General features: G+C 69.6%; 81 protein-coding genes (1 of these 81 cut by a window edge). 34 read left to right on the top strand and 47 right to left on the bottom strand.

Annotated features, from left to right (window positions below):
• The 7 genes from kduI (KCQ71_RS22920) to kduI (KCQ71_RS22890) form a co-directional block, all read left to right on the top strand.
• A partial coding sequence (gene kduI, locus KCQ71_RS22920; RefSeq protein ID WP_223410801.1) for a 5-dehydro-4-deoxy-D-glucuronate isomerase occupies positions 1-447 on the top strand: 447 nt, incomplete at its 5' end.
• A gap of 200 nt (positions 448-647) precedes the next feature.
• A complete protein-coding gene (locus KCQ71_RS22915; RefSeq protein ID WP_223410799.1) occupies positions 648-3,395 on the top strand; it encodes an ATP-binding protein in 2,748 nt (915 codons plus the stop codon).
• A gap of 268 nt (positions 3,396-3,663) precedes the next feature.
• Positions 3,664-4,125: a hypothetical protein gene (locus tag KCQ71_RS22910; protein ID WP_223410797.1), complete on the top strand. Its 462-nt coding sequence runs from the start codon at positions 3,664-3,666 to the stop codon at positions 4,123-4,125.
• A 109-nt stretch (positions 4,126-4,234) separates the two neighbouring features.
• Positions 4,235-5,422, top strand: a complete 1,188-nt coding sequence (locus KCQ71_RS22905; RefSeq protein WP_223410794.1) for a CE1758 family FMN-dependent luciferase-like monooxygenase — start codon at positions 4,235-4,237, stop codon at positions 5,420-5,422.
• A 3-nt stretch (positions 5,423-5,425) separates the two neighbouring features.
• On the top strand, positions 5,426-5,911 hold the full coding sequence (locus KCQ71_RS22900; protein ID WP_223410792.1) for a MarR family winged helix-turn-helix transcriptional regulator: 486 nt from the start codon (positions 5,426-5,428) through the stop codon (positions 5,909-5,911).
• Complete coding sequence (locus KCQ71_RS22895; protein ID WP_223410790.1) at positions 5,908-6,624, top strand: CE1759 family FMN reductase; 717 nt, start codon at positions 5,908-5,910, stop codon at positions 6,622-6,624. The genes KCQ71_RS22900 and KCQ71_RS22895 overlap by 4 nt, the downstream gene beginning before the upstream one ends.
• 24 nt (positions 6,625-6,648) lie before the next feature.
• Entirely contained in the window at positions 6,649-7,290 is a 642-nt protein-coding gene (gene kduI / locus KCQ71_RS22890; RefSeq protein WP_223410811.1) for a 5-dehydro-4-deoxy-D-glucuronate isomerase, read from the top strand.
• A gap of 24 nt (positions 7,291-7,314) precedes the next feature.
• On the opposite strand, the gene KCQ71_RS22885 is transcribed toward kduI (KCQ71_RS22890), so the two are convergent.
• The 5 genes from KCQ71_RS22885 to KCQ71_RS22865 form a co-directional block, all read right to left on the bottom strand.
• A complete protein-coding gene (locus KCQ71_RS22885; RefSeq protein WP_223410788.1) occupies positions 7,315-8,964 on the bottom strand; it encodes an extracellular solute-binding protein in 1,650 nt (549 codons plus the stop codon).
• 53 nt (positions 8,965-9,017) lie between these two features.
• On the bottom strand, positions 9,018-10,007 hold the full coding sequence (locus tag KCQ71_RS22880) for a carbohydrate ABC transporter permease (protein ID WP_223410786.1): 990 nt from the start codon (positions 10,005-10,007) through the stop codon (positions 9,018-9,020).
• A gap of 4 nt (positions 10,008-10,011) precedes the next feature.
• On the bottom strand, positions 10,012-10,881 hold the full coding sequence (locus tag KCQ71_RS22875; protein ID WP_223410809.1) for an ABC transporter permease: 870 nt from the start codon (positions 10,879-10,881) through the stop codon (positions 10,012-10,014).
• 225 nt (positions 10,882-11,106) lie between these two features.
• A complete protein-coding gene (locus KCQ71_RS22870; protein ID WP_223410784.1) occupies positions 11,107-14,526 on the bottom strand; it encodes a family 10 glycosylhydrolase in 3,420 nt (1,139 codons plus the stop codon).
• 57 nt (positions 14,527-14,583) lie between these two features.
• Complete coding sequence (locus KCQ71_RS22865) at positions 14,584-15,390, bottom strand: HpcH/HpaI aldolase family protein (RefSeq protein ID WP_223410782.1); 807 nt, start codon at positions 15,388-15,390, stop codon at positions 14,584-14,586.
• A 51-nt stretch (positions 15,391-15,441) separates the two neighbouring features.
• Between KCQ71_RS22865 and KCQ71_RS22860 the strand changes: the two genes are divergently transcribed.
• Complete coding sequence (locus KCQ71_RS22860; RefSeq protein ID WP_223410780.1) at positions 15,442-16,218, top strand: FadR/GntR family transcriptional regulator; 777 nt, start codon at positions 15,442-15,444, stop codon at positions 16,216-16,218.
• 115 nt (positions 16,219-16,333) lie between these two features.
• Here the strand turns inward: KCQ71_RS22860 and KCQ71_RS22855 are convergent, their stop codons facing one another.
• The 3 genes from KCQ71_RS22855 to KCQ71_RS22845 all read right to left on the bottom strand — a co-directional run bounded on the left by KCQ71_RS22855 (position 16,334) and on the right by KCQ71_RS22845 (position 20,346).
• The gene (locus KCQ71_RS22855; RefSeq protein ID WP_223410778.1) at positions 16,334-17,545 is read right to left on the bottom strand and encodes an exo-alpha-sialidase; all 1,212 of its coding nucleotides are present in this window, start codon (positions 17,543-17,545) and stop codon (positions 16,334-16,336) included.
• Positions 17,546-17,604: 59 nt separating this feature from the next.
• Positions 17,605-19,029 carry a beta-N-acetylhexosaminidase gene (locus tag KCQ71_RS22850; RefSeq protein ID WP_223410776.1) on the bottom strand — a complete coding sequence of 475 codons (1,425 nt, stop codon included), beginning with the start codon at positions 19,027-19,029 and terminating at the stop codon, positions 17,605-17,607.
• A 297-nt stretch (positions 19,030-19,326) separates the two neighbouring features.
• Positions 19,327-20,346 carry an adenosine deaminase gene (locus tag KCQ71_RS22845; protein ID WP_223410774.1) on the bottom strand — a complete coding sequence of 340 codons (1,020 nt, stop codon included), beginning with the start codon at positions 20,344-20,346 and terminating at the stop codon, positions 19,327-19,329.
• A 135-nt stretch (positions 20,347-20,481) separates the two neighbouring features.
• Here KCQ71_RS22845 and KCQ71_RS22840 point away from each other — a divergent pair, with 135 nt between their 5' ends.
• Positions 20,482-20,763: a type II toxin-antitoxin system Phd/YefM family antitoxin gene (locus KCQ71_RS22840; protein WP_223410772.1), complete on the top strand. Its 282-nt coding sequence runs from the start codon at positions 20,482-20,484 to the stop codon at positions 20,761-20,763.
• Positions 20,760-21,170, top strand: a complete 411-nt coding sequence (locus tag KCQ71_RS22835; protein WP_223410770.1) for a type II toxin-antitoxin system VapC family toxin — start codon at positions 20,760-20,762, stop codon at positions 21,168-21,170. Before KCQ71_RS22840 ends, KCQ71_RS22835 begins: the two co-directional genes overlap by 4 nt.
• 120 nt (positions 21,171-21,290) lie before the next feature.
• On the opposite strand, the gene KCQ71_RS22830 is transcribed toward KCQ71_RS22835, so the two are convergent.
• On the bottom strand, positions 21,291-22,253 hold the full coding sequence (locus tag KCQ71_RS22830; RefSeq protein ID WP_223410768.1) for an AraC family transcriptional regulator: 963 nt from the start codon (positions 22,251-22,253) through the stop codon (positions 21,291-21,293).
• Positions 22,254-22,335: 82 nt separating this feature from the next.
• Here KCQ71_RS22830 and KCQ71_RS22825 point away from each other — a divergent pair, with 82 nt between their 5' ends.
• Positions 22,336-23,187, top strand: coding sequence for an NAD(P)H-binding protein (locus KCQ71_RS22825; RefSeq protein ID WP_223410767.1), 852 nt, complete (start codon positions 22,336-22,338; stop codon positions 23,185-23,187).
• Positions 23,187-23,663, top strand: coding sequence for an anthrone oxygenase family protein (locus KCQ71_RS22820; RefSeq protein WP_223410765.1), 477 nt, complete (start codon positions 23,187-23,189; stop codon positions 23,661-23,663). Before KCQ71_RS22825 ends, KCQ71_RS22820 begins: the two co-directional genes overlap by 1 nt.
• 10 nt (positions 23,664-23,673) lie before the next feature.
• On the opposite strand, the gene KCQ71_RS22815 is transcribed toward KCQ71_RS22820, so the two are convergent.
• From KCQ71_RS22815 to KCQ71_RS22790, 6 genes are all read right to left on the bottom strand, one after another.
• Positions 23,674-24,723 carry a mandelate racemase/muconate lactonizing enzyme family protein gene (locus KCQ71_RS22815; protein WP_223410763.1) on the bottom strand — a complete coding sequence of 350 codons (1,050 nt, stop codon included), beginning with the start codon at positions 24,721-24,723 and terminating at the stop codon, positions 23,674-23,676.
• 2 nt (positions 24,724-24,725) lie between these two features.
• Positions 24,726-26,051 carry an extracellular solute-binding protein gene (locus KCQ71_RS22810; protein WP_223410761.1) on the bottom strand — a complete coding sequence of 442 codons (1,326 nt, stop codon included), beginning with the start codon at positions 26,049-26,051 and terminating at the stop codon, positions 24,726-24,728.
• A gap of 105 nt (positions 26,052-26,156) precedes the next feature.
• Positions 26,157-27,239 (bottom strand): mandelate racemase/muconate lactonizing enzyme family protein, encoded by a 1,083-nt coding sequence (locus KCQ71_RS22805; protein ID WP_223410759.1) that lies wholly within the window; start codon positions 27,237-27,239, stop codon positions 26,157-26,159.
• 11 nt (positions 27,240-27,250) lie between these two features.
• Entirely contained in the window at positions 27,251-28,039 is a 789-nt protein-coding gene (locus KCQ71_RS22800) for a carbohydrate ABC transporter permease (protein ID WP_223410757.1), read from the bottom strand.
• A gap of 121 nt (positions 28,040-28,160) precedes the next feature.
• Complete coding sequence (locus KCQ71_RS22795; RefSeq protein ID WP_223410755.1) at positions 28,161-29,099, bottom strand: carbohydrate ABC transporter permease; 939 nt, start codon at positions 29,097-29,099, stop codon at positions 28,161-28,163.
• 124 nt (positions 29,100-29,223) lie between these two features.
• Positions 29,224-29,994, bottom strand: coding sequence for an IclR family transcriptional regulator (locus KCQ71_RS22790; protein WP_223410753.1), 771 nt, complete (start codon positions 29,992-29,994; stop codon positions 29,224-29,226).
• 57 nt (positions 29,995-30,051) lie between these two features.
• Here KCQ71_RS22790 and KCQ71_RS22785 point away from each other — a divergent pair, with 57 nt between their 5' ends.
• The 6 genes from KCQ71_RS22785 to KCQ71_RS22760 all read left to right on the top strand — a co-directional run bounded on the left by KCQ71_RS22785 (position 30,052) and on the right by KCQ71_RS22760 (position 37,118).
• Positions 30,052-31,092, top strand: a complete 1,041-nt coding sequence (locus tag KCQ71_RS22785) for an Ldh family oxidoreductase (RefSeq protein ID WP_223410752.1) — start codon at positions 30,052-30,054, stop codon at positions 31,090-31,092.
• Positions 31,089-32,312, top strand: a complete 1,224-nt coding sequence (locus tag KCQ71_RS22780; RefSeq protein WP_223410749.1) for an iron-containing alcohol dehydrogenase — start codon at positions 31,089-31,091, stop codon at positions 32,310-32,312. Before KCQ71_RS22785 ends, KCQ71_RS22780 begins: the two co-directional genes overlap by 4 nt.
• 14 nt (positions 32,313-32,326) lie before the next feature.
• Positions 32,327-33,754, top strand: a complete 1,428-nt coding sequence (locus KCQ71_RS22775) for an NAD-dependent succinate-semialdehyde dehydrogenase (protein ID WP_223410747.1) — start codon at positions 32,327-32,329, stop codon at positions 33,752-33,754.
• A gap of 265 nt (positions 33,755-34,019) precedes the next feature.
• Positions 34,020-35,564: an acyl CoA:acetate/3-ketoacid CoA transferase gene (locus tag KCQ71_RS22770; protein ID WP_223410745.1), complete on the top strand. Its 1,545-nt coding sequence runs from the start codon at positions 34,020-34,022 to the stop codon at positions 35,562-35,564.
• 40 nt (positions 35,565-35,604) lie between these two features.
• Positions 35,605-36,387, top strand: coding sequence for an enoyl-CoA hydratase/isomerase family protein (locus KCQ71_RS22765; protein ID WP_223410743.1), 783 nt, complete (start codon positions 35,605-35,607; stop codon positions 36,385-36,387).
• Positions 36,384-37,118 carry an SDR family NAD(P)-dependent oxidoreductase gene (locus KCQ71_RS22760; protein ID WP_223410741.1) on the top strand — a complete coding sequence of 245 codons (735 nt, stop codon included), beginning with the start codon at positions 36,384-36,386 and terminating at the stop codon, positions 37,116-37,118. The genes KCQ71_RS22765 and KCQ71_RS22760 overlap by 4 nt, the downstream gene beginning before the upstream one ends.
• Here the strand turns inward: KCQ71_RS22760 and KCQ71_RS22755 are convergent.
• Together KCQ71_RS22755 and KCQ71_RS22750 are read right to left on the bottom strand one after the other, a co-directional pair.
• Entirely contained in the window at positions 37,103-38,137 is a 1,035-nt protein-coding gene (locus KCQ71_RS22755; protein WP_223410739.1) for a LacI family DNA-binding transcriptional regulator, read from the bottom strand. The two genes, KCQ71_RS22760 and KCQ71_RS22755, sit on opposite strands and share 16 nt — an antisense overlap.
• A gap of 25 nt (positions 38,138-38,162) precedes the next feature.
• Positions 38,163-38,531, bottom strand: coding sequence for a nuclear transport factor 2 family protein (locus KCQ71_RS22750; RefSeq protein WP_223410738.1), 369 nt, complete (start codon positions 38,529-38,531; stop codon positions 38,163-38,165).
• Between the two features lie 38 nt (positions 38,532-38,569).
• Between KCQ71_RS22750 and KCQ71_RS22745 the strand changes: the two genes are divergently transcribed.
• The gene (locus KCQ71_RS22745; RefSeq protein WP_223410736.1) at positions 38,570-39,013 is read left to right on the top strand and encodes a glutaredoxin family protein; all 444 of its coding nucleotides are present in this window, start codon (positions 38,570-38,572) and stop codon (positions 39,011-39,013) included.
• A gap of 9 nt (positions 39,014-39,022) precedes the next feature.
• Here KCQ71_RS22745 and rpiB read toward each other — a convergent pair whose 3' ends face one another.
• The gene (gene rpiB, locus KCQ71_RS22740; protein ID WP_223410734.1) at positions 39,023-39,478 is read right to left on the bottom strand and encodes a ribose 5-phosphate isomerase B; all 456 of its coding nucleotides are present in this window, start codon (positions 39,476-39,478) and stop codon (positions 39,023-39,025) included.
• 133 nt (positions 39,479-39,611) lie between these two features.
• Between rpiB and KCQ71_RS22735 the strand changes: the two genes are divergently transcribed.
• The 4 genes from KCQ71_RS22735 (at position 39,612) to KCQ71_RS22720 (ending at position 44,648) form a co-directional block, all read left to right on the top strand.
• On the top strand, positions 39,612-40,673 hold the full coding sequence (locus KCQ71_RS22735; RefSeq protein ID WP_223410732.1) for a DUF2332 domain-containing protein: 1,062 nt from the start codon (positions 39,612-39,614) through the stop codon (positions 40,671-40,673).
• Positions 40,674-40,794: 121 nt separating this feature from the next.
• Positions 40,795-42,174, top strand: a complete 1,380-nt coding sequence (locus KCQ71_RS22730) for an FAD-binding oxidoreductase (protein ID WP_223410730.1) — start codon at positions 40,795-40,797, stop codon at positions 42,172-42,174.
• 160 nt (positions 42,175-42,334) lie between these two features.
• Complete coding sequence (locus KCQ71_RS22725) at positions 42,335-42,823, top strand: DUF7937 domain-containing protein (protein WP_223410721.1); 489 nt, start codon at positions 42,335-42,337, stop codon at positions 42,821-42,823.
• A 79-nt stretch (positions 42,824-42,902) separates the two neighbouring features.
• The gene (locus KCQ71_RS22720) at positions 42,903-44,648 is read left to right on the top strand and encodes a DUF4091 domain-containing protein (RefSeq protein WP_223410719.1); all 1,746 of its coding nucleotides are present in this window, start codon (positions 42,903-42,905) and stop codon (positions 44,646-44,648) included.
• Here KCQ71_RS22720 and KCQ71_RS22715 read toward each other — a convergent pair.
• Positions 44,560-45,468 (bottom strand): helix-turn-helix transcriptional regulator, encoded by a 909-nt coding sequence (locus KCQ71_RS22715; RefSeq protein ID WP_223410717.1) that lies wholly within the window; start codon positions 45,466-45,468, stop codon positions 44,560-44,562. The genes KCQ71_RS22720 and KCQ71_RS22715 overlap by 89 nt on opposite strands.
• A 15-nt stretch (positions 45,469-45,483) precedes the next feature.
• Here KCQ71_RS22715 and KCQ71_RS22710 point away from each other — a divergent pair, with 15 nt between their 5' ends.
• Complete coding sequence (locus KCQ71_RS22710; RefSeq protein ID WP_223410715.1) at positions 45,484-46,335, top strand: phytanoyl-CoA dioxygenase family protein; 852 nt, start codon at positions 45,484-45,486, stop codon at positions 46,333-46,335.
• A gap of 10 nt (positions 46,336-46,345) precedes the next feature.
• Here the strand turns inward: KCQ71_RS22710 and KCQ71_RS22705 are convergent, their stop codons facing one another.
• Genes KCQ71_RS22705 through KCQ71_RS22690 form a run of 4 tightly spaced genes read right to left on the bottom strand, consistent with a single transcriptional unit; the run spans position 46,346 to position 50,987 of the window.
• Positions 46,346-47,140 carry a carbohydrate ABC transporter permease gene (locus KCQ71_RS22705; RefSeq protein WP_223410713.1) on the bottom strand — a complete coding sequence of 265 codons (795 nt, stop codon included), beginning with the start codon at positions 47,138-47,140 and terminating at the stop codon, positions 46,346-46,348.
• On the bottom strand, positions 47,140-48,084 hold the full coding sequence (locus KCQ71_RS22700; protein WP_223410711.1) for a carbohydrate ABC transporter permease: 945 nt from the start codon (positions 48,082-48,084) through the stop codon (positions 47,140-47,142). The genes KCQ71_RS22705 and KCQ71_RS22700 overlap by 1 nt, the downstream gene beginning before the upstream one ends.
• Positions 48,085-48,108: 24 nt before the next feature.
• Entirely contained in the window at positions 48,109-49,446 is a 1,338-nt protein-coding gene (locus KCQ71_RS22695; protein WP_223410709.1) for an ABC transporter substrate-binding protein, read from the bottom strand.
• A gap of 47 nt (positions 49,447-49,493) precedes the next feature.
• Positions 49,494-50,987, bottom strand: a complete 1,494-nt coding sequence (locus KCQ71_RS22690) for an ADP-ribosylglycohydrolase family protein (RefSeq protein WP_223410707.1) — start codon at positions 50,985-50,987, stop codon at positions 49,494-49,496.
• Between the two features lie 149 nt (positions 50,988-51,136).
• Between KCQ71_RS22690 and KCQ71_RS22685 the strand changes: the two genes are divergently transcribed.
• Genes KCQ71_RS22685 through KCQ71_RS22675 form a run of 3 tightly spaced genes read left to right on the top strand, consistent with a single transcriptional unit; the run spans position 51,137 to position 55,346 of the window.
• Positions 51,137-52,174 carry a LacI family DNA-binding transcriptional regulator gene (locus tag KCQ71_RS22685; protein ID WP_223410705.1) on the top strand — a complete coding sequence of 346 codons (1,038 nt, stop codon included), beginning with the start codon at positions 51,137-51,139 and terminating at the stop codon, positions 52,172-52,174.
• 41 nt (positions 52,175-52,215) lie between these two features.
• The gene (locus KCQ71_RS22680) at positions 52,216-53,082 is read left to right on the top strand and encodes a MurR/RpiR family transcriptional regulator (RefSeq protein ID WP_223410703.1); all 867 of its coding nucleotides are present in this window, start codon (positions 52,216-52,218) and stop codon (positions 53,080-53,082) included.
• Positions 53,079-55,346 (top strand): FAD-dependent oxidoreductase, encoded by a 2,268-nt coding sequence (locus KCQ71_RS22675; protein WP_223410694.1) that lies wholly within the window; start codon positions 53,079-53,081, stop codon positions 55,344-55,346. Before KCQ71_RS22680 ends, KCQ71_RS22675 begins: the two co-directional genes overlap by 4 nt.
• A gap of 57 nt (positions 55,347-55,403) precedes the next feature.
• Here the strand turns inward: KCQ71_RS22675 and KCQ71_RS22670 are convergent, their stop codons facing one another.
• The 13 genes from KCQ71_RS22670 to KCQ71_RS22610 all read right to left on the bottom strand — a co-directional run bounded on the left by KCQ71_RS22670 (position 55,404) and on the right by KCQ71_RS22610 (position 67,978).
• Positions 55,404-55,700, bottom strand: coding sequence for a type II toxin-antitoxin system PemK/MazF family toxin (locus KCQ71_RS22670; RefSeq protein ID WP_223410807.1), 297 nt, complete (start codon positions 55,698-55,700; stop codon positions 55,404-55,406).
• 199 nt (positions 55,701-55,899) lie between these two features.
• Positions 55,900-56,244, bottom strand: coding sequence for a hypothetical protein (locus tag KCQ71_RS22665; protein ID WP_223410692.1), 345 nt, complete (start codon positions 56,242-56,244; stop codon positions 55,900-55,902).
• A gap of 103 nt (positions 56,245-56,347) precedes the next feature.
• A complete protein-coding gene (locus tag KCQ71_RS22660; RefSeq protein WP_223410690.1) occupies positions 56,348-57,082 on the bottom strand; it encodes a triose-phosphate isomerase in 735 nt (244 codons plus the stop codon).
• Positions 57,075-57,533 (bottom strand): ribose-5-phosphate isomerase, encoded by a 459-nt coding sequence (locus tag KCQ71_RS22655; protein WP_223410688.1) that lies wholly within the window; start codon positions 57,531-57,533, stop codon positions 57,075-57,077. Before KCQ71_RS22655 ends, KCQ71_RS22660 begins: the two co-directional genes overlap by 8 nt.
• Positions 57,530-59,269 carry a dihydroxyacetone kinase family protein gene (locus KCQ71_RS22650; RefSeq protein ID WP_223410678.1) on the bottom strand — a complete coding sequence of 580 codons (1,740 nt, stop codon included), beginning with the start codon at positions 59,267-59,269 and terminating at the stop codon, positions 57,530-57,532. Before KCQ71_RS22650 ends, KCQ71_RS22655 begins: the two co-directional genes overlap by 4 nt.
• A 1-nt stretch (position 59,270) precedes the next feature.
• On the bottom strand, positions 59,271-60,215 hold the full coding sequence (locus KCQ71_RS22645) for a sugar phosphate isomerase/epimerase family protein (RefSeq protein ID WP_223410676.1): 945 nt from the start codon (positions 60,213-60,215) through the stop codon (positions 59,271-59,273).
• Entirely contained in the window at positions 60,212-61,186 is a 975-nt protein-coding gene (locus KCQ71_RS22640; protein WP_223410674.1) for a 3-hydroxyacyl-CoA dehydrogenase family protein, read from the bottom strand. The genes KCQ71_RS22645 and KCQ71_RS22640 overlap by 4 nt, the downstream gene beginning before the upstream one ends.
• Before the next feature lie 36 nt (positions 61,187-61,222).
• On the bottom strand, positions 61,223-61,990 hold the full coding sequence (locus KCQ71_RS22635) for an SDR family NAD(P)-dependent oxidoreductase (RefSeq protein WP_223410672.1): 768 nt from the start codon (positions 61,988-61,990) through the stop codon (positions 61,223-61,225).
• Positions 61,991-62,042: 52 nt separating this feature from the next.
• A complete protein-coding gene (locus tag KCQ71_RS22630; protein ID WP_223410670.1) occupies positions 62,043-63,479 on the bottom strand; it encodes an ABC transporter substrate-binding protein in 1,437 nt (478 codons plus the stop codon).
• Between the two features lie 50 nt (positions 63,480-63,529).
• Entirely contained in the window at positions 63,530-64,402 is an 873-nt protein-coding gene (locus KCQ71_RS22625; RefSeq protein ID WP_223410668.1) for a carbohydrate ABC transporter permease, read from the bottom strand.
• On the bottom strand, positions 64,399-65,250 hold the full coding sequence (locus KCQ71_RS22620) for a carbohydrate ABC transporter permease (RefSeq protein ID WP_223410666.1): 852 nt from the start codon (positions 65,248-65,250) through the stop codon (positions 64,399-64,401). The genes KCQ71_RS22625 and KCQ71_RS22620 overlap by 4 nt, the downstream gene beginning before the upstream one ends.
• Before the next feature lie 146 nt (positions 65,251-65,396).
• Positions 65,397-66,254 (bottom strand): aldo/keto reductase, encoded by an 858-nt coding sequence (locus tag KCQ71_RS22615; protein WP_223410664.1) that lies wholly within the window; start codon positions 66,252-66,254, stop codon positions 65,397-65,399.
• The gene (locus KCQ71_RS22610; protein WP_223410663.1) at positions 66,251-67,978 is read right to left on the bottom strand and encodes a GH39 family glycosyl hydrolase; all 1,728 of its coding nucleotides are present in this window, start codon (positions 67,976-67,978) and stop codon (positions 66,251-66,253) included. Before KCQ71_RS22610 ends, KCQ71_RS22615 begins: the two co-directional genes overlap by 4 nt.
• 341 nt (positions 67,979-68,319) lie before the next feature.
• Here KCQ71_RS22610 and KCQ71_RS22605 point away from each other — a divergent pair, with 341 nt between their 5' ends.
• Both KCQ71_RS22605 and KCQ71_RS22600 read left to right on the top strand, forming a co-directional pair.
• The gene (locus KCQ71_RS22605; protein ID WP_223410661.1) at positions 68,320-69,006 is read left to right on the top strand and encodes a GntR family transcriptional regulator; all 687 of its coding nucleotides are present in this window, start codon (positions 68,320-68,322) and stop codon (positions 69,004-69,006) included.
• Between the two features lie 553 nt (positions 69,007-69,559).
• A complete protein-coding gene (locus KCQ71_RS22600) occupies positions 69,560-70,753 on the top strand; it encodes a cell envelope integrity TolA family protein (RefSeq protein WP_223410659.1) in 1,194 nt (397 codons plus the stop codon).
• Positions 70,754-70,871: 118 nt separating this feature from the next.
• Here the strand turns inward: KCQ71_RS22600 and KCQ71_RS22595 are convergent, their stop codons facing one another.
• Positions 70,872-72,323: an amidohydrolase family protein gene (locus KCQ71_RS22595; RefSeq protein ID WP_223410657.1), complete on the bottom strand. Its 1,452-nt coding sequence runs from the start codon at positions 72,321-72,323 to the stop codon at positions 70,872-70,874.
• 112 nt (positions 72,324-72,435) lie between these two features.
• Between KCQ71_RS22595 and KCQ71_RS22590 the strand changes: the two genes are divergently transcribed.
• Positions 72,436-73,413, top strand: coding sequence for a quinone oxidoreductase family protein (locus KCQ71_RS22590; protein WP_223410648.1), 978 nt, complete (start codon positions 72,436-72,438; stop codon positions 73,411-73,413).
• Between the two features lie 34 nt (positions 73,414-73,447).
• Here KCQ71_RS22590 and KCQ71_RS22585 read toward each other — a convergent pair whose 3' ends face one another.
• Complete coding sequence (locus KCQ71_RS22585; RefSeq protein WP_223410646.1) at positions 73,448-74,245, bottom strand: IclR family transcriptional regulator domain-containing protein; 798 nt, start codon at positions 74,243-74,245, stop codon at positions 73,448-73,450.
• 200 nt (positions 74,246-74,445) lie between these two features.
• Here KCQ71_RS22585 and KCQ71_RS22580 point away from each other — a divergent pair, with 200 nt between their 5' ends.
• Genes KCQ71_RS22580 through KCQ71_RS22565 form a run of 4 tightly spaced genes read left to right on the top strand, consistent with a single transcriptional unit; the run spans position 74,446 to position 77,758 of the window.
• Entirely contained in the window at positions 74,446-75,606 is a 1,161-nt protein-coding gene (locus KCQ71_RS22580; protein WP_223410644.1) for a CaiB/BaiF CoA transferase family protein, read from the top strand.
• On the top strand, positions 75,603-76,490 hold the full coding sequence (locus KCQ71_RS22575) for a citrate/2-methylcitrate synthase (protein ID WP_223410642.1): 888 nt from the start codon (positions 75,603-75,605) through the stop codon (positions 76,488-76,490). Before KCQ71_RS22580 ends, KCQ71_RS22575 begins: the two co-directional genes overlap by 4 nt.
• A 42-nt stretch (positions 76,491-76,532) precedes the next feature.
• Positions 76,533-77,396 carry a DODA-type extradiol aromatic ring-opening family dioxygenase gene (locus tag KCQ71_RS22570; RefSeq protein WP_223410640.1) on the top strand — a complete coding sequence of 288 codons (864 nt, stop codon included), beginning with the start codon at positions 76,533-76,535 and terminating at the stop codon, positions 77,394-77,396.
• Complete coding sequence (locus KCQ71_RS22565; RefSeq protein ID WP_223410638.1) at positions 77,393-77,758, top strand: hypothetical protein; 366 nt, start codon at positions 77,393-77,395, stop codon at positions 77,756-77,758. The genes KCQ71_RS22570 and KCQ71_RS22565 overlap by 4 nt, the downstream gene beginning before the upstream one ends.
• A gap of 51 nt (positions 77,759-77,809) precedes the next feature.
• On the opposite strand, the gene KCQ71_RS22560 is transcribed toward KCQ71_RS22565, so the two are convergent.
• The 9 genes from KCQ71_RS22560 to KCQ71_RS22520 form a co-directional block, all read right to left on the bottom strand.
• Entirely contained in the window at positions 77,810-78,943 is a 1,134-nt protein-coding gene (locus KCQ71_RS22560; protein ID WP_223410636.1) for a Gfo/Idh/MocA family protein, read from the bottom strand.
• On the bottom strand, positions 78,940-79,761 hold the full coding sequence (locus tag KCQ71_RS22555; protein WP_223410634.1) for a ThuA domain-containing protein: 822 nt from the start codon (positions 79,759-79,761) through the stop codon (positions 78,940-78,942). The genes KCQ71_RS22560 and KCQ71_RS22555 overlap by 4 nt, the downstream gene beginning before the upstream one ends.
• Positions 79,762-79,792: 31 nt before the next feature.
• Complete coding sequence (locus tag KCQ71_RS22550; RefSeq protein WP_223410632.1) at positions 79,793-80,671, bottom strand: carbohydrate ABC transporter permease; 879 nt, start codon at positions 80,669-80,671, stop codon at positions 79,793-79,795.
• A 14-nt stretch (positions 80,672-80,685) separates the two neighbouring features.
• Positions 80,686-81,645, bottom strand: coding sequence for a carbohydrate ABC transporter permease (locus KCQ71_RS22545; RefSeq protein ID WP_372454085.1), 960 nt, complete (start codon positions 81,643-81,645; stop codon positions 80,686-80,688).
• A 4-nt stretch (positions 81,646-81,649) separates the two neighbouring features.
• Positions 81,650-82,891 carry a sugar ABC transporter substrate-binding protein gene (locus KCQ71_RS22540; protein WP_223410630.1) on the bottom strand — a complete coding sequence of 414 codons (1,242 nt, stop codon included), beginning with the start codon at positions 82,889-82,891 and terminating at the stop codon, positions 81,650-81,652.
• Positions 82,892-83,020: 129 nt separating this feature from the next.
• Positions 83,021-84,112: a LacI family DNA-binding transcriptional regulator gene (locus KCQ71_RS22535; protein WP_223410628.1), complete on the bottom strand. Its 1,092-nt coding sequence runs from the start codon at positions 84,110-84,112 to the stop codon at positions 83,021-83,023.
• A gap of 42 nt (positions 84,113-84,154) precedes the next feature.
• The gene (locus KCQ71_RS22530; RefSeq protein WP_223410626.1) at positions 84,155-84,844 is read right to left on the bottom strand and encodes a ZIP family metal transporter; all 690 of its coding nucleotides are present in this window, start codon (positions 84,842-84,844) and stop codon (positions 84,155-84,157) included.
• Positions 84,845-85,001: 157 nt separating this feature from the next.
• The gene (locus KCQ71_RS22525; RefSeq protein ID WP_223410624.1) at positions 85,002-85,421 is read right to left on the bottom strand and encodes an NUDIX hydrolase; all 420 of its coding nucleotides are present in this window, start codon (positions 85,419-85,421) and stop codon (positions 85,002-85,004) included.
• Between the two features lie 62 nt (positions 85,422-85,483).
• Positions 85,484-85,939: the 3' portion of a GNAT family N-acetyltransferase gene (locus KCQ71_RS22520; protein WP_223410622.1), read on the bottom strand. Its footprint extends 135 nt past the window's final position; only the last 456 of its 591 coding nucleotides appear in the window; its start codon lies off the right edge, out of view; it ends in the stop codon at positions 85,484-85,486.

Below are 85,939 nucleotides of genomic sequence, written 5' to 3'. Positions count from 1 at the left end.
GCGCCCGCGCACACGACCTACCCGACCACCCTGGTCCACGCGGGTGAGGGCAACGTGCGCGAGCTCGGCGAGCAGCGCACCTCGAACCGGCGCACCCTGAACCAGTACATCCATGCCGACGGCGTGAAGTCCTGCCAGGTGGTGATGGGCGTGACCAGCCTGCACGAGGGCAGCATGTGGAACACCATGCCCGCGCACACCCACGACCGCCGGATGGAGGCCTACCTCTACTTCGACCTCCCCGAGGACGCGCGGGTGCTGCACCTCATGGGCGAGCCCACCGAGACCCGGCACATCGTCATCGCCAACGAACAGGCCGTCATCTCCCCCAGCTGGTCGGTCCACTCCGGTGTGGGCACCAGCGCCTACTCCTTCGTGTGGGCGATGGCCGGGGAGAACCAGTCATTCGACGACATGGACCACGTGCAGATCACCGAGATCCGCTGAACCGACCGATCGTTGGGCGGTCGAGTCCCGTAGACCTACCGAACGGGCTCGGCCGCCGATACGATCGAGGATCAACGTGATCGGGACCCTGGGACCTCGACACGCCGCATCCATCAGAAGGTGTCGATGAGGGCACGGCGACCGGTTGGTGGACGCTCGGTCCCGTTCGTGGTCCGGCCGGTGCACATGCCAAGGCCCGCGTGAGGTTCGCCGAGGTCCGGGCCGGGCTGCACGGCCGCGCGGACGAGACAGCGAGGCTGGACGCGCTCCTGGCGGCCGTGCGGGCCGGCGAGAGCCGAGCGCTCGTGCTCCGCGGTCCGGCGGGGATCGGCAAGTCGACCCTGCTCGAGTACACGGCCGAGCACGCGAGCGGGTTCCGCGTCGAGCGAGCGGTAGGGATCGAGTCCGAGCTGGAGCTCGCTTTCGCAGGTCTGCACCAGCTGTGCCTCCCGCTGCTCGACCACCTCGACCAGCTCCCTGAACCTCAGCACGCCGCCTTGTCCACGGCCTTCGGAATCAGCACCGGGAACCCGCCGGATCGCTTCCTCGTCGGCCTCGCCGTGCTGAACCTGCTCTCCGTCGTCGCCGAGGACCAGCCCCTGCTCGCCCTCGTCGACGATGCCCAGTGGCTCGACGAGGTCTCACTCCAGGTGCTCGCGTTCGTGGGCCGTCGGCTGCGCGGCGAGTCGGTGGCACTGGTCTTCGCCGTTCGCCCGGACCAGCAGCACCAAGCACTGGTCGGGCTCACCCAGATCCAAGTCTCTAGCCTTCAGGACCAGGACGCGCACGCACTCCTCGACTCGGTCCTGAACGGACCGCTCGACGACGCGGTCCGCGACCGGATCGTCGCCGACAGCCGCGGCTGCCCACTCGCGCTCATCGAGCTGCCGAGCGGACTGACGCCCTCGCAGCTGGCGGGCGGGTTCGGAATCCCCGGCACGCTGCCGATCAGGAGCAGCCTTGAAGAGGCGTATTCGGCGCGACTCGCTCCCCTTCCGGCGGGGACGCGAACCCTGCTCCTGGCCGCGGCACTCGAACCGACCGGGGACATCGCGACGCTGTGGCGGGCCGCCGAGGAACTCGATGTCGGCGCAGAGGCTGCCGGAGCCGCCGAGGCCTCCGGGCTCGTGGAACTGCGCTCACGGGTGCGCTTCAAGCACCCGCTGGTGCGGTCCGCCGTCCACCGGGCAGCGGATCCCGGCGAGATCCGGCGGGTCCATCAAGCCCTCGCCTCGGTCACGGATCCTGACCGCGATCCGGACCGGCGGGCATGGCACCGATCGCTTGCGGCCGAGGGGCCGGATGAGTCGGTGGCGGGTGACCTGGAGCGTTCCGCTGGAAGGGCACAGGAGCGGGGCGGTCTCGCCGCTGCTGCAGCCTTCCTCGCGGCGGCCGTCGGACTGACCCTCCGTCCGGAGCGCCGTGGGGCGCGTGCCCTGGCGGCGGCACAGGCCAAGTTCCAGGCCGGTGCGAGCGACGAGGCCCTCACCCTCCTTGCCCTGGCGCAGAAGGAGCCACTGGACGAGCGCAACGCCGCGCAAGCCATGTTGCTGGACGGGCAGATCGCGTACTTCGCCAGCCACAGCCGCGCGGCGGCGCCGCTGCTGATGTCCGCCGCTGGGCGGTGGCGGCGGCTCGATCCGGCGGTCGCCCGCGACGTGTACCTGGACGCCATCGCGGTGGGGCTGGTGGTCGGTCGATTCGCCGGTGAGGTCGGACTGGTGGAGGTGGCGAGGGCCGCACACGAACTGCCCACCTCGACCGAGCGTGCGGGGGACGTGCTCCTGAATGGCTTCGCCACCGTCCTCACGCAGGGTTATGCGGCAGGAGCACACCTGCTCAAGCAGGCGCTGACGAGACTTCGGGACGACGTCCTGCCCAACCAGGACATCCGCCTGCTCTGGCTCGGCACTCATGCGGCGAGGGACCTCTGGGACGACGAGACCTGGGATCTCCTGTCCGCCCGCCATATCCGGACGGCCAGGGCAGCGGGGGCTCTCGCCGCACTTCCCAGCGCGCTCTCCGCCCAGATCGGCCTGCATCTCGCGGCGGGTGAGATCACGGCAGCACGCCTGTTGGTCGAGGAGACCGCCGAGGTCGCCGCGGCGGCAGGGACGAGCATCCCGCCGTACGGCGCGATCGCACTGGCCGCGTGGCAGGGTGACGAAGCCACGTTCTCGAAGCTGACGTCGGCCACGCAGGCGGCCACCTCGGCCCGCGGCGACGGTCTGGGCATGGCCATCGTGCAGTACGCCGGTGCCGTCCTGCACAACAGCCGCGGCGACTATGGGCGTGCGCTCGCCGAGGCGGAGGCCGGCGCCGCCCATCCGAACGACCTCTGCTACGCCACCTGGTCTCTGGTCGAACTCATCGAGGCCGCATCCCGGAGCGGCGAGACCGCGCGCGCAGCCTCCGCGGTCGAGCGCCTGGCCGAGTCGACACAGGCCAGCGGCACGGACTGGGCGCTCGGGATCGAGGCCAGGTCCAGAGCACTGGTGAGCGACGGTGATACCGCCGATGCGCTGTACCGCGAGGCCATCGGTCGTCTGGCCGCCACCCGGGTGCGGATGGAGCTCGCCCGCGCTCACCTCCTCCACGGGGAGTGGCAGCGCCGGGCCGGGCGTCGGCTCGATGCCCGCGACAACCTCCGCACGGCCCACGAGCTGTTCATCGGCTTCGGTTCCGACGCCCTCGCCGAGCGCGCCCGCCGGGAACTGGTGGCCACGGGCGAGACCGTGCGCGCGCGCAGTGTCGCCACCGAGCACGAGCTCACCGCCCAGGAGTCTCAGATCGCGCTGCTCGCCGCCCAGGGGCGCACGAACCCCGAGATCGGCGCGGAGCTCTTCCTCAGCGCACGCACCGTCGAGTGGCACCTCGGCAAGGTCTACCCGAAGCTCGGCATCGGCTCCCGGCGCGCACTTCGACGCGCCCTCGCCGAGATCGGCTGAGGCGCCGTCTCCTGCCCCCACCCTCGGGGCGGTGCAGCAGTGGTTCCCAGGGCCCGGGCCGTGGCCGACCCGGGTGTTCCACAGGCGCGCCAACCACCACCGGCTCGTGACGATGAACGGGAACATCCACCGCTTCATCACACGACCTGGAGCACTCCATGGAACTGAAACTCGAACCGATCGTCGTCCCGGTGGCCGACGTCGCAACCCTGTTGGAGGCGTCGATCCTCGTCGGGTCGGGAGTCGCCCGGACCCGCGTACCAGGACGATGAGAGTCTCGCTGCGAGCGCTGCTCGGACTCGTCCGGACCAAGGACCGACCGGCGGCACAGACTCAGGACGAGCTCGCCGTCGTCCGTTACGACTACCTCCTCGGCCGGACCAGGACCGCCGACCTGGAGCGAGTGCACACCCGGGCCTACGCGAACCTGACCGAGGACCAGCGCGACCTCCTGTTCGACCAGCTCCTCGCACGGGCCTCGGCGTGGTCCGAGCAGCCCTCGCGCACAACGTCCCATGCTCCTTCGGCACCCAGTCCTGATCGCAAGAACCGGACGAACGGCCGCCTGCGCCGTTGGTTCGGGTTGGACCTGACGGGTGGGCCCGCCGGCCCCGGCTCCGCCGACTCGGTGTTCGGTGCCATCTTCGCGCTGGGCGTCCCGTTCTTCTGGTTCTCCCAGCCCACGCCGCCGCCCGACGAGCCGACCGATCACCGCCGTGCCGGCTCCTGAGGAATCGACCGGAGTGGATCAAGGCCGCTCGCCCAGGCTCCCTTTCCTGGGAATACATGCGCAGTCATGTTGTTGGACCCGTACAACACCCCGCAGAAAGGCGGACACCATGCAGTTCGGAATCTTCACCGTCGGCGACATCGCCCCGGATCCCACCACCGGATACACCCAGAGCGAGGCGGAGCGCATCAGCAACATGGTGCGCATCGCCCAACGTGCCGACGAGGTCGGCTTGGACGTGTTCGCGGTCGGGGAGCACCACAATCCCCCGTTCGTGCCTTCCTCGCCCACCACCCTGCTGGCGCACATCGCGGCCTTGACCCAGCGCATCATGCTGAGTACGTCGGTCACGCTGATGACCACGAACGACCCGGTCAAGATCGCCGAGGACTACGCGATGCTGCAGCACGTGGCGAAGGGCCGGCTCGACCTGATGGTCGGGCGCGGGAACACGGTGCCGGTCTATCCGTGGTTCGGCAAGGACATCCGTCAGGGCGTGGCTCTCGCACTGGAGAACTACAACCTGCTGCACCGGCTCTGGCGCGAGGATGTCGTCGACTGGGAGGGCAGCTTCCGCACCCCGCTGCAGGGCTTCACCTCGACCCCGCGGCCGTTGGACGACGTGCCCCCGTTCGTCTGGCACGGCTCCATCCGTACCCCGGAGATCGCGGAACAGGCGGCGTTCTACGGGAACGGCTATTTCGCGAACCACATCCTCGCGCCGAACCTGCACTTCAAGCCGCTCGTGGACTTCTACCGCGAACGCTTCGAGCACTACGGGCACGGGACCAAGGAACAGGCGATCGTCGGCCTGGGCGGCCAGTCGTTCATCGCACGGCGCTCGCAGGATGCCGTGCAGGCATTCCGACCCTACTTCGAGAACTACCCGCTCTTCAGGGGAAGCTCTCTCGACGACTACATGACCCAGACGCCACTGAGCGTGGGCAGCCCACAGGAGGTCATCGACAAGACCCTCACGTTCCGGGAAGGGTTCGGCGACTACCAGCGCCAGCTCTTCACCGTGGACAGCATGGCACTGCCGGTGGAGGTCGCCCTGGAGCAGATCGAGCTGCTCGGCACCGAGGTCGTGCCGGTGCTGCGCAAGGAGATGGCGTCGCGACGCGCGCCCGGCGTTCCGGCGGCACCCACGCACGCCGACCTGATCACTGCGAAGTACGGCGACGCCGAACCCCGCCAGCCGCGCCCGAACCCGAACCGCGGCGACAACCTCTCCGGAGCCTCCCCGTACCAGGACAGCGACCCTGCCGTGGCGGCCAGTTTCCCGATGGCGGTCTGAGGGATGCCGAGCGACTTCCGGCTGGCGAACGAGGCATGGGAGGCCTACTACCGGACCCAGGCGACGATCGCCCGCGAGCTCACCGACGCGGACATCTGGCACGGGTTGCTGACGCGGGAGTACGCCGTGCTCCACGCACTCTCGGCCGCTCCGGAGGGTCTGCGCATCACCGAGTTGGGTGAGGACGTGCTCATCACCCAGCCGGGCATGTCCCGCCTGATCGCGCGCCTGGAGGCCCGCGACCTCGTCGAGCGTGCCGCGGACTCCACCGACGCCCGGGCCCGTCGGATCCGGCTGACCGGGGACGGTGCCGAGATGCAGCGGCGGGTCGGCGCGAACGTCGCCCGTCACATCGCCCAGGCGCTGACGCGCGCACTGGACACCACGCAGCTGGCAAGCCTGCGCGACCTGAGTCTCACCCTGCTCGCCGGAGCGAGCGGCCCCGCGGCGGGCCGGCAGCGGGAAGTCCTCGAAAGGAAACCCTCGTGACCAACAGCCCGTCCCGCAGCGGCACGGACCCAGCAACGGATGCACCGATGCGCCTGGTCGTGATCAGCGCCGGCGTGAGCGACCCCTCCTCCACCCGGCTGCTGGCCGATCGCACGGCGCAGAAGACCCTCGACCTGCTCGGTGAGTCCGGCACGGCCGCATCAGTCGGTGTCATCGAACTCGGCCCGCTCGCGGTCGACATCGCCCGAGCGATCGTCTCGGGCTTCCCCGGCGAGCGCCTGCAGGAGGCGATCGCGAGGCTCGCCGCCGCCGACGCCGTCATCGCCAGCACCCCCGTCTACAAGGCCGGCATCAGCGGCCTGTTCAAGTCGTTCGTCGACGTCCTCGACAACGACCTGCTCATCGCCAAGCCGGTCATCCTCGCCGCAACCGCGGGCACGGCCCGGCACGCCATGGTGGTCGACGAGCAGCTCCGGCCACTCTTCGCCTTCCTGCGCGCGCTGCCGGTTCCCACGTCGCTGTTCGCCGCACCGGAGGACTGGGGCTCACCGGCCCTCGGCGACCGGATCGAGAGGGCCGCCACCGAGATGGTCCTGACGCTGCGCAGTGGCGTCGGGCGTTCGATCGCGGACAGCGCCTGGACCGGCTATCAGCATCAGTTCTCGGGGAACGCGACCCGCTCCGAACGGTCCGCGTCGGACGTGGACTTCAGCACCGACCTGATGCGGCTGGCGGCCGGTGGGCTCGGCTGAGGCCCGGCATCGGATCCGCGCCGGATCGGCCGGGCTGCGCCTACCGCACCGCGCTGCGCCAGGCATCGACCTCGGCGAGCAGCGGGTCGCGCGGTTCGTGGTCGCGGAAGGACGCCCGGAACGAGTTCGCCGGCCGAGCACGTCACGTTCGCGTCGTCCGACACCGCAACACCGGCCCGGTTCTACGGGTTCTCGGCGCCCGCGCACACGACCTACCCGACCACCCTGGTCCACGCGGGTGAGGGCAACGTGCGCGAGCTCGGCGAGCAGCGCACCTCGAACCGGCGCACCCTGAACCAGTACATCCATGCCGACGGCGTGAAGTCCTGCCAGGTGGTGATGGGCGTGACCAGCCTGCACGAGGGCAGCATGTGGAACACCATGCCCGCGCACACCCACGACCGCCGGATGGAGGCCTACCTCTACTTCGACCTCCCCGAGGACGCGCGGGTGCTGCACCTCATGGGCGAGCCCACCGAGACCCGGCACATCGTCATCGCCAACGAGCAGGCCGTCATCTCCCCGAGCTGGTCGGGGCACTCCGGTGTGGGCACCAGCGCCTACTCGTTCGTGTGGGCGATGGCCGGGGAGAACCAGTCCTTCGACGACATGGACCACGCGCAGGTCACCGAGATCCGCTGGGGCGCGGCCCCGCGCAGCGTCTGAAGCGCCTGTAGCCGGACGAGCCGGTCAGCCGCGAGCCTCGATGGCGGCCATCATCTCCGCGTTGACCTCCGCGCCGATCTCGTCGTTGTACTTCTGGACCGCACCCTTCAGGTCGTCGAGCGTCTTGCGCCCGAGGATGTAGCCGGTGCGGACGTCGAGGATCTCCTGCTCGTACTGGCCGTTGCGCTCCAGGGTCTCCGACCGCAGAGTCACGCACGGATCCGGGACCAGCCCGGTCGCGAGCTCCTGCTGCAGCTCGTGGAAGCGGGTGTAGGTGTCCTGGACGGCCATCTCCGGGGCGTACAGGGTCTGCGGGGCTGTCGCCACGTACTTGAGGTTGATCGCCAGGTCGGCCGCCTTGTCCTGGATCGGGGTCGGGGACCCGTTCTCTATCGTGTACTGCTCGCCTTCCAGGCCGAAGCTGATCGTGGTGTACTCCTGCGACCCGAACGGCGCGGCCAGGTAGTCGAGGATGTTGAGGTACTCCTCGACCTTGGCCTTCTCCAGCCCCTTTTTCAACGCGTTCACCGAGAAGATCCCGGTGTTCTGCATCGCGTGGACCTTGGAGCCGTCCTTGGTCCACGGGGCCCGCGCGCCCAGCGGCACGTCCGGGTACTGTGCGGCCGACGACACCGCTGATATCCCGTTCTCACAGGCGGCGATGGTGCCGTTCCAGAACAGCGTCTGCTGCTGCGAGACCTGCATGCCCGGCGTGTCGGGGTGCAGGTAGCCGAGGTCCCACACCTGCTTCACGAAGTCGGTGCCGTCGAAGTAGCCGGGGTGATCCCACTCGCGGGTGAGCGTGTCGCCGTCCAGATGCCACTTGTTGGGCTGCTCGTACATCCCGTTGACGGCGTTCTCCATCCAGCCGTTCTGGACGGCGGCGAAGGCATACTGCTGCTTCGAGGTGTCGGTCATCGCCTCGCCCCACTCCAGGAACTCCTCCTGGGTCTTGGGAAATTCAGCGAACCCGGCCTGCTCGCTCCGGTCCATCCGCACGTACATCACGCTCGGGAACTGGGGGCGTGGGATCGGGACGCCCCACAGGATCCCTTGGTTGACGGCGTTCTTCCACGATGCAGTGGGGATGTTGGCCAGGTTCGGGTACGTCAGCACCGCGTCACCGGACAGGTACTCGGTGAGGTCGGTGAACTGACTCTTGATCAGTTCGCCCATACGGGGCAGCGGCATCCACAGCGGGGCCTGGATGATCTCGGGCAGTTCACCACCGCCGGCAATGACGGTGGAGAACTTCTCGACGTAGTCGTCGGCCGGCACCAGGTCCGGGATGAATGTGACGCCGAGGTCGTCGTTCATCCGCTGCCAGTACGAGTTCTGGTCCATCGGCGTGGGCGGCGTGGAGTAGGTCATCAGCATCGCGCGCAGTTCGCCACCCGACCCCGTCGGGTGCTCGACCGCCTGGTACGGCGGGTCCGGGTAGGAGAAGTAGACGTCCTGGACGATTCCGTCCCCAGGAAGGTCCGGCATCACCGTGGCCTCGATCTTCTTGAACGTCGGCAGCTCGACGCTGCCGCCGTCGCCGCCAGACGATCCGGCTCCTCCTCCGTCATCGCCGCCGCCACAGGCGGAGAGGACGGTCGCGGAGACGGCCAGACCGGCCGAACCCGCGAGGAAGCGTCGTCGACTGAGGGTCGGGATCTGAAAATCCGACATGGAAGGTTCCTTTCAGAGGTGAACTACAACGAGGGGAGGTGATGGGAAGGTGATCAGCCCTTGAGGGCTCCGGTGAGCACACCCTTGGTGAGGTGTCGCTGCACGAACGGGTAGACCAGCAGCACCGGGATGATCGCGATCACGACCACGGCCATCTGCACGGCTTGGGACGGGGGCGGGATCTCGCCCGTGTTGTCGAGAGTGAGCGGCGCTCCCTGCAACACGTAGGTCCGCAGCACCAACTGCAGCGGCCAATTGGAGGTGTCGCGCAAGTACAGCATCGCGTTGAAGAAAGCGTTCCAATAGGTGACGCCGTAGAACAGGCCGACCACGGCGATCACCGACTTCGACAGCGGCACAGCCAGCCGGGTCAGGACCCACCACTCCGAGGCGCCGTCGATCCGAGCCGCTTCGAACAGTTCCGGTGGCAGGTTCATGATGAAGCCGCGCACGATCACCAGATTGAACGCGCTCAGCGAGGTCGGCAGGATCAGCGCCCACAGGGTGTCGAGCATGCCGAGGCCCTGGACGACGACGTACAACGGGATGATGCTGGGGGCGAACAGGAAGGTCAGCAGCACCGTCATCAGCAGGCCGCGGTGCCACAGGGTGCCTACCCGGGACAACGAGTAGGCCGCCAGGACGGTGACCACCAGACTGATCGCGGTGCCGGCCGCAGTGACGACGATCGAGACCAGCAGCGACTGGGTGACCACCCCCCCGGTGAGGATGCGGGTGTACGCCTCCAGGCTGATCTCGGTCGGGATGACCACCAGCCCGCCGGCATCGGTGATGGCCTGCCCGGTCGACAGCGAGGTCGACACCACGATCAGGAACGGGAACAGCACCAGCGCGATCAGGATGACGAAGGCGACGACGCGCAGAATGTTGGTGAGCGGTCCGGGGCGGTGACCCCAGATCGGCGGGGCGTACTTGCCTCTGGTACGAAACTGAGTCGCCTCAGCGGTCAGCTTGGTCCCCGCGGGCGTCGGTGTCCCGGCCGGGGAAGCGTCGGAAGCCCGTGCAGCGGTGTCAGACCTCACCGGCTCACCTCCTCGTGCTCTTGTAGATGCCGTCTTCGCCCAGCAGGTGCGCGAACTTGTTCGCGGCGAGGATGAGGATGAGGCCGACCACGCCCTTGAACAATCCGGCAGCGACACCGACGGACCAGTTCCCGGCGACCACGCCGTGGTAGTAGACGTAGGTGTCGAGCACCTCGGCTGCGGCGGGGCCGACCGAGTTGCGCTGCAGCAGGAACTGCTCGAACCCGACACTCAGGGCGTCGCCCAGACGCAGGATCAGCATCAAGATGATGATCGGGCGGATCCCCGGCAGGGTGATGTGCCACAGTCGGCGCCCCACCCCGGCCCCGTCCATCGCCGCCGACTCGTACAACGCGTCGTCGATGGCGGTCAGGGCTGCCAGGAAGATGATGGTGCCCCACCCGGCCTCCTTCCACACCGTCTGGCCCACGATCATGAACTTGAACAGCTCGGGGTTCTGCATCAGGTTGACCGGGTCCAGCCCGTTCTGGGCGAGGAACTGGTTCAACACACCGGCAGAGCCGAGGGTCTGCTGGAAGAAGCCGACCACGATCACCCACGACAGAAAGTGCGGCAGGTACAGCACCGACTGCAGGAACGACCGGAGCCACGGATGCAGCAGCGAGTGCACGAAGAGCGCCAGCATGACCGGGATCGGGAAGAACAGCAGCAGGTTCAAAGCGGTGAACACCAGCGTGTTGGCCAGCGCCAACCAGAAGTCGCCGTCGGCGAACAGCCGCTCGAAGTTCTCGAACCAGACCCACCCGTTGTCGAGGAACGGCACGAACGGCACGTAGTCCATGAACGCGATCACGTTGCCCAGCAGTGGGATGTAGATGAAGAGCAACATCAGCGCCACTGCCGGCACAATCATCACCAGCAACGGATAGTCACGTCGCAGCCGCGTCACGAACGGAACCGACCGGTACGCGACAAGCTCACCATGTCGGTCAGTCACGGCGGTCCGAGCCACCTGGCCTCCTTCGGTCAGTGCCACACATCGGTAGCGAGCCCGTGCCGGGCTCGGCTGTTCGGGGTCGGATGGTGGCCTCCTTCTTCGCCGCCGTGCACCTGTCGTCGCCGAGCTTGATCGGCACGGTCATCGGGAGGTCGAGGTGACGAGGATGGTCGCCAGACTGGTCGGGTAGCCGAAGGTCCGCCACTTCCTGATCTTGACCTTGTCCCCGAGTAGCCCCAGCGCATCGCGGCCCCACGGGTTGTTGAAGAGGTAGACCCCGTCGAATCCGGCCGCGTAGAACTCGTGAGTGCGCAGTTGGTAGCCGTGCGCATCGACGTTCTTCCTGGAGGTCGTACCTACCGGGATACCGCGCTCGGCAAGCTCATCTTCCAGCGGGGTTGCATCCCGGCCTTGGAGCGTCGCTTCAATGCACCCGTAGAGAGCGACCGGTGTTTCAGCGACCAGATCGACGAAGTCAGCGAGCTCGTTCGTCCAGAAGTTCTCCTGGGTCGCGGCCGACGGCACCAGGATGTCGATGAGTCCTTCCGAGACCCAGGTCTCGACGTCCAGTCCGTAGTCGAAATACCAGTTGCGGGGGATCCGCACCATCACCTTCTGGGCTGGCAACGCGGCTCGGACCTCCCGAAGCAGACTGGTCACAGGTTCACAGCGGAACGCCAGCCATCGCTCGATCCCGGCCACTGTGGTCTCCAGCCTCGGATCCACGCCGTACTCCTCCTGGTAGGCGCTGACCAGGGGCGGATCCCAGCCGACAACATCCGGGTAACGGCAGAGGTCCAGCATGACCCCAGCGATGTTCGGAAAGGAGCCAGCCTCAACCAACAGGTCAAGAATGTATGACTGCATCTCCGGATAGGCATAACTGAGCCGGAAACTCGTAGAGCCGTCGAAGTTTTCCCGCCCATATTCCGGATAGAGATCGGCATACTTCTTGCCGTTGAGCCCGGCGCGATAGGTGGGCGAGTAGTTGCCACTTGCCCGGAGCGAGGCAAAGGTTTCCATGCCATAGGAAGCGCCCTCATCGGCAACAGTGGCGTGCGGCACGACGCCAGCATCATTGAGGCCGATCAGCCGGTCGATCACGGTCCGGTCTGTGGCCAGCAGCCCTGACCACAACTCGGGCGACATCCATTCTTTGGACTCACGGGGGCCAATGGCCACAGAACTGTTGTAGTTCGTGAGGGTGGTCCCCAGCAAGCAATAGGAGATGGCGCCAACGTCGTGGCCGCCGAATTCGGCCACTCGCGCTCTGAGCTTGGCCTCAGTTGTGACGTTGCGGTAGGCGTATTCACTGTAGCCGTCGTTGTCGATCATCATTCGTGTGCCTGCGGCACCTTCGTCTGGTTCCTGTGCAAGGGCAGTCTCTTCGGTGGTGAGAGAACGGAACCGCAGATAGGCGACGCGACTCACCTTATCCGTCACAGGTTGCAGGATGACCTCTGGGGCGGCGCTCAGATCGAACGCGCCGAGGTAGGACTCGGTGATGGCGCCGGGTCCATAACTGTCCGGCTCAGCCAAGGTGCTGATAGCAACCGTGGTGGTCTGTCCACCGATGGTCGCGCTGATGGCTTCGCTGCCGGACACACATCCGACCGAGACGGCGCACCATCCAGCGAGGGTGGCTGGAATGGTGAGCGGCCCGGCCGATGCCGATGACTCAATGAAGACACCACTGGCTTGTTCACCGTCCCACGTATAGTCAGAGACCAACCACCCGGCCGCGGCGGCGTCCTTCCCCGTGCTGTCGGTAGCCTGATCGACGGCGACGAACAGATAGGAGCCGCCGATTCCTTGCGCCACATCCCCAGGCGACAGCATGATCACTGATTCCGGAAGCCACAACTTCTGCTCTGCGGTTGCCACCGTCGATTGAGCTCGCCGAAGCGAGGCCTGGCAGACCAACTCACCCGACACACCGACCGCAGAGACGGCAACTTGCACCTGGAGCGTCGTCACGGGACGGCTCTCGGTTCGCGTCAACTCTCCATCAGCATAGAGTTCCCACTGAAGTGATAGCGAACCATCTGCCAGCCACCGCGGATCGACGTCGTGCAATGAAACGACGGTGTCCAATTGCGCAGCATCTGAGGTGGGAAGCACGGTGACCCCGGTAACAGCGGGCCGGAACCACGGCACCTCGGACCCCTCGATGAGCTTGATGTAGGTCAGGTAGATCTCGGCGTGTGCGTCACTGCTCTCGCTGGCGTCGACCGTGAGGGTGAAGCCCGTATCGGGACCCCTGCGGCCAACCCTTCCCGCATTGTCCAGAACGGCAACCTTAGTGCCGTTCGCGGAGACGGCGAGACGACCGGTCGAGTCAGTTCCGATCCTCCAGACGTCATAGCGCTCGGGGTCCGGCGTCGGCAGGTCGTATGTTTGAGGCCTTCCGCGGAAGTCCATGATCGTCAAGGTATCTGCGGTCCAGACCAGTTTGTACGTCCGCCTGAACCTGTGGAGCAACAGGACCAGGCCCTGATCAGTCGAGTCCGGGTTGTATGTGGGTATGGAGGCAAATCGCGCGGCGAACTCCACTGTCCATGGTTTCCGGCTCCGAGCGGCCTCGGTGTGCATCGATGCCGCGCCGACACCCGCGTAGAGCAGGTATTCGCCAGGAGCGATCTCTGGGGTTTCGATCCCGCTTCCAGGGCCCGTGCTGTCAGCGATATAGGCATCGGCCGATGCCGGAGTCACACTCCAGAAGTCGTCGAGCTCGCGGGCGTCGTCGACGACGATGGTCTGGGAGGTGATGTTCAACTCGATCATGTCGAGGTAGACGCGGGTCTCTCCCGAGACAGAGTCGTATCCATTGGCTGCCAGCTCGATGCCGGTGTTGCTCGCTGCCAGAATCTGGCCCACGCCCACGAACTCAGCGACCCGAGAACCGTCGCGGTACACGGCGAGGGAGTCGAGTCCGTCGAAGGAGAGTTCCCAGTCGTGGAAATCGGTCGGCTCAGAGTCGGTGAGCTCAACAGTCTGCTCGGCTCCAGATGCCATGAGACAGGTGATCTGGTTGGTGTCGTGGATGCGCAGTTGATACCGCCGCGTCGTCCCAACGACGTCGGCCGCCGTGACCCTGATGACAAAACCGCGCGGCCGCACCGTGCTGTAGGTGTCTCGGCTGACCATGAGCTCGTCGATCCGAGCCCGGACGCTCAGTGCCCACGATGCGCCACTGATCGGAAGGCGTTTGGTGATCGAGTACGGAGAATCGTGATGCGTCGCCAGGATGTCTGAGTAGAGCAGGTAGTTGCCTTCGTCGACCGGCAGCAGTGGCACTTCTGGCGGATCACCGAGTGAACGCGCGTGATCGGTGATGTAGGCACCGATCAGGGGTTCGTTGCCCGCCCATCCCGCAGCAGCCAGGTTCGTACAGTCGTCGCTGAAGAGGGTGGTGACGACTTCGCCAGGTGCATCCGACGGATGCCGCCGGCCGGGGCGTGCCCACGATGCGCTTGGCGATGCGACCAGTAGCGCACCCGTGCCGACAGCGCCGGCCAGCACTGCGCGTCGCGAGACAGGAGTAGCTACTGGATTGTTCATGGGACTCTCCTTCATTGGGTAGTTCCTTGATCTGTGTCGGACGTGCGGTCGAGGTGGTCATGCGTTGTGAACTGGTTGCGAGAGTTCTAGGAGCGGAGCTGCCGTGTGGCGGGCCGCGGCGATCCGGTTGCTCAGCGCCTTCCGGAGTTCGCCCCCATCAGCGGCAACATTGATGAGGGTGAATCCCTGCGTGACAAGGGATTCCACACTCGTGCCAGGATGAAGAACAGTGCCGGCCACGATTCCGTTGTTCCGGGCCGCGTCCGCGACGGCTTCTTGGGCTGCGAGCACATCGGCGTGACCGAACTGCCCCGGGATGCCCGCCTTCTGGGCGAAGTCACCGGGGCCGAAGAACACCACGTCGACGCCGGCCAGCGCCGCGATTCGATCCGCCTGCTCGACGGCAGCCGGGCTCTCCAGCTGCAGGATGAGCAGGGTGTCGCGCTCAGCCCGCTCCATGTAGTCGCCGAACGCGAGCCGGCCGAAGTCGCCGTCACTGTTTCCGCCGTCCAACGCGCGCTCACCCACTGGTGCGAACTTCGCCTGCGCGACGACTGCCGCCGCATCGTTGAGGTCGGCGATCTGGGGAACCATGACGGCGCTGGCCCCCAGCTCATAGGGCTTGACGATGTCGCTGTACGAGCCACGGGGTACACGAACGATTGCTTCGGTGTCGCGGCGACGCGCGGCGAGGATCTGATGGTAGAGCCCCGGCCAGTCACCGACGCAGTGCTCACGATCAAGCCACACGGCATCGGCGCCCGCGAGCGCCGCGATCTCGCAGACTTGGGGGTCGGACAAGTTCACCTTGATGGTGAGCGCAAGTTCTCCTGCGCGGAGATGTTGCGCTAGCGACGACAGCATGTGTCACACTCTCTGTGTCAGTGTCATCAGACACCCGTTGTCTGATGTCTGGTGATCCTGACACAACCGTCGCGACAAGGTCAAGGGGTCATAGTGAAGATGGACAAGACGTGGCGACGCGCCGTGCAGCCGCCGGTGGTCGAGCTACTCCAGGAGTATCTGGTTCAGACCGGGGCCCGGCCGGGCGACAAGCTTCCCACCGAGGCAGAGTTCGCCACGGAGTTGGGCATCGGTCGGAGCGGGGTGCGGGAAGGTATCCACGCGCTCCAGGCGCTGGGGATCGTCGAAGTGCGCCACGGACGCGGCTCGTACCTGAGGTCGGATGGGTCACTCGACGGCCTGGGCCGAGGACTCACGTTCTGGAGTCGCCTCTCCCTGGCCGAGGGGGGCGAGAGCGACACCTTGCGTCTCGTCACGCAAGTTCGCATGGCCCTGGAGACGTCACTCGTCCACGAAGTCGTGGGCCTGCACGACGATGCATCCTTTGCTGCCATGGACCGTGCCGTCGAGGAGATGGAGGAATTGGCACGGGAGGGCTCCTACGCACCGGCCGCGGACCGGGACTTCCACCACGCCCTGTATGAGCCACTGGCCAACTGGGTCCTCGACAGCATCGTCTACTCCTTCTGGGATGCCATGCGCCGGAGCTCTGAGCAGGAGGCACTCGGTGCCCCTGAACCGATCGCGCGGGTACACCGCGACATCCTTGATGCACTTCGTGCGCACGATCACGCCGCCTTGGCCTCGGCCATGACGGCACACTTCGAGCCCGTCACCTTCCGGATCACGCGCCAACCCGCATGGCGACGAGACAACGACGACCGTTGATCGACGTTGGTCCCATAACTGACCCGTGGATGGAGGCCGTACGTGGAGTGCGTGCGTCGCCCGTGACCTCGGCGTGACCGGGGCCGCGCTCCGGCCCAGAGCACGTCGATCACACTCACGTCGCCCTGACTCGTGCCAGCCAGATGGTGTTGTCGCTGCCGAACTGCTCACAGATCGCACATCCGTTGTCGGTCGCCTCCCACTGCGCGATCTGCTCCGGACCGGCCCGCAAGGCGAGTTTGGTGCGGGCGGCCACTAGGGCAGGTCCGACATTCTGCATGCTCTCGCTCGCCATGACGTACGCCGTCTGCCCCGGCCCTTGGCAGGTGCCGAAGTTTCCGAGCCCGGCACCACGTTCGCCGATCACGACCTGTTCGGTGTCGCGCAGCAGCAGGAGCCGATCAGTGTCAAGACGCGACATCAGCAGCGGAGCGCGATGACGGAAGACGTGGTCGTTGTCGAGACCGGACCGGGTGTACACCAGATACGGCCCATCGGCCAGTACCACCCAGTGCTGCTGGGTGTTGCAACTGCCGAGCGTGGTGCCGTCGTCGAACCGCCACGGGGTCGGATCGGTGTACTGCAGCCCATCCGTACTGACCGCCAGATGCCCACCCTCGTCATTGCGCAGGGTCAGGAAATACCTGCCGTCGTAGGTGATCAGGGACGGCTCGTACAGGCCTCGGCCGGCGTCGATGCTGTGGGCGCTGCCGTGTGCCACATAGCTCAGCGTCGCGCCGTCGAACCGGCACCGCACGATCGCGCTCGTCAGGTGGCCGACTCCGAAATAGACCGGCAGCAGGATGCCACCGTCGGCCTCCTCCACCCATTGGGCACAGCCCGCCCCTGAGCGCAAAAAGGCCGGCTCGTCGGGCATCTCGAGCAGTCGCGCCGGTGACCAACTGTCGGTGTCGGGCCGGTACTGGGCGTACGAGGTGTACCTCGCCTTCGTGCCGTCCACGACACCGTCGGTGTAGGCGACCGTGTGGCCCGTGCCCAACAGGGTCTGCGACGCCTCGTGCCAGATTGGCCAGAAGTCACAGACCGCCCTGTTGTGTTCGGTCCAGGTGAAACCCTCCTGCTGGTACGGCTCCGTCCACGGCCCGTCCCAGTTCGGCGCCGACATCGAGTGGATCGGACCGTAGACGTCTGACCCGGACAGCGTCAGCCGCTGCAAGGTCGTCACGTACCGCGGCGCACCGGCGTTGGCCGTGGGGTGGATCCCGACCCGAGCGTGGAGCCAACAGGTCTGTCGGTCGTAGCCCGATCCCAGCTGGGTGTGATCGATCTGCACGGTCACTGAACTCCGCTCTCTGATCTGACTCACGTCCGTCCTTTCAGGCGAGCGCACGGTCTATGAGCCGGTCGCGCCACGCCGCGCCCGGGTCAGGTCAACGGTCGGTAACCGACGCCGAGCCGGTCCAGTCGTGCGAGGTGGCCGTTGCCAAGGCGATGCACGAATTGCACGTAGTCGGTCCGCGTGCCCCAGGCGACCTCGCTAACTGCGCACAGGCGAGGGAAGAGCATGTACTCCAGGTGCTCCTGGGTCGGCACGTACTCGCGCCAGAGTTGGGCCTGTACCCCGAGCAGCAGCTCGGTCTGCTCGGGGGTGGCGTCCGCAGGCAGTTCTTCGGTGCCGTAAACATCCGCGAGCGTGCTCAGCCCTCCGATAGCCAAAGGCTCGGTCTCCGGATCCTCCTGGTAGTGGTCCAGGTACAGCGTCGCGGAGTTCGCGTAGACGCAGGTCAACCCGTGCCGCTGAGAGAACGGCACGTCCGCCCCGGCGCGCCAGAGCATCGCCACCGAGTCCGCCGGGGGCTCGGCCTCGACAATCTCGTCCCAGCCGATCAGGGTCCGGCCGGCGGCGGAGATCACCTCGTGCGCGGCCGTGATGAACTCTCGCTGGATCTGCCGTTCCGACGTCAGGCCACGCTCGGACATGAACTCCCGCGCCTGCTGCGAGCCTTCCCACTCGATCGTCGGGCACTCGTCACCGCCGATGTGCAGCCATTGTGCCGGGAAGATGTCGATGACCTGGGTCAGCACCTCGCGCACGAACCGGAACGCGATCTCGGTCGGCGCGAGCACGTGGTCGGAGATCCCCCAGGTCTCGCGCACGCCGATCGGCTCGTCGAGGTTGCCGAGTTCGGGATAGGCGGCGATCGCTGCCTGCATGTGTCCGGGCAGGTCGATCTCGGGAATGAGTTCGACACCACGCGACGCTCCGTAGGTGATGAGGCCGCGCAACTCGTCCTGGGTGTAGTAGCCGCCGTGCGGTTCGTCCGTCCAGGCCGACTCGGACCCCTCGGACCTACGATGGTGCCCGACGAGCGTCCGGGGTCGATACCCGCCCACCTCGGTGAGCAGGGGCCAGCCGGCGATCTCCACACGCCAGCCTTGGTCGTCGGTCAGGTGCAGGTGCAGGCGGTTCATACGATGCAGAGCCAGGACATCGATCAGCTTGCGGAGTTCGGCGACCGGCGTGAAGTGGCGCGAGCAGTCGACCATGAGCCCACGCCAGGAATGGGCCGGCTCGTCCTCGATACGCACGCCGGGCACCACGGTCCGGCCGGCCGCATCGGTGGTCGCCGCATCGAGGACCTGGCTCCACGTCGAGCGGCCGAGCAGCAGACCACGGTCGGAGCCGGCAGTCAGCGAGGCTCCGTCGGCGTCCACGACGAGCCGGTAGGCCTCGTCGCCAAGGCTGTCAGAGATGGACTCGGTCAGGGCAGCTGCGGGGCCGTCCAGGACGACGTCACCGCGGGCCATGATGACCGAACGCGGCTGGGGGACGAGGTGGAGCTCGGACACGGAGACTCCTGGCTACATTGCTCGGGCGAAGTGGTCGCGCACACTCCACCACATACGATTCCAGGTGTCCATATTCGGAACGGTTCATTTGGTGATTTCGGTGCGCTGTTCCGTAGCACCTGAGCCTGGATCCCCCGACCGATTGGTGGATACTGCGGGCCGTGGCGCACGAATGCCCTGTGACCTGCGCCGATGGGACTGCCCCAAACCCGCAAGGCGGATCCGAGGCTCAGGTGTCGACTATTGCGTCGAAGACGCGGCTCACACCCCGCGATGGAAGCACCAGGCTGGTGACAGCTAGTAGACGTTCCGAGTTCGCCAAGCCTCCACCTCTGCGAGCAGCGCGTCCCGCCGTTCGTCGTCGAGGAAGGATGCCCGGAACGAGTTCGCCGCGAGCGTGGCCAGCTCGTCGTCGGTCAGCTTGTGGACCTCCCGCACCGCGTGCAGGTTGTCGTCCACGTAACCGCCGAAGTAGGCCGGATCGTCGGAGTTGATCGTCACGATCACCCCGGCCTCGATCAGCCGCCGCAGCGGGTGCTCGGCGAGGGAGGGCACCGCCCGCAGCCGCACGTTGGACAGCGGGCAGACGGTCAGCGGGATCTGCTCTGCGGCCAGCCGGGCCACCAGAGCCGGGTCGTCGAGGCACCGGATCCCGTGGTCGATCCGCTCGACGCCGAGGTCGCCGAGGGCCCCGGCGATGTACGACGGCGGTCCCTCCTCCCCCGCGTGCGCCACCAGGTGCAGGCCGGCCCGGCGGGCGCGGTCGTAGACCGCGGTGAAGCCCGACGGCGGGTTCCCCACCTCGGCGGAGTCGAGGCCGATGCCGATGATCGGCGCCTCCATCGCGAGCAGGTCCTCGAGGACCTCGAGCGCCTCGCTCGCCGGCCGGTCCCGAAGGAACGCGGCGATCAGTCCGGTGGAGATCCCGAACTCGGCCTCGCTCGTGCGCAGGACGGACGCGATGCCCTCCACGCTGGTCGTCAGCGGCACGCCCCGGGCCAGGTGGGCCTGCGGGTCGAACATGATCTCGGCGTGCCGCACCCCGGCCGCCCTCGCTCGGGTCAGATAGGCCCGCGTCATCTCCGCGAAATCGCCGGGCGTGCGCAGCACCGCCATGTTCTCGTAGTAGAGGTCGAGGAAGGACTGCAGGTCCGTGAACGCGTACCGGGCCCGCAGCGCGGCCACGTCCGGATCCGGCAGGTCGATCCCATTGCGCTCCGCGAGCGCGAACACCAGGTCCGGTTCGAGGGTGCCCTCGATGTGCAGGTGCAGCTCGGCGCAGGGTGGCGTGGGCAGCCACGTCGGAGAGTCGCTCATCTGCCGCATCCTCTCACCGGGTGCCACGCCGATGCGCATGATTCAGTCATGTCCCCAGGCAGCCGCGCTCACCGGGCGCCGCACACCCGGAGGGCCAGAGGCGACGATCCGTAGCACGAGTGCTACGCTATGCGCATGAGTTCGAGCGACCCCCCGATCGAGACATTGTCGCAGCGCGAGTTGCGCAATGAGTCCGGGCGGGTGCTCCGTGCCGTGAGTGAAGGTCACTCCTTCGTCCTGACCAACAGTGGCGTGCCCGTCGGTCGAATCGTGCCCGTGGATGCCCCCGCTCCCGCACTGCCGATAACTCGTCCGGCGCGCCGTGAGGGTGGATGGGCTGCGCTGGCAATCGAGCGCAAGTCCACCAAGGCGGGTCTTGCCGCGACCCTTGACGATCTGCGCGGAGATCGGCTGTGACCTCGGGTTCGATCGTCTATGTCGACACTTCTGCGCTCGGCGCCCTGCTGATCGATCAGCCCGAGAGCGCTGCGCTGCTGCGCTGGCTCGACCAGACCCAGGCCATGTTGGTCTCCAGCGATCTGCTCGAAACCGAGTTGCGACGCGTTGCGGTGCGGGAGGGTCTTGACCAGGCCGATGTGACTCGCCTCCTGGACGGCGTCGCGCTCGCGGCCCTCGACCGGGCTGTCTATCGCAGTGCCGGCTTCCTTCCCATGCCATACCTGCGCACCCTCGACGCGCTGCACCTCGAGGCCGCCATCCGGCTCGACGCCTCGGGCGTCCTCACCTACGATCACAGGCTCGGCGAGGCAGTCAGGTCCGCAGGGCTCGACGTCATCGCACCCGGCGCAGTACCTATGCCGTGAGCGAGCTGGCCCTCCTACCAGAGCGGTGGAGTCCCGTTCAGGGCTCAAACCCCGGATCCTGACGAAGGCCACACGCAGACCTACCGCCCGACTGCGGCAGGCGAGGTCCGCCGTCGGGCTTCAGTCGGTCCCGACTGCGGCGAGCGCGGCGCCGCTGCGGTGCCGCTGCGGGCTCACTCCGCGCACCCGCTTGAACGCGGAACTGAACGCGAACGAGCTCGCGTAGCCGACCTGCCGGGAGACGGAAGCCACGGTGGCGTCCGGCTCGCGGAGGAGGTCCGCCGCCATCGTCAGCCGCCAGTCGGTGAGGTAGGCCATCGGTGCCTGTCCGACGAGCTGGGTGAACCGGCGGGCGAATGCAGCCCTCGAGACGCCGCACTCGGCGGCCAGTCCGGCAACGGTCCAGGGGTGGCCCGGGTTGTTGTGGAGCAGGCGCAGGGCGTGCCCGACCATCGGATCCGCGCTCGCCGAGTACCAGGCGGGCGGCTGCGCTTCCGGGCGGCCCAGCCAGTTCCGCAGCACCGCGATCAGGAGCAGGTCGAGCATCCGGTCGAGCACCACGTCCTGACCGACGTCGTCCTTGACGATCTCCTCGCGGATGAGCCGCACCAGCGTGGTGGGCGCTGCCGGATCCCCGGCCGGGATGACGATCACGGTGGGCAGCACGTCGAGCAGGCGCCGGCTCACCTCACCCTCCACGCCGTACGCACCGGTGATGACCTCGGTGGCGGCGTCGGCATCGTTGCCCCAGGTGCGCACGCCGAGGCACATCTCCTCCTCGAGGGACCGCCCGTCGGGGGCGGTGCAGTGCTGGCCCGGATTGATATAGACCCCGATCGGCGCGTCCGGCGGCTCCGCCACGGTGTACGGGTCCGGGCCGCGCACCAGGGCCAGATCCCCCGCCGTCAACCGGACCGGCTCGCCCGCGTCCGGACGGATCCACGTGGTGCCCTTGGCCATCACCACAACTGTCAGCGGCGCCTCGTCCCGGATCCGGATCGCCCACGGCGGGGCCATCAGCGACCGCATCAGGAACGCGCCGCGCGCACGAGGGCCGTCGAGGAGTCCGGTGAGTGCATCCACCACACCAGTGTGTGGACGAATGCGTATGAAATCAAGAGCCTGAACTATGGATCGTCTCAGTCGGCCCCTGTTGAGTGGAGCCATGACCACCAACACGAACGACCTGACCCTCGTCCTCGGCGCCACCGGCAAGACCGGCAGCCGAGTCGCCAAGCGGCTCACCGCCGTCGGGCATCCCGTTCTCCTCGGTTCCCGATCGGCCGAGCCGCCGTTCGACTGGGAGGACCCGTCCACCTGGGCCGACGCCCTCGACGGCGTGAGCGCCGTCTACATCGCCTACGTGCCCGACCTTGCCCTGCCCGGCGCCGACGACGTGATCGGCGCCTTCGCCGAGCAGGCCGTCGCCGCCGGTGCGCGCCGCCTGGTGCTGCTCTCCGGCCGCGGGGAGACCGCGGCCGAGCAGGCCGAACAGCGCGTGCGCGCCTCGGGCGCGGACTGGACGATCCTGCGCGCGAGCTGGTTCAACCAGAACTTCAGCGAGAGCTTCCTGCTGCCGGCCGTGCTCAGCGGCGTGTTCGCGGCGCCCGGGCCGGGCGAGCCGGAACCGTTCACCGACGTCGAGGACATCGCCGACGTGGCCGCGACCGTGCTCACCCAGGACGGCCACGCCGGCAGGGTGTACGAGCTCTCCGGCCCGCGCTCGCTCACGTTCGCGGAGGCGATGGCGGAGATCTCGGCCGCGAGCGGCCTCGAGGTGCATCACCAGGAGATCTCGGCCGAGGAGTTCCGCGCCGGGCTCGCGGCCGAGGGCACCCCGCCCGAGCTCGTGGACCTGTTCATGTACCTGTTCACCGAGGTCCTCGACGGCCGCAACTCGATCCCGGCCGACGGCGTCCAGCAGGTGCTCGGACGCCCGGCCCGGGACTTCTCCGACTGGGCGCGCGAGGCCGCCGCGAGCGGCGCGTGGGACAGTGTGCCCACGCCGGTGCGCTGATGCTGGCGACCCTCAGCCTCGCGGCGGCCACGGTCGCGATGGGCCTCGCGGCGGGGCTGTTCTACGCCTTCTCCGTGGCCGTGATGCCCGGGCTGGCACGTGCGCGTGACGCGGCGTTCGTCGAGGTGATGCACCACATCAACACCGCGATCCTGAACCCGAGGTTCGCACTCGCGTTCGGCGGGGCGATCGTGCTGTCCGTGCTCGCGCTGGTCGCCCACCTGGTCGGTGACGCCTCGTCCGCCGCCGTGCCGTGGATCGCTGCCGCCGTCGTGCTCTACCTGGCCTGCCTGATCACCACCGGCCGGGCGAACATCCCGCTGAACAACGCCATCGACCGGGCCGGCCCCACACCGGCCGACCCGGCCGGTGTGCGGACCGCCTTCGAGGCGAGGTGGGTGCGGTGGAACCACCTGCGCACCGCCACGTCGACGGCGGCGCTCGCCTGTCTGGTCGTGGCGCTGGTGGTCGGTTGACCGGTACCGCTCAGTGCGCGCTCCAGGAGGACAGCCCGGGCTCGGTGGGCAGCGGGTAGCAGCCGTCGGTCAGGGTGACCGACCCGTCCGGAGGCAGGAGCCCGCTCTCGACGTAGATCGTGTTCGGTAGCGCGGCGAGGACGTGGATGTGCGCGCCGCCGCCGTGCGAGGCGTACGGGATACCGAACCCGGCCGCCATCAGCCCGATCTCGTAGCAGTCGGTGAGTCCGCCGGCCCGGCGCAGGTCCGGCTGGACCACCCCGACGCCGCCCCCGACGAACAGGTCCCGGAACTGCTCCTGCCCGTAGCGGTTCTCCCCGGTGGCGATCGGGATGTCCAGCTTCTCGGCGAGCCGGATGTGCGCGGCCGTGTCCGCGGCTCGCAGCGGCTCCTCGAACCACCGGCACCCGAGGTCCGTGTACGCGCGTCCGCGCCGGATCGCCTCGGCGAGATCGAACGCCTGGTTGGCGTCGACCATCAGCGGGACCCCGTCGCCGATCACCGCCCGGACGGCGCCGATCCGCTCGAGATCCTCGGCGAGCGGGCCCCCGCCCACCTTCATCTTCACGCCCTGGAAGCCCTGTTCCATGGCCCTCGCGCAGACGTCCTGCAACTGCGGGACGTCCAACTCGAGCCACCCGACCATGGCGTAGGTGGGGATCGCGTCCCGCTGGGCACCCAGCAGTTTCCAGACCGGCACCCCGAGCGATTTGCCGAGCAGGTCCCAGAGTGCCTGATCGATCGCGGAGATCCCGAAGGTGGACAGGCCCGCCGTGCCCTGGTAGTCGGTCAGGGTCCTGAGCAGATCGCGGATGTGCCGGATCATGGTGGCGTCCTGGCCGATGATCGCCGGGCCGAGCTGCTCGGTGACCAGGGCGCCGAGCAGCGCGGGTGAGCTGGCGACGCGTCCGAAGTAGGTGCTGCTGGTGCCGCTGATGCCGGCGTCCGTCTCGACCGTCACGTCGCAGCGCCCGTTGCGGTCCAGGAGTTGGATCGCGTCCCGGATCGCGTGCTGCTTGGGCTCGGAGGTGACCTGGACGGTGACCCTGGTGATCTTCATGCTCAACCCTGCCCGGCCAGGATCGCCTCGACCTCGGCGCGGATCCCACCGAGCGCGTCGGCGGCGGTCTGGCGACCGCTCCAGATCTCATCCAGGACGGGCCGGTAGACCGTGCGGGCCCGCTCGATGTACAGACCGAAGTTCTCGTTGACGGCGTTCGCCAGGGCCTGGCTGACCATCGCCAGGTTCTGGGGTGCCTGATCGTCGGCGACGAACAGCTCGGCGGAACTGGTGGCCACGGGCACGAAACCACGCGACTCGGCGAAGATCTCGGCGGCCTCGGGACCGACGCAGTACTTCAGGAAGTCCCAGGCGGCGTCGGGGTCCGGTGACTCGGACGGCACGGCCAGGACCGTCATGGTGTTCACGGTCTGCCGGGTCGCCTGCTGCGGCGGCGGGAAGATGTCCCAGTTCACCTCCGCGTTCTCGCGGAGGTAGGGGATCGCGCTGGTGAGCCCGAGGAGCATCGCGACCTGCCCGGTCCCGAACAGGGACTGGGCCCAGTTCGGGGTGGACTTCCCGGTGCTGACCGTGCCGAAGTCCGGGTGGACGCCGTGCACGAGCGCCAGGTCGGCGACCCATTGGAGCGCGTCCGTGCTGCCCTCGTCGGCGAGGGTGAACGACTGGGCGTCCTCGGAGTAGATGCCGGTGGTGCCGTTGTTGATGGGCCAGACGGTCTCCAGTGCGGTGTCGTGGAAGAGCAGCGCGCCCCACCGTTCGCCGCCCGGCTTGGTGAGTTTCGTCGCGGCATCCAGGAAGTCGTCCCAGGTCCACCCGTCGGCGTCCCAGTCCGTCGGCGGGAGCGGTACGCCCGCCTCCTCGAAGGCGTCCACGTTGCAGTAGATGACCCCCGGGTTCGTCATGATCGGCCAGGCCGCGTGGGCGCCGTCGGCCTGCTTGGCGAAGTTGAACGCCACGGGGTAGAAGTCGTCCGCGTCGATCGAGTCCTGCTCGAGGTAGGGGGTGAGGTCGAGCAGCGAGCCCTCGCTGTAGTACGCCTGCACGAAGTCGTCGTTGATGCGGATGACGTCCGGGTGGGCGCCCGACGAGAGCACCGTGCGGAGTTTCGTCTCGTAGTCGCTACCGCCAGGCACCGACTGCACGTCGATCTCCCGGGACGCCTGTTCCGCCCAGTTCTGTGCGACCTGGTACAGCTGCGTGTCGGAGGTCGCGTCCCAGCTCATGAAGGCGAAGGTTCCGCCCGACCCCGACCCGGAGCCGCCGGCACCGCCTCCACAGCCGGCGAGAGGTGCGCCGATGAGGGCGGCGCCGGAGGCCACTCCCAGGGTCTTGAGCAACGATCGTCGTGAGACCTGATCTACCGTCATTGGTTCGTCCTGTCCTGTGTGCTGAGCCGTGTTGATGGCCCGGCCGATGAGCCGGCCGGTGAGCCGGAGTCACCGCGACGCGGTGCTCCGAATGGAGGTTCGCCGTCAGTTGCTGCGCAACCGCGCCACGGCGTCCTCGTCGAGTTCGACCCCGAGACCGGGCAGGTCCCACGGGGTGATGACGCCATCGACCGGGAGGAGGGGGTTGGTCCAGATCGGGACGTCGTCGAGCACCGGGTTGTGCTCGATGTTGTACTCCTGCGGGTACACGCACGAGGGCGTGCTCACCCACAGGTGCGCGTGTGCCGAGGTGCCGATCGTCTGCTGGGTGTTGTGCACCGTGATCGGCTTGGTGTGGACGTCCGCGAGTACGGCGATCTTGCGGAACTCGGTGATGCCGCCGCACTTGATGACGTCGGGCTGCAGGATGTCGACCCTGCCCTGGGTGATCAGGTCGCGGAACTGCCAGCTCGTGTACTCCTGCTCGCCCGCCGCGATGGGGATGTCGACGGCGTCCGCCAGCCGGGCGTAGGCGGCGTAGTCGTGCGCTGCGAGCGGTTCCTCGAAGTGCCAGACGCCGTAGGCCTCGAGTTCGCGGGCGATCCGGATCGCGGTGTGCTCGTAGTAGGCGTTGTTGACGTCCACGAGGATCGGGAAGTCGTCGCCGACCGCGGCGCGGACCGCGGCGACCGTGGCGATCGTCTGGTCGAAGCCGTCGTCATGCATCCACGGGGTGGAGGAGTGGATCTTGTAGCCGTGATAGCCCTGCTCCTGGAACGAGACCGCCCGCTCGGCCTCCTCCTGCGGACTCATGCTGCGTGACATCGAGCTCGCATAGACCTTCATGCCGTTGCGGTACTTGCCGCCGGTGAGCGCGTAGACCGGTAGGTTCGCGGCCTTGCCGAGCAGATCCCAGAGCGCGATGTCGATGCCGGCGATCGCCTCGAGCTGGGCACCCATCGGTCCGAGCTTGTAGGGCTTGGTGTACATCCGGCGCCAGAGCCGCTCGATGTCCCCTGGGTCCTCGCCCACGAGCAACGGTGCCAGGGCGTGCTCGACGATCGCGTGCGTAACCGCCGCATTCATCGGGCTGATCTCACCGATCCCGATGAGCCCTTCGTCGGTGTGGACCTTCACGATATGGAACTGCTCGAGCAGGATGATGGACTCGACCTGTGTGATGCGCATGAATCGGCGACCTAACCTTTCAGACCTGACATGGTGATGCCCTGAACGAAATACCGTTGGGCGAGGAAGAAGAGGATGAGCGGCGGAATGATCGTGAGCGTGGCCGCCGCCATCATGAGATTCGTCTGAGTGAAGAACTCACCCTGGAAGAGCACGAGTGCGATGGGCATGGTCTGCAGCCGGGTGGAGTTCAGGAAGATCAACGGCCCGAACAGGTCGTTCCAGGACGCCATGAAGGTGAGCGCTCCGACGGCGGCCAGGGCGGGCTTGACCTGGGGCAGCATGATCCGCCAGAACGTCCCGAATATGGACGCTCCGTCCAGCTTCGCTGCCTCCTCCAGTTCCCGCGGCACACCACGGAACGACTGCCGCAGCAGGAATGTCCCGAACACCGGTGTCAGCACATTGGGGACCCAGAGTGGGAAATGTGTGTCGATCCAGCCGATCTCCCGGAAGAGCATGTACTGCGGAATCAGGTACACCATGCTCGGAATCATCGCCGTCGCCAACAGCAGTGCGAACGCGATGTTCTTTCCCACGAAGTTCAGGCGAGCGAACCCGTACCCGGCCAGCGACGCGAAGAAGAGCAGTCCCGTCACGTTGAGCACCGCGAGCTTGACGCTGTTCAGGAAGAACGGCAGGAGACCGTCCGCAGCAGCCGTGTAGTTCTCCCACTGGAAGACGGACGGGATGAACGTGGGCGGCGAGGCAAGCACCTCGTTCTCCGGCTTCAGCGAAGCGCTCACCATCCACAGCAGCGGCATCGCGAAGACACCCGCGAGAACGATCAGCGTGATCATGACCGCGGTCCGCCGTCCGATGCCGCGCGGCCGACGCCGTCGGGCAGGTGCTGCCCGAGGGTCCTCGACTGCGCCGGCGGAACTCACCGCCCGTCCCTGTGGCGCTCGGGCCACGACGCGTTCAGTTGTCATAGTGCACCCACCGCTTCTCCATCTTCCATTGGAAGACAGTCACGAGGCCGACGATCAGGAACAGCACCCAGCCCATCGCCGAGGCATAGCCCAGGCGTCCCTGCGCGAAAGCCACCTGATAGATCTCGAAGATCAGGACCGACGTCGCGTTGTTCGGCCCGCCGGACGTCATCACGTAGATGATGCCGAACACCTGGAACGACGAGATGAACTGCATGATCGTCAGGAAGAAGATGCTCGGGGTCAGCAGCGGGAAGGTGACTCGCCAGAATCGACGCCAGTTGGAGGCGCCGTCGACTGTTGCGGCCTCCAGGAGCGACTTGTCGATGGACTGCAGTCCGGCGAGCAGGATCACCATCGGGTAACCGACGCCCTGCCAGAGCGCCACGATGATCACCGCGATCAGGGCCGTACTCGGGTCGGAGAGCCACGCCGGACCAGTGATCCCCACGCCGCGCAGGACCGAGTTGATCAGACCGTTGTTCGGCTCATACAGCCAGAACCAGACGAATCCGATGGCCACGACATTGGTGATCGCCGGGGAGTAGTAGAGGGTCCTGAACACGCCGACGCCGCGGATCCGCTGATTGCACAGGACCGCCAGGGCGAGTCCGATCGCGATCGAGAGGACCACCATCGCGACGGTGAAGATCGCCGTGTTCAGCAGCGTCGAGTAGAAGCGGGTATCGGTCGTGAACAACGCGACGAAGTTCCCCAGACCGAGGAAGTCCGGCTCGTTCAGCCCGGTCCAGTTCGTCATCGAAACGCCGAGCGAGGCGATGACCGGAACGATCTGGAACGCGAGCACTCCGAAGATCACCGGACCGACGAACATCCAGCCCGCGAGATTCTGGCGCCGCGGTTTCTCCTTGCGGCTCCTGGTCGGCGAGACATCCGCCGCGGATGCCGAGACCTGCGTGTTCGCCACTCGCCCTCATCTCCCTCGAGAGGTCCGCGGCCGGGGGTACGACCGTCGGACATCGGGCTACGTCCTCGTCCCGATGGGCTCCGACGATCGCGCGGAAGGCGAGAGGCATCAAGCGGTCGTCCCGCTATGCCGGACGACCGGGCCGCGATCCCAGCACGCGGGAGATCGCCATCGCCGTCATCCGGACCGCGGATGCGTAGCGCTGGGCCTGGGACAACGCGGTCGCACCGGTCACCGAGATGGCTCCGACCAGGTGATTGCCCATCCCGAAGATCGGCGTTGCCACACAGAACAGGCCGGGCTGCGACTCCTCGACGTCGTAGGCGACCTTGGTCTCCCGCACCCTCGCCAACTCTCGCCGCAGAGCGGTGGGGTCGGTGATGGTCTTGGGCGAGAGCCTCGTCAGGGGTGCGCTCAACACCGACTCCACGAAGTCGTGGTCGCTGAAGCCGAGGATCGCCTTGCCGAGCCCGGTGCAGTGCAGCGGCAGCCGACCCCCGAGGCGCGAGTGCGGAACCAACAGGTCACGGCGGGAGATCTTCTCGAGGTAGATGATCTCGTGCTTGTCCCGGACGGCCAGGTTGCAGGTCAGGCCGGTGACCTCGTTGAGGTTGTGCGCATACGGGAGCGCCACCTCTCGCAGGGTCCGCTGGGCGGGCACCAGATGCCCGAGCTCGAACATGCGCACCCCGAGCCGGTATCCGTTCCTGCCGCGCTCGAGGGCGCCCCATTCCACGAGGTCGGTCACCAGCCGATGAGCCGTGGACTTCGGGATCCCCGACGTCCGCGCCATCTCGCTGATGCTGATCTCGAAGTCGGTCACCGAGAAGAGGTTGAGCAGGGACAAGCCCTTGATGAGCGAAGAGCTTGCGTCCTGCTGTTCGGGACGGGTCATAGCCGCTTCCTTCCGTGATGGTCATCATCGGTCCAGACGTGACCGAGGAGGATACCTATGACGACGAACAGCGTCGGCACCGACGTGGCCGTGAGCGCAGATCGTCTGCACGACGCCGTGGTCCAGATCCTTGTCGGCGAGGGTGCCACCCTCGCCGACGCCGCTCAACAGGCGGACGTGCTCGTCGAGGGGGATCTGCGCGGCCACCCCTCGCACGGGGTGCGGCGGCTCGCCGTGCTGGTCGGCCGCATGCGCAACGGGCTCATCCGGACCGGTGTCACGCCACGCGCGACCTGGATCAGCGACGCCTTCCTGAGCGTCGACGGCGATCGCGGCTTCGGCCCCGTAGTGGCGGGGGTGGCCATCGAGGCGATCACCCGCCGCGCCGGCGAGAGTGGCATCGCCCTGGCCGCGGTGCACAACGCGAATCACATGGGCATGCTCGCGCCGTACGTGGAGCGCATCGCCGCGGCCGGCCAGATCGGCATCGCCCTGACGACCAGTGAAGCGCTCGTGCATCCCTGGGGCAGCGCCCGCCCGATGCTCGGCACCAACCCGGTGGGCATCGCGGTGCCGACCGAGAGCGAGCCGCTCGTCCTCGACATGTCGACGGCGGCGGTCTCGATGGGCAAGGTCCTCGATCACGCCGCAACCTCGCAGCCGATCCCACTCGGCTGGGCGGTCGATCGTCATGGCAGACCGGTCACGGATCCCGTCGAGGCCTCCGACGGAGCCCTCTCGCCGTTCGGCGGCCCCAAGGGATACGCCCTCGGAATCGCCCTGGAAGTACTCGTGGGCACGGTCACCGGGACGGCGTTCGGCCCTCAGAAGCAGGGCACGCTGGACGTCGAACACGTCGCCACGAAGGGCGACGTCTTCGTCGCGATCTCACTCGACCGCATCGGACGAGTCCCCCACCTCAGCCTCGTGGAGGCCTATCTCCACGACGTCCGCGCCAGCGGGACCGGCCCGGACCCGGTCACGGTGCCGGGCGATCGGGCGAGGGCGACCCGGGCCGAGCGACTGGCCAACGGCATCCCGGTCAACCCCCACGTCTGGCGAGAGGTCGAACAACTCCTTGAGGAGCACAGCGGATGACACACACCCGGTCACACTCCGACGGGTTCGGGCTGCTCCGGCTGCCGACCAGGATCCACTTCGGGAACGGCGCCGCGTCGGCGATCGCGCCCCTCGCGCGGGAACTCGGCCGGCGGGTGTTCGTGTGCTGCGACCCGTTCCTGGCCGAGACGCCGCAGTTCGAACGGACCTGCGAGGAATTGCGGGACTCCGGAGCGGTCCTGCAGGTCTGGACCGAGGTGGAGCCCGAGCTCCCGGTCGACTCGGTGCAGCGTGCCGCGGACGCGGCCTCGGTCTGGGGTCCCGAACTGATCATCGGCTTCGGGGGAGGCAGCGCGCTCGATCTGGCGAAGCTGGTGGCACTGCTGCGCAGTCACGGTGGTCGGCTCAGCGACTACTACGGCGAGAACGCGGTCCCGGGGCCGATCACCCCGGTGATCGCCGTGCCGACCACGGCAGGCACGGGATCGGAGGTCACGCCGGTGGCCGTCGTCTCGGATCCGGGCCGGGACCTCAAGGTCGGGATCTCGAGCCCGCATCTGATCCCGCGGTTCGCCGTCGTCGACCCGACCCTGACCCACGGTGCGCCGGCGGCGGTCACAGCCCACGCCGGCGTCGACGCGTTCGTGCACGCGATCGAGTCCTACACCGCGGCGGTCAGGGCCCCCGAGTGGACCGACCAGTTGCCGGTGTTCGTGGGTCAGAACCGACTGGCAGGCCTGCTCGCCGAGGAGGCGATCACCGTCATCGCGGCGAATCTGGTCCGCGCGGTCACGGACCCCGATGATGACGCCGCGAGAACCGAGATGGCCTATGGCAGCCTGCTGGCCGGGATGGCCTTCGGGAGCGCCGGAACCCACCTGTCCCACGCGATCCAGTACCCGATCGGGGCCCTCACCAAGACGCCGCACGGCCTCGGCACCGGTTTGCTGCTGCCGCACGTGCTGCGTGGGTGTCGCCCGGACATCGACCCCGCGCTGCGTCGGATCGGGACACTCCTCGGCGTCTCCGAGACCGGCTCCGACCGGGCGCTCGGTGCGATCCGCCGGATCGAACAGATCGTCGCCGACATCGGGATTCCGGCGAGCCTCGCGGAGCTCGGAGTTCGTGCCGAGGACCTTCCGGACATCTCGGCACGGGCGGCAGGCATCAGCAGGCTCGCGGGGAACGTGGCGGCCGCCCGGCCGATCGAACGGATCCCCGGCATCGTCACGGCCGCCTGGCGCGGCGACCACATCTGAGCGGGAGAGGACCCATGACCTACCTGAACGATCTCTTCATCGATGGCGCGTGGCGACCCGGGGCGGATGAGCGGCGCTTCCCGGTCATCGACCCGGCCGACGGCTCCGAGCTGACCACGTTCGCGGTCGCCACCGAGAGCGACTGCCTCGACGCCGTCGCCGCGTCGGAGCGCGCGCTCCCGGCGTGGTCCGCCACCCCGCCACGCGAGCGGTCGGAACTGCTGCGGCGCTGCTACGAGATCCTGGCAGCGGAGGAGCAGACGATGACCGACATCATCGTCAGCGAGAACGGCAAGGCCCACGCCGACGCACTGGCGGAGGCACGCTACGCACGGGAGTTCTTCCGCTGGTTCGCCGAGGAGGCGGTCCGAATCGGTGGGGACTTCCGGCTGTCCCCGGCCGGGGACAAGCGCATCACCGTCACCCGCCAGGCCATCGGTGTCAGCGTGCTGATCACGCCGTGGAACTTCCCGGCTGCGATGGCCACCCGGAAGATCGCCCCGGCCCTCGCCGCCGGCTGCACCGTGGTGCTGAAGCCCGCTTCCGAGACGCCGCTGACCGCGGCCTACGTGATCGGCGTCCTCGAGCGGGCGGGCGCGCCGTCGGGCGTCGTCAACCTGGTGACTCCGGCGCCCACCGCACCGGCCGTGCGAGCGATGCTGCACCATCCGGCGGTGCGCAAACTGTCCTTCACCGGCTCGACCGAGGTGGGCCGGCTCCTTCTGCACGAGGCGGCCGACAACGTGATCAGCTCCTCCATGGAGCTCGGCGGGAACGCACCGTTCGTCGTGCTCGAGGGCGCCGACGTCGCGGACTCCGTGGCCGGAGCGATGGTCGCGAAGATGCGCAACGGCGGCTCCGCCTGCACGGCAGCGAACCGGTTCTACGTACACACCAGCGTGCTCGAGGAGTTCTCGACCGAACTGACGGCGGCCATGTCCCGCGTTCGGACGGGGCCGGGTCACGACCCGGACAACGACCTGGGCGCCCTGGTCTCGGTGACCGAGCGGGACAAGGTCGCCGCGCTTGTCGACGCCGCGGTCGACGGCGGAGCCCGAGTCGTGCTCGGCGGTACCGCGAGAGGTGCGGGCGCGTTCTATCCGCCGACGGTCCTCGCCGACGTCACCCACGGCAGCGAGATCACCCGCACCGAGATCTTCGGCCCGGTCATCACGCTGATCGGCTTCGACGACCCGGCCGACGCGATCCGGATGGCCAACGACACCATCTACGGGCTGATCGCGTACGTCTACGGTCCACCCGGTGACGCCATGACGGTCGCGCTGGCCATCGACGCCGGCATGGTCGGCGTGAACCGTGCCGTGCTCAGCGACCCGGCCGCACCCTTCGGTGGCATGAAGCAGTCGGGGCTCGGCCGGGAGGGAAGCGCGGAGGGGATCGAGGAGTTTCTCGAGGAGAAGTACATCGGGTCGCCCGCCTGACCTCGCTCGGCCGCCCGCTCCCTGCTCCGGACGGGAGGCAGACCTGGTCGCCCGAGCCCGTGAACTCCATGAGTCACTCACGTCCATGACGGACCGGCCCACCCGGTGGGATCCCGTCGTGGACCTGCTCCGTTCGCTCGGGGCGTCACCGCACCCTCCGACGGGCCTCACGGACCGCTGAACCGCTCCGCGCGGTCGGGCCATCCGCTTGACTTCCGATTTGTAACCGGTTACAAGTGGTGAAACCGAGCGAGAGGTGCCCGCGATGCCCGTCCAGATCGTCTCTGCCGACGAAGCCGCCCAACACGTTCAGGACGGCCACACCGTGGCGCTGGCCGCAAACGGTGGTGGCCAGCTCGAGCCCACCGCGGTGATCGCCGCCGTCGAGCGCCGGTTCCTCACCGACGGCACCCCTCGCGGTCTCCGTCTGGTCCACGCCCTCGGGGTGGGTGACCGCGACAAGCGCGGCGTGAACGGCTTCGCCCACGAAGGCATGACGACGCGGGTCATCGGCGGGCACTGGACCTGGTCCCCCGCGATGATGGCGCTGGCGTCCGAGAACAAGATCGAGGCCTACGTGCTGCCGGCCGGGGTCATCACCCACCTGTTCCGTGAGTCCGGTGCGCGGCGACCGGGATACATCACACGGACCGGGCTGCACACGTTCGCCGACCCCCGCAACCAGGGCGGCCGAGCCAATTCCCAAGCCCGCGAGGAACTCGTGGAGGTCCTCGAGCTCGACGGCCAGGAGTACCTGCGGTACCGGCCGCTGCATGTGGACATCGCCCTGGTGCGGGGCACCGAGGTCGACGAGCTCGGAAACATCGGCGCCGACGCCGAGCCCGCCATCCTCGACGCCCTCGAGGCGGCACAGGCCGCGCGCGGCTGCGGCGGCAAGGTCATCGTCCAGGTGAAGCGGCGCATCGCCGGCCGCCTCGACCCGCGCCGGGTGCTGCTGCCGTCGGCGCTCGTGGACTACGTCGTCGTCGAGCCGGCCCAGATGCAGACCTACCTCACCGAGGAGGACCCCGCCCTGTTCAGCCCGGTGCCGGCCGAGGAGTCGGTCACCGACCCGATCACTGACCCCATCCGCGCCGTTGTCGCGCGGCGCGCTGCCCTGGAGGTCCACGCGGGCGACGTGCTCAACCTCGGCTTCGGGATGAGCGCCGACGTGGCCAAGGTGCTGCGCGAGCAGGGGCGCCTTGACACCGTCCAGCTCGCCGTGGAGCAGGGCCTGTACGGGGGCGAACCGGAGCTCGGCGACCTCTTCGGCATGTCCCGGGGCCCGTCGGCACGGGTGAGCTCGGCGGTGCAGTTCGACATCTTCGCCGGCGGCATCATCGACGTCACGTGCCTGGGCATGGCCCAGGTGGACGCCCGCGGGAACGTCAACGTCTCCTCGTTCGGCGGGAAGGTGATGGGCCCCGGCGGGTTCGTCGACATCAGCCAGAACGCCCGCACCGCCGTGTTCTGCGGGGCGTTCCGCGCCAAGGGTCTACGTGTCCACCTCGAGGACGGGCGGCTCGTCATCGACTCCGAGGGTGCGGTCGCCAAGTTCGTTTCCGAGGTCGAGCAGGTGACCTACGCTGGGCCGTTCGCCGCCCGGGAGGGACGCCGCGCGCTCTACGTCACCGAGCGGTGTGTCTTCGAGCTCACCCCGGCCGGGCTCGCGCTGACCGAGGTCGCACCCGGCATCGACGTCGAGCGCGACATCCTCGCCCACCTCGACTTCCGGCCCGTCGTCGGCGAGATCAGGCCGATGGCTGCCGAGGTGTTCGCACCGGTAGCGGCCGCGCTGCCGCTGCCCTGACTCCACCTCTTCCCCGCCCGCCATTCCCGAAGGAGCCCTCGTGCCCGTCCACGTCCACCCGGACCACACCGTCATCACCTTCGACCGGCCGCACAAGCGCAACTCGATGGACCTCGCCGCCTGGCAGTCCCTCGGTGCGGCGGTCCGAGCGGCGCAGCAGGACCCGGCCCAGCGCGCGATCGTGCTGCGCGGCGACGAGCGGTCCTTCTGCGCGGGCAACGACATCGATGCGATGAATGCGCTCGACGGCGTCCAGGCCGCCAAGGACTACTTCGTCACCGGCATGCTGCCCACCTTCCATGCGATCGCTGCCTCGCCGCTGCCCGTGATCGCCGTCGTCGAGGGCGCCGCGCTGGGCGGCGGGGTCGAGCTCGTCACCTGGAGCGACATCGTCATCGCCGGCGAGAGCGCCACGTTCGCGCTGCCGGAGGCGAACATCGGGGTGTGGGCGACGGTCTACTTCGGCGCCATGCCCGCGGCGTCGAGCCGGCGCCTCGGCGCCCGGCTGGCGCTCGCCGGGGACACCCTCGGCCACCAGGAGGCGAGGGACCTCGGCCTGGCGACCTACGCCGTCGGGCAGGAGGAACTGGACGACACGCTCGAGCGAGTGCTGAACGGCGTCCGCGCGGCGGCGCCGGACGCGCTGGCCCGATCGAAGCGCTGGCTCAACCGCGAGCTGCTCGACGACGGGCTGGCCGCGAGCGAGGCGGCGCTGAACGAACTGAGCGAGGAGACCCTCCAGGGGGCCGAGTTCACCGAGCGGATGGACGCGTTCTACGCGGCCAAGGCGGAGCGCGCCGCAGCCCGGGAGGCGGCGAAGTGACGTTCACCGACCAGACCGCCGTCGTCACCGGGGCCGCGAGCGGCATCGGCCGGGACATCGCGACGGCGCTGTCCGGCGCCGGCGCCCGGGTGCTGTTCGTCGACCGCTCCCCCGCCGTGCTCGCGATCGCCGACGCCGTAGGGGCCGGCGGCCTCGTCGCCGACGTCGCGGCGGCCGACTTTCCCAGCCAGGTCGTCGACTGGCTCGACGGGCGCGGGCTGTCCCACCTGGTCACCGCCGCCGGCATCCAGGTCCGCACCCCAGGCATCGAGATCGCCGAGGAGGACTGGGCGAGGCTGGTCGACATCAACCTGTCCTCGTTCTACCGGACCGTGCGCGCGCTGCACGAGGCGCTGCGCACCGGGGACCGCACCCGCCCGGGGTCGGTCCTGGCGATGTCCTCGATGTCGGCGGAGCGCGTGCTGGCCGGGATCGTGCCCTACGGCTCGGTCAAGGCGGCGCTGTCCCAGCTCATCGCGGGCCTCGCCGTCGAACTGGGCGAGGAGGGCATCCGGCTGAACGCGATCGCACCGGGGTACATCCGCACCGAGATGACGGCCCAGATGCTCGCCGACCCTGCCAACCACGAGCGCATCGTGGGTCGCACCCCGATGAAGCGGCTGGGCGCGCCGGCGGACGTGAGCGGCCCGGAGCTGTTCCTGCTCTCCCCGGCGGCCGGCTTCGTCACCGGGCACACGCTGCCCGTCGACGGCGGCTACGCGCTGGCCTGAACGGCGTCGCTCGGAACGGGCCCGGTCGAGTCACGGACCACGAGCTCGGCGGCCAGCTCGGGCGGCGCCGGGTCGACGCTCTCGCCGTCGATCATCCGGCGCAGCGTGCGCCAGCCCTCGCTGCCCAGCCGCTCGCGCGGCGTGCGGACCGTGGTGAGGGCCGGCGAGGAATAGGCGCTGAAATCGATGTCGTCGAACCCGGTGAGCGAGATGTCGGTCGGGACGCCGAGACCACGCTCGGTGAGCCGGTGCAGCACCCCGAAGGCGACGAGATCGTTGAAGCACGCGATCGCCGTCGGGCCGTGTTCGAGGGCGGCATCAGCCGCGTCGTGCCCAGCCGCGATGGTGCCGCCGGCCTCGAGAACCGTGACCTGCACGCCGAACCCTTCGGCGCGGCGCGCCGCCTCGAGCCGGCGCAGGTTCTGCCACGCCCCGGGCGGTCCCGACAGGTAGACCACGCGGCGGTGGCCGATGTCCGCGAGATGCCGGTAGAGCGCGGTCATCCCGCCGAGGTTGTCGACGCTGAGATCCGGCAGCTCGCTCTCCGACCGGGGGCCGAGCAGCATCAGGACCGGCCGGCGCGACCGCTGCAACACCTCGAGCGCCGTCCGGTCGGAGCGCGGCGCGACGAGCACCAGCGCGTCCGCCTGTTGGAGCATGTCGGTGGCGAGGGCCCGCTCGGCGGCGGCGTCCTCCATCGAGTCCGCGACGGTCATGGTGTAGCCGTCGGCGGCGCTGGCCCGGCCGATCCCGCGGATGATGTCGTAGAAGTACGGGTTGGACAGGTTCGGGACCACCACCGCGACCCGGCGTGACGTACCCGTGGCCAGGCTCCTCGCGATCGGGTCCGGTCGGTAGCCGAGGTCGCGCGCGGCCGCCAGGACCCGCTCGGTGCGCGCGGGGCTGACCACGCCGGTGCCCGCCATCACCCGGCTGACCGTGGCGACCGAGACGCCGGCGGCCCTGGCAACGGACCGGACGGTCGCAGGGCCTGCGGCGTCGGCGTCGGCGTCGGTCATGGAGCCATTGTGTCGCGGCGGGCGGTCAGACGGGTCGGCGGTCACTCGGCGGTGTCTGCTCGACGTCGGTCCACACCTCGGTCAGTTCCGCGATCAGGCCGTCGCGCACGGTGATGAAGGTCGCCACACCGAAGCGTTGCTCCTGCCCATCGGCGGCTCCCGTCACCAGGGCGCGGCCCGCCGCCCGATCGCCACCGTCGACGAGGTCCTCCCACCGAAACCTCTGGAATCCTGGGTATTCGACGTTCAACCGCACGAAGTCATCCCGACCGAACTGCTCTCCCGTGTGGACGTAGTCGCCTCGGAAAGCCGGGTGGAGCAGTGCCGGCAAGTCGTCCCAGCGGTGGCCGTCGAGAACGTCGCCGAGCTGACGCAGTAGATCGATTGCGCTCATGGGCCTGGATTGTGCCACCGTCGCAGTAATCTCGAACGATGGCTCCGGAGCGCCGCAAGCAGCTGATCCTCGGGCTCCTGCCCGTCCTTGTCGCTCTGGTCCTGCTGATCCAGGGCGACGGGAGCCCTTGGCTCATCGGTGCCGTGGTGGTGGCCGGGCTGCTCCTGGTCGCGCTGCTCGCCCGACGCGGACGGCACACCCCGTGGCGGGCCGCCGCGCAGCGCCTCGGCACCGGCGGCGCGGTCGTGTTCTGGAAGCCCGGCTGCGTCTACTGCGAGCGCCTGCTCCATGAACTGCGTGGCGACGACCGGATCACCTGGGTGAACGTGTGGGCCGACCCGCAGGCGAACACCGAGGTCCGCCGACTCAACAACGGCGACGAGCTGACGCCCACGGTACTGATCGGCGATCAGGTGCTGCGCAACCCCAGCGCCGTCCAGCTGCGTGCCCGGCTCACGGGGACGGCCGCGGACGGCGCCTGACCGGGCCGCTCAGGCCCGGGCTTCCTCGGCCTCGATACCGGCGATGATCTCGAAGCGCTCCTGGTAGATGCCGCCCTTGAACTCGGCGCCGAGGAACGCGTCGGTGATCGCGAACGCCATCTCCGGCGCCACCACGAAGGCACCGAATGCGATGATCTGCGAACCGTTGTGCTCGCGGGTGTGCTTGGCCGTGAACGGCTCGGAGCACACCGCCGCCCGGATGCCGCGGACCTTGTTCGCCGAGATCGAGATACCGATTCCGGTGCCGCAGATCAGGACACCGCGGTCGGCCTCGGAATCGCGGATCAGGTGCGCGACCTGCTTGGCGTAGTGGGCGGAGTACTCCGCCTCACCCGCACCGTCCCACCCGACGTCGATGACCTCGTGGCCACCCTCGCGCAAGTGCGCGGCGACGGCGTCCTTCAAACCGTGTCCCGAACTGTCGGACCCGATGGCGATCTTCATGAATATCCTCCTGGCGTGATCGGCCTCCAGCCTATCCGGGATCGGCGGAGTCACCGGCGGCTGTCCGCGCTCGCGCACACCTGGCTACGATCGTCACCGATGGCAGACGTCGAATGCGGACGACGGCGCGGGCGTGGGTAGCGCGAGCACGCTCGCCGAGGTGTATCGGCGCTTCGCGGAGGACGACGGCGGGGCGTCGCCACTGAACGGGCGGGTCGCCGTCGCCGTGAGTCAGTCGAGCGCGGCGCTGCGCGCCCTCGACGCGGCACCGGCGCGCAAGCGGCGCCCTGCGTTGGTCCTCGCCGCACTGCACGACCTCGCCCTCGCCGGCCGCGCCCCCGCACTCGCCGAGGCCTACGCGGCCGGCGACGGTGACGCTGCCGCCACTGCCGCCGTCGACACGCTCACCGCTCTGGCCGACGCCGTCGTGGCCATCGTCACCAGCCGGCAGTTGCGGGCCGAGGAGACCGGTCGGGCCACGGTGCTGTATCCGGCGATCGCCTACGCCGCACACCGGGTCGGCGCGAGCGCGATCGGGCTGATCGACGTGAGCTGTTCGGCCGGGCTCAATCTGACCGTCGACCGGGTCGGCCTGACCTACGGCAACGGGCAGACGCTCGGCGACGTGGACTCTGCGGTCCAACAGTCGGCCGCGGTCGTCGGCGATCGGCGACTCCCGGACCTCGGCCTGCCCGAGGTCGTCGCCCGGGTGGGCATCGACCGGGACCCTCTGGACGTGACCGACCCGGACGACCTTCGCTGGCTGCGGGCCTGCGTGGCACCCGACCAGCGCGAGCAGTTGGCGCGGCTCGACGCGGAGGTGGCGCTCGCGGCGAGCGAGCCGCCGGTGCTGCTCACGGGGACCGCAGCGGCGATGCTGCCGGACGCCGTCACCCGGGTGCCTGCGCACGCGGCGCCGGTCATCACCTCCACGTGGGCGCTGTCCCGGTTGCCTCTCGAGGGCCGCCGGCACTTCCTGGACACCCTCGACGAGGCGGCCGCCGGCCGCCCGGTGGCCTGGGTGTCCGTGGAGGGCGTCGGCGTCGCCCCGACGATCCCGACGCTCGGTGACCGTCCCGCCTCCGGCCACAGCATCATCGGGCTGGCCACCTTCGACCGGGCGGGGCGGCACTCCGAGGCACTCGGCCGGTGCTGGTCGAGAGGACGCCTGCTTTCCTGGCTCGCCGAGGACTGAGGCGATCCCGGCAGCGTTCGGTCCACCCGCCCGTGACGACTAGCGTAGGAACGCACGCTCCGGGTGACCACAACCTCACTCGCCGGGCGGCCTTCCGGGAACGATGGAGTGGAGAACCCCAGTGAGTGACGGTGCAGGATCCGCCGGTGTTGACGACCTGATCCGGGCACTGCCGGGGGTGAAGGTGCTGCACGGCCTCGACGAGCGGGAGGCGCACCGTTGGGACCGTGCGCTCGACCCCAACGCCGGGCTGCCGATGGCCGTGGTCCTGCCGCACACCACCGAGCAGGTCCAGCAGGTCGTGCGCTACGCCGGGGTGCACGGGATCCCGATCGTCCCGCGCGGTGCCGGCTCCGGCCTGTCCGGCGGTGCGTCCGCCGTCGAGGGCGGGCTGGTGGTGTCGATGGCGGAGATGACGCACGTCGAGATCGACCCCGTCACCCGGATGGCGTTCGTCGAGCCCGGCGTGATCAACGCCGACCTCAAGGCAGCGGCTGCCGCCATAGGGCTCTGGTACCCGCCGGACCCGGCGAGCATCGGCTTCTCCTCGATCGGCGGCAACGTCGCCACGAACGCCGGCGGACTGTGCTGCGTGAAGTACGGCGTGACCACCGACTACGTGCTCGGCCTGACCGTCGTACTCGCGGACGGCACCGCCGTCGACCTCGGCGGCCCGCGCCTGAAGGAGGCCGCCGGACTGTCGCTGACCAAGCTGTTCGTGGGCAGCGAGGGCACCCTCGGGATCATCACCCGGATCGTGCTGCGCCTCGTGCCCCAGCCACCGCCGTCGGCGACGATGGTGGCGACCTTCGCCGACCTGGACGCGTCCTGCCGGGCCGTGCTCGCGGTCGCGAGCAGCACCCGCGCCTCGATGCTCGAGTTCATGGACAACGTCGCGATCAACGCCGTCGAGGACATCCACGGCTACGGCCTCGACCGCGCGGCCCAGGCGATGCTGATCGCGCAGTCCGACCAGCCCGGCGAGGCCGCGACCCGCGAGATCGAGGCGATCGCCGCCGTCTGCCGGGAACTGGGCGCCCAGGAGGTCCTGGTGACCGCGGACGTCGAGCTCGGCGAGACCTACACCGCCGCGCGCCGCGGTGCGATCCCCGCCGTGGAGGCCAAGGGCCGGCTCCTGCTCGGCGACGTGGGCGTGCCGGTGCCCGAGCTCGGCGCCCTGGTCACGGGGATCGCGGACATCTCCGCCGCCCGGGACGTGGTCATCAGCGTGATCGCCCACGCCGGGGACGGCAACACCCACCCGCTGGTGGTCTTCGACCCGGACGACGCCGACCAGGCCGCTCGCGCCGAGGTCGCCTACGGCGAGGTGATGGACCTGGCCATCCGGCTCGGCGGCACCATCACCGGCGAGCACGGTGTGGGCCGCACCAAGAAGGCCTGGCTGCCCGACTACGTGGGCGAGGACGTGCTCCGGCTGAACCGGACGATCAAGGACGCGCTCGACCCGCACGGCTTGCTCAACCCCGGCGCGATCCTCTGAGCAGCCCCGCCCCAACCGCCGCCCCGCTGACCCAATACCCGCGCCGTCGACCTCGCCCACCGTGAGGGTGCGATCCCGGCACGGCGGGTGCGGCGTCAATGGGCACCTGCACCCACGCTGCGACCCGGCCGCCACCCAACTGCCTGCCTAGACTCCGGGGATGCAGGAGTACCCGGATCACCAGGTCAGACGTCCGTCACGCGCACCGACCACCGCGCTGGTGCTCGCCGTCGGCGGGCTCGCGATCGCACTGGTCGCGGCGATCCTGCCCTGGACGCTCAGCAACGCCACCTCCGCGGACCCGGACTTCAGCGAGGACCCCGTCGCGACCATCAGCCTGTACATCGCCGGACTGCTCGCGCTCGGCGGCGTGGCCGTGCTGGTCTGGCGCCGCACCCGCACGTGGCCGGTGGTGCTCGCGGGTCTCGGCCTCCTCGTCCTGGTGGTGGCCCTGGTCCTGGTGCCAACCGCGGAGGTCCTGTGGGACGGCGTCGACGGTCAGGGCCGTGCCACCGGGGGCTACGTCCGCATCGAACGGGGGCCCGCGGGATTCGTGGCCGTGGCCGGCGGCGTGCTGGCGACACTCGGTGCCATCGTGGGGAATCGCCGGGACGCCCCCGACTCCCCGGCCGGCCCGGCCGGTTGGTGACGGTGCCTGCGAGCGCGTGAGGCCAGTGGGCGCGAGCCGTTAGTCTCCACGCAACACCGCGACCCGAGGATTGGCTGACGTGACCGATCGCCCCACCCCCCGCCAGGACTGGACGTTCCAACTCGTCGACACCCTGGAGAAGGTGTTCGCGGACGAGTGCCCGGCGCCGATGGCGGCCGGCGCGCCCCTGTCCGGGTTCCTCGGCGAGACGTTGTCCGTCCAGCTCGCCTACCTACCGCCCGCCGCGGAGAGCCGCAGCGCTCTCGGCACGCTGCACCCGCGGGTCGACGGACCGCTCGCGCACCTGGTGCAGGTGTCCACGGTCGAACTCGTGCCCTGCGCCCTGGTGGCGTTCGACGGGCACGACGAGGGCTACCTACGCGACACACCCGGCCTCTACCCGGACCTGCTCCGGCCCGTGCCGTCCGGGACTCCGGTGCGTCCCGCCGTCGGGTACTGGCAGGCGCTGTGGTTCGACCTCGAGGTGACCGACCCGGCCCTCGCCGGGCGCCACGAACTGCGCGTGAGCGTGGCGGACGGAGACGGTGTCACGCTGTTCGAGGCGTCGCTCGAGGTCGTGGTCCACCCGGTCGAACTGCCCGCGCTGGATATCGTCAACACGCACTGGCTGCATGCGGACAGCCTGGCCGAGTACTACGACGTGCCGGTGTTCAGCGAGGAGCACTGGGACCTGCTCGACGCCTACCTCGGCGCCGCCGCGCGGATGCGCGTGAACTCCGTGCTCACGCCCACGTGGACGCCGCCGCTGGACACCGCGGTGGGGTCCGAGCGCACGCCGGTGCAGCTGGTCGGCATCACGCCCGACGGCGGAGGTCACGTCTTCGACTTCGACCTCCTGGGCAGGTGGTTGGGTCTGTGTCGCAAGCACGCGATCACCACCGTGGAGATCGCCCACCTGTTCACCCAGTGGGGTGCGACGGCGACCCCTGCCATCTATGTCCGGACCCCGGCCGGCACCGAGCGGCGGTTCGGGTGGGACGTGCCCGCGACGGACCCGCGCTACCGGGCCCTCATGGCGGAGCTGTTGCCCGCGCTGCGCGCCTACTTGGCCGAGCACTGGGACGGCGGCGTGCTCTTCCACATCAGCGACGAGCCCCGCGAGCACATGCTGGCCGACTACCGGGCGGCGCGGGCCGTGGTCGAGGACCTGCTCGCCGGCGCCACCGTGGTGGACGCGCTGAGCGACTTCGAGTTCGCGCGCTCCGGTGCCGTGGACACCCCGATCGTGGCCACGAACCACGTGCAGGAGTTCCTCGACCATGGGCACAGCCCCTGGGTGTACTACTGCGTGTCCCAGCACCGCGACGTCGCGAACCGGTTCATCGGGCTGCCGTCGCTGCGCAACCGGGTGCTCGGGCGGCAGCTGTTCGTGGCCGGCGCGCCCGGCTTCCTGCACTGGGGCTTCAACTTCTGGGCCGCGCAGTACTCCGCACGTCCGATCGACCCGTTCACGGACACCAGCGCAGACGGCGCGTTCCCGGCGGGGGACCCGTTCATCGTGTACCCCGGACCGGACGGGCAGCCGTGGCCGAGCATCAGGTACCGGGTGTTCGCCCAGGCCATGGACGATCACCGCGCCCTCCAGCTGCTGCGTGACCTGACTGACGCGGCCACGGCGCGGGCCACCGTGGACCAGGGCGGCACGCTCGGGTACGCCACGTTCAGCTACGACCGCGAGCACTACCTGCGCTCACGCCGGGAGGTCGACGCGGCGATCATCGCCGCTCTGGCTCGGCGCGACGGGTCTCCTGTTCCCGGAACGCCGATGGCGGCATCCCGACCCGGCGGTGGAACAGCCGGCTGAAGTAGGCGGGGTCGTCGTAGCCGACCTGGACGGCGACCTCGGCCACGCCCGCCGTGGTCTCCGCCAGCAGGAACTGGGCCCGCTCCAGACGGGTCGCGAGCACGAACTCGTGCGGGGTGAGCCCGGTGGCCCGCAGCACCGCCTCGCGCAGCTCGGCCTCGGTGAGGCCAAGCGCACGGGCGCGGCGCTCGACGGGCATCGGCACCAGCGCGGCGGCGGCCAGGGACTCGATCACGTCCGGCGCGTGCGCCGTGGACGCCGGCGGTGCGCACTCCGCCGCGATCGCAATGAGCTGGTGGGTCAGCGCCGCCGCGAGCATCGCCCCGCGGCCGCCGGGCACGGCGAGCAGGCGGCGCAGGTGGGCGAACACCGGCGTGACCCGCGAGGCGAGTTCCGGTGCCGCGCGGCGTACCGGTTCGTCGCGGTCCCAGGCACCGAAGCCCTCGAGCGCGCGCGTCCCGACCCCTTCGAAGAGGAGCCAGTACTCGTGCCAGCCTTCGCCGTCCGGCCCGTATCCGTGCGCGAGCCCGGGGAACAGCCAGATCACCGCTGGGGCCTCCACGGCGACGCCGTCGGGGTGCGCCTCGTCGGCGTAGCGGCCGCGACCCTCGGTGACGAGCACGAGTCCGTGCGCGGCCAGACGGCGGTCTCTGGTGTGCCGTGCCGGACCGCTCTGCTCCCCGGCTCCGCGACAACTCAGGCCGCTGTCCCGCAGGGCAGGCTCCGCCGCCGGGTACGCGCGCCAGCCAGAACCGGCAATGGGTGCAGAAAAGTCCAAGTGACCGCCACCGATCGTCCATGGGCAGGAAGTTCGCCGCACGCTAGCCTACGTCGAATGTTGACGTCGAACGGATACGAGCTGGCGGAAAGTCCAGACCGCCTCGGCCAACTCGCCGAGACCCCGGACCGTGAGCGCGGCGACCGGGATGCGCTGTGGCGTCGCCTGCGCGCCCAGGGCTACCTGTTGCTGCGGGACCAGCTCCCGATCGAGGAGGTCGCGGCGTTCCGCAGGTTCTACTTCGAGACACTGGCGCCGGCTGGTGTCACCCGGCCGGGCACAGGGCCGGAGGAGGGCATCGCCGGCCCGGGGCCACTCGACCAGGCCACGTACCGGCAGGCGCTGTTCGGCCACATCGTCCCCTCGTCCGAGTACGACCGCCTGTGTCGCCTACCGGCGATCGCGGACTGGTTCGGCTGGTTCCTCGGTGACGATGTGCACCTGCACCGGCGCAAGATCCTGCGGCATACGAGGCCGGGTCAGAACGGGATCGGCACGGCCACGCAGGCCCACTACGACCTCGTGTACCTGCGCGACGGCACCGACCGGGTGCTGTCGATGTGGATCCCGCTCGGTGACTGCCCGACGACGCTCGGTGGCCTCACCTACCTCGAGGGCTCACACCGGGCGGTCCTCGCGGAGGAGGCGGAGGGCCGGTTGCAGCGGCCGGCGGCGTCCATCACCGCGGACCTACCCGGCCTTGCCGACGCCCACGACGCCCGGTGGCTGGTGACCGACTACCGGGCTGGCGACGTGATGATCCACTCCGCGCACATCATCCACGCGGCGCTGGACAACGTGGACCCGGACGGGCGGATGCGCTTGTCCACGGACATCCGGTATCAACGCGCCAGCGAGCCGATCGACTGGCGCTGGCAGCAGCACTGGCACGACCGGGACGGACTCTGAGCGCGGCGCCTCACTTCACCGCACCCGCCGTCAGCCCGCGCTCGAAGAGCTTCTGCAGGGCCAGATAGGCGATGACGATCGGCAGCGACAGCAGCACGAGCGAGGCGAAGATCTTCGGCACGTCCGAGCCGTACTGGCTGGTGAAGTAGAGCGGCACCTGCGTGATCGCACGAGCGTCCTCGTCCTGCAGGATCAACAGCGGCAGGAAGAGGTCGTTCCACGCCTGCAGGAACGCCCACACCACGACCACGGCCGAGATCGGTGCGGACAGGGGAATCACGATCCGGATCAGGGTGCCGAACGATGTGGCACCGTCGACGCGGGCGGCCTCGAGGATCTCGTCCGGGATCCCGACCAGGTAGTTGCGCGCCAGGAGCAAGGTGAACGGCACCAGCGTGGCCGAGAGCGGCACGATCACCGCGATCGGGTTCGAGAACAGTCCGAGCCGCTGCACCGTGATGAAGATCGGCACGATGATCGCCAGCGTCGGCAGGATCAGGCCCACCAGGATCGCGTTGAACAGCAGGGACTTGCCCCGGAACTGCATCTTCGCGAACGCGTACCCGGCGGACATGGTGCACGCATACACCAGCGCCACCGTGCCCACGGCGATCACGAGGGAGTTCAGCGCGAACCGGAGGAAGGGTGTCTCCGAGATCACGGCCGCGTAGTTCGCCACCGCGCCCTCGCCGCCGAAGGAGGTGACGAGGATCGTCACCAGCGGGAACGCGAACGGGATCACCACGACGGTCGCCACCAGCTGGGCGATGAGCCTCGAACGACGGGTGCTGCGTGTGCCGATCATCATTTCCTCCCGAATCGGTACGCCGCCATCTGCGCGATGGTCAACGCCATCGCCAGGACGAGCAGGATCATCGACAGGGCTGCGCCGTATCCGGCGTTGAACCTGTCGACGGTCTGTTCGTAGATGTAGGTGGTCAGGAACTCGGTGCTGCGAGCGGGGCCGCCACCGGTGGTCAGGTACACCAGGTCGAAGGTCTTCAACGCCCCGATGAGCCCGGTGATGGCCAGCGTCGCGTGGGTTCCCGAGAGCTGCGGGACCACCACGGAGCGCACCAGCCGCCACGGTGAGGCACCGTCCATCTGTGCGGCCTCCACCACGCTCGCGTCGATCTGCGAGAGGGCGGCCTGGTACAGGATGAAGCTGAACCCCGTCCACTGCCAGATGTTGATGCCCGCGAGCGAGATCAGGGCGAGCGAGGGATCAGCCAACCAGGCCTGACCCAACCCGCCCAGTCCCAGCGCGTCCAGGACCGCGTTCACCTGCCCGTCTGGTTGGAGGATCGCCCGGAAGGCCGAGGAAACGGCGGCCGGTGCCATCACCACGGGCACGAACATGAGGACCCGGTAGAGGTTCGCGAACCGTACCGGGACGGTCAGGACCAGGGCCATGAGCAGGCCGAGTGCCATCTGCACGAGGATCGTGAGGACGGCGAAGACGCCCGTGTGCCACAGCGCGGACCAGACAATGGGATCGCCGAGCGCCTTGCCGTACTGGCCCAGGCCGACACTGCGTGGCGTGGGCGAGATGCCGTTCCAGTCGAGGGTGCTGACCCAGCCGTTGTAGCCGACCCCCGCATAGATGACCCCGACCACGAGGATCAGGGCCGGGAGGAGGTAGAGATAGGCCACCCGATGCCGCGACAGGTGCGCGGACGCGTGCCGGCCGAGCGGGGCGGGCGTCAGACCCGCGGGTCCCCGTTTCATGCTCTCGGTCTGTGTCGACATGGCTCCACCTCCTCCCGGTTCGCGTTACGCCGCTGCAGCGGTGTCGATCGCCGCCTGCACGGCGGTGACTGCCTCGGCCGCGGTCATCGAGCCGTTCGCCACGGACGCCAACGCGTCCCCGAGTGCCGCCTGCACATCGGCGCTCTCGATCTGGCGCGGGCCGGCCAGGTCTGCCAGCGCACCGGCCTGGGCTTCGACGGCCTCGGTCTGACGCTCGGTCCTGATGTCGCTGGTGTCGATCGCCACCGAGGCCAGGCCCGGCTGCTGCAGGGTGCCGGCGATGCGCTCCTGGCTGGCCTGCGACGTCGAGAGCCAGCTGAGGAACGTCCACGCGGTGGCGGATGCGTCACTCGAGGCATCCATGGACCACGCGACGTCGGGACCGCCGAACAGCGTGAGGTCCGCCGTGCCGGAAGGCTCGACCACGTTCGGGAACGGAACCAGGAGGAACTCGGTCTGCGCCACCGCCGGATCGCCGTACTGCTCGGCGTAGGTGTCCAGCCGGGACTGTGTCATGTCCTGGTTCTGCCACGTCCCGAAGGCGATCATGCCCGCCTCCCCCGAGCGGAAGGTGTCCGCGGCATCCGGGTACGCCGTGGTGCCGAATGCCCCTTCCTGGATGACACCGAGGTCGAACAGTTCCTGCCAGCCCTCGAAGGCCGTTGTCATCTCGGGGCTGTCGAAGGGCTGTGAGCCGGCGAGAGCGTCGTAGAAGTAGCCCACCTCGACCTGGTTCGCAATGGCCTGGAACACGTCGATGTTCTGCCAGTCGTCCTTGGCGCCCTGGATGAGGCAGTCGTAGCCGGCGGTCTCCAGCCCGGCGCACACCTCCTGCCACTCGTCGAGGTTGGTGGGGGCCTCAAGACCGAGGGATTCGAGCAGCGTCATGTTGACCTGGATCGTGCCGCCGCCGGTGACCATCCACGGGAGCCCCATCTGGGAACCGTCGATGTTCAGCTGATCAGCGGCCAGGATCTGATCGGACCAGTCGTCTCCGAGGTTCTCGGTGAGATACGGCGTGAGGTCCGCGGACAGTGGTGCGAACTGCGTCGCCATCGCCCCGGTCTGGACGCCGAACACATCGGGTCCGTCACCGGAGGTCAGGCCGAGACGGAGCGCGTTGAGATAGTCGCTGAACTGGATGAACCGGTAGTTCACCGTGATGTCCGGGTACTCCTCGTTGAACAGGTCGACGATCTCCTGGTACTGGCTGTCGTCGGGGTTCCAGCCCCACCAGTCGATCGTGCCCTGCTCCGGTTCGCCGCTCGGCTCGTCTACCGATCCCGACGAACAGCCGGCAAGTGCAAGGAGTCCGACGGCGGCCGCCGCGGCCGCGAACCTGATGCGGGAGTGTTTCCTCATGAGTCCTCCATTGGAATGTCGAGAGTTGAGCGAAGCGTGTGCGCGGGTCAGCGCCCGACGGCGTCGGGTCGGAACGAGTTCTCGATCCACATGTGCCCGGGCAGTTCGACGGCGCCGATCACCCATTCCGCGATCTCGCGGTGGGCGGGGGGCCGCTTGACGGCGATCGTGATCTCGTGCACGCCCGAGCCGGGTCGGAAGTCGATGAACTGGCCGAGCGGCGCCATGTGCGGCGCCGGGAACTGGTACTGGCTGCCCTGTGCTCCGTGCAGGTACTCGCCGTCGAACCAGATCCGGTAGTGCTCGGTGCTGTTGAACATCAGCCGGACGTCGGTCCGTCCGCGCGCATCGAAGCGGTAGCGGAGCACCAGGATCCGGTCGGCGAAGTCGGCGGCCGGCATCCGCACCCAGGTCCCCGGCAGGGTCGTCGTCGTGAGGTCCACCTCCGGCACGGCGCTGCCGGCCGGCGGGAGCTCGGTCTGGTCACGCACGTCCCACTTGCCGTTCGAGGTGTTCATCCAACCCAGGCCGACCTCGATGCGGTGCTCCTGCGGATCGAACGGGCCGCTGACCGCCTCGGGGGCTCGCCCGTCCAGGCGCTCCCGGAGGTCGAGGACCAGATCCGTGAACGCGTCCAGGGTGGGCGGCGCCTCGATGCCGGTGATCTCCGGGTTGAGTACGAGGTCACGCCCGATCGGTGCCAGCCAGCGTTCCTCGATGGAGTCGGGATCAAGGATCCCGAGTAGGGCACCGATCGACGCGGTGGACGAGTCGCAGTCCCCGCCGCAGTTGTTCGTGATCAGGATCCGCTCCCCGAAGGACGTTCCGGCGAGCCAGCCGAGGATGATGAAGCCGGTGTTGATCCGTACGTCGGTGAAGTCGCTGTTGCCGTAGCGCGCCACGATCAGTTCGCGGACCGCGCGCCAGGCCAGGCCCTCATCCAGCCAGGACAGCGTGTCCCGCACCACGCGGGTGATCCCGCTCTCCGGGGGCAGGCCGGCCAGGGCTCCGTCGATCAAGGTCTTGGGGTCGGACTCGACGAAGGCCAGCGCCTGGATCCGTGCGAGGAAAACCGCCGCATCGATGCCGTCGCCCGCGTGGTCGAAGCAGGCGTCCTCGTAGGCGTAGGCACCGGCCAGGTCCGCGTCACCGGCGGCCAGGCAGGCCCACAGCTCGCTGCGGATCGCCGCGCCCTCGCCACAGGTGAACCAGTTGTCGAAGCTTCCGGAGTGTGGCGGCTCGATGCCCTCGGCTTGGTTCCGCATGCCGACGCCGTACTCGTTCCACGGGAACTCCACGTGGTTGCGCCAGGACTCCGCCAGCACGTGCCGGTCCACGGCGGGTGAGTCCATCAGGTCCATCACGCAGGCGTAGAGGACCTGGAGGTCGAGGTCGTCGTTCGGAACCATCTCCGTCGGCACCGGCACGTAGAACTCGGCCTCGAGCGGGCCCTCGAGGCCTTCGAAGGTCTGACCCAGAGTGCCCCCGACTGCCTTGCCTAGCCAGCACCCCATCACTCGCTGGCGATCCACCTGCTTCATGCCCACTTCACCTCGTCCTTGATTGAATGTAGCGCTACATCGCGTCGGTGTAGCGTTACATTCAATTCGAGAGACGTCAAGCCGATGGCCACGGGGCCACCCCCTGGGAGGCAGTACGGTCACTCCACCGGACCGGAACGAGGGAAGACATGCCGACGATCAGTGACGTGGCCCGCCTTGCTGGGGTCTCACCCATGACCGTCTCCAACGTTCTCAACGGGCGCGCCACGGTGACGGCGGCGAATCGTCGGAAGGTGGAGGAGGCGATCAAGGCCACCGGCTATGTTCGCAACGCCTCGGCCCGCGCGCTGAAGTCCGGCCGCAGCCAGGTCGTCGGCCTGGCCGTCCTGGAGGCTGTCAGCCCGTTCTACGGGGAGTTGACGGCGGGCGTCGAGGGCATCCTCGAGGACGAAGGAATCACCGTGTTCATCGCGAGCACGCACAACAGCGCCGAGCGCGAGGACGCCACGCTTCGCCGGTTCGCGGAGCTGCGCTCGCTCGGCGTCATCCTGGCGTCCACGCGCTTCACCCCCGCCCTCCATGCCAACATCGCCCGAACCCGCGCCAGCGGCCTCGCCGTCGTGGCGATCGCGAACGCCCAGGACGAACTGGACGCCTGCACCGTGGGCGGGCACGACACCCGCGGCGGGGCCCTCGTCGCCGAGCACCTCAGCGCCCTGGGCCGCGACCGCTTCGCCTACGTGGGCGGCCCCGGAGAGGCGGCGGTCTACCAGCACCGCAAGTCCGGCTACGTCGACGGGTTGCGCGCCGCCGGCCACGAGGTGCGTCCCGAGCACATTCTGGATTGTGCCCAGGACACGATCGCGCGGGGAATTGAGGCGGGTCAGCGCCTGCTCGACTCACCGATTCCACCCAGCGCGGTCTTCTGTGCGAACGATCTGCTCGCCCTCGGCGTGCTCCAGGCCGCGACGACGCGTGGAGTCCGGGTCCCGGACGATCTCGCCGTGGTCGGCTACGACGACATTCCGTTCGCAGCCGGCGCCGCGGTGCCGCTCACGTCCGTGCGACAGCCGATCCGCGAGATGGGCGAAGCCGCGGCGACGCTGCTCCTCGCGGAGATCAAGGCCGGCGCGGACCACGAGCACGACCATCAGGTGCTCGAGCCCACCATCGTCGTGCGGACCAGCACGGTCGGCGCCCGCACCTCTGCAAATCATTACCGTTGACCTTGCCAGAGTGGCGCATTTTCGGTAACTTCTTACATAGAATGACCACTCACGCTGACTCCACCAGCCCGCTGCAGGCCCTGCGCGATGCCCTGCCGAGCCTGACCGGCGCGACCGCGCGCGCCGCGGCCCACATCGTGGCCGCCCCGGCCGAGGCAGGCCGCGCGTCGATCACCCAGCTCGCGAGCGCCGCCGGGGTCTCCGCGGCCACGTTGACCCGACTCGCGGACCTGCTCGGACACGACGGGTTCCCGGCGATGCGCGCCGCGATCGCCACCGAGCACGGCCGCGAGGTCCAGGGTGGCTGGCAGCGGGACATCGGCACGGAGATCGGCCCGGACGACCCACCCGAGCAGGTCCTCGGGGTGCTCGTCGCGGCGCAGCACCGTGCCGCCAGGCAGGCGATGGGGTCGATCGACCTCGCAGCGGCGGACCGCGCCGCGGACTGGATCGCCCAGGCATCCCGGATCCACCTTTACGGGGAGTGGGGCGACGCGATCGCCATCCACGAGCTGTCCCTGAGGCTGCTGCGGATCGGCCGACCGGTGTGGTGGCACAACGCCCCACAGACTGCCCGGGTCGCGGCCGGTCTCCTCGGCGAGGGGGATGTCGCATTGGCCCTGAGCCGCTCCGGGCACGACGCCGTCGCCGCCGAGTTCCTCGCCCTCGCCCGCGCCAACGGTGCGCACACGGTGGTCCTCACCGGGGACCCGACGGCGCAACTCGCCTCGGACGCCGACGTCGCCCTGTTCACCGGCACCCGTGAGGGCGCCGCCTGGACCGATCACTTCGCCGGTCGCGTCGGCGACACCCTCACCGCAGCCCTGCTCTGGGTGCTCGTCGCCCAGCGGGTTCCCGACGCGCTCGGCCTCCACCCGACCCCCACACCAACCGGAGAAACCCCGTGACCCAGACAACGCCGTCGCCCATCATCGCCACCGAGGACGTCCACGCGGACCTGACCGTCATCGGCGGTGGTCTCGCCGGCGTGTGCGCCGCGATCGGCGCGGCGCGCCAGGGCGCCCGCGTGAACCTCATCCAGAACCGCTCGGTGCTCGGCGGCAACTCCTCCAGCGAGGTCCGGGTCTGGGTGTGTGGCGCGACCGCGCACGGCGTGCAGCACTACGCCCGGGAGACCGGGATCATGGGCGAGCTGTTCGTCGAGAACCAGTTCACGAACCCCGACGGCAACCCCTACTACTGGGATCTCGTGGTCGGCGAGGCGGTCCGCGCGGAACCGAACATCACGCTCTTCCTGAACACGGACGTGCGCGAGGTCGAGGCGGACGGCCCCGAGGACGCCCGGACGATCCGGTCGGTGACCGGCTGGCAGATGGGCTCGGAGCGGCGGTTGCGGTTCACGTCGGAGTCGTTCATCGATGCCACCGGGGACGGGCTGGTCGGGTTCCTCGCCGGCGCCCGGTACCGCACCGGCCGGGAGTCGCGCGCCGACCTGGGCGAGTCCTGGGCACCCGAGGAGCGCGACGCGCAGACCCTCGGCTCGACCATCCTCTTCTACACCAAGGACGTCGGGCACCCCGTGAAGTTCGTGCCGCCGTCGTTCGCGAAGGACATCACCCAGACCTCCATCCCGGAGCTGCGCGGCATCCGGGTGGACGCGAACGGTTGCGACTACTGGTGGATCGAGTGGGGCGGCGACCGGGACGTGGTCGCGGACAACGAGACGATCCGGGACGAGCTGCAGGCCGCCGTGTACGGCATCTGGGACCACATCAAGAACTCCGGGAAGTACGACGCGGACAACCTGACCCTGGAGTGGGTCGGCTCGGTGCCCGGCAAGCGCGAGTACCGCCGGTTCGTGGGCGACCACACGCTCACCCAGCACGAGGTGCTCGGCCAGGAGCCGTTCACCGACCGGGTCGCGTTCGGTGGCTGGTCGATCGACCTGCACCCCCCGGGCGGGATGTACGCCACCGAGCACGGGTCGCGGCACTGGCACCCGGACGGGAACTATCACGTCCCGCTGCGCTCGCTGTACTCGCAGAACGTCACGAACATGTGGATGGCCGGCCGCAACATCTCCGCGTCCCACGTGGCGTTCGGCACCACTCGGGTGATGGCCACCTGCGCGGTCATCGGCGAGGCCGCCGGGGTCGCGGCCGCCGTCGCGGTGGCCGACGGCGTCGCTCCCCGCGAGCTGGCGACTGCCCGTTTCGAGTTGGTCCGCCGCGCGCTCGTGCGCGCCGACGCGGCGGTGCTCGGCGTGGTCCACGACGACCCGGCCGACGGCGCGTTGACCGCGCGAGTGAACGCGTCCTCGACGCTGCGCACCCTGGCCGCGCAGACGCCGTCGGGCATCGTCGACCTGGCCACCCAGGTGGGGCTCCTGGTCCCGGTGGACCCGGCGCTGGACGGCATCGAGTTCCTGATCGACGCCGCCGTCGACACCGAGCTGGTGCTCGAGATCCATGACCCCGAACTCGGCCAGAACTACATCCCGCGCAACCTCATCGACACCGTGTCCGTGGCGGTGCCCGCCGGTGAGAAGCAGTGGGTCCGGCTGCCCGCGCAGTGGCGCCCGGCCTCGGCGCGCAACGCGTTCCTGGTGCTGCGGGCGAATGCCCACGTGCGCGTGCACACCGCGGACGCCCCGCTGCCGGGAGTCCTGACGTTCACGCACCGCGACCCGGGCGAGGACGAGCGGTACACCGAGCAGTGGCGGGAGTGGAAGCAGGTGCTGCAGCGCGGGTCCCTGTGCGTGCGGCTCGAGGCTCCCACGGACGCCTACGCTGCCGAGCGCGCCGTCGGTGGCTACGCGCGGCCGTTCGGCGGACCGCAGATGTGGATCTCCCAGCCCCTGGCACACGACCCCGAACCGACCCTGTCGCTGGCCTGGGACGAGCCGGTGGACCTGGCCGAGGTCGCGGTCATCTTCGACGACGACCTCGACGAGGACCTCATCAACCTGCACCACCACCGGACGCCGTTCGATGTGCTGCCCACCCTGGTCCGGGACTACCGGGTTGAGGCCGAGGTCGACGGCGGTTGGCACGTTGTCGCCGACGTCACCGACAACCGGCACCGGCACCGGCGGCACCCGCTCGAGCTGCCGGTCTCCGCGAGCGCCGTGCGGCTCGTGGTGACGGCGACGAACGGGACCGACAGCGCCCGCGTGGTGTCACTGCGGGCGTGGGCGGACACGCAGAGCTGAAGCGGCCGGCCGGCCGGCCTGCGGGGCGGTCGGCCGGATCGGGAGGGACCCGGCAGATCAGCCCAGCCCGAGCACGTCGACCAAAGCCCCGTCGATGCTGGTCATCTCGTCTCGGGTCAGTCTCCCGACCCGGGCCCCGAGCCTGAGCTCTGGGTCCACAGCCGTCAGCTGTTCGACGAGCACCCGGGTCGGCGAGCCGGCGATGCTGATCTCCGGCCGGAAGGACGCCGCACGCCGCCCCGTGGACGTTGGCGCGACCACCCAGGTGGACAGCGGGAGATCGTCCGACTGGAGCACGACGGCGAACCGCCGCCCGGTCTGCTCGTGCCCCTGGGCGTTCCTGGGCGCCTTCAGCTCGTAGACGTCACGTCCGAGCGGCTGGAGCCGCGGCTGGTCAGTTCGGCCAACGCTCGCTCGACTTGGTCGTCGGTGCGGATCGTGATACTTGGCATACTCACAATGGTAGGACTTCCCGTCTTACAGGGCTGAGGTCGCTTCAATGACACGATCCTGGCGGACCTGCGGGACGCCTGCACTGGGGCCTGTGGACAGCTCAGGAACCGGTGAGCACCGTATAGGCGGCGTACCCGACGAAGGCGAGCACGAACAGGACGGCCACCAGGCCGATCGCGCCAACGATCTTGCGGGCGGTGCCTCGGAGCGCGAACGGCAGCGCGGCGAGCGTCAGCAGCCCGGCGACCACCGCGAGGAGTGTGCCGAAGATCAGGCCGTAGCCGTGCTGGTCGGACTCGGGGTGCGCGAGCACGGTGCTCTGCAGCACCACCCACACGCCGAACAGGAAGGGCAGGCCGAACAGGACCGAGAGCACGATCGCGACGACCCGCCCGGCCGTCATCACGCCGTCCTGACTTGGGTCCACGACCGGCTCGTAACGCATTCGCGCCTCCCTCCCGCACCGACGGCGTCCTCGCGCGTCCCTGGGAGCCAGGGTAGGGCGAGCGCCCGTGCCGACGCAGCCCGAATCGACCCCGGGCACTACCTCAGTCGAGATCGCCCACCGCGTCCACGATGGACAGGTAGTCGGAAACCTCCCAGGCGGCCCGCCCGATGAACAGTCCGCCGATCCCGGGCACCCGGGCCAGTTCCACCGCGTTGCCCAGGTTCACCGAGCCGCCGTAGAGCACCGTCGCCCGGGGACCCGCCGCCGCTGCGATGACGGCCGCGATCTCGGCCACGGCCTCGGGCCGGGCCGGACGGCCGCCGGCCCCGATCGCCCAGATCGGCTCGTACGCGATCAGCACCGGCGCCGCGGCCGGGACCTCGGCGAGTGCCGCGCGGACCTGGTCCGCGACGAACTCGGCGGCACCACCGGCCCGGCGCACCTCGGCCGATTCGCCGACGCAGATCAGCGGGAGCAGACCGTGCCGAACGGCGGCGAGCACCTTGAGGTTGACCCGCTCGTCGGTCTCACCGAAGTGCTGCCGGCGCTCGGAGTGCCCGATCTCCAGCATCGTCGCACCGGCGTCGGCCACTTGCGGCACCGAGACCTCCCCGGTCCACGCTCCGGCGTCCTCCCAGTGCGCATCCTGCGCCCCGAGCCGCACCGGGGAGCCCGGACCGAGCTCGGCTGCGACGGCGGCCAGCGCGGTGGCGGGCGGCACCACGAACGGGCGCACCGGCCAGTCCTGACGCGCCCCGACCCCGCGGGCGAACTCGCGCGCCTGCGCGAGCGTCTTCGTCATCTTCCAGCTGGTGCCGACCCAGAACTCAGTCACGATGCTCGTAAGCGGTGATGGCGGCGACCTTCGCCGCGGAGGGGGATTCGCCGTCGAAGGTGTACCCGAGCCACTCCGAGGCCAGCCGGCGCGCCAGTTCGAGCCCGATCACCCGCTCACCGAAGGTGAGCACCTGCGCGTTGTTCGACTTCACCGACCGCTCCACCGAGTAGGAGTCGTGCGCGGTGACGGCCCGGATCCCTGGGACCTTGTTCGCCGAGATCGCCACGCCGAGCCCGGTCCCGCAGACGAGCAGGGCCCGGTCGGCGGCACCGTCGGCCACGAGCTGTGCAGCGTCGAGCGCCACGTGCGGATAGTCCGTGCCCGCCCCTTCCACGATGCCGACGTCGATCACCTCGGACACGCGCGGGTCGGCCTCCAGGTCACGCTTGAGGGCTTCCTTGTAGTGGTAGCCGGCGCTGTCCGCACCGACCGCGATCCGCCAGTTCATGATTCCTCCGCTGAGACCGTCGATGACTGCGCGACCGTGCCGACCACGAGCGCGAACGAGATGGCACCCGGGTCCGCGTGGCCCCGAGCGCGTTCACCATGGGTGCGGGCCCGGCCGAGCCGGGCCGTGAGTGCGGCAGTGCCGCGCGCGGCCTCCTCGGCCGCGGTCGCCGCCGCCGCCCACGCGGCGGGTGCCGCCGTGCCCTGCCCGACGGCGGAACGCAGCCGGGTGGCGAAGGGCACCGCCGCGTCGATGACGGTCTTGTCGCCCTCCCGGGCGCCGCCCAGGTCGGCGGCGGCGACGACCGCGCGATCCACGGCGCGGGCGAGGCCGGCGGCATCCGGGGCGCGCTCGTTGCCGACCTCGGCGCCGGCGGCCCGCAGCGCCGCACCCCAGAGCGCCCCGGACGTGCCACCAGCGGCGTTGGACCAGGCTCGGCCGGCGGCGTCGAGGACGTCTCCGAGGCCGGCCCCGGCCAGGTGCGTCTGTTCGGCGGCGCGGACCGCACCGTCGATGCCCAGCACCATGCCCTGCCCGTGATCGCCGTCGCCGGCCACGGCGTCCAGCCGGCCGAGCTCCGCCTCGTGCTCGGTGATCGCGGCCGCGACCGCAGCGGCGGTGCGCAACAGGTCCTCGGTCGCCCGTCGGGAGTGCTCGCCGCCGGGGGACACGGCCGTCACGGAGGGCGCCGGCGCGAGGGTGGCCAGGGGATCTGCGGCAGCGGGCGCCGGGTCCGCCCGGGTCGGGCCGGGCCGTCCGCGACGGAACGCGGGTGTGTCCGCGGGCGCCGTCCAGTAGCGCTCGAGCTCGGCGTCGAGGAACGTGACGGTCAGGGACAGGCCGGCCATGTCCAGACTGGTCACCTGTTCCCCGACCTCCGGGGCGACGATCACGAGGCCGGCCCCGGTGAGCCGATCGGCCACCCGGCCATAGACGGCGAACAACTCCTCGTGGGTGGTGGCACCGAGCCCGTTGACGAGGACGGCGACCCGCTCGGCGTCCTCGGGTGCTTCGGCGAGGATCCGGTCGACCAGGTCGTCGGCGACCTCCGTCGCGCTGCCGAGGTCCTCGGTGCTCAGGCCGGGCTCGCCGTGGATTCCGAGGCCGAGCGCGATCCGGCCCGCCGGGACCGTGAACAACGGCTCGTCCTGGCCCGGGAGGGTGCACCCGGCGAGCGCGATCCCGATGGTGCGGGTGCGGGCGTTGGCCCGGGTTGCGACGCGCTCGACCTCGTCCAGGTCCGCGCCGGCGGCCGCGGCCGCGCCGGCGATCTTGAACACGATCAGGTCACCGGCGATACCGCGGCGCTGCTCCGGCTCGGCGGCCGAGGCGAGGTCGTCCGTCACGGTGACGATCCGCACGTCGATGCCGTCCGCCCGCAGCTCTCGGGCCGCCTGGCCGAACTGCAGCTGGTCCCCGGCGTAGTTGCCGAAGCCGAGCAGCACCCCGGCGCCGCGGTCCGCGGCGCGGATGACCGTGACGGCCTGGTCCGCAGAGGGCGAGGCGAAGATGTTGCCGCACACGACGCCGTCGGCCATCCCCTCCCCCACCCACCCCGCGAAGGCGGGGTAGTGCCCGGACCCGCCGCCGAGTACCACGGCGACCTTTCCGGGCGCCGCGGGGGCCGCGCGGACCACGCCGCCGGGCACCTCCCGGACCCGGTCGGCATGCGCCCTGGTGAAGCCGGTGAGGACGTCTGCGGCGAACGTCTTGGGATCGTTGACGAGGTGGGTCATGTCAGCTCGCGATCTTGGCCGCGAGGATGCGGCGCAGGTAGTCACGGTTGGTGGCGGCGACGCTCAGCCCGTCGCCCCCGTAGTGCTCGACGCACAGCGGGCCGGAGAAGCCGGCCGCCAGGGCCATGCCGACGGCGGTCCGGTAGTCGATGTAGCCGGTCTCCAGTGGCGCCGGCGCCGAGAAGTAGGCACCGGTGGCCGGGTCGTGGTCGCGCAGGTAGTTCTTCAACTGCCAGTAATTGGCGTGCGGCAGCATCCGTTCGAGCATCACCCGCCAGTCCTCCACGGGCCGGTGCAGCCGGACGATGTTCCCGATATCCGGGCACAGGCCCACGTTGGGTAGGCCGATGTCGGTGACCAGTCGCACCGAGCTCTCCGACGTACCCAGGTAGGTGCCCTCGTACATCTCCAGGGAGACCTGGACCTGGGCGCGCGCCGCCTCCTCGCCTATTCTGCGGAAGCCCTCGACGGCGGCCGCCCAGACCGCGGGGTCCTCCGGGTTCTCCTCGCCCGGCGCGAGCCAGAACCACTCCGCCTGCTGCTGTTCGGCGGTGAGTGGCTGGTGCAGCCCGACGCACACGGTGCCCACGCCGAGCTCGCCGGCAGCCCGGACGGTCTCGAGCGCGAACTCCAGGTTGGCGGTGGCCCGGTCGGGGTCCGGATCGAGGATGCTGCGGCGCGCGAGCGGGATCGCGCTGATGCGCAGGCCGTACTCGGCGAGCAGGCGTTGCAGGCTGCTGCGAGCGTCGGCGTCCAGGTCGGAGATCCGGATGAACGTGGTGAACAGGTCGATCTCGGTGAAGCCGGCCGCGGCGACCTCGTGGAAGGTCGGCCGCCACGCCTGCGGCCCGGTCGTCGTGACGTCACGGCCGTCGGTCAGGGTGCCGACGAGTTGGGGGAGGCCGACGCCGATCGGCCAGGTGTCGGCCGTGAACGGTGCCGTCATGCCGTTCTCCTCGTCAGGGTGGGGGCCGGGGGAAGGTCGGCGAGCAGGGCGCTCATCCGCGAGTAGGCCTCGGCCCGCCAGGCCTGGATGGCGCCGGTGTCCGCCTCGGTGTAGTCGCGCCACAGGCCGGCGCCGTTCTTCATGCCGTGCCGGCCCGCGTCCGCCGCCTCCGTGAGGATCTCCGGCGGGGCGAACCTGTCTCCGAGCGCGTCGGCGAGCAGTCGGAAGGAGTCGGCGTAGACGTCCAGGCCGGCCATGTCCAGCATCGCGAGCGGGCCGAAGAACGCGGCCCGGAACCCGAGCGTGGAGCGCAAAATGGTGTCCACGTCCTCGGGCGTCGCGTGCCCCTCCTGCACGATCAGCAGGGCTTCCTTCACCATCGCGTACTGCACGCGGTTCAGGACGAAACCGGGCGCGTCCTCGACGACCGCACTCGGTCGGCCGATCCTGGTGAGCATGGTCCGGATCGCGGCCACGGCCGAGTCCGCGGTCTGTGCCCCCGCCACCAGTTCCACCCCGGGGACGAGGTGCGCGGGGTTGCTGAAGTGGACCACCAGGAACCGGCTCGGGTTGCTGACCGCGTCGGCGAGCCGTGCGAGCGGGATCGTCGAGGTGTTCGTCCCGATCAGCGCCGCGGGAGCGGCCGCGGCGCTGATCTCGGCGAGGACCCGGCGCTTGGTGTCCGGATCCTCCGGCACTGCCTCCTCGATGAAGTCGGCGCCGTCGACCGCCACCGGGAGCGACTCGCTCCAGCTCAGGTTGAGGCGTACCCGGTCGGCGTGGCCGGCGGGCATCAGGCCCGAGGTTTCGAGCTCGGCGGCCTCGGCCAGGATCCGCGCATGCGCGGTCCGGGCGAGGTCGGCGGTGGCGTCCGCGATCCGCACGGTGAGACCCGCGGCCGCGAGCGTCTGGGCGATCCCGCCGCCCATGTACCCGGACCCGATGACCGCCACGGTGGTGATGGAGTGCAAGGTGTTCCTTCCCTGGTGCACTGACGGCGCACGCCGTCAGTGCATGTAGAGGCCGCCGTCGACGTTCAACGTCTGGCCGGTGATGTAGCCCGCGTCCGGGCCGAGCAGGAAACTGATCGCGGCGGCGATGTCCGCGGTGGTGCCGACCCGGTCGACCAGGAGGTCCGCGACCAGTTCCCGCTTGCGCTCCTCGGTGAGGGTGCCGCCCATGATGTCGGTGTCGATCGGGCCCGGGCAGATCGCGTTCACCGTGATCCCGTACGGCCCGAGCTCCCGGGCGAGCGCCCGGGTCAGCCCGATCACACCGGCCTTCGCCACCGAGTACGGGGTCTTGGAGTAGGTACCCCCGCCTCGCTGCGCGGAGACGGACGAGATCGACACGATGCGGCCGACGCCACGGGCCGCCATCGACTCGGCGACGCGTTTGCTGACGTAGTGGACGCCGTCGAGGTTGACCCGCATCACGCGGGTCCATTCCTCGTCCGGCAGCTCCAGGTACGGGACCGGGGAACTGACCCCGGCCACGTTCGCGAGCGCCAGCAGTGGCGGTAGCTCCGCCTCGAGCTTCCCGACGGCGGTGCGTACGTCGTCCGGGTCGCTCACGTCGACCCGGTGCCCCACCGCCGCGACCCCGTGCGCTTGTGTCAACTCGGTCGCGAGCGACTCGACGGCTGGGCCGTCGATGTCGACGAGCCCCAGACTCCAGCCCTCGGCGGCGAGCCGGTGCGCGGCGGCTCGCCCGATACCTCGGGCGGATCCGGCCCCGGTGATGACCGCGGTGCGTTCGGTGGGAAAGACGCCCATAGTTGTGATCCCTGTCCTCAGTTGTTGTCGGTGGACTGTGCGTGGATGCTGGTCAGTACGTGTAGTCCACGCCTCGTTGCCAATCCGGGAACTCCCAGTCGGCCCGGCTGACGTTCGCGCCCTCGCCGGTCGCACCGGAAATGGCCTCATCAAGCGCGGCCGAATACGCGTCGCTCAGCTTGGTCAGTTCGGCGCGCAGGTCGGTGAGTTCGCCACCGAGGTAGCCCTGGATCACGTTGCCGAGTTCCGGGGCAACCGGGGCCTGCCGGGCCTGTACCTGCGTGACGTCGACGTTGCGCACCTGCGGCTGAGGGGCCCGGAACACCCGCGCCCGGAAGTCCTCGACCAGCCACGCGTACGGCTCGATGACGTCGGCGTCCGCGACCACGTCGAGGTTCAACGGGGGCTGATCCATCCCGGTGGCCAGTGCCGTCTGGTAGTCGTCCTGGGTGAACGTCTCCACGAACTGGCTCGCGATCTCGGCGAGCTCGCTGGTGCCGCCGATCACCCAGTCGCCCCCGCGCGCACCCTTCGTCGCAACGATGTCCTCGCCGTCCGGCGTGAGCATCCCGGCCACGGCCATGTTGGGCAACATGTCAGCGTTCAGCGACCGTACGGCACCGGGCGAGTAGGGGCCGTCGATGTGGAAGCCGATGCCGCCTGCCGCCCACCGCCCGCGCGCGTCGGGGATCTGGAATCCGTTCGTGCCCGGCAGCAACCAGCCGTTCTCCGAGATCTCCTTGTACAGCTCGATGGCGTTTACGTAGGCGTCGTGGTGGTATTCATAGGCGCCGGTGTCGAACCGCAGCCCCATGTAACCAGGAAATCCGCCGGCCTGCGCCAGGTCGTCGATCTGCTCACGCATCCGGCCGGTGGCGCCGAGAGCGATGGTCATCGGCGCATACTCGCCATGCTCCGCGATCGCCCGCAGAGCGGTGAGGAAGTCGTCGTAGCTCTTCGGTGGCTCGAAGCCGACCTCCTCGGCGATCTCGGCGTTGTACCAGGTGCAGGCGATGTATTGCTTGTCCGTGAACGCCGGGAGTCCGTAGATCACGCCGTCGAGCATGGACAGCCCTTCGACGAAGGTGCCCTCCGGCAGTCGGGCGATGACGTCGTCGGAGATGGTCATCGCCTGGACCCAGCCCGCTTCCACCAGCGCCGGCAGCGGCAGCCCGATCACCGGTGAGTACACGTCCGGGAGCTGGTTGCTCTGGTTGGCCAGCTGCAGGGCCTCGGTGGCCTTGCCCGGCTCGTTGTAGGTGTGCTCGATGGTGACCCCGAGCGCCTCGCCCTGGGTCACGGCCCACTCGTCGTGCAGGTCCTGCAGGCCGCCCAGGTGATCCCACCAGCGCAGGGCACCGGCGTCGCCACCGCCACCTCCTGGTCCGGGCGGCGGGCTCTCACCACCGCACGCGGCAAGCAGGCCGGCCATGCCGGTGAGTCCGACTCCGCCCATGAAATGGCGGCGGCTGAGTGCTGTTCGGGACATGGGGATTCTCCTCGTTGAGATGGGTTTGAGGGTCTGGGAGGACGGGCCGATCAGGACTTGACGGCGCCCGCGATGCCTTCGATGAAGTAGCGCTGCATGAAGGCGAAGAGCACGACGATCGGCAGCAGCGAGATCACGCCTGCGGCAGCCATGCCGGGCCAGTCGGTGGAGTTCTCGCCCACGAACGCCTGCATGCCCACGCTCACGGTGCGCAGAGCAGGGTTGCTGAACGAGAAGACCAGGGGCAGGAAGAAGGCGTTCCAGGTGAACAGGAAGGTGAGGATGCCGACTGTGGCGGTGACCGGCATCGACAGCGGCAGCATGATCTGCGCGAAGGTGCGCAGGAAGCCCGCGCCGTCAACGATGGCAGCCTCCTCCAGCTCGGCCGGCATGCCCCGGAAGTACCCCGCGTAGATGAGGATCGCGGCCACGTTCGCGCCGCCGGCCAGGGCAAGGATCATTCCGCCGAGCTGGTCCAGCAGTCCCAGTTCGAGGGAGATCTTGACGATCGGGATGATCGTGTAGCCGGTGGGTACGAACAGGGTGGCGACCAGGATGCCGATCACCAGACGCGAGCCGGGGAACCGGTAACGGCCGAGCACATAGCCGGCCAGGGCGCACCTGGCGACCACGATCGCGACGGTCGCGACCGTGACGATCACCGTGTTCAGCAGGTAGACCCGGAAGTTCCCGTCCTGCCAGGCACGGACATAGTTCTCCCACTGCAGGGTCTCGGGGATGAGGTTCAGTCCACCGCCGAAGATCTCGGCGGAGGTCTTGAGCGAGGCCGAGACCATCCAGATAAACGGGAAGACCCAGATGAACGCCAGCACCGTGAGCAGTAGGACCAGGACCCACCAGGGCATCCGGCTCCGCAGCCGGCTCCAGGTCCGCGAGCCGGTCGAGGTGGTCGCGGCGCTCATGCTCGCGCCCGCAGCCGCCGGGAGACCATCGTTGCCCACACCTGGGCGATCACCACGACCAGCACGATGATGCCGAACAGGACCGCTGCGGCAGAGGCGAACCCGAGTTGCGGGATCGTGGCCGCGAATGCCCATCGGTAGATGTAGATCTCGATGATCTCGGTACTGAAGAATGGGCCGCCGGCCGTCATCGACTGCATCAGGTCGAAGGCGTGGAAGCAGTCCTCGATCGTCAGCACGGAGATGATCAGCAAGAACGGGATCAGCAGCGGCAGCGTGATGTGCCGGAACAGCTTGAGCGCGCCGGCGCCGTCGATACGCGCGGCCTCGTACAGATCCTTGGGGATCGTCTGGAGGGCGGCCAGCCAGTAGATCATCGTGATGCCGAAGAATTTCCACACGTAGATCACGCCGGCGGTCAGCAGTGCCGTCGAGGACGAGCCGAGCAGATCTACGGGGCCTAGCCCGAACAGTTGCAGCACCGACGCCACCGGGCCGCTTGCCGGGTCGAGGATGAACCGCATCACCACGCCGACGATCGCCGTGGTGGTCACCACTGGTAGGAAGTAGGCGGTCCGGAAGAACGAGCTGAACGGCAACCGTGGCGAGTTCAGCAGGATCGCCAGCGCGAACGCGCCGAACACCCGTAGCGGTGCCACGATCAGCATGAACAGGAGCGTGACCCGTACCGAGGACCAGAACAGTGGGTCCGCGAGCACGGCTTCGTAGTTGTCCAGACCCACGAATCGCTGGTCCGCGGAGAACCCGTTCCACTCCACCAGCGAGTACCAGTAGCTGGCCACGATCGGATACAGCGTGTACATCCCGTAGAGGATGAACGTCGGCAACAGGAAGGCGTAGATCCAGAGGTTGCGTTTCCGCTCTCGCCGGCGCCGGGCCGGCGATGGTGGCGCTGCGGGCGCCGCGGTGCGAATTGCTCGCACCGGTATCACTTGTGTCGCCATCGAACACGCTCCATCGGGTGTCGGTCGGGTCAGCGGATCTGGCTGAGTGCGAAGGTGCGCGGGTCGTTGCCGATCCGCACGCCCGTCTCCAGGGCGTCCAGGCCCGCCATGTCGTCTTCGGTGAGGTCGAAACCGTCGAGGTCGGCGTTGGAGACCATCCGCGCTCGGGAGGTGGTCTTCGGGATCACCACCCGGCCCTGATCCAGGTGCCAGCGGAGCACCACCTGGGCGGGGGTGACACCGTGCCGGTCAGCGATCGCGGTGACCGTGGGAGCGGACAGATCGGCGCCCTGCCCGAGCGGGGAGTATGCCTGCACCGTGATCGCGTGCTCGGCGCAGAAGTCGGCGAGCTCCGCCTGGGCGAAGGTGGGATGGACCTCGATCTGGTTCACGGCCGGCACGTGCTCGGCCCGGTCGAGGAGCTCACGCAGGTGCTCGACCATGAAGTTCGAGACGCCGATCGCGCGGACCCGCCCCTCGTCCAGGATCCGTTCGAGCGCTCGCCAGCTCTCCGGCCACAGCCCGGCGGCCGGGTTCGGCCAGTGGATCAGGTACAGGTCGAGGGTCTCCAGACCGAGCCGGGCGAGGGTGTCGTCGTAGGCACGCAGGGCACTCTCATAGCCCTGGTCCCCGTTCCGGAGCTTCGAAGTGACGAACACCTCCTCGCGCGCCAGCCCGGCGGACCCCAGCGCGGCGCCGACCCCCTCCTCGTTCACGTACGCGGCCGCGGTGTCCACGTGGCGGTACCCGACCTCGAGGGCCTCCTCGACCACCCGCTGCGCCTGCGCCGTCGGCACCTGGAAGACGCCGAGGCCCACCTGGGGGATCCCCACGGCGCCCGGCAGCATGGTGTGCCGATCGAGCGAGGTGGGCGCCGCCGTCGTCATGCCTTCGGCTCCCACACCAGCAACGACACCGACGGCAGCGGCAGGCTGAGGGCCACCTGAGCGGCACCATCGACGGGCGTCACGTCGAGCGCCGCTTCGAACTCCTCAAGTCCCTGGCGTGCCTTGATCGCGGCGAGCTGGTCCTCCGTGGGCAGCTGCGGCGAGCCGAGCCCCTCCCAGATCGTGTGCGCGTTGGAGTGCGTGGCGTCGATCCGGTAGTGCCACAGCGTGTAGGAGGAGCCGTCCAAGCCCGTGATGTTCACGTTCACAGCGGCCTCGGTCCCGTCCGCGTGGTACTGGTCGTCCGTGTGCCGCCAGACGAGTGCCGCCACGGTGCCATCGGCGCCCCGGGAGGCGAGCACGTCGACCTCCTCCGGCATGCTGGCGCCACCGCAGTCGTCCAGGGCCGTGACCGGGTGCGCCGCGTCCGACCCGGCCTCGATGCGGCGCTCGCCGAGCCGAGCCAGTGCCCGGTAGGCGTTCAGGAACGGCTTCTCCACGCCGCCCGCGGTCAGGAACGCGCGGGTGCCCTCGAAGTAGCGCTCGCCCTCGAAGTAGAAACTCCACGAGGTCGCCTGCTCGACCTGCACGGTCTCGGAGGCGTTCAGGTCGAGGATCTTCTTCATGAGCTTGACCTGGAAGACCGGGTAGTACTCGGTGTTCTGGAACCGGAAGTTCGCGTTGTCGTAGACGCTGTAGTGGGCCGGCACCCCGGCGTCGCACTCGTCGACGATGGCGGGCAGGCCGTGGTACTCGGGGAACTCCTCGATCACGCGGGAGAGCGTGCGGATCTCGAAGAGCATCTTGTGTGCGCTCGGGCTCTGCTGCTCCGGTGCCGGGCCGCCGGTGGGGCCGTAGACGCGCCACGGGCGGAACGCCGAGCCCTTGGTGTGGAAGGAGACGAAGTCGAGCGGGTCCTTGCGGGCGCTGGTGTGGGCCAGGAAGCCGCGCAGGAACTCGGCGCCGGAGCCGGTCACGGCTGGGCCGCCGACCTTCGCCGTGGGCAGCACGCGCCGGACCGCGGCCGCCGTCACCGAATAGAGCTCGTAGAACTCCTCGGGGGTGCCCCGCCAGTAGAAGATGTCCGGCTCGTTCCACAGCTCCCAGAGCCAGGTGTCGACCTCGTCGGCGCCGTAGCGGTCCAGGCAGTGCTGGGCGTGCGCGGCGATCAGGTCGCCCCAGGCGGCGTAGTCCTTGGGCGGGTAGCCCCACGCGCCGGCCTCGTAATTGCTGTAGACGGTGGGACTGGGCACCACCTCGAGCTCGGCGGCGTGATCGGGCACCAGGTCGCGAGGCGTGAAGGCGAGCTCGACGAGCACGTGGTTGCCGGACTCGACGATCGCGTCGTAGACCTGATCGGCGATGGTGAAGTCGTAGAACGCGTTCCCGTCGGCGTCGAGGTGGAACACGTTGCCGGTGCCCCAGTGCGGGATCCCGAAGCCGGTGCCCGAGCAGAACACGTAGTGCGGACGCACGTGGAAGCCCTTGTCGCTCAGCTCACCGAAGCGGCCGAGCAGGGAGCGCCCCGTGGGGGTGTAGGTCCAGTTGATCTCGTCGTACCCGATGCTCTCCCAGATCCGGGCGAGCGCGCCGCGGTCCACGGCGGCATCGATGCTCACCTCGGCCGCACGGACGTGCGGCGCATTCGGGTCGCTGGGCGCGGCGTGCGGGAAGGAACTCTTGTCCAGTCCCACACCTGGGTTGACTTCGGCGGTGAAGCTCACGTCCGGACTCTGCCTCTCTCGGGGGGTCATCGCGGCCACCGTCCCTGGCGACCTTCGGCGAGGCTAGACCGCCCGTTCTGAGATTGTCAATGATCTTCAATCACGATTGTCAATGATCTCCAACCCGCTAGACTGCTCAACACCGAGGCGTTGCAGGCGCTACCGTTCGTAGACAGCAGCGCAACGTAGCGGCGGAGATTGAGGGGAAACATGCGCAACAGCGGCGGGCCCGTCGGGCCTCTTCGGGCGGAGCACGCCGGCAGTCGGGGCTATGGCACCCCGCTGCCGGGACCGGCTCGGGCAGCCACGGGACCGGCCACCAGTCCCGTGGGAGGCATGCCGTGATCGACACCGGGAACTCGCCACCTCGGACGTCCATGGCCGAGTACGTGTTGGCGGTGCTCCGCGAGCAGATCGCCACCGGCGTGCTCGCGCCCGGTCAGCACCTGCGCGAGATGGAGCTCGCCGCCAGCCTGGACGTGAGCCGGGGTCCGGTGCGCGAGGCCCTGGCCTTCCTCGAGTCCGAGGGACAGGTCGAGATCCGGCGCCATCGGGGCGCGTTCGTGAGCGTGCTCACCCAGGTGGACGTCGAGGAGGTGCACACCTTCCGCGCCGCCATCGAGTCCCTCGCCGCCGAGCGCGCGTCAACGCGGATGACGCCGGCCCACTTCGCGGAACTGGACCGGGTGCTGGATGCGATGAAGGAGACCTCCGGGTCCGTCGCGCCGCAGGAGGCGGTCCGACTCGACCTCGCGTTCCATGACGTGTTGTACGACGCGGCGGACCATCAGCGACTGAGCCGCGCGTGGGTCTCCATCCGCAGCCAGGTGTTCTTCTTCCTGCACACCAGGAACGTGAACTTCCCCGACTTCCCGACCGTGGGCTACCCCGAGCACTACGAGCTCCGGATGGCGCTCGCGCAGGGGGACCCGCTCCTCGCCCGGGCCGCCGCCGAGGACCACCTCAGCGGCGCCTACACGCGCCTACGTCAGCTCGAGCTGCCGACCGAGTCGGACCGACCCGAGTGACCGGCTCGGAGTAGCTGCGTCACTGACCCACCGCACGGGTCAGTGACGCAGCGGCTTGCGCACACCTCAGGCGCGGTGCGTCGAGTCGTCCGCGTAGTCGACCGTGCAGGCTTGCGAACTCCTGCCCGACGCAAGCACATCCGCCCTTCGGTCCACGGTGGACCCTTCGCATCCAGGGGCGTTGCCGCTAGGCTGGCCGCCTGCCGATGGAGGCGCCATGCGTGAGATTCCGCCGAGAGTCCCCGGCCAACGACAACCCCCCGACGCCGCGTGGTTGACCGATCGGGTCACACCAGTCAGGCGGCCTACCGCTCATACCGCTGTCCGACCTCGTTCTCCCGTCGAGCAGGTGCACGCCTTGCAGCGGAGCGCCGGGAACGCCGCAGTGGCGCGGCTGATGGATGCTCGCTTGAGCGCATCGGGCATCGCGACGGCCAGCATGCAGCGAGCACCCGGAGGACCCGGAGCGTGGAGCGCGGGAACGAGCCCGCGCGTCGTCGAAGGTTCCGTGGGTGACGACGTCGGGCCGGTCACACTGCCTACCTTGACGCTGATGGACTTCCTCCAGCCCGCCCTGAACCGGCAGAGGCAGCGAGGCGGCCGCGGCGGCCAGGTGCCAACTCCGCCGAGCGGCGAGGTCGATGCTCGGCAACGGGCTCGCGAGCAAGAGCTCCTCGCGGCCGAGCGTGCGCGCCAGGAGCAGGAGGAACGCGAGCAGCTCGCCGTGCTCGAGCAGCAGCGGTTGGCGGCCGAAGCAAAACTGCGAGCCGAGGAGCAGCGGCTACGCGAGGAGGCCAAGGCAAAACGGCTGGCCGAAGAGCAAAGACTCCGCGAAGAAGCCGAGGCGAAACGGCTGGCCGAAGAGCAAAGACTCCGCGAAGAAGCCGAGGCAAAACGGCTAGCCGAGGAGCAACGACTCCGCGAAGCCCAAGCGCAACAGTTGGCCGAGAGCGAGTGGGCCGCGTTCCTCAAGGCGGTGGCGGACGTGCTCGCCCAGGAACTGGCGGTGGCGGTCGGGCCGACGTGTTGGAAGGAACTTCTGGCCACGGAACAGGCGGATGCGCTGGGTGCGGTGGCCGCCGCGGCCGACCGACCGTTCGCCGAGAAGAAGGCGCTCGAGCAGAGAGCGCAGCCGCGGAACAGGAAGTCCAAACGACTGGAGGACGCTGCTCTCGCCCAAGCAGTGCGCGCCGGGCTACTCACCGACGGGCGCGCCGCCATCGCGAAGGCCGCGCAGGCACTGATCGCGACGGCCAAGCAGCGGATCAGGTCCCGGGAGGAGCAGCAGGCCGCGGCACGCTTTGCGGCCAGGCTGACGTCCACCGAGCTCAACGGGCTACGCACGACCCCGATTCCGTCGGGCGAGAACTTGACCGTGCTCTATCGAGCAGTGGCGCAGAACCAGATCGAGCTGGTGCACAGCAGCACCTACCGGACCACGTTCGAACAGAAGGAGAAGAAGGGCTCCACGCACGGGCCGTTCTCGCGGGAGTACTCGGTGCGGGTCTATGGAACCGACAGCCGGTCTCCGGGCCGCTACGAATGGTGCTCCTGGGTGGTGCATGTGCACTTCCGTTCGAGCAAGCAGCCCAGCGCGGTCGAGTACCTGCACCTGAAGAAGGCGGCGGACCGGATGAAGCAGATCAACCACGTGATCAACAATGCGTTGGAGACATCCCTGACCCCTCTCGTGACCGCGACGGTCGACGCCTCGAAGGACGCCACGCTTCCGGACATCGGCAAGTGACCGTCAGAATCCGGGCCAAGCTTGCGAGCCTGCCTCAGTGGCCCGTCAATGAACGGTCCCGGGTAGCTGCGTCACTGACCCACCGCACGGGTCAGTGACGCAGCGGCTTGCGCACACCTCAGGCGCGGTGCGTCGAGTCGTCCGCGTAGTCGGTGTACATGTAGGGGTTGTCGAGCACCTTCGACTCGGGGATCTCCGGGCTCATCCCCTGGCGCCACTCCTGCTCCCCGAGGGTGGTGCGCAGGTGCTCGACCGTCTGCTCGACGGCGGTGCGCGCCTTCGCGAGGTCGCCGCCGAGCAGACGGTGCTCGTGCTTGAGCACGCGGCCGTTCACGACCACGGTGTGCACGTCGCCGCGCTGGGCCTGGAGCGCGATGTGCCCGTAGGGGTGCAGCACCGGGAACATGACGGGTGAGTCGTCGTTCTTGATCAGCACGACGTCCGCCTTCTTGCCCGGTTCCAGGCTCCCGACGGCGGAGTCCAGTCCGAGGGCACGCGCGCCGCCGCGGGTGGCCCAGTCGACGACGTCCTGCGCCCGCAGCGAGATGTTGGTGACGGTGTCGCCGCTCGCGTGGGCCTCGAAGTGCTCGCGGGTGCGGTCGGTGGCCAGGGTCGCGCGCATCGCGGAGAAGAGGTCACCGCTCCACCACACGCTGGTGTCCATCGACAGCGAGATCGGCACCCCGTGGGCGCGCAGGGCCCAGCTCGAGGGATAGCCCTGGCCGCACGAGGACTCGCTCTCCGAGGACACCGACGCATATCCGCCGGTCGCGGCGATGCGCTGGTAGGAGTCCGAGCTGAGGGTCGCCGCGTGCACATACACGTTGCCCGGGCGCATGTGTCCATGCTCGTGCATGAGCCGGATCCCGTCGTCGTTCGTGGCACCCCAGACGCCGGCGTGCGTGGTCACCGCCACGTCCAGATCGCGTGCCACGTCGAACGCGGCACCCTCCGGGTACGCGGGGTCGCCGGTGACGTCGAAGGCGAGCTGGAACCCGAGCATGTCGCTGCGCGGAAGCCGCTCGGCGAACGCCCGGAACTCCGGGGCCGCGGTCCACTCCCAGGGACCGGCGTGGATGTTGCCGTAGGCGAGCACCGCGCGGCCGCCCACCTGCTGCAGCGCCTCGAGGGCGGCCTCGCCGTGCTCGAGGCTCTGCAGCCCATGGGACCAGTCCACCGTGGTGGTCACGCCGGCGTCGATCGCCTCGATCGCACCGAGCAGGTTGCCGGCATAGATGTCCTGCGGGCGGAAGTGCTTGCCGTAGGAGAGGTAGTTCCACACGAAGTACTGGGTCAGCGTCCAGTCGGCGCCGTAGCCGCGCATCGCCGTCTGCCACAGGTGCCGGTGCGTGTCGATCATGCCGGGCATCAGGATGCCGCCGGACGCGTCGATCTCGACCGCCCCCTCGGGCACCTCCAGCGCCGGCCCGATCGCTTCGATCCGCTCCCCGACCATGAGCAGGTCGGCGCCGTCGAGCACGGTGTGCGCGTCGTCCATCGTGACCACGAGGGCGTTCCGGAACACGACCGGGCGGTCCGCGCCGAACGTCTCCTCGCCTTGCTGGCTCATTTCCAACCTCCGTCGTCGCAGGTTCGCGGACAACCATCCGCCTGGCGGACACTTGTCCGATGGAGTCACAATAGGTCACACCGCACCCAAGTCAACCCCCTTCGAGGACGCCATGGACGCCGCAGTCATCACCGAGGCCGGAGCACCACCGAGCCTGCTGGACCACCCCGAACCCGTCCCCGGCGACGGCGAGGCCCTGATCCGGGTGCGCGCCGCGGCGATCGCGCCGCTGGACCTGCTCTGCGCGAGCGGCACCTCCTACTTCGGCGCCCCGGCCACCCCGTACGTGCCCGGGGTCCAGGGCGTCGGCGAGGTGGTCACCTCCTCGACCCTGCCGCCCGGCACCCGGGTCTGGTTCCCCACCTCGGCGGGTATGGCGCCCGGCGACGGGTCGATGGCGCGGTTGAGCGTGGCCGCCGAGGACGGCCTGCTGCCCCTGCCCGACGGCGCCGGTGACGCTCTCGTGGCGGCGCTCGGCCTGTCCGCGGTGGCGGCCTGGGCGGTCCTGACGGACCGCGGCGGGCTGCGCTCGGGCGAGACGGTGCTCGTCCTCGGCGGCGGTGGCGTGGTCGGCCAAGTCGCGATCCAGGCGGCCCGCCTCCTCGGGGCCGGCCGAGTGGTCGCGGCCGCGCGTTCGGCGGGCGCGCGGGGCCGCTGCGGGTCGGCGGGCGCCGACGCCGTGGTCGAGCTGCGCGACGGCGAGCAACCCGCCGAGCTGGCGCGGCGCCTGCTCGAGGCCGGCGGCGGACCAGTGGACCTGGTGGTCGACCCGCTCTGCGGGGCTCCGGGCACCGCCGCGGCCGCGATCCTCGGCGAGGGCGGCCGGCTGGTGAACCTCGGTAGCTCGGCCGGCCCGACGTCGGTCTACGACTCGGCCACGCTGCGGAGCCGGTCCGCACAGATCCTCGGGTACACCAACAACGCCCTGGCCCCGGCGCGGCAACGGGAGATCCTCGCGCAGGTGCTCGAGCATGCGGCGGCCGGCTCGATCACCGTCGCGCACGAACTGGTGCCGCTCGCCGACGTCACCGACGCCTGGACACGCCAGGCGCAGGGCCGCCGCGAGGGGCGGATCGTGCTGGCACTCTGACGAGGGAACCCGACTCGTGGCGGCCCGCGGCCACTCAGCGGATCGTCGTCACGGGGCGGGAGGCCCAGCGGGCCCAGTCCTCCTCGACCGCGGCTGCCGCCACGCGCAGCGGAGGCAGGTGCTCCGCCAGCAGCACCGCCAGCGACGTCTCGGCGGCGTGCACGGTGACGTTCATCGCCGCGGCGACCCGCCCGGAGGCGTCCCGCACGGGCACCGCCACCGAGCGCACCCCGGGGGCGAGCTCCTCGTCCGCGACGGCGTACCCCTGCTCCCGGACCAGCGCGAGCGTCTCACGCACGGCGGTCCGGGTGAACTCCCGCACGGGCAGGCCGGACCGGGACGGAACCTTCAAGACCCTGGTGACCTCGCCGTCGGGCAGGTCGGCCAGCAGCACCTTGCCCTGGGAGGTGACCATGGCCGGGAACCGGGTGCCGACGTCGACCCGCAGCGCGATGAGCTTCGGCACCGCGACCCGGGTGACGTAGACGATGTCCGACCCGTCCAGCTGGGACATCGAGGAGGACTCGTGCGTGTGCCGCACCAGGGCCTCCTGGTGCGGGCGCGCCACGTCCCACAGACCGAGCGCACCGACATAGGCCATGCCCAGCTCGATGACCCGCGGGGTGAGGGCGTAGGATCCGTCGTCGGTGCGGACGTAGCCGAGCTCGGCGAGGGTGAGCAGGATCCGGCGGGCCGTGGGGCGGGCCAGGTCGGCGGCCTTCGCGACCTCGCTGAGCGTCATCGCAGGATGCTCGGGCCCGAAGGCGCGGAGCACGTCGAGCCCGCGCGCGAGCGCCTCGATGAAGTCGGGGCCACGGGCCGGCTGCGTCATGACGTCCTTCCAGAACGGGTCGAGCGGCACCGCCGGGCGGCGGCGCGTGTGCGCCAGTGTGCACCACCCGGACCCGGACCGACAGCGCGCCCGGCCGGTTCCGCGGACCTTGACACCGGGCCGGACGCGGGCGACGCTAGGGCAACGGACACCTGTCCGCTATGCGGTCACATCGCCGTCGACCCGCCCGGAAGGAACCCATGACAGCCCAGAGCCCACCGGCCCGCCCCCTGGACGGGCTGCTCGTCGCAGATCTGTCCCGGGTGCTCGCCGGCCCGTACGCGACGATGCTGCTGGCGGACCTGGGCGCCGACGTGATCAAGGTCGAGTCCCCCGGCGGCGACGACACCCGCACCTGGGTCCCCCCGGTGCGGCCGGACGGCGTATCCACCTACTACGCCTCGATCAACCGGAACAAGCGCTCGATCGTGCTGGACTTCAAGGACGAGACGGACCTCGCCGCGGCACAGGAGCTCGCGCGCCGCGCGGACGTGCTCGTGGAGAACTTCAAACCCGGTGGCCTGGCGAAGTTCGGGCTCGACTACGACTCCGTCAGCGCGGCCAACCCCCGGATCATCTACTCCTCGATCAGCGGGTTCGGGTCCGGCGAGGGCGCCGCGCTGCCGGGCTACGACCTGATCGTGCAGGCGATGTCCGGGCTGATGAGCCTGACCGGGGACGCCGACGGCCCGCCGTACCGGGCCGGGATCAGCGTCTTCGACGTCATGGCCGGGCTGCACTCGACCATCGGCATCCTCGCCGCCGTGCGGCACCGCGAGCACACCGGGCAGGGTCAGCACATCGAGGCCAGCCTGATGGCGTCCGCGATGAGTGGGCTGGTGAACCAGACGATGGCCTACGTCGGCGGCGGCGTCACCCCGACGCGGATGGGCAACGCGCACCCGAGCCTGTTCCCCTACGAGCCGCTGCCCACCGCGGACGACGACCTGATCATCACGGCCGGCAACGACACCCAGTTCCGGCGGCTGTGCGAGGTGCTCGGCATCCCCGAGGTCGCCGCCGACCCGCGGTTCGCCGAGAACGCCGGCCGCACCGAGCGCCGCGAGGAGCTGCGCCCACTGCTCGTCGAGCGGCTCCGCACCCAGCCGGCGGAGGTCTGGTTCGAGACTCTGAACGCCGTCGGGGTGGCGTGCGGGCCGATCAACACCATCGCACAGGGGGTCGAGTACGCGCGCCGGCTCGGGCTGGAGCCCGAGGTGGCCGTCGGGCCCGACGGCGTCCCCGGGGTCCGTCATCCGCTCACCTACTCCGGGACCTCCCCGCGCTACGACCTCGCCCCTCCGGGGCTCGGGGAGCACACGGACGAGGTCCGGGCATGGTTGGCCGAGGAGCACCAGTGACCGACGAGCCCCGCTACCCCACGTCGCTCGGCACCTCGAGCGCCACCGAGATCCGTCTGCTCGGTCAGGACCTCGCCGAGGACCTGATGGGCTCGGTCGGCTTCGGCGAGCTCGCGTTCTGGCTGGTGGCGATGCGCCGACCGAGCGCCGGGGAGGTCCGGGTGTTCGAGTCGGTCCTGGTCGCGCTCACCGACCACGGCTTCACCCCCACTGCGATCGCCGCCCGGCTGACCGACCTGAGCGCGCCCGGCGCGCTGCAGGGGGCCGTGGCCGCCGGGATCCTCGGCGGCGGCTCCCGGTACCTCGGCGTCACCGAGGACACCGGGGTCTTCCTGGCGCAGATCCTCGCGACGCACCGCGCGGGTGGCCCGGTCGAGGACGCGCAGTCCGACGCGGGGTCGAGCGCGGGCGACACCGGGTCGAACCCGGGCGACGCGGCCGCGCCGCTGCCGGACACCGATTCCGGCTGGGACGAACTCGCCGCAGCCGCCCTCCGGGCGCAGCGGGCCGCGGGTGCGAAGGTCCCGGGACTCGGGCACCCGGTGCACAAGGAGGGCGACCCCCGCACGCCCAGGCTGATCGCGATCGCCGAGGAGGAAGGGCTGCGCGGTCCGCACCTGCGCCTGTTCGAGGCGCTCGGCCGGATGAGTGAGCCGGTCCTCGGGCGGGCGCTGCCCCTCAACGGTGCCGGGGTGTGCGGGGCCGCGCTGGCCGACCTCGGCCTGCCCGTGGAGATGCTCCGCGGGTTCGCGCTCCTCGCCCGCACCGCCGGCCTGCTCGGCCAGATCACCGAGGAGCGCCGCAACCCGATCGCCCCGGCCATCTACGCGGCGGTCGACCGCAACGCCGTCTACGTACCCCCGCCCGAGCCGGACGTTCCCTGACCGGCCCAACACCCGCCGTCGACCCCCACGAAGGAGCCCGAAGTGGCCCAGCTCACCGCCGTGCTGGCCAGCACGCACCACCCCTTCTACTACAAGGCGACCACGTCGCCTCTCGAGGAGCGCCCGCCGTTCGCCGCCGAGTGGCGGCGCAAGGTGGAGGCCTACCGGGAGACCCTCACCGCGGCCCGGCCGGACGTGCTGGTGATGGTCGGCGCCGACCATTTCCACCAGTTCTTCCTCGACAACTACCCGCAGTTCCTGATCGGCCGGGCGGAGCGCTACGACGCGACGTTCTACAACGAGGAGCGTGAGTTCGGGCTGCCCAAGTACGTCCTCGACGGCGACGTCGAGCTCTCCCGGTACCTGCACGAGGGGCTGCTGGACCGGGACTTCGACTTCTCGTTCTCGCACGAGCTGAAGCTGGACCACTCGATCATCTGCCCGATCATCACGGTGCGGCCCGAGGCGGACCTGCCGGTGGTGCCGATCTACACGAACATCTTCGCGCCGCCGCTGCCGTCGCCGAAGCGGTTCTGGCAGGTCGGCCGTGCGATCCGGGAGGTCATCGACGCCTACCCCTCGGACCTGCGGGTGGCGGCGATCGGCACCGGGCACCTGTCGCTGGAGCTCGGCGGACCGCGCCAGTTCGGTGAGCACGGCCCGGACCCTGAGTTCGACCGGAACGCGATCGAGTGGCTGGCTACCGGGAACATCGACGCGATCCTGGAGAACGTGACGCACGAGTCGATGGCGGGTGCGGGCAATGCCACGCACGGGTTCATGGACCTGCTGCTGATGATGGGCATCGCCGGTGACGGCGTCCAGGCGGACTACGTCGACGAGCTCGACCTGTTCCACACGCGCGAGATGTACATGACCTGGTACCCGAACGGAGCCCCGGCATGAGCACCTACTACGTGGACAAGTTCCTCTACACGATCGACCGGGACCCGAAGTGGGTGCAGCGGTACAAGGACGACCCGGCCGGCACCATCGAGGCGTGGGAGCAGGAGGTGGGGCGCTGGCTCAATGACGCCGAGGAGACCACCGTACTGTCCTTCACGGATGCCGAGCGGGCCGCGCTGGCGGCGCACGACTACGTCTGGCTGTTCGAACATGGGGCGCACTTCTTCCTCAACCTGACGCTGTTCATCGCGCTGTACGACGAGGAGTACACCCGTGAGCAGGGCCCGTTGTCCTTCCAGCGCGAGTTCGGCCGGAAGCTGAGCCACTGGCTCGGCAAGGAGTACCCCTCGGTGGGTCTCTGACCGGGCGCGCGGAAGGTTCCCGGACTATTACTTCGGGTACGACCCGGAGGCCTATGCCTGACCTCGGTTCGTCCTCCCGAGTCCTTCGCGCACCGATGGCCACGACAACAGCGCGGCGCGCACGTCGTCGCGTTGCTCGGCCGCGAGCGCGTCGGCGTAGGCCCGCTCGAGGACGTCGTCGATCGCGACTCGCTGCCGACTGGCCGCCGACGCCACCGCGGCCTCGACCATCGCGAGGCTGAGCACGTTGTCCGCGACCTCGCACATCACCGGGGCACCGCGCATCCCGGCGACGAACGCGGCCAGGGACCCGACGAGCTCCCGGCCGGGATCGGCCACGTCGGTGAGGTCGACCGTGGCCGGGCCTTCCACCACCGGCATGCGGTCGCCGTCCCAGGTGGCGCTGCCGCGGGAGGCCGAGAGCCGCCAGTCCCCGTTCCAGGACGTCTCCAGCCCGGGCGCGCACCAGGACCCGCCGTAGGAGAACCGCGCGCCGTCACTCATCTCGAACGTGGCGATCGCGGAGGCGTCGCCGTCGAACCAGCTCCATGGCGGGTTGAACGACTCGGCGTAGACCGCGACCGGGTCGGCGTCGAGCAGGAACCTGGCGAGGTCGAACTGGTGGATCGCCATGTCGACGATCAGCGGCTGCGGCATCCGCTCCCGGAAGCCGCCGAAGTGCGGAGCCTTGTAGAAGTCGACGGCCAGGGTCCCCGCGGTCCCGAGCACGCGGGCGGCCTCGCGCAGCTGGAACGCCTCCCGGAGGTAGCGCCGGGACTGGCTGACGACGACTCGCCGCCCGGTCACCTGGGTCGCCGCCACGACCGAGAGTGCCTCGGCGACGGTCTCGGTGACCGGCTTCTCGCCGAGCACGTCGAGCCCGGCGAACAGGGCGGCCGTCGTGATCGCGTGGTGCGCCGTCGGGACGGCCACATCGACGACGGCGGTCGCACCGGTCTCGCGGGCGACCGCCACCAGGTCCGTGCCCACCACGACGTCGCCTGCGGCGGGCCCAGCCGGGGCGGCGGCGAGTGCCGCCGTCGCCCCGTCGAGGTCCAGGTCGACCAGGCCGACGAGCTCGGTGTCCGGGTTGGCCGCGATCACGTTCAGCCAGGCGCGGCCCATGCTGCCGGCGCCGACCTGGACGAGCCGCAGCGGCTCCGCCGGGGTCGCTGCCGGGCTCACTCGGCGCCCGCGGGTTCGGCGGTCCGCTGCTCGGCCGCGGCGGTGGCTTCTGCGCTCAGCGCACCGCCGTAGCCGTGACCGTTGTAGAAGTCCTCCGTCTCGTACCGCAGCAGGGTCGGCAGGCTCCGCTCGGGCCGCACCGTGTGCGCCCACTCGACGCCGTTCGAGATGACCCGGCGCACGCCCTCGTGGAAGTAGGTCGGGAAGTCCTGGTCGCCGGGACGGAAGTAGAAGATCCTGCCGTGGCCGCGCCGGAACGTGCAGCCGGACCGGAACACCTCGCCGCCGCTGAAGGACGAGATGAAGATGAGCTCGTCGGGGGTGGGGATGTCGAACTGCTCCCCGTACATCTCGTCCTCCTCGATGATCATCGGGTGCGGGATGCCCTGAGCGATCGGGTGCGTCGCGTCGACCGTCCACACGAGCTCGCGATCGTGCTCGGTGCGCCACCGCAGCGTGCAGGTGGTGCCCATCAGCTTCACGAACAGCTTCGACCAGTGCCCCGAGTGCAGCACGATCAGCCCCATGCCCTCCAGCACGTGCCGGTGGGCCCGCTCGACGACCTCGTCGGCAACTTCGCCGTGGGCGGCGTGGCCCCACCAGATCAGCACGTCGGTGTCGGCCAGCACCTCCTCGGTGAGGCCGTGCTCGGGCTCGTCCAGGGTGGTGGTGCGCACCCGGACGCGGCTGCCGAGGTTCGCCTCGATCCCCTGCGCGATCGCCCCGTGCATCCCGTCGGGATAGCGCTGCGCGACGGCCGGCTCGAGCTGCTCGTGACGGTTCTCGCCCCAGACGAGGACCCGGATCGGTTCGGACATGTGTGGACTCCTAGGTTGTGGGTGATGGAACTCAGGACTTGACCGCGCCGCCGGTGACCCCGGCGGCGACGTAGCGCTGGGCGAGGACCAGCAGGGCGATGGCCGGTAGCGAGGAGAGCACGGCGGTCGCCATGATCGGCGACCAGTCGCTCACGAAGCCGCCGATGTAGCTGTACAGGCCGAGCGTGATCGGACGCATGCTCTCCGACGTCGTCAGCGTGAGCGCGAACAGGAAGTCGCCCCACGCGAACAGGAAGGTGAACAGCGCCGAGGTGATGAGGGCGTTGCGGCTGATCGGCAGCACGACGGACACGAACGCGCGGACCGGACCTGCGCCGTCGACGTAGGCCGCCTCGACGATCGAGGCCGGGATGCTCATCATGAAGGCCCGCATCAGGATGATCGAGAACGGGATGCCTGCCGCCGAGTCGGCCAGGATCAGGCCGGCGTAGGTGTTCAGCAACCCGAGATCGCTGTACGCGCTGTACAGGGCGTTCGCGACGACGATGCCCGGCACCATCTGCGTGGTCAGCACGGCGAACAGGAACACGACGACCCACTTGCCGAACCGGAAGTGCGCCAGGGCGTACGCCGCGGGCGCCGCGATGAGCAGGCTGAACACCACGGCGCCGAGGCTGACGATCAGGCTCGTCACCAGGTTGCCGCCCTGCTCGGCCAGTGCGGTCCGGTACCCGTCGAAGGAGAGGTCGAGAGGCAGCCACGGCGTCGCCGAGGCGTTGCCCGCCGGCTGCAGCGAGACGTTGAGCATCCAGTAGAGCGGGAACAGCATGACGGCGATGATGATCACGCCGAGGATCGTGTGTCCCGGCCGGCGCGGGGTGGTGATCTTCGACGCGCGACCGGCTGCGTCGCCGGCTGCTCGTCGGGCGATCGGAACTGCGGCACTCATGAGACCTCCAGCCTCTACTCGTCGATCGAGCGCCGGTTGAGGCGCAGGTAGACGACGGCGAACACGAGCGAGATCAGCACCAGGATGTTGCCCAGTGCGGCACCCACCCCGAAGTCGAACTCGCGGAACGACATGTGGTACGAGAACGTCGAGATCGTCTGGGTGGCATTGGCGGGCCCACCGTTGGTCAGACCGAGAATGACGTCGAGCACCTTCAGTGTGTAGACGACGCCCAGCACGAGGACCACCGTGACCACCGGCCGCAGCAGCGGCCAGGTGATGTGCCAGAACGCGCGGGCTCCGGTGGCGCCGTCGAGCGAGCCCGCCTCGTACAGCTCCTCGGGGATCTCCTGCAGGCCGCCGTACAGGATCGTTGCGTTGAAGGGGATCCCGAGCCAGATGTTGACGATGATGACGGCGACCAACGCCAGCGTGGTCGACGTCAGCCAGGCAGGGCGTCCGTCCAGGAACGGCAGCAGGTCGAGGGTCCGGTTCAGGACCCCGTGATCGGTATCGAGGATCCACCGCCAGACTGCGGACGCGGCGATCATCGGCACCAGCCACGGCAGCAGCAACAACGAGCGCAGGACGCCGGAGAGATGGAACCGCCGGTGGAAGAACAACGCGATGAGCAGGCCGATCGTGAACTGCCCGACGATGGAACCCACGGTGAACAGGCCGGTGTTGAGCAGGGCTCGGTCGAACACCGGGTCGGTCACGGCGGTGACGTAGTTCGCGAACCCGACCCAGGGCGCCTCGCCCGTGTAGAAGGTCCTGGTCGTGTACTCCTGGAAGCCCATGGTGATGTTCTTGACGACGGGGTAGCCGAAGAACAGCACCAGGTAGGCGGTGGCGGGGATCAGGAACGCGATCTGGACGAGCCGGCTCCGGCCGACCGACCGGTGCCGGGCCGGCCGGGCCGGGGCCGGTGGGGCCAGCCCACCGGACCCCGGCCGTATTTCGGTGGAGGTCACCGGCTCAGCCGTTCTGCGCCTGGGCCAGCGCGTCCTCCGGGCTCATGCCTCCGACGAGCGCGTTCTGGACCGCTTCGTAGATGGCCGTCGCCTGCGTCGGCCACTCCGGCCCGAGCTCCCCGGTGCGCGCGCGCAGGTCCGGGACCTGTTCGGCGAACGAGGCGAGGTTCGGGACCTGCTCGACGACGGTGTCGGACAGGGACGGGTCGGTCGGCACCGTGTTGGTCCCGACCGCGGCTTCGACCACCGCGTCCTCCCCGACGAGGCACTGGACGAACTCGGCGGCCACGGCCATCCGCGCGTCGTCGCCGGTCTGCGGGACCGCCCAGGCCTCGCCGCCGAACGGCGAGACCACGGTGTCGCCGGCCGCGGGCGCCGGGATGGGGACGATGCCGTACTCGAGTTCGGCGTTCTCCGCGAGCGTGCCGAAGTTCCATGGGCCGTTGACCATCATCGCCGCGTTGCCGCTGGAGAACTGGTCCGCGACGTCCGCCTGCGACCAGGTGACCACCGACTGCGACATGGACCCGGCGTCCAGCAGGTCCTTCCACAGCTGCAGCGCCCCGGCGACCTCCGGAGTCGCGATGTCCGCCTCGTCGCCCCCGTTGGACCACATGAACGGCAGGAACTGCCACGTTCCCTCGTAGGTGTTGATCGCCGAAAGGGCGAGACCGTACTGGTCCCCCTCGGTCAGCGCCGCGGCCGCGGTCTCAAGCTCCTCCCAGGTGGTGGGCGGTTCGATCCCGGCCGCCGCCAGGGTCTGGGTGTTGTAGAACAGGGCGATCGTGTTGGTCACCGGCTGCAGCGCGTACAGCTCGTCCTCGTAGGTCGAGGCGGACAGCACCCCTTCGGCGATCCCGCCCGGGTCGAGTCCGAACTGGGACAGCGGCGCGAGCGCCCCGCTCTCGGCGATCTGCTGGACGTCCGGGTTGTCGAGCATGAGGACGTCGGGCAGGGTGCGCGAGGAGCTCATCTGCAGCACCTTGGCGATGAGGTCGCCGCCCGGGACCGACTCGCGGTTCAGCTCCACGCCGACCTCGGTGGCGCAAGCGTCGAGGACGCCCTGCCAGACCGTCTTGTTCGGGTCGTTGTTGTAGTAGTCGAGGACGTGCAGCTCGGTGACGTCACCGTCACCACCGCCGTCGCCGCCGGTGCCACCGTCGGAGCCGCTGCATGCGGCCACGAGCACCAGCGGCAGCGCGGCTGCCGCGGCGATCGCAACTCGGGATCTGGAGAATCTGGTCATCTCGTTCCTCTCTGTCGGGCCCACGTCCTCGTGGGCAGAACCGGACCGATCGTCGGGATCGGGCGGCATCGATGCGTATCGACTGCGAATCGGGTGTAGTTGTCGTCAGGCAGGAGGTCGCGGCCGGCGCTAGCCGAGCGGACGGACGGAGCCGCGCGTGGTCAGGTGCGCTTCCACGAGACGCAGCTCGGCGGGGATCTCGTTGTCGAGCAGGTCGAACAGCCACCCCATGGCGAGCCGGGACACGTCCCGGGGTTGCGGGGACACCGCCGTGGGCGCGACCGGCTGAGCCTCGGCCTCGACGTCGGTGCACAGTGACACCACGTCGAGGTCGCGCCCCGGCACCAGACCGCGTTGCTGAAGGGCGGCACCGAGGTCATGCGGGCTGTGCACCGTGAGCAGCCCGGGGTGGGAGCGGCCGGCGGGCGCGAGCACCGAGTCGAGGAAACCCTCGACCCCGGCGCGCGTGTGCGGTGCGCTGATCCAGCGCAGTCGGACCCCACGCTCCGCGGCGCGCGCCTCGGCGCTGGCACGGAAGCGGGGGACGTAGTTCATGCCCAGGCCGACACGCTCCTCTGACCATCCGAGCGCGGCGATCTCGCGGCAGCCGGCATCGGCCAGGGCGTCGACCAACAGGAGGGCACCGGTCTCGAAGTCGAAGTCGATGCAGTGCAGTCCGTCGTGGTCGTCCGGGACGCCGATGAAGATCACGGGCATCTCGAGTTCACGGGCCATGGCGGCCCGAGGGTCGTCGGTCGCGACCTCCATGACGATCACCGCGTCGCACATGGCGCGGCGCTGCACCCGGGCCAGCCCGGCCGGCCCTTCGGCGGCCGTCAGCATCAGCACGTCGTAGTCGTGGTCGCGGGCGTTGACCGCGATCTCCTCGGCGAAGGCCATCAGTCCGCTGGCCGCCTCGGGGTTGTGGAACGGCACCACCAGGCCGACGACGTTCGTGCGATGCCCGGCGAGCGCGCGCGCCCCGGCATGCGGCTCGTAGGTGAGTTGGTCGATCGCCTCCAGCACGATCCGGCGGGTCTTCTCGGAGATCGGCCGCTTCCCGCTCATCACGTAGGAGACGGTGCTCTGCGAGACCCCGGCGACGCGTGCGACGTCCTTGCTCGTCGGAGCCGGCCGGCCACGACGCACACTCGGCGCGCCTCCGACGGGACCCGCTCCGCGGTCCGTCGTCTCGGCCGTACGATCATCGTCGATACGCATCGACGCAGATGCTACGTGAGCAGGCGGGCAGCTGGCAAGGGGTCAGCCGCCGAGCGCGAAGGCGACCAGGAACCCCACCGCAGTGGACAGACCGACCCACCAGCCGCCGTCGCGATAGGCCTCCGGCATCAGCGAATCCGCGAGCACGGCGAGGGTGGCGCCACCGGCGAACGCCTGGACCACCGAGATGCTGCGGCCGGAGATCACGTCGCTGACCGCCCACGCCGCCACGACGACCACGGTCAGCAGGATCGCCGTGCCCGCCCACATCCAGAGCGTGCGCCGCGGCGCGAAGCCGGGCTGCCTGCGCATCGAGGCCGCTCCCGCCATCGCCTCGGGCACGTTGCCCACAGCGACCGCCACCAGCAGCACGATCCCACCGGCCCCGGTCAGGCTGACACCGAGCGCGGTGTTCTCCGGGATCCCGTCGAGCAGCGCGCCGAGCATGAGCGCCGGGCCGAGCGCGGCCGGCCCGAGCTTGCGCTCGATCAGCCGGTCCGCGAGCACGTACACGAGCGCGCCACCCAGGAGTGCCGCGCCGGCGATCAGCAGGCCCTCGCTGTCGAACGCGGGCTGGAACAGCTCGGTGGTCACCGCCGCGATCATGGTGCCCGCACCGAATGCCATCATCGCCGCGAGGACCTTGGTGGGCAGGTCGTACCGCAACCCGATCACCGCACCGATCAGCATCGGCACCGAGGTGCCCAACCCGTACAGCAGCGCTGTCAGCATCGCCCGATGATAGGGCGGTGGTCGCGGCTCGCCACGTTCGGACAGCAGATGTCTGCGACCGCGCTCCAGGGGCGTGCGCTCGCCGAGCACCTATGACACCTCAGTGATCGGGCCGCCGGCTGAGGGCCGCAGCGAATCGCGTCAGCGGGCAGGCGGATCAGCGAGCCTTCACCATGGCCATCGCCGCGCCGACGAGGCTGACCGTGTCGAGGCCGGCGACCTCCTCGAGCGGGACCCATCGGCACTCGTCGGTGCTGCCGTCGATCTCGTGGGTGAGCTCGCCGCCCACGATGTGGCCGGCGTAGATGATGCGGACGCTACGCAGCGGACCGGCGCCGACGCTGAGCCGGTCGGCCGCCGCGACATAGTGGGTGTCGACACCGAGCAGCCCATCCAGTGCGACGTCATAGCCGGTCTCCTCACGGAACTCCCGGATCGCGGTCTCCTCGGTGGACTCGTCGTCCTCCATGCCGCCACCCGGCAGCGTCCACCCGGTCCGGCCGCCTTCGTTCCAGTGGGCCAGCAACACGGCCCCGTCCCGTACAGCCACGACGTAGCTCGCAGGTCTCGTGTCCATGGGTCGTGACGATACTGCCGACCCGGAGGCAGGTTCCTCGGCGGCCGGCCTGCGGCGTCGGGTCAGCTCCGGACGAGCCGCATCGACACGTACTCGGCGAACCCGGCCCGCTGCGCTCCCCGCACGGCCCGCCTGCTGATCTCGGTGAAACCCAGCTTGGTGTACAGGCCGAGCGCGCCCGCATTGGTGTCCTTGATGTCGCGCAGCACGAACTCGTCGTAGCCGGGCAGCGCGAGGAGGTGTCGCAGGAGCGCGGTCGCGACCCCGCGGCCCTGGAACGCCGGCGCCGTGGTCACGAAGCCGATCTCGACGAGTCCGGGCCGAGCGCCGTCGTAGCCGCCCAGGAACTGGCTCCGGACGATGAGGTGCGTGACCGTCCCGTGCAGGAGCCCGAGGTGCCGGCGGAACTCGGCGGCCCGCGGCCGCAGAACCTCCTCGTCCCCCTCGGCGACACAGGCGACTGCGGCCGGTTCACCGTCGACCAGCGCGACGTACCAGCGCTCCAGCAGCAGCAGGTG

The sequence above is a fragment of the Occultella gossypii genome (assembly GCF_019947135.1).
Taxonomy (GTDB): domain Bacteria; phylum Actinomycetota; class Actinomycetes; order Actinomycetales; family Beutenbergiaceae; genus Occultella; species Occultella gossypii.
This window is presented reverse-complemented; position numbering and strand designations above follow the sequence as displayed.

Coding starts and splice junctions, on each gene's coding strand:
- KCQ71_RS22900 (WP_223410792.1), top strand. CDS start 5,426: ATGCCGAGCGACTTCCGGCTGGCGAACGAGGCATGGGAGGCCTACTAC.
- KCQ71_RS22820 (WP_223410765.1), top strand. CDS start 23,187: ATGCTGGCGACCCTCAGCCTCGCGGCGGCCACGGTCGCGATGGGCCTC.
- KCQ71_RS22845 (WP_223410774.1), bottom strand. CDS start 20,346: ATGAGCGACTCTCCGACGTGGCTGCCCACGCCACCCTGCGCCGAGCTG.
- KCQ71_RS22875 (WP_223410809.1), bottom strand. CDS start 10,881: ATGATTGTGCCGGCAGTGGCGCTGATGTTGCTCTTCATCTACATCCCA.
- KCQ71_RS22555 (WP_223410634.1), bottom strand. CDS start 79,761: ATGTCCGAACCGATCCGGGTCCTCGTCTGGGGCGAGAACCGTCACGAG.
- KCQ71_RS22525 (WP_223410624.1), bottom strand. CDS start 85,421: ATGGACACGAGACCTGCGAGCTACGTCGTGGCTGTACGGGACGGGGCC.
- KCQ71_RS22745 (WP_223410736.1), top strand. CDS start 38,570: ATGGCTCCGGAGCGCCGCAAGCAGCTGATCCTCGGGCTCCTGCCCGTC.
- KCQ71_RS22790 (WP_223410753.1), bottom strand. CDS start 29,994: ATGACCCGTCCCGAACAGCAGGACGCAAGCTCTTCGCTCATCAAGGGC.
- KCQ71_RS22755 (WP_223410739.1), bottom strand. CDS start 38,137: ATGACCGACGCCGACGCCGACGCCGCAGGCCCTGCGACCGTCCGGTCC.
- KCQ71_RS22905 (WP_223410794.1), top strand. CDS start 4,235: ATGCAGTTCGGAATCTTCACCGTCGGCGACATCGCCCCGGATCCCACC.
- KCQ71_RS22870 (WP_223410784.1), bottom strand. CDS start 14,526: ATGAACAATCCAGTAGCTACTCCTGTCTCGCGACGCGCAGTGCTGGCC.
- KCQ71_RS22635 (WP_223410672.1), bottom strand. CDS start 61,990: ATGGGCGTCTTTCCCACCGAACGCACCGCGGTCATCACCGGGGCCGGA.
- KCQ71_RS22810 (WP_223410761.1), bottom strand. CDS start 26,051: ATGACGGTAGATCAGGTCTCACGACGATCGTTGCTCAAGACCCTGGGA.
- KCQ71_RS22650 (WP_223410678.1), bottom strand. CDS start 59,269: ATGACCCACCTCGTCAACGATCCCAAGACGTTCGCCGCAGACGTCCTC.
- KCQ71_RS22590 (WP_223410648.1), top strand. CDS start 72,436: ATGGACGCCGCAGTCATCACCGAGGCCGGAGCACCACCGAGCCTGCTG.
- KCQ71_RS22910 (WP_223410797.1), top strand. CDS start 3,664: ATGAGAGTCTCGCTGCGAGCGCTGCTCGGACTCGTCCGGACCAAGGAC.
- rpiB (WP_223410734.1), bottom strand. CDS start 39,478: ATGAAGATCGCCATCGGGTCCGACAGTTCGGGACACGGTTTGAAGGAC.
- KCQ71_RS22585 (WP_223410646.1), bottom strand. CDS start 74,245: ATGACGCAGCCGGCCCGTGGCCCCGACTTCATCGAGGCGCTCGCGCGC.
- KCQ71_RS22600 (WP_223410659.1), top strand. CDS start 69,560: ATGGACTTCCTCCAGCCCGCCCTGAACCGGCAGAGGCAGCGAGGCGGC.
- KCQ71_RS22770 (WP_223410745.1), top strand. CDS start 34,020: ATGCCCGTCCAGATCGTCTCTGCCGACGAAGCCGCCCAACACGTTCAG.
- KCQ71_RS22655 (WP_223410688.1), bottom strand. CDS start 57,533: ATGAACTGGCGGATCGCGGTCGGTGCGGACAGCGCCGGCTACCACTAC.
- KCQ71_RS22690 (WP_223410707.1), bottom strand. CDS start 50,987: ATGAAGCAGGTGGATCGCCAGCGAGTGATGGGGTGCTGGCTAGGCAAG.
- KCQ71_RS22815 (WP_223410763.1), bottom strand. CDS start 24,723: ATGAAGATCACCAGGGTCACCGTCCAGGTCACCTCCGAGCCCAAGCAG.
- KCQ71_RS22625 (WP_223410668.1), bottom strand. CDS start 64,402: ATGAGCGCCGCGACCACCTCGACCGGCTCGCGGACCTGGAGCCGGCTG.
- KCQ71_RS22785 (WP_223410752.1), top strand. CDS start 30,052: ATGACGACGAACAGCGTCGGCACCGACGTGGCCGTGAGCGCAGATCGT.
- KCQ71_RS22535 (WP_223410628.1), bottom strand. CDS start 84,112: ATGCGTATCGACGATGATCGTACGGCCGAGACGACGGACCGCGGAGCG.
- KCQ71_RS22825 (WP_223410767.1), top strand. CDS start 22,336: ATGACCACCAACACGAACGACCTGACCCTCGTCCTCGGCGCCACCGGC.
- KCQ71_RS22705 (WP_223410713.1), bottom strand. CDS start 47,140: ATGATCGGCACACGCAGCACCCGTCGTTCGAGGCTCATCGCCCAGCTG.
- KCQ71_RS22695 (WP_223410709.1), bottom strand. CDS start 49,446: ATGAGGAAACACTCCCGCATCAGGTTCGCGGCCGCGGCGGCCGCCGTC.
- KCQ71_RS22710 (WP_223410715.1), top strand. CDS start 45,484: ATGTTGACGTCGAACGGATACGAGCTGGCGGAAAGTCCAGACCGCCTC.
- KCQ71_RS22805 (WP_223410759.1), bottom strand. CDS start 27,239: ATGCGCATCACACAGGTCGAGTCCATCATCCTGCTCGAGCAGTTCCAT.
- KCQ71_RS22700 (WP_223410711.1), bottom strand. CDS start 48,084: ATGTCGACACAGACCGAGAGCATGAAACGGGGACCCGCGGGTCTGACG.
- KCQ71_RS22595 (WP_223410657.1), bottom strand. CDS start 72,323: ATGAGCCAGCAAGGCGAGGAGACGTTCGGCGCGGACCGCCCGGTCGTG.
- KCQ71_RS22680 (WP_223410703.1), top strand. CDS start 52,216: ATGACCACTCACGCTGACTCCACCAGCCCGCTGCAGGCCCTGCGCGAT.
- KCQ71_RS22685 (WP_223410705.1), top strand. CDS start 51,137: ATGCCGACGATCAGTGACGTGGCCCGCCTTGCTGGGGTCTCACCCATG.
- KCQ71_RS22530 (WP_223410626.1), bottom strand. CDS start 84,844: ATGCTGACAGCGCTGCTGTACGGGTTGGGCACCTCGGTGCCGATGCTG.
- KCQ71_RS22775 (WP_223410747.1), top strand. CDS start 32,327: ATGACCTACCTGAACGATCTCTTCATCGATGGCGCGTGGCGACCCGGG.
- KCQ71_RS22780 (WP_223410749.1), top strand. CDS start 31,089: ATGACACACACCCGGTCACACTCCGACGGGTTCGGGCTGCTCCGGCTG.
- KCQ71_RS22750 (WP_223410738.1), bottom strand. CDS start 38,531: ATGAGCGCAATCGATCTACTGCGTCAGCTCGGCGACGTTCTCGACGGC.
- KCQ71_RS22615 (WP_223410664.1), bottom strand. CDS start 66,254: ATGACGACGGCGGCGCCCACCTCGCTCGATCGGCACACCATGCTGCCG.
- KCQ71_RS22565 (WP_223410638.1), top strand. CDS start 77,393: ATGAGCACCTACTACGTGGACAAGTTCCTCTACACGATCGACCGGGAC.
- KCQ71_RS22630 (WP_223410670.1), bottom strand. CDS start 63,479: ATGTCCCGAACAGCACTCAGCCGCCGCCATTTCATGGGCGGAGTCGGA.
- KCQ71_RS22550 (WP_223410632.1), bottom strand. CDS start 80,671: ATGAGTGCCGCAGTTCCGATCGCCCGACGAGCAGCCGGCGACGCAGCC.
- KCQ71_RS22840 (WP_223410772.1), top strand. CDS start 20,482: ATGAGTTCGAGCGACCCCCCGATCGAGACATTGTCGCAGCGCGAGTTG.
- KCQ71_RS22580 (WP_223410644.1), top strand. CDS start 74,446: ATGACAGCCCAGAGCCCACCGGCCCGCCCCCTGGACGGGCTGCTCGTC.
- KCQ71_RS22540 (WP_223410630.1), bottom strand. CDS start 82,891: ATGACCAGATTCTCCAGATCCCGAGTTGCGATCGCCGCGGCAGCCGCG.
- KCQ71_RS22665 (WP_223410692.1), bottom strand. CDS start 56,244: ATGCGTTACGAGCCGGTCGTGGACCCAAGTCAGGACGGCGTGATGACG.
- KCQ71_RS22865 (WP_223410782.1), bottom strand. CDS start 15,390: ATGCTGTCGTCGCTAGCGCAACATCTCCGCGCAGGAGAACTTGCGCTC.
- KCQ71_RS22800 (WP_223410757.1), bottom strand. CDS start 28,039: ATGATCACGCTGATCGTTCTCGCGGGTGTCTTCGCGATGCCGCTGCTG.
- KCQ71_RS22645 (WP_223410676.1), bottom strand. CDS start 60,215: ATGACGGCACCGTTCACGGCCGACACCTGGCCGATCGGCGTCGGCCTC.
- KCQ71_RS22725 (WP_223410721.1), top strand. CDS start 42,335: ATGCAGGAGTACCCGGATCACCAGGTCAGACGTCCGTCACGCGCACCG.
- KCQ71_RS22885 (WP_223410788.1), bottom strand. CDS start 8,964: ATGTCGGATTTTCAGATCCCGACCCTCAGTCGACGACGCTTCCTCGCG.